The following is a 115,343-nucleotide window of genomic DNA, read 5'->3' as shown; positions in this document are numbered from 1 at the left end:
CGGAACCATTCTCAGTTCCTACTTCAGTTTTGTTTTACCCTGGTATTTATACCTGGTTGTTGGCGTTTTTGGAAGCATTGCCGGACAATGCGGGGATTTGACAGCATCAATGATTAAGCGAAAAGCCAAAATAAAAGATTTTGGTACCATACTGCCCGGTCATGGCGGTATTTTAGATCGCTTTGATAGTATTCTCTTTATCATTCCTTTAATTTATATATTTGCCAAATTAACCATTGGCATCGCGTAGGTGAAAATTTGAATTTATATACCGTACTCATTACATTGCTGATATTATGTGTTTTAGTGATCGTTCACGAACTGGGACATTTTATCGTGGCAAAAAAAACGGGCATCTTCGTTGAAGAATTTGCCATTGGCATGGGGCCAAAACTGTTTGGTCGGCAGGGAAAAGAAACGCTGTTCACCATTCGGGCATTTCCCGTTGGTGGCTTTTGCAAAATGCGGGGTGAAGAACCAGAATTTGACGCAGACGGAAATCTGCTTCCCAAGGATCCCAGCATCCCCATCGATCCCCGGAGTTACGAAGCAAAAAGCCGGGGCCAAAAGCTGCTGGTACTGGTGGCCGGTTCGGCCATGAACATTATTTTTGCTGTGGTCTGCCTAATTGTGGTGGCCTTGTTTACTGGTCATACCAACGTATTTGATGCCATCGGCACCGCCTTTTTAAATACCTGGCGGTTTTCCGGTCTGATTTTTCAGAGCTTTGGGATGCTGTTCACCGGTCAGGTGGGCCTGGATCAGCTGGCTGGCCCGATCGGAATGGTATCGATGGTGGATACCTTCCTGCAAAGTGGACTGATTATTCTGTTGGCGTTTACCGCCATGCTCAGTGTCAACCTGGGGATTATCAATCTGTTTCCGTTGCCAGCCCTGGATGGCGGGCGAATCTTTATCCTGCTGATTGAAATGGTGGTGCGTCGAAAACTTAGTCTGGAACTGGAAATGAAGATCAACTATTTTGGATTTATTGCCCTGATTGCCCTGGCGGTCCTGATTGCCGTCAATGATATCATGCGGCTGGCAGTATAGGAGAAAGATGTGAAAAATCGAAAAAAAACCCGGGTTGTCAAAATTGGCTCAATTGCCATTGGTGGAGAAAATCCCATTGCGATCCAGTCGATGACCAATACCGATACCAGAAATACTAATGCTACGATTGTTCAGATTAACGCTCTAGAAGAAGCCGGATGTGAGATTGTCCGGGTGGCAGTTCCTGATGAAGCAGCGGCCAAGGCTATTGTCGAGATAAAAAAGGGAATTCAAATTCCTCTGGTTGCCGATATTCATTTTGATTATAAATTGGCTCTGACCGCCATGGAAAATGGAATCGATAAGCTGCGCATTAATCCGGGCAATATTGGTTTAGAAAAAGGCATTCGGGAAATTGTTGCCATGGCCACCGAACGGGACATTCCGATCCGGATTGGGGTGAACGCCGGTTCCCTGGAAAAAGAAATTTTGGCGAAAAATGGGGGCCGGGCCACCCCGGCCGGGATGGTGGAGTCGGCGCAACGTCACATCCGGATTCTCGAAGACGCCGGCTTTGATAATATCGTGGTTTCGATGAAGGCTTCGGATGTGCGCTTTACCATTGCCTGCTATGAACAATTTTCGCAGCAGTACGATTATCCCCTGCATTTGGGGATCACCGAGGCCGGAATCCTGCGCAGCTCGGCAGTTAAATCAGCCATGGGCATCGGCTATCTGTTGCTTAGTGGTTTGGGGGACACCCTGCGGGTATCGATTACCGGCGATCCGCTCGAAGAAATTGATGTGGCCCGGGACATTCTTCGCGGCATCGGTTTATACACCGGCCGACGGCCCCGGGTGGAAGTCATTTCCTGTCCTACCTGCGGACGCACTGAAATTGATCTGATTGGTATCGCCCAGGAAATCGACCGGCAGCTGAGAACTGTTGAAAAAGACATCCGGGTCGCCGTGATGGGTTGTATTGTTAATGGTCCCGGAGAAGGCAAGGCCGCCGATATTGGCATTGCCGGCGGGAAAAAAAAGGCGGTATTATTTAAAAAGGGTGAAATTATAAAAAGCATTGCCGAGGATGAAATCATCTCGGTATTATTAGCAGAAATAGAAAAAATGTGAGGCGAGATCTTTGAGTATTTTAACCCGACGACAGGAACGATATCAAAAAATAATAGCGGACTATCATCTGATCACCGATAGTATTAAAATCAATTCCAGTAAAGGGGAATTGATTTTTAAATTTTCCAGTCCAAAAAAACAGGCTGATACTGAATTTATCAAAAATGAAATGCAGGAAATTTTTGATTATGCTAAAGCCTTGGAAATCGAGGTGGCTCCCCTTCAGTATCAGGATGGCGAGCATCTCCTGGCCACCGATGGCAAAGGGGTCAGTCAGTTGCTGGTTGGCATCAATCAGAAGATAACCAATATCCTGTTGATCAATACTCTGATTGCTGAAGGCAACACCTTTTATGTCAGAGGACGGTCCACTGGTGAACTGGATGGGGAAGCCCTGGCGATTTTTTCCAGTCGTTTCAAGCGCTTGATCGCTGAACACTATGGCCTGGAATCTGACTTGGTGGTGCGTTTTACCGATGACGATTCGGTGGCGGAAAAAAGTCAGCAGGATCTGGAAAAACGATTGGCGGCAATAAAACCGGTTAGTGCCAGTTCAAGCAGTTCAACGAATGGGTCCAGCACCGCCAAGCTTCCCAAGGCCGAAAAACCCGGGGATGTGGTCACGGGAAAAAAGATAACCCGTAGCTGGGAATGGCTCAAAAATGTAGATTTTAATATTAATGGGGAATCCGAAGGGAAAAGCCTGGTGATCAAAGGCTGGGTTTTTGGCGTCAATACCCGACCGTTGAAAAACAATAAGACCCTGCTGACCTTTAATATCACCGACAATACCAACAGTATTACCTGCAAAATCTTCACCGACAAAGAAGAAGTCATCGAAGGAATTAAAGAAGGCAGCTGGTATCTGGTTGAAGGCAAGATCAATTATGATGAGTATTCCCAGGAAATGATGTTTTATCCCCGCAACATCAACCTTGCCAAAGAAACCATTAAAACCGACGATGCCTTGGTTAAACGGGTCGAACTTCATCTGCATAGTCAGTTCAGTGCCATGGATGCAGTCAGTAAGGTGGAGCAGATTATGAAACAGGCTTCCAATTTTGGCCATGACATCATCGGCATCACCGACCATGGGGTGCTGCAGGCCTATCCGGAAATGATGGAATTGGGCCGCAAGAAAAAAATCAAGGTACTCTATGGGGTCGAGGGTTATTTGGTGGAAGATCAGCTTAATATGGTTTACGGCAACCAGGATCAGGACTTCTGCGGCGAATTTACTTTTTTTGACCTGGAAACCACCGGGCTTGTTCCCGGAAACCATAAGATCATTGAAATTGCCGCGGTGCGCATTAAAAACAAACAGATCGTCGACAGCTTTTCGACGCTGGTCAATCCCCATTGTGAAATACCGGCCTTTATTACCAATCTGACCAATATTACCAATCAGATGGTGGCCGATGGCGTGGAAGAACGGGATGCTCTGGAAAAATTTCTGGAGTTCTCCGGCGAGACCATTCTGGTCGCCCACAATGCCGCTTTTGATATGAGTTTTTTAAATAAAGCCTTAACCGATCACGGCATTGCCCGGGAAAATACCGCGGTGGATACCCTGGCGATGTCCCGGTGTCTGCTAACCCAGATTAACCGCCATAATCTGAAAAAACTATGCTCTTATTTTAAAATTGATATTCAAAATCATCACCGGGCGTTGGATGATGCGGCGGCCTCGGCCAAGGTGTTTGTCAAGCTTTTGGATCTGGCTGAGAAAAAAGGCTGCACCTCGATCCAGACCCTTAATACTTTGTCCAGTCGAGAACGGAGTATCCGGCTTAATGCCACCAACCATATTATCATCTATGCCAGAAACCAGGCCGGAATCAAGGATTTGTATCGCCTGGTTTCTGAATCGCATCTGAATTATTTTTATAAAAAACCGCGCATACCCAAGTCTTTGCTGGCGGAAAACCGGGAAAACCTGTTGTTGGGCTCGGCCTGCGAAGCAGGAGAATTGTTTACCTCCATGGTTCACAATAAGTCCCAGGATGAGATTCAGCAGATTGCCAGCTTTTATGACTATCTTGAAATCCAACCGCTGGGAAATAACCAGTATCTGATTGACAATAACAGCGTCCCCGATCAGGAGGCCCTGAAGACCTTGAATAAACGGATCATTGATTTGGGAAAAAGCCTGAACAAACCAGTGGTAGCCACCGGCGATGTTCATTTTGTCAATCAGGAAGATTCCCTTTACCGGGAAATTTTATTCACCGGTCAGGGTTATAAGGATGCCGGTAAACAGCCGCCGCTATATTATCGAACCACCCAGGAAATGCTGGATGAATTTGCCTATCTGGATGAGGAAACCGCCCGGGAAGTGGTGATTGACAATCCCCGCAAAATCGGCGCGATGATCGAAGAAGTACTGCCGATACCCGATGGCACCTATCCACCGGTGATTGAAGGATCCGACGAGGAAATTCGCGAAATGGTGGAAGAGCGGGCCAGGGAGCTCTTTGGCCAGCCGCTGCCGGAACTTGTCGAAAAGCGGATTAAAAAAGAATTGGATTCGATCATCGGCAACGGCTACTCAGTCCTCTATCTGATTGCCCAGAAATTGGTTTATCATTCCATGGAAGACGGTTATCTGGTCGGCTCCCGGGGCTCGGTGGGGTCATCCTTTGTGGCCACTCTTTGTGGGATCACCGAGGTTAATCCGTTGGCCCCGCACTACCGTTGCCCCCGCTGTAAACATTCCGAATTTTTTAACAGCACCGAGGTCGGGGTGGGACCGGATTTAAAAGATGCCAATTGCCCCCATTGCGGAGCCAAGCTGGATAAAGATGGCTTCGACATCCCCTTTGAAACCTTTTTAGGATTTGAAGGCGATAAAGAGCCCGATATTGACCTTAATTTTTCCGGCGAGAATCAGGCCGAAGCCCATCGCTACACCGAGGTGCTCTTTGGTAAGGGCAAGGTTTTCCGGGCTGGCACCATTTCTACCATTGCCGAAAAAACCGCCTTTGGCTTTGTCAAAAACTACTATGACGAAAAAGACATCAAAGCTACCCGAGCCGAACTGGAACGGGTGATTTCTTGCTGCGCCGGGGTCAAAAAAACGACCGGCCAGCATCCTGGCGGAATTATGGTAGTACCAACCTATAAGGACATTTATGATTTCTGTCCGGTTCAGCGTCCCGCTGATGACACCGAAAGCGATACCGTCACCACCCATTTTGCCTATGAGTCCATCAGCGGTCGTTTGTTGAAGCTGGATATTCTGGGCCATGATGATCCTACAATGTTAAAAATGCTCAAGGATTTTACCGCCATTGATCCGGTCGGAATTCCCCTGGATGACGAAAAAACGATGAGTTTGTTCACCTCCACCAAAGCTCTGGATTTTACCGACAATGATTTTGAATCGCCCTTGGGGGTTTGCGGGATTCCCGAGTTCGGTACCAGTTTTGTTCGGGAAATGCTGCTCGATACCAAGCCCACAGCGTTTTCCGATCTGATTCGGATTTCCGGTCTATCCCATGGCACCGATGTGTGGTTAAATAATGCTCAGGATCTGATCCGCGATAAGAAGGCCACCATTAAAGAAGCCATCTGTACCCGGGATGATATTATGATTTATCTGATTTATGCAGGATTAGAAGCTAAAACAGCCTTTACGATTATGGAAGCGGTCCGAAAAGGAAAAGGTCTCAAACCCGAATGGGAAGAAGATATGAAAAAGAACAAGGTGCCGGAATGGTATATTGATTCCTGTAAAAAAATCAAGTACATGTTTCCCAAGGCCCATGCGGCCGCCTATGTTACCATGGCCTTTCGAATTGCCTGGTATAAGGTTTATTACCCGCTGGCTTACTATGCCACCTACTTTTCAGTCCGGGCCAGCGAGTTTGATGCTCAGCTGATCAGCCAGGGTAAGGGGGTGGTGGTGCAGCGGATGAATCAGATTAAAGAACTGGGAACCAAGGTCTCCAACAAAGAAAAGTCACTGTTGACGGTGCTGGAGATTGCCCATGAAATGATGTGCCGCGGTTACAGCTTTAAAAATGTTGATGTTTATGAGTCTCATTTTAGCCAGTTTCGAATCATTGGCGATACGCTGCTGCCACCACTCAACGCCCTGGAAGGGATTGGCGACAAGGCGGCCCAGCGAATCTTTGAAGAAGCCCAGCTGCGCCCCTATATGTCCCGGGAGGATTTGCAGAACCGCACCAAGATCAGCAAGTCGGTCATTGAAACCCTGGAAAAACAGGGTTGTCTTAACCAACTGCCGGCTTCCAATCAGATTACCTTTTTTTAAGCACTCGTTTTTCCATAAAGAAGGGGGGCGTGGAATCCACGCCCCCCTTTAATATTGCCTACATTAAAATTAATCAGTCTTTACTTCCCGGGCCATTTCCCGGGCCCAGGCATCCACAGCCAGCACATCATCAAGACCAGGACAGGAAATCACCTGATGTTTTTCCATCACCAGCCGGTTAATCCGGGGAATGTCCAGAAAGTGGATCTCCTGATTTATAAATCGGGCCACTGAAATTTCATTGGCTGCGTTAAGGACACAGGCCATGGTACCGCCAATTTCAAGGGCGTCGTAGGCCAGCAGTAAACAGGGAAAAGCTTCAAGATCGGGATCTTCAAAGGTAAGCTGGCGAACCAGCCTGAAATCTAGAGCTTGACGGTTATTGGCGATCCGATCCGGATAGAAGAAAGCAATTTGGATCGGCAGCGCCATATCTGGCATCCCCAATTGGGCCATCGTAGAATGGTCAATGAATTCCACCATCGAGTGGATAATACTCTGGGGATGAACCACCACATCAATCTGATCACATCTCAGATTAAACAGCCATTTGGCTTCGATAACTTCCAACCCCTTATTCATCAGGGTGGCTGAATCGATGGTGATTTTTTTACCCATCGACCAGTTGGGATGTTTCAAGGCCTGAGCCAGGGTAACAGATTCCAGCTGTTCTCGGGTTTGACCCCGGAACGGTCCACCGGAAGCGGTAATGATGATCCGCTCAATTTCTTGATGTTTATTTCCCATCAGACATTGAAAAATGGCGCAGTGCTCACTGTCCACTGGCAGCAGCGAAACCCCTTTAGCTGCTGCTGCATCGATGACAAGCTGGCCGCCGGCCACCAGCGTTTCCTTGTTGGCCAGAGCGATATCTATGCCCGCATTAATGGCCGCCAGGGTTGGCTGCAGGCCAATCATGCCGGAAACCGCCGTGAGCAGCAGATTGTTTTCCGATGCGGTGGCGACCGCAATCAGGCCATCTAAGCCAGACACTACCGCTACTGTAGATCCCTTTGTTTTCAAGCGCTTTTCAAGCTGGAGTGCTGAATCCCCATCCATGACACAAACAATCCGGGGGGAATAGGCGTCGATCTGCTTTTCCAGGAGATCAATGCTGGTGTTGGTAGTTAAACCGATAATATTTAAAACGTCGCTGTTTTCAGAAACCACTTCCAGAGCCTGGGTTCCAATCGAACCGGTCGACCCGAGGATGCTGATATTTTTCATAATTACCTCTTTTACACAATTAATTCTATCAATTTCTGTTTAAAATCATATAATACAATTCTTAAAAATAAGAGATAAATTTAAACAACAGATTAACAATTGGTCGGTACGGGAGTTTGAGAGATCCTGAAAGCCGTTTATTATTTGTTGTGTTCGGTTTATTCCATATCATCAATCAGTCATTTCAATAATGTATCTCAAACAAGAGAAAATTTCCATTTATTCAGCCATTTCTTTGACATATAATCATGTAAACGAATAATTTTGGAGGTGTTCTTATGGCAAGAACCTATTATTTTCCACCAGTAGTAATTATGGAACCCGGTGCAATTGAATTAATTGCTCCCGAGATCAAACGTATGAACGTGAAAAAAGCTTTAGTTGTAACCGATAAAGTGCTTGTTGAAGCAGGTATTGTTCAAGATGTACTCAATGTATTAGATGGAGCAAAAGTTCCGTATGCTTTATTTTCAGATGTTAAACCAAACCCCACCGTTGCCAATGTAAACGCCGGTCTTCAGGCATTGCAGGATAATGAATGTGATTTTCTGGTTAGTATCGGCGGCGGATCTCCTCAGGATACCGCCAAGGGGATCGCCATTCTGGCAACCAATCCCGGAGATCTCCGGGATTACGAAGGCGTCGGGAAAACCGCTAACAAATCGCTACCGATCGTGGCTATTAATACCACTGCCGGAACTGCCAGTGAAGCAACCATTAACTATGTTATCACGGACGAAGCGCGTAAACTGAAAATGGTTATCGTTGATCCCAACTGCCTGGCTACTGTGGCTGTCAATGATCCGGTTTTAATGATGAAAATGCCAAAATCATTAACCGCAGCGACTGGTATGGATGCCTTGACCCATGCCATTGAAGGTTATACAACGGCTGGGGCCTCACGATTTACCGATCTTTTTAATCTGGAAGCGATCAAAGCCATTTCCGGCAGCTTAAGACAAGCTGTTGAAGATGGTGACGATTTGGATGCCCGGGATGCCATGGCTTATGGTCAGTTTGTAACCGGTATGGGCTTCTCTAACGGTGGGCTGGGAATTGTACATTCTATGGCACACCAGTTAGGCGGATTCTATGACCTGCCTCACGGCGTTTGCAATGCCATTTTGCTGCCCTATGTAACGGCATTTAATGCCGATGCTGTTGGCGACAGATTAAAAGACATTGCCGTGGCGATGGGGTTGGATATCAGCCGTCGGGAACCTAAAGAAATCAATATCATGGCCATTGATGCCATTAAAAAATTATCAAAAGATGTTGGCATTCCCTCGGGACTCAAAGAAATCGGCGTCAAAGAAGAAGATTTCAGCGAATTGGCAGACCTGGCTCTGGCCGATATCTGTACCGGCGGAAATCCGAAATGCCCGACCAAACAAGACGTGATTGCTATTTACAAAGCTGCTTTTTAAGTTTAGCGAATAGAAAGCATTTATAATTGATAACGAATAAGACATTCTGAATTTTTGGAGTGTCTTTTTTTTGATAAAAAAAACAAAAAACAAAAAATCGCATTTATTACTGTTTTGTACAAAATATTTTCAAGTTATTCTATTGTTTTAGTTTTAATTGCGACATTATTATGGTATAATACAACCGTTACAAAAACAATAAAAATTACCCGAGAAGTAACAAATATAGGTCACACTAAGATTGTGGGAAAGGGGAAAAATGAAAAAACATCGAATAGTATCAGGTATCGTTACTGGTTCCCTGGTTTTGGCATTTTTAACAGCACCCGTCAATGCGGCTTCATTAACCGAGCAGTTGGCACAAAGCAATGCTCGACAGGCAGCAGCAAAATATCAAGTTGACATGACTCAGAACACCATCAACGGGATTGAGGAAGAAATCAGTAAGGTCAATGAAGAGGTTAATCGAATCAGTGGGATCATTGGTGCTATCAATGAAGAAATCTCAACCATTGAAGGGAATATAGCAAAAAAACAGGAAGAACTGAAAGTTGCAGAGGCGAAAAAACGGGAACAGGAAGATGCCATGAGCGATCGGGTCCGAGCTATGTATATGTACGGCAACGGCAGTATCATGGAATTCATCTTTTCAGCTTCTGATTTTTCTGATTTTATTACCAAGTTGGATATGTCCCGTTACATTATGACAGCGGACAAGGACTCCCTGAATGCTCTGGACGAAACAAAAAAAGTAATTGATGAGAAGAAACTGAGCATTGAGGCAGATCGCTTAAAAACAGTTGAGAAAAAAACCGAACAGGAAGTTGTTTTGACTCAGCAGGAAGAAGTACTAGCCCAAAAAGATCAGTTATTAGCCCAAAATCAGGCAGCATTAGACGAATATAAGGCAATTGAAGAAGCTGAAGCAGCTACATCAGCTGATATTGAAGGACAGTTGCAAGCCTATTATGAACAGCAGCGTGCAGCTGCAGAACAGGCAGCGGCTCAGAATAGCGGCAACAATGGATCGACCGATGGCAGTGAAGGAGATACCACCAACAGTGGCGGTGGAGACACATCAGGTGGCGGATCAACGGCACCTCCGGTGTATTCCAGCTCTTATGTTTGGCCGTGTTATGGCGATATTACCAGTCCTTTCGGCTGGAGAATCCATCCCATTTGGGGTGATTCCCGATTCCATGCTGGAGTTGATATTGGAGCATCGTCTGGTACCCCAGTGGCCTGTGCCGGAAACGGAACAGTGATCTCAGCCGGTTGGAATGGTGGTTATGGGAATTGTGTAATTGTCGATATTGGCAATGGTTTATCAGTGGTCTATGCGCATCTAAGTGCGATGAATGTCTCAGCTGGAGAAACCGTAGCGGCGGGTCAAACCGTTGGGGCAGTAGGAAGCACCGGCGATTCAACCGGATCTCATCTGCATTATGAAGTGCGATTGTATGGATCACCAATCAGTCCCTATATATAAAGCTAATTAGTTAATTGAGATAAGATTAAAGTATGGAGAAAAGATATAAATAAAAATCTTTTCTCTTTTATTTTTGCCCAAAAAACAAATGTTCTGCCGGCAGGATTGTTGAGATTATGCAGAAAATTTAAATTTGGACGAATTTAGATACATTTGTTACAAAAAATTTATTTTTTTAATGAAATTAATTAAAAAGTGTGCTAGAATAAATACAGATTCAAACAAGGAATGCTCGGAAAGTGAAAAAAGGCTGATATCCAGAAGGCTTTTCTATTCCGGATTAAATAATTAAGGTAATCTTAACTTATCACATTCATTTAAGAAGAAAATAGGATAGTACATGTTAAAATACCGTGTCAAAGCAATCAGAATGATAAGTAATTTAGGAGTGGCTAAGATATGATCGAATTTAAAAATGTAACCAAGGGTTATGATAAAAACAAGAGCGATGCGCTTAAAAATGTGAGTCTCTTTATTGATAAGGGTGAGTTTGTCTTTCTTGTCGGCCGAAGCGGTGCGGGAAAATCCACATTCATTAAGCTTCTTTTAAGAGAAATCGAGGCCACTGAAGGCTCGGTTTATATTAATAATTTTAATGTATCCAAACTTTCAAAAAAGGAAATCCCGTTTTTAAGGCGAAAGATGGGAATTGTTTTCCAGGATTTTCGGCTGCTGGAAAACAAAAGTGTCTATGAAAATGTAGCCTATGCCATGGAAATAATCGGAAAATCAGAAAAACAGATCCAGAAGCGGGTTCCGTTGGCTCTGGATATGGTTGGTTTATCCCATCGAATGAACCATTATCCCCACGAGTTATCCGGGGGAGAACAGCAACGGGTGGTCATTGCCCGGGCCATCATCAATAATCCATCCATTCTGATTTGCGATGAGCCGACCGGAAACCTTGATCCTGAAACATCTTATGAAATCATCAGTATCTTAGAAGAAATTAACCGCAGAGGAACAACGGTCGTCGTGGTAACCCATGACCGGGAAATAGTGGATACCATGAAAAAACGTGTCTTGACATTGGAAGATGGTATTCTTAAGGTAGATGATGCGACAGGCAGGTACGGATATGAAGTTTAGTTCCATCAAAACAATGCCCAAAAATGTTGTTCGTGATACCATGAAAAGCATTGAGCGAAACAATCTGATGAGTGCCGCTTCGGTGCTGTCGGTTATCGCCGCCTTAATTATTCTGGGAATATTTTTGATTTTAACCATCAATGTTCAGGAAGTTACCAAAGATGTGGAATCAAAACTGGAACTGAAGATATTTCTCCAGTCGGATTTCACCGATACCCAAAGAAAAACCATCGAACAGGCGCTGGAAAAAAGCGATCTGATTGAAAATGTCACCTTTGAAAGTGCTGAGGAAGCATTAGAAAAATTCACTGTGAGTCTGGAAGATTATGCGCCATTACTCAGTGGCTATAATTCAGAGAATAATCCCATGCCGGCATCTTTTGTAGTCCGGGTAACTGATCCCAATGACATGGAAGAAGTTCAAACCCTGGCCATGTCTTATGAACGCGAAGGGGTTGAATATGTCCGTTACGGCCAGGAATATGTGGAAGCCTTGGTGAGCTTCAATAAGTTTACGAACACCTTGAGTATCGTAGTACTGGTGGTATTATCGATGATTTCCATTTTCATTATTTACAATACCATTAAATTAACCGTTTTTGCTAGACGTCGAGAAATAGGAATTATGAAATATGTGGGTGCTACCAACGCCTATATCCGGGCGCCCTTCATCCTTGAAGGAACCTTACTGGGGTTAATGGGAGCCATTGTGGCATTCCTGATTATCCGCATCACCTATTACTATATTTTGGGTTTAGTCGGTGGAAATCTCTTTCTGCCGGTGGATGCCACTTTGGCTTCCCCAGATGCAGTAATGGGTCAACTGATATTTTTCTTCCTGCTTTATGGAGGATTTATCGGAGCAGTCGGCAGCGTATTTGCGATTCGCAAATTTTTGGACGTATAAATGATTAGACGTGGTCGAACACAGGAGGATTGTCGGATGACAAAAAAACGAATTATTTCTGGCCTTGTGGGCATGATTGTCACATTGGGGATACTGGTATCTCCGGTTAACGCAGCATCCTTGTCAGAACAATTGGCGGAGAGTAATGAAAAACAGGCAGCAGCGCAATATCAAATTGATATGACGCAAAACACCATTGCCGGAATCGAAGCAGAAATTGGCAAGGCCAATGAAGAAATGAGTCGGATTACCGGCGTCATTGAGACGATCAATTCTGAAATAGCGGTGCTGGAAGCTAATATTGCCAGAACCCAGGAAGAGTTGAATATTGCCGAAGCCAAACGAAAAGAACAAGAAGAATCAATGAACGAACGTGTCCGTACCATGTACATGTATGGAAATGGCAGTATGCTTGAGTTTTTATTTACATCAAGTGATTTTGCCGATTTTGTCACCAAGGTTGACATGTCCCGATATATTATTGAATCAGATAAGGAATCATTGGATGCCTTAGCTGAAACAAAAAGAATCATCGATGAAAAGAAAGATAAAATTGAGGCCGACCGTCTTCAAACAGTGTCTAAAAAGACTGAACAGGAAACAGCCTTAGCCCAGCAGCAGGAAATCAAGGCTCAGAAAGACAGCTTGATTGCTCAAAACCAGGCCGTTATTGCTGAGTATCGTGCTGTAAAAGATGCTGAAGAAGCCAACGCTGCCAGTATCCAGGCTCAGATTCAGGAAATGATGGCTGCCCAGGCTGCTGCCTCTGGCGGATCAACCACTGGTGGCAGTACAAGTTTTGTACCATCAAACGGAACCTATCAATGGCCCTGTCCAGGTTATTATCCATCAGCAGATGATGATTTCTTTGGTACCCGCTTGCACCCGATCTGGGGTGATTACCGAACCCATTACGGCGTTGACATGGGAGCTCCCTCGGGAACACCGATTCTGGCCATGGGTAACGGATCTGTTTTATCAGCCGGTTGGAATGGTGGCTATGGAAATTGTGTAATTGTCGATTTAGGAAATGGGGTGCAGGCCATGTATGCTCATATGAGTGATTATGCCGTATCAGCAGGCCAAACTGTTAACAAAGGCGATGTGGTTGGATACGTCGGATCAACCGGGGATTCCACCGGGGCCCATCTACACTTTGGGGTACTTTCAGGTGGATCATATGTCGATCCTTTAGGATATTTTTAAGCGAAACATTGTAGAATATAACGAAAGAACAGGAGAAAAGAATCATGATTCTTTTCTCCTGTTTTATTTGCAGCAGACTAATTTTGGGGAAAAGGTGAAGATAATGGAAAACAAATCAAAAAAAATAAAACTCATCGTAATTGTTGTGGTGATCATCATCACGAATTTCATCACCTTTACAGTGGTGACGACCAGTAATTTCCTCCTTGGGAACAAGCTGATTGTGACGGTCGACAGCAGCGAAACAGCGGCGGGGATAAAAAAACTGTTGGCGTTGAAAGAACAGATTGGTTTAGAGTATTATAAGGATGTCGATAACACCACATTGATCGATGGTGCCATCAAGGGGATGTTCGACAGTCTGGGCGATCCCTATAGCACTTATTTTACCTCTGCGGAGTTTTCAAAATATATGGAATCTGCCACTGGTGTTTATGAAGGCATCGGCGTGGTAGTAACTGAAGACGAACAGGGTTATACCACTGTCATTGCGCCCCAGAAAGGAACTCCGGCAGAGGCAGCCGGCATTAAAACCGGAGACAAGATCATTAAGGTGGACGGTGAAGATGTGAGCACCATTGGATCAGATGCGGTTGTTGCGAAAGTCAAGGGGCCCGCAGATACCACCGTCAATATCACCATTGCCAGAGGTGATGAAATTATTGAAATGCAATTAGTCCGCAAAACCATTGAAGCAAAAACAGTGGAATCCCGGGTGATTGGCGATAAAGGTTATATTCAAATCAGTGAGTTCACCGATAAAACCGCAGACGATTTTGAAACCCAGCTGGGTGAGCTGCTGGCCCAGAACATCACCGGTCTGGTTATTGATTTGCGCAGCAATCCCGGTGGCGGTGTGAAGGAAGCAGTAGAAATTGCTGACCGGATTCTCGGTGAAACATTAGTTGTCTATACGGTTGACAAAAACGGCAATCGAACCGAATATAAATCTGATGGCACTGAACAGCTATCCTTACCGATGGTAGCGCTGGTAGATGGGGGATCTGCCAGTTCCGCCGAAATTTTAGCCGGTGCGCTCCAGGATACCGGAGCTGCCCAATTGGTGGGAATGACGACATTTGGGAAGGGCATTGTTCAGGAAATTATCAGTCTTACCGATGGCGGTGGTTTTAAGGTAACAAACTCCGAATACTTTACTCCCAACGGAAATAATATTCACGAAAAAGGACTGGAACCGAATATTGTCATCGACGCTACCGACTTCATGAAGAATAATTTTTTCACCGACGAAGAAGATGTCCAGCTTCAAAAGGCCCTGCAAGTACTCAGCGGAACCAATTAATTTTGTAGAGCATGCCAATTCGGCATGCTTTTTTAATTTTTGGCAGAAAAATTAAGAATTTATTAAATCAGAAGGATTATCATTTGCCATTAAAAAAAAGCTGTGGTAAAATAACAGAACGAATGTTCATTCAATTGATTGGAGGGTGCTGATGAAAGAGATGAAGCATGCATTTAAGGTTGTGTCCGAATACGAACCCAAGGGAGACCAGGGACCAGCTATTGAGAAAATTTCAAAAGGAATCCGGGATGGATTAAGATATCAAACCTTATTGGGGGTAACTGGCTCAGGAAAAACCTATACCATGGCCAAGGTCATTGAGGCGGTCCAAAAACCAACCCTGGTGATTGCCCATAATAAGACCCTGGCAGCCCAGCTGACCAATGAATTCCGGAGTTTTTTTCCGGATAATGCGGTGGAATATTTTGTCAGCTATTATGACTATTATCAGCCGGAAGCCTATGTACCCCACTCAGATCTGTTTATTGAAAAAGACTCATCGATCAATGATGAGATCGATAAATTGCGGCATTCCGCTACGGCGGCCTTGTTTGAACGGCGGGATGTGATTGTGGTTGCCAGTGTGTCCTGCATTTATGGACTGGGAAGTCCCTTTGATTATGAAAACATGATGCTGTCCCTCCGCCCGGGAATGGAAAAAGATCGGGATACAATTATCCGCAAATTGGTAGATATCCAGTTCACCCGGAATGATATTGCTTTTGAGCGGAATAATTTCCGGGTTCGCGGGGATATCCTGGAGATATTTCCTTCGGCTTCGTCAAACAAGGCGATTCGCCTGGAGTTCTTTGGTGACGAAATCGAACGGATTACGGAGATTGATACCCTGACTGGCGAGATTTTTGGCGAGCTGAACCATGTATCGATTTTTCCGGCCTCCCACCATACGACGACGCCGGAAAATCTGGAACGGGCGATTTCAGGAATTCAGCAGGAACTAAGGCAGCGCTATGACGAATATACCAACAGCAACCGCCTGGTGGAAGCGCAGCGGATTCTGCAGCGCACCAATTATGATATCGAAATGCTCCGGGAGATGGGTTATTGCAATGGGATTGAGAACTATACCCGCTACATTAACGGTTTGCCCCCAGGATCGCCACCCTATACCCTGATTGACTACTTCCCCAAGGATTTTCTGATAATTGCCGATGAATCCCACGTCTCGATCCCGCAGATTGGCGGGATGTTTGCCGGCGATAAGGCCCGCAAGAGCAATCTGGTGGATTACGGTTTTCGGCTACCCTCAGCCTATGATAACCGGCCCCTGAATTTTTCCGAATTTGAAAGTAAAATTAATCAGATTGTTTTTACCACCGCCACGCCCAGTAAATACGAAAAAGAACACAGCCAGAATACGGTAGAGTTGATTATCCGACCCACCGGTCTGATTGACCCGGAGATAACGGTTCGCCCGGTGGCTGGTCAGATTGATGACCTGCTGGGTGAAATCAAATTGACCACCGGCACAGGAAATCGGGTATTGGTCACCACGTTGACAAAAAAAATGGCCGAGGATCTCACTGATTACCTGAAAGAAAATGGGATCCTGGTGAATTATCTCCATTCAGATGTGGATACCATCGAGCGGATGAAAATTCTTCGGGATTTACGGTTAGGTACCTTTGATGTACTGGTGGGCATTAACCTGCTGCGCGAAGGTCTGGACCTGCCGGAGGTTGGTCTGGTAGCAATTTTAGATGCCGATAAGGAAGGGTTTTTGCGGTCTGAAACATCTCTGATTCAAACCGTTGGCCGGGCTGCCCGTAACCTGGAAGGCCATGTGATCATGTATGCCGATAAGATCACTCCGTCCATGGACCGGGCCATCGGCGAAACCAATCGCCGTCGGGCCATTCAAACGGCTCATAATGAAGCCCATAATATTACCCCCAGCTCAGTTAAAAAAGACATCCGCTCCATCATTGAGGCAACCAAAGTGGCCGAGGAAGCGGATACCTATGCGATTGGAAACGAAGCAGTTGATATTGATGTAAAAATCAAAGAACTGGAACTGGAAATGCTGACAGCGGCAGAAGCCCTGGAATTTGAACGGGCCGCTAAACTGCGCGACGAAATCCATCATCTGAAGAATTACAGAAGATAAATAGCCGATATAAGGAGTAATATGAAATACATCGAAATAAAAGGTGCAAAAGAGCACAACTTAAAAAATATTAACCTCAAAATACCTCGGGATCAGCTGGTGGTTTTTACCGGGCTGAGCGGATCGGGTAAGTCATCGCTGGCATTTGATACCATTTATGCCGAAGGGCAACGCCGTTATATGGAGTCCCTTTCCTCCTATGCCCGGCAATTTTTGGGCCAGTCTCAGAAACCGAATGTGGAGAGTATTGACGGTTTATCCCCGGCGATTTCCATTGACCAGAAAACCACCAACCGCAATCCCCGCTCCACCGTTGGCACGGTAACCGAAATATATGATTACCTGCGGCTGCTTTACGCCCGGATTGGGATTCCCCATTGTCCAAAATGTGGAAAGGTGGTAGAATCTCAATCGGTGGATCAGATTGTCGATCGCATCATGGCCCTACCGGAAAAAACAAAGTTTCAGATTCTGGCACCGGTTGTCCGGAAGGAAAAGGGACAGCATAAAAAAACCATTGATCACGTCAAAAAAGAAGGCTTCGTGCGGATCATTGTGGATGGGGAACCGATGGAGGTTTCCGACGAAATCAATCTTGATAAAAATAAGAAGCATAGTATCGAAGTGGTGGTGGATCGTCTGGTGGCCAAGGATAACCTGGGAAAACGACTGTCCGATTCCCTGGAAATTGCCCTGAAGCTTTCCGGTGGATTGGTGATCTGCGATGTAATCGGCGGCGAGCAGCAGCTTTTCAGTGAAAAACTGGCCTGTGCCGATTGCGGCATTGCCATGGATAAACTGGAGCCGCGCACCTTTTCATTTAATAATCCTTTTGGGATGTGCCCGGATTGTCATGGCTTGGGCTTTCATCAGGAAGTGGATCCGGATTTACTGATTCCCGACAAGAGCTTAGCAATTTCCAATGGGGCAATCAAATTCTTTGGCTTAAAAAGTGATTCCAAATACTATTATAATCTGATTAAAGCGCTGGCCGAAAAACATCAATTTGCCATTGACACGCCGCTGGAAAATGCCAGCGAGGCATTTTTGGAGGCCCTCTTATATGGCAGTGACGAGGTGCTGGAAATCTCCTATGAAGGAAAGTTTTCCGGGACCTATAGTTCCACCTTTGAAGGCTTGATTAAAAACATGGAACGGCGCTATCTTGAAACCACCTCCGAGCGGATGCGGTCTTTAATAGAACGCTATATGTCTGAAACGCCCTGTCCCACTTGTAAGGGTAAGCGTCTTAACCCCATCAGCCTGGCGGTGACGATTCATGATATGAACATTGTCGAGATTACTGATATGTCCATTGGCCAGTTAATTAAATTCTTCAAAACCCAGATTATGACCGATCGGGAAATGATGATTGCCGAATCGATCTTCAAAGAAATTGAGGCTCGGCTGAATTTTCTCAAAAACGTCGGGTTGGAATACCTGACCCTGTCACGGAATGCCGGTTCCTTATCCGGGGGCGAGTCGCAACGAATCCGGCTGGCCACCCAGATTGGCTCAGGGTTGGTGGGTGTGCTCTATGTTCTGGATGAACCCAGCATCGGACTGCATCAGCGGGATAATCAGAAACTGCTGGGTACCCTGCGGCGGTTAACCGATTTGGGGAATTCACTGATCGTCGTGGAACACGATGAAGAAACCATGCAGGCTGCCGACTATATTGTTGACATTGGCCCTGGTCCCGGGGTTCATGGCGGCGAAATCGTTGCCCAGGGAAGTCTGGACGAAATTATGGCGGTGCCTGAATCCGTCACCGGCCAATATTTTAGCGGTAGGCGATTTATTCCGATTCCGGACCGGCGCCGGGAAGGAACCGGAGAGCTGATTAAAATTGTTGGCGCCCGGGAAAATAATTTGAAAAATCTCGATGTCGATTTTCCATTGGGAAAGTTTATCTGCGTTACCGGAGTTTCAGGATCAGGAAAAAGCACCCTGATCAATGAGATTTTATATAAGGGAATTTCCCAGAAGCTCTATCGGAGCCTCAAAAAACCGGGAAAATACACCAGTATCGAGGGGGTAGAATTCATTGACAAGGTCATTGATATCGATCAGTCGCCGATCGGCAGAACCCCCCGCTCCAATCCGGCTACCTACACCGGCGTGTTTGATCAGGTTCGGGATCTTTTTGCCAAAACCCCGGAAGCCAAGGCCAGGGGTTATCAGAAAGGCCGGTTCAGTTTTAATGTCAAGGGCGGACGCTGTGAAAAATGCAGTGGTGACGGGATCATCAAAATCGAAATGCATTTTCTGCCCGATGTCTATGTGCCCTGCGAGGTCTGTGGGGGCAAGCGCTATAACCGGGAAACCCTGGAAGTAAAATATAAGGGCAAAAACATCGCGGATGTACTGGACATGACGGTGGAAGAAGCCCTGGAATTTTTCAGCAATATTCCCAAAATTAATGACAAACTCCAAACCTTGTATGATGTCGGTCTCAGTTATGTGCGCCTGGGTCAGCCCTCAACCCAGCTATCAGGCGGCGAAGCCCAGCGGGTGAAACTGGCCACCGAGTTAAGCAAACGCAATACCGGCAAAACCCTCTACGTTCTCGACGAACCCACCACCGGTCTGCACATCGCCGATGTCCATCAGCTGATCACCGTAATCCAGCGACTGGCCGACAGCGGCAGCACCGTGGTTGTCATTGAGCACCAGTTGGATATGATCAAGGTCGCCGACCATATCATCGACCTCGGTCCCGAAGGCGGCGACGGCGGCGGCACTATCATCGCCATCGGAACCCCCGAAGAAATCGCCCGGGTCCCCGAATCCTACACCGGTCAGTATCTCAAGAAAATCTTACTGTGATTGATAAAAAAGAAAGCTGATCCAGCTTTCTTTTTTAGATACGTTTAAATAAAGCTTAAGGTCATAAAAAGTTTCAGACTCTAATTGACAATGGATTTCAATTAGAGTATAATAAAGCTAACAAAAAAGAAAGTCAGCATTAACAAATGTTGACAGATTTCATTTATGAATTTAAACCATAAGAATAGAAGGTGTGTTTATGTTTACTTTGAAAGATTTAAGACCAGGCCAGAAAGCCTGTGTAGGCTCTATCGCCGTAGAAGGCTTAATGCGTCGCAAACTCATGGACATGGGTGTAACACCAGGGGTAGAGATTCAAGTTAATAAAACAGCTCCATTTGGAGATCCCATTGAGGTTCGCTTAAGAGGATATTCTCTCAGTCTCCGGAAAAAGGACGCTGAAAATATTTTAATGGTTCAGTAATAAACGAGAAACCACCTGTACAGGTGGTTTCGTTGTTTAATCAGCATTTTAGCGAGGCATCAATGGAAATGAGGAATAGAAATGAAATATAAGGTAGCATTGGTGGGAAATCCCAATTCGGGAAAGACCACACTTTTTAATTGTCTGACCGGCAGTAATCTCTATGTGGGAAATTGGCCGGGGGTAACCGTTGAAAAAAAAGAAGGAGATCTGAGAGATACAGCTAAGGATATCACTTTAGTGGATCTGCCCGGAATTTATTCATTGGCGCCCTATTCCATGGATGAGATTGTGTCCCGGAATTTTCTGCTGGAAGAGCGGCCGGATCTGATTATCAATATCATTGACGCCTCCAACATTGAACGAAATCTTTATTTAAGTACCCAGCTGATGGAGCTTAACTGTCCGATTGTCGGCGCTTTGAATATGATGGATGTGGTTAAGAAAACCGGGATCGAAATTGACGTCCGGGAGATGGAAAGAATCTTCGGCTATCCCTTTATTGAAATATCCGCCCAAAAAGAAACGGGAATTGACGAACTGATCAAGCTGGTTGAAAAAACCGTCGAGATTAAAAAGCTCAAAGAATTTCCGCAGATATTTCCCCAGGAAATAATGACCCTATTCAATGAATTTGACGATCTCATCGGAAACAAGTATCCTGAGGTTTTATCAAATTATCCGCATCTTTTTCGGGTTATCAAACTGATTGAAAAAGATGAAGAGGTGTTGCTGAAGATTCATAAACATGCTGACTTGCTGGAAGACATCGATGCGGTTCGAAGAAAAATAGCAACGGTGGCTAATCATGATGTCGACAGCGCCATTGCCGATTATCGGTATCGCTTTATTACTGCAGGGATCAATAAGGCAACCAGGAAAACCAAAGAAAATGTCATCCCATTCCAGGAAAAACTGGATCGGATATTAATGAATCGATATGCAGCCCTGCCGATTTTCTTTTTCTTTATGTTTGTTATTTATTATGTTTCGATTACGCTGGTGGGGGATATTACCATTGGCGGCATTGAGTGGTTTATCAATGATGTGCTGATGGTTGGGGTTAAAACGGGCCTGGGTAGTCTTGGAGCAGCCGACTGGATTATTGCTCTGATCAATGACGGTATTATCACCGGCGTTGGAGCGGTACTGACCTTTGTGCCCCAATTAGTGGTGCTCTTCATTTTTATTTCTATTCTGGAAGACAGCGGTTATATGGCTCGGGTTGCTTTTATTATGGATCGGATTTTTAGACATTTTGGTTTGTCCGGAAAATCGTTTATCCCGATGGTAGTGGGATTGGGCTGTTCGGTTCCGGGAATCATGGCCACCCGAACCCTGGAAAATGAACGGGAACGTAAACTGACTGCGGTATTGACACCCTTTATTTCCTGTGGAGCCAAGATGCCCATTTACGTATTGATGGCTTCGGTATTCTTCGCCGAATATCAGACCCTGTTAGTATTCTCGCTTTATTTGGTGAGTTTAATCGTGGTTTTCACCTCAGGTTTTGTTCTTTCAAAAACCTGGTTTAAAGGAGCGGATTCCGGTTATCTGCTGGAGATTCCGCCGCTGCGATTGCCAAAGCTTAGGAATACAGCGACTCAGGTGTGGGAACGAATCAAGGAATTTATTGTTCGGGCTGGAACCATTATTTTTGCAGCATCAGTAGTACTTTGGTTTTTGCAGAGTTTTGATCTAAGTTTTCAAATGACCCAAGCGCCAGATGAAAGTATCCTAGCCATGTTTGGCAAGGTCATCGCCCCGATTTTTATCCCGCTGGGTTTTGGTAACTGGGTCGCCTCAGTTGCGCTGTTAACGGGAGTCGCTGCCAAAGAAATGATTATCAGTACCATGAGCGTGCTTTTGTCAGGACAGGATGGTAGTTTTACGGTTGCCATCAGCCAAATCTTTACCCCGGTATCGGCGTATAGTTTTGTGATTTTTGTGCTCTTGGCATCACCTTGTATGGCTGCCATCGCCACCATGAAAAAAGAACTGGGAAACTGGCGGGATTTTTTCTTTGCATTATCCTATCAAATTGGTTTGGCCTATGCCGTGTCATTTATCGTTTATCAGGTCGGCAGTCGGATTTTTGTTTAGTATTTAGCGCATTATAAATAGAAGAAAGAAGGACTCAATGATTACCTGGATTTTAGCAGCATTAATTTTAGGTGCGGCGGGTTATATTATCTTTAAGAAGGTCAAGAAAATGAAAGCAGGGGATTTTTCCTGTGAAGGCTGCAAAGGCGGCGCCGGCTGCCCGGGCTGTCATATAAAAACTGAGCCGCCCAAAGAAGATTAAGATTGATAATTGGTCGTAGACATAAAACTGAAGTAGTACCGACAATTGTTAGATCATGTTGTACGCATCGGAGCGGACACGGCGTAGCCTGTCCGATTCCGCAGCGAACAACAGATTAACAATTGGTCGGTACGGTAGTTTAGTAAAAAAAAGCCCCACCAGTAGAGCTGGTGGGGCTTTAAAAAAACTACTTAATTATGCAATAAAAACGTTTGTAGCCTGTAAGCCACGATCCGTTTTTTCGGTATCAAAAGTTACGCGTTGGCCTTCAACAAGGTTTTTACGTCCGTCGGCAATAATTGCTGAGAAATGTACAAATACATCTTCGCCGCCATCTACTGAAATAAAACCAAATCCTTTTTCCTCATTAAACCATTTTACTGTACCATTATTCATTTTAGGTACCTCCTAAATATTATTTATAAATCGTGATGCAAAAACAAAAAACACATATTTTTGCAAATCATCTAAACGTAAAAATGACTTGCAAAAATATGTGAAATCAATAAATACACTTTAATTCTCTTTTATTATACACCCGGTGAAGGATAAAGTCAAATGGTTTCCTAAACACTTTAGATGTTTAAGGAATCATGAAGAATGACAGCAGGTTATATTGTCGCCGAAAAACAATGAAAGAAATGAAAGGATCCATCTCGTCCGGTATGAGACGAGATGGATCAAAAAAAGCTGAACTCAAGATTTATGTGGTACAATAGCTGTTAAAGTCAATGGACTCATATTTTCGTTTTAACAGATCTTTCGCTTCCTTTAAAACTTCCTTCTCTGAAAGTGGAAGTCTTATCTCACGTATTTCGATGATTTTAAAGGGATTGTCTTTTATTGATTTTGTCAGCGTAAATCCACCATAAATTTTCGGAACAATCTTCACTTCGAAATTACCAAAAGAAATCAGGGTGTTGTGGCCATCTATAGATATTTTTTCAAACATGGTAACACTTCCTTTCTGTATAATAATCAGATGTTTAAAAAAGTATTATTATTATACCAAAATTAAGCGGCGAATAAACACAAAAATTCAAAAAAATATTTATTTAAGGTTGACCACGATGTATGATAAAGAAAAATTAAAAGATTTGCCCCAGAATCCTGGGGTTTATATTATGAGAAATAAGAATGGTGAAATTATTTATGTCGGAAAAGCCATTAATCTTCGTAATCGGGTGCGACAATATTTTCACGCGGCCAGTCAGCTCTCCTCGAAGACCGTGGTGCTGGTATCGCATATCGAAACCATTGAGACCATTGTAACCGATTCGGAAATGGAAGCACTGATTTTAGAATGCAATTTGATCAAAACCCATCATCCCCGGTATAATATTCTGCTCAAAGATGATAAGAGTTATCCCTGGATTCGGCTCACCGTCAATGAAGAGTATCCACGAATTCTGATGACCCGGGAATATAAAAAAGATGGAGCAAAATATTTTGGCCCCTTTACCAGTTCCTATGCAGTAAAAAATACGATTGAAGCTATTTTGAAAATATACCCCTTAAAAACCTGCAACCGTCAGGTTGTTTATGGAAAAAAGACCGGCCGGCCCTGTCTGAACTATCATATTGGCCAGTGCCAGGCGCCCTGTCAGGGAAATGTGTCCAAAGAAAAATATGCCAGCGATATCCAGTCGATTCTGGATATTTTAAATGGCCGGCATCCGGATCTGATTAAAAATCTGAACGAAAAAATGATTGCGGCTGCATTAAACCAGAATTATGAAGAGGCGGCAAAATACCGGGATCAGATTTCCGGAATCCAGCATATCATCGAAAAACAGAAAATCAGCTCCAGCACCAAACAGGACCAGGACTTTATTGGTTTAGCGCAAAGTGATGATCTCGGATGCGTCCAGGTTTTTCACGTCAGGGAAGGCAAGCTGATGGGACGGGATCATTTCTTTCTCGAAGAGCTTGGGGATGTGAGTCCCCGTGAAGTGCTGGAAAGTTTTGTTAAGCAGTATTATGCCAGTTGCGGATTTATCCCCCGGGAAATCATCTTAAAGGAAACCCTGGAAGATCGACAAGTCATTGAAGAATGGCTGGGCGATCTGGCCGGTAAAAAAATCGAAGTTCTCTCACCCCAACGGGGGCAGAAAATAAAAATGCTGGAAATGGTGGCGGATAATGCCGATCTGGCCCTGAAACAACAATTGCTGGAAAAACGGGAAAAAGAAATCCGTTCCAAAAGCCGCTTGGACGGACTGCAGGAACTGTTGGGTATGGCCCAACGACCGAGTCGCATTGAAGCCTATGACATTTCCAATATCAGCGGCACCAATAACGTCGGTGGAATGGTAGTTTTCGACGGTGGCAAGCTGAACCGTAAAGCCTGCCGCCGCTTTAAAATCAAGTCAGTGGAAGGTCAGAATGATTATGCCAGCATGCAGGAAATGATCTTCAGACGGATGGAACGGGCCATGAAAAACCAGGAAGGCAATAATTTTCTGCCATTGCCGGAAATTATGATGATCGATGGTGGGCTTGGTCACGTCAATGCCGCTGAGAGCATTGTTTCCCTATACCCGGTTGACATCGCGGTGTGCGGACTGGTAAAAGATGACCGTCACCGCTTGCGGGGAATTTTCTACAACGGCACCGAATACCCGATCAAAAAAGCAACCCCACTCGGTGTCTTCTTGTTCGAGATTTCCGAAGAGGTTCACCGTTATACCCTGGGATACCACCAGATTTTAAGAAAAAAAGAAATGCTGGCCTCTCAGCTGGAGGAAATTCCCGGCGTCGGCAAAAAACGGCGGGAAGCCCTGATGGTCCATTTTGGCCAGGTGGATAAAATCAAAAAAGCCACATTAGCAGAACTACTGGCAGTCCCGGGGATGCAGGTAAAAACAGCCCAGGCGGTCTTTGAATTTTTTCATAACGAGAGGTGAAAAGACTTTTATCAATAGAAACTTTGAGGTAGAATAACTTGAGTAAATTAATCAGCAGTAAATCAATGAAAAGAGATAAAAGAAGTATGAATGGTAAAGTAAATTTAGACGATTTCTGTAAAGAAATCAAACTTGAGAAAATTTATTATAAGTCAACGGAACTGAACCTGGTCAACAGCGGGATCAATCGACCGGGGCTGCAACTCCATGGTTATTATCAGCATTTTGATTCCAACCGGGTCCAGGTAATTGGCAAGGTGGAAGTCGCTTATTTGCTGGACCTGGATCCGGAAGTCCGAAAACAGAAAATTGACGACTTTTTTTCCTATGAATTTCCCTGTTTTATTGTTTGTTGGGATCTCGATGAGACCCATCTGTTTGAAGAAGCGGCCCAAAAATATGGACGAACCCTGTTAAAAAGCAAGGAACATACCACGACACTATTTTATGATCTGGTTAACTATATCGATCAGCTGTCAGCCCCCCGAATCAGTTTGCACGGGGTACTGGTAGAGGTTTTTGGGGTTGGGGTTCTGATTACCGGCCCCAGCGGTATTGGCAAAAGCGAGACCGCCCTGGAAATTGTCAAACGTGGCAATTGTCTGATTGCCGATGATGTGGTTGAGGTCAAACGGATTCGCGATGGGCACCTGATGGGCACCGCTCCGGAGCTGCTGCAGCATTTTATGGAAATCCGGGGTATCGGCATCATTGATGTAAAAACCCTTTATGGCGCCAGAGCTGTCAAAAAAGATGTGGAAATAGATATGGTGATCCGACTGGAAAATTGGGATGAACGGTCCCCCTATGATCGGCTGGGTCTGGATGAACAAACCCTGGATATATTGGGAATTGAAGTTCCGGAAGTAATGATTCCCGTTTCCGGCGGACGAAACCTGGCTTGCATCATTGAAACTGCCGCGATCAATAACCGTACCAAGCAATATGGTTATCATTCAGCCCAGGTTTTTTGCGATCGGGTTGCTCATCAAAATGATCTTGAAGTGGAGAAGCGGGAAGCGAAGAAAAAACTGGAAGAACTGAAGTAAATTGGCATTTGATAAATACCGGACAGTTATTTATCAAATGCCAGTCAATATAGAATGAGAAAAGAGATTAAGAAATGAGAAATTACGTTTTAGATGCCCATACCCATACCCTGGCCTGCGGGCATGCCTACAACACCATCCTGGAATTAGTTGATGCCGCGGCCAAAAAAAATCTGGAGCTGATCTGTATCACCGAACATGGACCGGCCTTGCCGGGAGCACCGACCGCCTTATTTTTTGCCAATTATAAGGTGATTCCCGGAAAAATTAACAATGTCAAAGTTCTCAAAGGGATTGAGAGTAATATTATGGATGCCGAAGGGAATACCGATATTCCGATGGATTTTATCAAGTCGCTGGAAATTATATCCGCATCCCTCCACACCCCGACCTTTAAACCGCAGACAAAAACCATCAATACCAGCGCCGTCTTGGGGGCCATTGCCAATCCCCATATCGATTTTATCTGCCATCTGGGCAATCCTATTTATGAACTCGATTATGAGGCGATTCTTCAGGATGCCAAAAAACACAATACCCTGATTGAAATCAACAACGGCTCCTTTTTTATCCGCAAAGGATCCAAACCCAACTGCGAATGGATCGCCAACCGCTGTAAAGAACTGGAGATTCCGATTATTATTGGCAGTGATACTCATTTTGCCACAGACATCGGTGATTTTCCTTACGTCGACAAGGTTTTGGATGCGATTGACTTTCCCGATGAACTGATTGTCAACCTGGATACCAACCGGCTGATTGATTACCTGGAAAGTAAAGGCCGGGTGCTGTTTGCTGATCCCCGGGAATATGCTCAAGAATTGTTTTTGAAAAACGAGTAAACTGTGATAAAATGTATATTCAAATAAATTCTTAAAATAAATACTTCAAAATAAATGCCTAAGATCAAATGGGAAAGGACATTAAGTATGAGGATAAAAATCTTAACCGATTCTGCCTGCGATATCCTAAAAGACGATCAACAAAAATTTGATATTGAGATCATGCCGGTTTACGTGGTTGAAGATAAAACTAACTATCGCGATGGAATTGATATATCATCCGAAGTAGTTTGTGACAATATGAGAAAAGGTGTGCGCTATAAAACATCGCAGATTCCCTATGGCGATTTTTACAAACGCTTTGAAGAACTGATCTCCGAAAATCAGCCGTTTATTTATCTGGCTTTTTCCAGCGGATTGTCCGGTACCTTTCAGGCAGCGGCATTGGCGGAACGGGATTTAAGAGAAAAATATCCCGAAGCAATCTTTAAAGTTGTTGATACCAAGGCCGTGTGCTATGGTCTGGGGCACATCGTTTATGGAGCGGCTCAAGCCGCTAATGATGGCTGCGACATCGATGAGCTACTTAAGCGGATCAATTATTATATTGATCATGTCAAACATGTTTTTACGGTCACTGATCTTCAATATCTGTATCGGGGTGGTCGACTGAACAAGGGGACAGCCATTATCGGTAATATGCTAAACATTAATCCATTGCTTGAAGTCAATAAATCTGGCGAACTGCAACAGATTGACAAGGTCAGAGGCGAGAAAAAGCTGATCAAAAAAATGGTCGATTATCTGGAAGCGAACGGGGACCAGTTGAATCAGCAAAGCATCGGCATCAGTCATGCTGATAACCCGGAACTGGTGGAACTGTTTGTAAAAATGGCAGGGAAGCGATTTAATACCGACCGCTTTAAAATTGTCCCTCTGGGCTCAACGGTTTTAACCCATTCCGGCCCCGGAACCCTGGCTGTCTTTTTCTTCGATGAATGGAAAGAAGCCTTTCAGTTTGAATAGCGCAAAATGGACATTAGATTAAATCCATTGAGATTTATATATTACAAATATTGATTCAATAAAAAATAAGGAGCACTATGTTAGATAAGTTAGATTTTTTAGCAGAAAAGTATGCTGAATTAAATGAAAAGATCAGTGATCCCGAGATCATCGGCGATCAGAATCAGTGGCGAAAGCTGATGAAAGAACATTCCCACATCGAACCGATTATTCAAAAGTACAATGAGTTTTCCGAGACCTTGTCAGCGATTGATGACACCAAAGAGATGCTGGAAGATAAGCAACTTGAAAAAGATTTTAAAGAAATGGCCGAAACTGAGCTGGATGAATTATCAAAAAAGAGGGTCGAACAAGAAGAAGAATTAAGAGTTCTGCTCCTTCCCAAGGATGTCAATGATGATAAAAACGTTATTGTCGAAATTCGAGCCGGTGCCGGCGGCAGTGAGGCGGCCTTGTTTGCCGGGGAGCTATTCAGAATGCTTACCCGTTACGCCGAACGGCAAGGTTGGAAAAGCGAAATCATGAGTTCCAGTATTCCTGATATCGGGGGAATTAAGGAAATCATTTTTGCCATTGAAGGCAACGGGGTTTATAGCCGTCTGAAATACGAAAGCGGCGTCCATCGGGTCCAGCGGATCCCCAGTACCGAATCTGGCGGCCGGATTCATACCTCAACTGCCACAGTAGCGGTTCTGCCAGAAGCCGAGGATGTCGAAATTGAAATTGGTGCCAATGACCTGCGCGTCGATGTTTACCGATCATCCGGCAACGGCGGACAAAGTGTTAACACCACCGACTCCGCAGTTCGAATTACCCATATCCCCACCGGCATGGTAGTAACCTGTCAGGATGAAAAGTCCCAACTGAAAAACAAGGACAAGGCTTTGAAAATTCTAAAAGCCAGACTTTATGAAATAGAACAGCAAAAACAGCAAAGTGAAATCGCTGAAAACCGAAAAAGTCAGGTTGGCACCGGAGATCGCAGCGAGCGGATTCGGACCTACAATTTTCCCCAGGGCCGCATTTCCGATCACCGTATCAATATGACCGTCTATCAACTGGAAGCCTTCCTGGACGGCGATATCGATGAAATGATCAATGCTCTGATTACCAGCGATCAGGCCGAAAAACTGAAACAGCATTCGTAAGTCACAAAAAGCTTTCCTAACTTAAGGAGAGCTTTTTTTAAGTACAGAGAATTAATTGATAAAAATTTAACCTTATATAGAAAGCGGATGGGTTTAGTACTGTAATATTTTACCAGTAGGAAGCTTGTAACCAGTCAAGCGCAAGAAATAGCTATAAAAATTCCGTATTAGGTTGACAAGTTTTAGCTTTAAAAGTAGAATGAAAACCAGTTGAAAAAATTAAAACATAAATTTGATCTTTAGATCAAGTTGTCCTTAAGGAGGAGTAACAATGAAAAAAGTAATCGTAGCCGATCAGGCAGCATGTGTTAATTGTTTGACATGTGAATTAGCATGTTCAACCGCATTCTACAAGGAACCCGCTTCAGCATTGTCATGTATTAAAATTACCGAAAAAGAAGATGGTAGTCTCAAAACTTTGGTATGTGTACAATGCGGTAAATGTGCAAAGGCATGCGAAGTCGGTGCAATCACTCAAAACGCCAAAGGTGTTTACATGATCAGTAAAAAACTATGTGTAAACTGTGGCAAATGTGTCGAAGCATGTCCATTTGGTGTCCTGGTTAAATCAGAAGATCGTGATGTCCCTTCAAAGTGTATTTCATGTGGAATCTGCGTCGATGCCTGTCCTCAAAATGTATTAGCGATTAAAGAATCCTAATAAGCTGTACCATAATCGGATAACTAAAAATTTGTCACTTAAAAACGTCCCCTGTTGGAACTGGTTTTCGAACAGGGGACGTTTTTTTGTATAAGAGGTTGTGGAATTAGAAATCAATCCGTTGGGAAATATAATCAACAACTTCTGCAATGGGAACACGGACCTGATCCATGGTATCACGGTCTCTCAGGGTGACGCATTCGTCGTCCAGGGTGTCAAAATCCACAGTGACGCAGAATGGGGTGCCAATTTCGTCCTGGCGGCGGTAACGCTTGCCGATGCTGCCAGCTTCATCATATTCAATCATAAAGTGTTTTGACAGCAGGGTGGAAATTTCCATGGCCTTATCACTTAGTTTTTTAGAAAGCGGTAAAACAGCCGCTTTGTAAGCCGAAAGGAAGGGATGGATCCGCATAACGTTGCGTTCTTCGGTTTTGTCGCCGCTGGTTATCGTTTCTTTTTCCATGGCGTTGCATAAGAAGGCCAGGAAAACCCGGTCGGCACCCAAAGAGGGTTCGATGCAGTAAGGAATGTATTTTTCGTTGGTGACTGGGTCGGTGTATTTCATGTCTTTTCCAGAGTGATTCTGGTGCTGGGTTAAGTCGAAATCGGTACGGTCGGCGATGCCCCAAAGTTCACCCCAGCCAAACGGGAAGCGGAATTCCACATCAGTGGTGGCGTTGCTGTAGTGGGAAAGTTCTTCCTTTTCATGATCGCGGAAGCGGATGTTATCATCCTTCATCCCCAGATCAAACAGCCATTTCTTACAGAACGCCTTCCAGTAATCAAACCATTCCAGATCAGTGCCTGGGGCGCAGAAGAATTCCAGCTCCATTTGTTCAAATTCCCGGGTTCGGAAGATAAAGTTACCAGGCGTAATCTCATTCCGGAAGGATTTACCAACCTGAGCAATCCCAAAAGGTACTTTTTTACGGGTGGTTCGCTGAACATTTTTGAAATTGACAAAAATACCCTGAGCAGTTTCCGGTCTCAGGAAAATTTCACTGGCGGTATCTTCATTAACCCCCTGAAAGGTTTTAAACATCAGATTAAACTGGCGGATGTCGGTGTAATCCATTTTACCGCATTCGGGACAAACAATCTGATGTTCTTCGATAAAAGTTTTCATTTCTTCATTGGACCAGGCATCAACAATCACATCTTCGCCTTTTTCAAAATAGTAGTCGGCAATCAGTTTATCAGCCCGAAAACGGGACTGACAGGCTTTACAATCCATTAGCGGATCATTGAAGCCGCCGACATGTCCGGATGCAACCCAGGTTTTAGGGTTCATCAGAATGGCGGCATCCAGTCCCACATTATAGGGCGATTCCTGGACGAATTTTTTCCACCAGGCTTTTTTAACATTGTTTTTCATTTCAACCCCTAATGGGCCGTAATCCCAACTGTTGGCAAGACCATCGTATATTTCGGAACCGGGAAAGATAATTCCCCTCATTTTGGCAAGACTGACAATTTCAGCCATTGTAAATTCTGACATTTTTTTCCTCCTGATAAATGTATTTTTACTTGTAAGTTAAATAAAAAAACCGCCCCTTGTAACAATACAAGGGACGGTATAACCGCGGTTCCACCCAAGTTGTCTGCCATCAACGGCAAACCACCTTACTTATTTAACGAATTTCACGTCAGCCACTCGAAGAATTTATAGTGGCTGCAGCTTAAAAAGTGCCATTCATAGAGTTTGATTACAGATCTTTCACCATCATCTGTTCGCTTTAAACCATTGGCTCACTGAAGTATTCTTTTATCAACGCTTTTAATATTAATTTGTAAACTAAAATGAAGAATATCAAAAAGCGATCGGTCTGTCAAGTTTTAATTTATTAAATGAATAGATTGAAATGCGTTACAATGGTAAACCAGGATAACACAAAAGTTCAAGTTGCATAAAAATAGGCAAACTAATCATAAAAAAAATAAAAAAAAGATTCTCATTATGTAAACTTAGTGTTAAAATATTGTTAATTATAGATTAAGAGAGAAAAAAACAAAAAAAAGATAGTTATCCTGGTGAATTAAGGATTTAAAGATTAGGCACGATGTGGTCTAATCTTTCATTATGAAGGGCGAAAATTTGGATTCATCCGAATTGTTTGAAGCTCGTCGGAATGCTTTGAATACCCGGGATGTGATCTCAATTTTTGATATTTTTGGAGGAAAAAATGACGTTAGAGATGCTGATTGGCCTTTTTGGAGGCTTGGGGTTATTCATTTTTGGAATGCATATGATGAGCGAAGGCTTAAAAACAGTTGCCGGAACAAAAATGAAAAAACTATTAGAAGTTTTAACTAACAACAAGGTCAAAGCGATTCTGGTGGGGACGGTGGTAACCATGATTGTTCAGAGTTCCAGTACCACAACCGTAATGGTTGTGGGCTTCGTCAATGCGGCTCTGATGACATTAACCCAGGCGGCGGGTGTTATTTTAGGGGCTAATATTGGAACCACCGTGACGGCCCAGCTGATCGCTTTTAATGTAACGGAATTGGCCCCAGTTTTCATTGGTTTTGGAGCACTGATTACGCTCTTTAGCGCGAAGAAAAGAAATCGGGATTTAGGCAGTATTGTCCTTGGCTTTGGGATTTTATTTTTTGGGATTGCAGCTATGTCGACGGCAATGGAGCCCTTACGGGAAAGTGAAGATTTTATCTATCTGCTATCAACTTACGGTACAAATCCGCTATTAGGGGTTCTGATCGGGACACTGATCACCGGTATCATTCAAAGCAGTAGTGCATCCATCGGTCTGCTGCAGGCGCTGGCTCTTTCTGGTGTTTTTGCCAGCATCGGTGGCACTGGAGCGATTCAAATTTGTATTCCCATTTTAATTGGGACAAATATTGGGACCTGTGTGACAGCGCTTATTTCCTGCATCGGAACCTCGACTACGGCAAAAAAAGCGGCGTTTATTCATCTTTTTGTTAATGTATTTGGGGCTATTTGGGTAATGTTATTATTGGTTGGGATGGACAGCGCGATGGTGGTTAATCCCATTTATGAATTTATTGTGAGCATTTCTGGTGTATTTATCAGCAGCAGCGGTGAAGTGGTTCCCAATGTGGCAAGACAGATCGCGATGGCACATACCATCTTTAATGTGGCCAACACCATTGTATTGTTTCCGTTGATTGGTTACTTTGTCTCTTTTCTGGATCGGGTTTATCCAGAAAAAGAGGAAGAACGGGGACTGCAACTGGATGACCGGTTCCTCAACAATCCGTCCATTGCTTTGGGACAGGTGGTCAGAGAAAATATCAGACTGGGTGAAATGAGTATCAAAAATTTCAGAATAGCCTGTGAATCGATAATGGATGGCAACGAAAAGCTGGTCGAAGAAATCGTCAAGCGGGAAGAGCGAATTGATGAATTCCAACAGGGAATTGTCGAATATTCGGTTAAATTGTCCAATGAAAACATGTCAGAAGAAGAGAATGACCGACTGGCCTTTGTTTTAAAAGGAAGCCATGATCTGGAACGAATTGGCGATCACGCCATGAATATTGGAGAACTGGCAGAAATGCGGGCTTCCAATAAAATAGTCTTCAGTGATATTGCCAATCAGGAAGTGTTAAATTTGATCAGTTTAACTACCAATACACTCAGGGATATGGTAGAATTAATGCAAAATGAAGACACCGTTTTGTGTTATAAGATTTTGGATGAAGAAGAAGAAATTGACGAAATGACTGAAAAATTAAAAGATGATCATATTCGCCGTCTCAACGAAGGGGTCTGCAATCCTTATGCCGGAGTCATCTTTCTGGATTTATTAACCAATATTGAACGGGTCGGTGACCACGCTTCAAACATTGCCCAGGGGATTCTGGGACTGAAACTTCATCAGGGGCTCATTACCCAGAGTGAATTTGATAATGAAATAAAGGATGAAGAGGCATAAAATTGAGCTGAAACCGAAGCTTTCCTGAAACCTGTCAATACTGCTAAACCGTTGTATTTACAAGGCTTTCTCTTAAGGAATGGAATAATTCCATTGACAGTTGATGTGAAATAAAGTAATATTATAACAACGTAATATAAGCATACTTATTGAAAAGTAAGGGCGCAAAACTACAGGGTCTAAATACAGAAGTACATGACAGCCAGTTGCAATTTTAAGGTTATTACCATAATAAGCAGCGGCATTGTCGCTGCATTTTTTTGTTTTAATATGACTTAACAGGATCAAGTAAAATTGATAAAATAACAGAAATAAAAAGTCCTTAAATGAGTTGCATAGTATTTAAGCTTTAATATATAATAATTGCACCTTTGTCTTTTTTAAGAAAGATTCTTTTTAGTGAAACAATTAGTGTATACACAAGAGTTTTCTTAAAATCAATTTAATTTATAACCATGATGTTTATAAAGATTTTTTTCGCTAATATACTATAATATAATGATTATATCAGTCCATGAGACTGTTATATAAATAGGACAATATAAATTGTTCTGGTTATTTCCGACACAATTATGGTGGCGTAAATAATCAAAATTTGAAGGGAGGTAGGCAATGAATTTAGAGTTTCAATCGGCTGGAAAGCCGACAATGAACGGGTTGCGAGGGATTAACGCAAAAGCAGAGACTTCTGCAGCCAATCAGTCAAAAGGACATGAAAGAAGTGCCCAATTTAAAAATCTGCTCGATCAGTCAAAACAGGATATTAAACAGGCAGATCATCAATTGGAGAAGGTAAGGGAAAATCGACGGGAGTCCCAGGCAATTGCAGAAAGCAATCGGCGGGAAGCGACCCAGAGATCATCACAAGACATCGAAGTCAAAGCAGATAACGGTCAAGTTGAAGAACCGGTGACGGAGCAGCTGAAGAGTGATGAAAAACAGGAAAACAGTTCTTTAACAACCCTTGAAACAGCTCAATTAATGGGCGCACAGAATTTTCAGGGAGGTATTGAAACGTTGACACGGCTTAACCTGAAATTGGGTCTTGAAGAAAACAAGACGGAGGGTCTCAATGATCAGGGGCAAGTTATTACCGTGACTGATATGGATGACCAATTACAAAGTATGACTGTTTCTGAAAACATTTCACAGTTAGCTGAAATGGGTCAAGACGAGTTTCAAGTTTTACAGCCAAATATCGGCATTGTCGAAGATGAAGAAGTTAAAGGCATGGAAGGACTATTAAAAAATTCCGGATCCGAGTTGGCAGCGACTGAAGCAACAAACAAAACAGTTAATCTTACAGAGCAGCTGGTGAACCAGACTGGTCCAGATGATGATCCAGAATCCCAAATGTTTGGTGGTATCAGACAGGTAAAAGGTGATCAAACCAAAGAGGGTAAATCTGAAACGCTTAATAATGTGACAGGCGGTACTGATTCGACCGAAGCACAAAGTTCCGAACAACCAAAGGCTTTTGATGGTCAACTGAACACCTTAAACCAAACCGAAAACCAGAATCCTGGTGAAAGAGGTGTACAGGAGATCAATGTGATGGGCATCAGCGCCAATAACGGGTCAGAAGTACAACCCGACGCCAAGGTAGCGGTAGCCCAGCAGGTGGAGCAGAAAATTCTTCAGAATTTTGTACCCAACAAGCCAATGGTGTTGCAGATGACACTATCGCCAGATAATTTAGGCGATATTGATATCAAGCTCAGCTATGATCAGGGAAAATTGATCATTGATATTACCGCGATCAGTCAGGAAACCCAAAATTTATTGGGAAAACAAATCAATCTATTGGTAAGGGGCTTAGCGCTTCAAAATGTTCAAGTGGAAACAGTGCATGTGAATACCCCAGTAGAGCAGAGCAGCGACAGTCAGGATGCTGCATTTATGATGAATGGCGGTTCCGATCCCAATGAGAATCAAAATCAGACCCTCTTAAGAGAACGGTTTATCAAAAACAGTGGAGTACTAAACAGTATTTTAACAAGCAGTGATGAAGATGAATCAGTACTGATTCCCCAGAATCTGCAAAATTATACGAACTATAAAGTAAATTATTTGATCTAAGGAGGAATAAATGATGGCAATTGATGGAATTAACACCTTAGCCACTACAGCAGCGGCAACAACGCAGACAACCAATGCAGCAGCTAAAACGTCCCTGAATATGGATGACTTTTTAAAACTGATGGTCGCCCAGCTGCAAAATCAGGATATGAACAATACCGCCGATACATCAGAGTATACATCTCAAATGGCTCAATTTTCGATGGTACAGGCATTAACAGATTTGACGGAGCTTTCAAAAACGACTTATAGTCTTAGTATGATTGGCAAAGAAGTCACCCTTGCGGAAACCAAGTCGGACGGGACACTAAATGTTATCACCGGAACCGTGGAAGGCGTTAATCTTTATAATGGTGATGCGCAAATTATCGTCAATGGCGTGAACTACCCCATGAGCAGTGTGATGGAAGTAGCGCAGGCTAAATAATTAACCGACTTTGAAAGCTGAGGTGGAAAAATGGCTGACACGATCAATGGTAATTATTATCGGCTAAATGATGCGATCATACGGCAAACCGAAAGACTCAATAACACAAATCAGAACCAAACCGTTAATGATACGCAAAAAACCGATGTTAGTTTCAAGGATCTGCTCAATCAACAAATAAAGAATACCGTTACATTTACAAAACACGCCAGCATCAGAAAAGAACAGCGAAATATCGAAGTGTCTGACAGTGATTTGGAAAAATTGGGAGATGCATGTGACAAAGCCCAGGAAAAAGGGATCGGCAATGCATTGATCATGATGGATAATTCCGCATTTATTGTGAATGCAGCAGATAAACGGGTTATCACCGTGATGGACAAAAACGAAATGAAAAATAAACTATTCAATGATATTGATGGTGCCGTATTTATATAGTTGGACCTCTGTGAGGAAACTATGAAGCTTTGACCGACCGATAAGCTTCAAACGGCACAGAAAGGATTTAAAATGATCAGATCTTTATATTCAGGAATTTCCGGGATGGCAGCCCATCAAACTAAATTAAACGTAATTGGGAATAATATTTCCAATGTTAATACCTATGGCTTTAAAGCCAGCCGAGTTGTCTTCAGCGATGTTTTATATCAGAATTTATCAACCGCCACTGGAGCAACAGCTACCACCGGTGGGATCAATGCCAGTCAGCTGGGTTACGGAGCTAAAGTTGGCAGCATTGATATGCTCAACACCATCTCATCTGGAGCTACGACCGGCAGAGCATTGGATGTTTACATTGCAGGAGAAGGTTACTTAACCGTCCAACCAGAAGCTGGCAGCAATCGCTATACCCGGGTTGGTAATTTAAAATTTGACGCCGAAGGAAATCTCACCGATGGCGGCGGCAGCAAAGTAATGGGGATACCACTGGATGCCGATGGGAATCCCGTTTTAGATGCCAATGGGACATTGGCGATTGCAGACTTGCAGGCGATCAATGTGCCGCCAGCGGAACTGGAAAAATACACCGGTATTACCATTGGTAAATCTGGCGAGATTACCGGGATCAGAGCAGGAGATCCAGAGTTTACCCAAGCAACAGGAATCAGCTGGTTAAATTCATTAACAGTACCAACAACCTCAAATTATACCGGCAGTGTTCAAATGGCCGTTGGAGATATGGTTCATATCGATGTAGATAATGAGGACGCAGTAGCGGCAGTAACGATAGAACCGACCGCTGATATTCTTGGTACATTGTCTTTGACAAAAACTGGCGATGTCTATACATTGGCAGATGGACTTACCGACATAGCGGGTACGGAAATTACAGACTATGGCACACCGACTCTTTCCGCAGCGGGCATTTTAACTTTTTCAAAACTACCTGGTTTGAAGATTGATACAACAAAGGTTACTTTTGAAGAAGGGGTTGCGCTCGAATTTGGTGATTTCTCACAAGATGGATATGTCTCAGTAGTGGCAACAGTTAAGAATCAGGGCGGTGTAACTGAGTATCTTAAAACGGCTGAAGACTGGAGTTTTGACGGGTCGGAAACAAATGTTGTTTTGACCAGTTCATTAACAGGAGATACAGTTACTTTAGAAGTTGGGGCAACGGCGTTCCAAACTGTTTATGATGGCGGCTTACCCAACACAACTATCGGTAAAGTTGAAACCGGTAGTGACAAACCGGTTACCTTAGGCTATCTGGCCCTGACAAAATTTGCCAACGTCGACGGATTGCTCCAGGACGGAAATGGCTACTTTATGGAATCTGCCAACTCCGGCGAAGCCATTGCCTCCAAGGCCGGAACAAATGGAACCGGCGGTACCGAATCAGCCAATCTGGAAATGTCAAATGTCGATCTTTCCCAGGAATTTACCGATATGATTATCGCCCAACGTGGTTTTCAGGCAAATTCCCGAATTATCACCGTTTCTGATTCCATTTTGGAAGAATTGATTAATTTAAAACGATAGTTTATAATAAACTGAAACAGTTCACCCGAAGGAGAAAACTCCTTCGGGTAGAACTTTTTATCCTGGCCAGTCACCAAATGGGTGGTGCACTCATTTGGTGACTGGCTATTATCTGACTGGGAAGTTGAAAACTAATTCTGCTTAGGCTAGTCGAATAATAAAAACTACATTTTGAGGTGGAAATATGATAGAATTAACAAGATTGAATAAACAAAAGAATGAGAAATTTCTACTCAATTGTGAGATCATTGAAATCATTGAAGAAAAACCAGATACTACGATCCGGCTGACAAACGGCAAGCACTATGTGGTGACCGAGAGTTCGGCTCAGGTACTTTCAAAGATTATCGCATACAAACGAAATATTTTTAGTCGTTAAAACTAAATTCTGACAGGAAGTATATATTTATGGAAATTACAACAATCATTGCTTATGTCCTGGTCATTTTTACCATGCTTTTTGGGATGACGTTTGGAGCAACCGGATTTAATTTTGCTGCATTAGCGAACTTTATCAATGTTCAGAGTATCTTTATTACGATTGGCGGAACATTATTTGTTTTGCTGGCGTCTTTTCCCATTAAATCTTTTTTGCATATTCCCAAACATCTTAAGATGATTTTTTTTAAGAACAAAAAAGATCCGCTGGAATATGTTGAAATTTTGACCGAGCTTTCCAAAGAAGCCAGACGTAAGGGATTGTTAGCGTTAGAAGCCAAAGCCGCAGATATCCAGGATGAGTTTTTAAAAGAAAGTGTCCTGCGAATCGTCGATGCCATCGAACCGGACAAACTCAGGTCCTGGTTTGACCAGAAAATTGATTATATATCGGCTAGAAATGATGAAGAGCGTAAACTTTATGACATGGGAGCAGCGCTGGGACCGGCCTTTGGGATGATTGGAACCCTGATCGGCTTAATCAATATGCTAAAAAACATGAGTTTTGAAGGCGGCGCCAGTACCTTAGGTTCGGATATGTCGGTCGCGCTGATTACGACACTCTACGGTTCGATGCTGGCTAACACACTATTTATGCCGATTTCCAATAAGCTTGAAATCGCTCAGGAAAGAGATCTGCTGATAAAAGAGTTGATCATTGAGGGCGTTGTCGCTATTAAAGAAGGGGAGAATCCCAAATATATCCGCGATAAACTGATGAACTTTTTAACGGAAGATGAGCTTAGAAAAGCAAATGGTGAGGCGCCTTCAAAAGGCGGAGGAAAGTCTAAAGGTAAAAAAGGAAAAGCTGTTGAAAACTAAAAATAGGGGTATATAATATGGGAAAGCGCAGTAAAAATAAAAAAGCCGTCAATAAAGACGCCTGGCTGAATACCTATGCAGATATGATCACTCTGATTTTAGTTTTTTTCATTCTGCTTTTTTCCATGTCAACCATTGACGCCGCAAAATATAAACAGCTGGTTGAAATATTTAATCCAGCGGCAGTGTATGAAACAACGGGAACAGCAACGGAGTCAGACGGATCGACATCGCCAAACGAGGACATCTCGGTGGAGGAAATTGTTGATCTGGAAGACTTGTACCAATATTTAAGTCAATATACCAAGGAAAATGGATTAGACGAAGCAGTGAGTATAGAAAAAAACGAAAGTGCTGTTTCGATCAAATTTATGTCGTCGATCTTTTTTGAGCCGGATAGTTCCCGGATTAAAGCGGGTGGCCAGCAGATTTTAGCGGATATCGGTCTGGCGTTTAAGGCGGTGGAACCGACCATCAAGTCGATTCGGATCGATGGTCATACGGCCATGGCAGATTCGCCGGTGGATGATCGGGACTTATCCAGCAGTCGGGCCAATGAGGTTTTAAGATTCCTGCAGGGTCGTTATATTGCGGATCCTTCAAAATTATTGTCAGTCGGATTTGGACAATATCGACCGATTGCACCGAATGACACGGAAGAAAATAGAGCCAAAAATCGCCGGGTTGAAATCATTATTTCTGAAACTGAAGATTTCTTCAGTGACATTGCGACAGATACAGAAACTGAAATGGTTGCACAGTAGAACAAAAGACAATAGCTAGGAGAAACGAACATGGCAGAAATTCTTTCGCAAAGTCAAATTGATAGTCTTTTAAGCAGCTTAATAAGTGGAAAAGACGAGCCGGAAGCGCCAAGCACCAGTTCGGGCAAAAAGGTTAAAGATTACGATTTTAGAAGACCAAAGCTTTTTACCAGAGAACAGCTTAAGCATCTATTCAGCATCTACGAAAATTATGCCAGGCTGGTGTCTTCTCATATAACCGGAATTCTGCAGACTTATAGTTTGGTAGAAATTATTGAGGTGGAAGAACAGCAATATTATGAATTCAATAATGCCCTTCCTGATTCAGTACTGATGGGTCTCATCGATTTTGATATCAAAGACAGTGAGGATGAAGAAGATCTGGTGATCATGGATATTTCCAAGGAGGTCGGTTTTTGCAGTTTTGACAGACTTCTGGGCGGTTCTGGAAAACCGCTTAAAGAAGATCGTGAATTTACAGAAATAGAAATTGGCGTCATGGAATATTTTTTCAAAGGGATGATCAACCTGATGAAAAATGTGTGGTTCGATTACTTGGAAATCGCCCCACGATTAATGAAAATAGAAACCAATTCGCGAATACTTCAAGGGGTCGGGGCGGATGAAAATGTCGTCATCATTGTTATGAGTATCAAAGTAAATGAAACCCAGGGGAAGATTAATATCTGTATCCCGGCAACGACCCTGGATATGCTCTTTCAAAAGAAGATGTCTCAGACCAAGAAAAATATAAAAAGAGGAGACCATCAGGCAGAGGAACAAAGACGGCTCAATATTATCAATGAGATTAGAAAAACAGAACTAGAAATCAAAGGCGTGTTAGGTGAGACTGAAGTACTTTCCCAGGACATTTACGAACTGGAAGTAGGCGATATCATCAAGCTTAATAAACCGGTGAATTCGATGGTGGATATTGTTGTCAATGACGAGGTTTGGTTTAGAGGAGAAATGGGCGATTATAAGAAAAAAAGGGCAATTCAAATAAAAGAGCTTAATGAGAGAGGAAGTGAACTATTCTTATGACAGATGTAGCAGAGAATCCAGATAAACTGTCCAGCATGGAAGTGGATGTCATCGGTGAAGTCATGAACATCAGTATGGGCACAGCAGCCACAGCCATGTCCACGATCTTAAATACAAAAGTAAACATTACAACGCCAAGAATTGAAACAATTGGTGTCGAAGAATTTGAGTTCTCTTACCTTGAACCGGTTGTTGGGGTTTTAATTAATTACGTTGAAGGCATCGAAGGGGCTAATGTACTGCTGCTGCAAGAGTCAGATATGAAAAAAATCTTGTCGCAGCTCTTCGATATGGAGACCAGCGATGATATCGAATTTGACGAAATCAGCAAGAGTGCCATCGGTGAAATCATGAATCAGATGATGGGAGCAGCAGCAGGCGCTTTGGCTTCGTTTTTGGGAAAAGTCGTCAATATTTCCCCACCGATTCTTTTGGATACCACCAATAAATCAAGTATCCGCGATTTATTCTCACTTAAAGGCGATAATCTGGTCAGTATCAAATTTAACCTGAGTATCGAAGGCCTGGTTGAAAGTGAGTTTATCAGTGCCATGGAACCAGCCCTGGCCCGGGAAATTGTATCGATGTCAATGGGAGCAAGTGGCATGGGTGATGAAGAGGAAGAAGTAACACCGCCACCACCTCCTGTTCAGCAAGCGCCACCGGTTCAGCCGGAAACGGCATATCAGCCGCCACCCCAGGCACCTCAACCGGAACCCGCCCGGGTGGTCAGAAATGACCCGCCGCCAGCAGTCTATGCGCAACCGCAACAGCCGGTACAGGTTAATCCCTATGAATATCGGCAATTGGGGGAAGATCAAAAAATCAATATACCCGGAGATAATCTCGATCTGCTGATGTCAGTGCCGATCCAGATTACGGTAGAATTAGGTAAAACCAGAAAAAAAATAAAAGACATTGCCGAATTGACTCTGGGAAACATTGTTGAGTTGGATCGGCAGGCCGGAGATCAGGTCGATGTCATTGCCAATGGACGATTAATCGCCCGGGGCGACGTGGTGGTTGTAGATGACAACTACAGTGTTAAAATAACCGAGATTATTAAAGTCAGAGACAATTCTGAACAAAAAAAATAGCAGAAATTAATATAGATTAACAAATAATTTTGAAAGAATGGATTAAAGGAGAAAAAAATGAGTAAAATTTTAATTGTAGACGATGCGGCCTTTATGCGTATGATGATCAAAGATAGTTTAAAAAAAGGGGGATTCTCTGATTTTATTGAAGCCGAAAATGGCGAAATTGCCCTGGCGGAATACAAAGAAAACCGACCGGATCTGGTCCTTCTTGATATCACCATGCCAGTAATGGATGGCATCCAGGCCCTCCAGGCGATTAAAGGGTTCGAGCCGCAATCCAAGGTGATTATGTGTTCGGCCATGGGTCAGGAAGGCATGGTCGTGGAAGCCATTAAAAATGGAGCATTGGATTTTATTGTCAAACCATTTAAAGCAGATCGCCTGATCCAAACCGTTAAAAGCGCTCTGGGCGAGTAACAGAGAGCAGGTCCAAATTGGGTATTGGTGATGTATTTTCAATAATTCTAGCACTATTGGGGACCGTCGGCGTTATCGTCTTAACTTATTATGGGAGCAGATGGTATGTTGAACGGTTTATCAAAAGACCGGGAACACTGTCCGGTGAGCATCATATGAAGGTGGTTGAAAGACTGATTGTTGGAAAAAGTGGTTCAATTATCATCATTGACATAAAAGGCATTCAATACCTGGTTGGAGTAACTGAGCATAATATCCAAATTTTATCACAACTGGAAGAACCAATTTCCTTTCAAAAAAAGCAGGAAATATCAAAAGAAAGCTTTTTGAGTATGGTAAAATCATTTTCTCAAAAGGAAAAACAGAATGAATGAAATAATAAAGACATTAAATAATAGAAAAGTGGTTATTAAAAAAGCCCTTGTCATCATGCCGATTCTTGCCATTTTGTTTTTTCTTACTGCTGTAAAAGCGCATGGTGCAGAGTTATCTGTTGAAGGCCTGCTGGCTGGTGAAAGTTCCGACACCGTCAAAATCATCGTCTTGATGACGCTGATTGCCATCGTTCCGACGCTGCTTTTAATGATGACATGTTTTGGCAGAATCATCATTGTGCTGTCCTTTTTAAGGAGTGCCCTGGGCTTACAGCAAACGCCACCCAACCAGATTCTGGTTGGCCTGGCCCTGGCCATCACATTTTTTGTGATGTCGCCGGTTTTAACAGAGATCAATGAGGTGGCGCTGCAACCCTATAATGCCGGAGCCATTGACACCCAGCAATTTTTAGATTCAGCGGCGGATCCGATCAAAGAATGGATGCTGATGCAAACCACTACCACCGATGTGGATTTGTTTAAAAGCCTGTCGATTCAGGCCGGTCAGACCGGCATTGAAAATATGGTTCCTCAGGAGTTACCCCTGACCATAGTCATCCCTGCTTTTATCATCAGTGAATTAAAAAGAGCCTTTCTGATCGGATTTTTGCTGTTCATACCATTTTTGATTATCGATATGATCGTTTCAAGTGTGCTAATGTCCATGGGGATGATGATGCTTCCTCCGGTTATGATTTCGCTGCCATTTAAGATTATGTTATTTGTCGTGGTGGACGGATGGGGTTTATTAGTCAAAACCCTGATTATGACCTATAATTAAGGAAGGGAGCAGCATATGGGTACAGGTGATTTAATCGGAATTTTCAGAGATGCAATTTTTACCGGGATGAAGGTGGCAGGTCCCATATTGTTAATCAGTATGTTGGTCGGGTTGGTTATTTCAATCATTCAGGCAGCGACATCCATTAATGAACAAACCATGACCTTTGTGCCAAAACTCATTATTACAGCGCTGATGATGATCATCGCCGGCGGATGGATGCTGCAGCAGATGATGGATCTGGTCTTTCGGATATTTGAATTAATAGCCACCAAGATCTAAAGAAATAAACATGGGTGATAAACGTGACGTTTGACATGAACCAGTATTTAATTTTTCTTTTAGCCAGTTGCCGAACGGCCGGTGTTATTTTCTTTAATCCGATCTTTGGCAGAAAGGGCGTTCCCAACATTATGAAGGTGGGATTGTCTCTGGCCATTGCCCTGTTTGCCGTTTTTCAGTTGGGGACGACGCAGGTTATAAATTACTCGGCCATCGAATTCATTGGCGCCATGCTCCAGGGATTTATTATCGGGATTGTGATTGGCTTCATCATGTCGATGTTTCTTTCAGTATTCCAGCTTGGTGGCGAACTTATCGATATGCAAATGGGTTTGAGTATGGCTTCGATGTATGATCCGGCTACCAAGGCCAACATATCGGTCACTGGAAACCTGCTGACATCCATGTATATTCTGATTTTTTTTATCTCAAATGCGCATCTGGCTTTGTTTACTGTGGTGATCAAATCATTTCAGGTGATTCCATTAGGGATTGGACAGATCAGTGAGCAAGTCGGAGTATTTTTTATCGAACTGATGTATTATATATTTGTTTATGCCGTACAACTGGCCATCCCCATTATCGTCACCGAGATTATTGCCGAATTTGCCGTTGGAATTTTAATGCGGCTGGTACCAAACATCAATGTTTTTGTTATCAATATCCAAATTAAAGTCATTATTGGTTTGATTGTTGTTTTTACCCTAATACCGGCATTGGCTAATTTTATGACCCAAATGAATTTATTGATGATGGAAAAAATAACTCAGGTGCTGACATTTTTCATTTAACACAGATAATAATCGGAGAAAAGAATGGCAGGATCAGAAAAAACCGAAAAAGCAACCCCGAAAAAGAGAAAAGATGAGCGAAAAAAGGGTAACACCTTTCAAAGCAAAGATGTGGTCAGTGTTGTTCTTCTCTTTGTGGCATTTTTCGTTTTAAACTTGCTGGTGCCCTTTATTTATCAGCAGATTAAAAATATTTATATTGCCCAAATGAAAAAAATCGTAACTCTGGATACCCTCACCGTTTCAAGTGTCAATCAGCTTTTTAGAGAAGCCGCAATCGTTTTTTTTATTTCGGTGCTGCCGGTGGCGGTGGTTATAATGATTGTAGCCATTGTGATGTCAGGTGTGCAGACGGGATTTTTGGTAACAGGGGACGCATTAAAACCTAAGTTTAATCGGATTAACCCTTTTACCGGGATCAAAAGAATGATTTCATTGCGGTCGCTGGTTGAACTGCTTAAATCCATCGCTAAAGTGGCATTAATTATCGGGGTTATCTATTCCGTTATTATGAGTATTATTCCCATGACTCCCGATATGTTAAACACCAGGCTTGATGAAAATGTGATGTTTATTAGTGACCAGACCATGTCAATGGTCCAAACCGTTGCAATGATTTTTGCGGTAGTCGCCATTCTGGATTATGCCTATCAACGCTATGATTATGAAAAAAAACTAAAAATGACCAAACAGGAAGTCAAAGACGAATATAAACAAACCGAAGGAAATCCCGAAATCAAAGGGAAGATCCGGCAAAAACAACGGGAAATGAGTATGAGCCGAATGATGCAGATGGTTCCTCAGGCCGATGTTATTGTCAGAAACCCGACCCATTATGCGGTGGCGCTAAAATACGATGCCGATCATGACGTTGCCCCGCTGGTATTGGCAAAGGGGAAAGACCACATTGCTCTGCGAATCGTCAAAGTGGGGGAAGAAAACAAAATTCTCGTCAAGGAAAATAAAGTTCTGGCCCGTGGTTTGTATGAATCCGTCGAGATTAATGATTATATCCCGGCAGAACTCTACAAAGCGGTGGCAGAATTAATGGCATGGGTTTATAGTACTAAGAAGAAGGAAAATGTCAAATGAAAATCATTCAGAATTTAGTTGTTGTATTTGTAGTTCTGACAATCGCTCTTATTATTATACCATTACCGCCATTTATTCTCGATTTTATGTTTATTTTAAACATTGCCATATCACTGATTATTCTCTTAACCACCATGTATATCAAAGGGCCCCTGGATTTTTCCATCTTTCCATCGTTGCTCTTGATTACCACTCTTTTGCGGCTGGCCCTTAATATTTCCTCAACCCGGCTGATTCTATCAAACGGCGGGGAAGCCGGTGCGGTGATTGAGACCTTTGGTTCCTTTGTACTGGGCGGTAATGCCATTGTCGGGTTCGTGGTATTCATTATCATCGTTATTGTGCAATTTATTGTTATTACCAAGGGTGCTGAGCGAATTTCCGAAGTATCAGCCCGATTCACCCTGGATGCGATGCCTGGAAAGCAGATGTCCATTGATGCCGATTTGAGCTCCGGAGCGATCACCGATACCGAAGCCAAGGAAAGACGGCAGAAAATCCAGACCGAAGCCGAATTCTACGGTTCCATGGATGGAGCCACCAAGCTGGTCAAAGGCGATGCGGTGGCATCGATGATCATTGCGGTGATCAATCTCGTTGGCGGGATGATCATCGGGATGTTACAGGGCGGGATGCCCCTGGAAGAAGTGGTTTCAGTTTATACCATTGCCACCGTTGGGGATGGTCTGGTCAGCCAGGTGCCAGGGCTGATGATTTCCGTGGCAACCGCCATGATTGTGACCCGGGCGGCCTCAGAAAACAACCTGAATGTCGATGTCAAAAATCAATTCTTGTCCCAACCCCAGGTATTGGTCATCGCCGGGATTGGTATTTCGGCCATGGCTCTTATTCCCGGCGCGCCAGCATTACAGATCTTAACCCTGGCGATCATGCTCAGCGGATTTGGTTTATTGATCATTCGCCGGTCCAATGTTAAGGTGGTAGTGGATGAAGTCGAGCAGATGACGCAGCTGATCCAGGAAGAAAGCAGTGAGGTTGATTTTTACCGGAACATTGATAATGTTTATAACATCATCGGGGTGGAACCCATCGAAATGGAATTTGGTTACTCCCTCTTACCGATGGTAGATGAAGGAAGCTCCGGTAATTTTATTGATCGCATCGTCATTTTCAGAAAACAATTTGCCATGGATATGGGAGTAGTGATCCCCACCGTTCGGTTAAGAGATAATGGGCTGATCAATCCCAACCAGTATATTATCAAAATTAAAGGCGAAGAAATTGCCAAAGGCGAAGTCCTGGTGGGCTATTATCTGGCCCTGGATCCATCCAACACCAGCGAACCCATCGACGGTATCGAAACCATTGAGCCGGCTTATGGGATCAAAGGGAAATGGATTACCGAAAATGAAAAGGAACTGGCTGAGGTTTACGGCTACACCGTTATTGATGCCCTTTCTGTCATTGTGACCCACATGTCCGAAGTCATTAAAAAGCATATGCACGAACTGTTAAGCCGGCAGGATATCAACACCTTGCTGGAAAACGTCTCAAAATCCAATCCGGCCATTGTTGATGATGTGATTCCCAATATTATCTCCATTGCTGATTTCCAGAAAATACTGATAAATCTTTTAAATGAGGGGATTCCCATCCGAGATTTGGAAAGTATCCTGGAAACCCTGGGCGATCATGGCACCAGCATTAAAGACACCGACATGCTCACCGAGTACGTCAGACAGAAACTCAAACGAACCATCACCAGAAAATACACCGATGGCAACAGCATCAAGGTCATTGCCCTGGATCAGGAAATTGAGAATATCATCCTCAATTCGGCTAAGAAAAATGAGCATGGCACCTATCTTGCTATTGATCCCCAGGTGGTTCAGACCATTGTTGAAAAGGTCACTGAGCAAATCGAAAAGCTGAAAGAAATCATCGATCATTCGATTATTCTCACCTCCCCAATTGTGCGTATATATTTTAAGCGATTAATTGAACAATTTATGGCAGATTTAACCGTCCTTTCCTTTAATGAAATAGATACAAATATTCAGATTCAAGTTATCGGAATGATAAAGTTGGAAAATTAATCAACGCAAATCCTTTAAAGAATAAGGAGTGTCAGAATGAATGTTGCAGAAATAAATAGCGAAGAAATCAAATTGAAAGAAAACCCAGAGGAACAAATCATAGTCGAACAGATTGTCGATGAGAAGGCCATGGAACTCTGGCAATTATATAAAGAACAGCGAACCACCGACAATCGAAACGAAATTGTCCTGTATTATACTGGTCTGGTTAAGAAAATTGTTTTAAGGTTCAAGGGCAGTTATAACAATTTTGGACAACTGGACGATATGGTCAACCAGGGGATGATTGTTTTGATTGATGCGGTGGAGAAATTTAACCCGGATATGGGTAATAAATTTGAAACCTTTGCCACCTTGAAAATCAGAGGGGCGGTCATCGATTTTATGCGCAAGCAGGATTGGGTTCCCCGGAGTCAGCGCAGCCTTTCAAAGGTTCTGGAAGAAACCTACGGCGAACTATACGCATCCTTAGAAAGAGAGCCCTCCGAAGCAGAAATCGCCGCAAAAATGGGAATATCTGAGGCAAATCTGCAGAAGATCCTGCAGCAGCGGCATAACTCCATTGTCTTATCCTATGAAGAAGCCATTAATGAAAAAATGATGGAAGTCTCACCGTTGATTACCGAAGAAAAATCTGACGATTCGCCGGAATCGCGAATGCTTTTTAACGAATTGAAAGAGAAACTGGGGGAAGCCATTGACCAGTTAAAAGAAAAAGAGCGGCTGGTGGTGTCTCTGTATTATTATGAAAACCTGAAACTAAAAGAAATTGCTGAGGTTCTGGGTGTGACGGAGTCAAGAGTATCCCAGATTCATTCTCAGGCGATGATAAAAATGAGAAATCGCCTAAAGAATTATTGATTAAAGAATTATAAAAAAGAGGAGGCACGACAATGGACAGAGGATCTTACGCAGCGGCAGCCGGAATGTTGTCAGGACAAAAAGCCATCAATGTATTGGCCCAAAATGTGGCCAATGTCACCACCGCAGGCTACAAGAGTCAGTCCACGGTGCAGTCAAGTTTCGCCGAATATATGGCATCAAGAATGAGTACCAACCCCAGAATCGCCGAGGCTGATATCGGTCCGGGAGCGTATATAACGGTTAATGATGAACAATTCACTGATTTTACCCAGGGGATTTTTGAAACGACCAACCGCAGCGTGGATATGGCCATTCAAGGACAGGGATTCTTTGTGATCCAGAATGCCAATTTTGGTCAGGTACTAACCCGCAACGGTCAATTTGAACTGGATCAGCAGGGCTTTTTAACCTTGCCGGGGGTTGGTCAGGTTTTAAGCAGTGCCGGACAACCGATTCAACTGGCCGGCAGTGACTTTATCGTCAATCCTAGCGGGGCCATCATCCAAAACGGCGCAGAGGTGGCCAGGCTAAATATTTCCACCGTGGCCAACGGAGCCGAACTGACCCAGGTCGGAGAAGGCTATTTTCAAGCCGCCAACGGTTTTCAGCCAGCCCAGGCCGGTGCTTTTAGTGTCTTACAGGAAACCATTGAGAAATCCAACGTCGATATGGGTGAAGAAATGAGCGACATGATCGCCCGGCAGAACAATTTTACCTCATGTACCCAGATGCTGAAAATCTTTGATAAGATCAGTGAAATTGCATCGAACACCATCGGACGAGTCGGTTAAAAAAATATAATTCAGGCAAGCCATCACCATTTTACGGCCTGAGAACGAGATAACAGGAGGAGCATTACTATGATAAGAGGATTTTACGCTTCAAAACTCGGCATGATCGCACAACAAAATAGCCTTAATACCATTGCCAACAATGTCGCCAATATTAACACCATTGGTTTCAAACCCCAGGTTACCGCCTTTTCATCGTTGCTATACGAAAATATTGACGGCGGTGGCGGAACTGCAATCAGCACCGGCCACGGTGCCAAGGTCCAAAAAATCGGCATCGATTTTACCCAGGGATTTCTCCAGCCAACCGGACGAGCCATGGATTGTGCCATTGAAGGAGCTGGCTTCTTTGCCATTCAAAATAAAGAAACCAATACCACCACCTATACCAGAGATGGGGTGTTTCATATCAGCGTCGAAGGGAATCAGAATTTCCTGGTTGATGCCAGAGGTAATTATGTGTTGGGCCAGGACAACAATCCGCTCAATATTACCGCTGGTTTTGATGCCGATAATCTGGGCGTTTTTTCTTTTGCTAATCCCTATGGGCTGACCTTACTGGGCAGCAACCAATTCGCCGTATCCGATTTATCGGGACAGCCAGTGGCTGACAATGTCAGCATTCTGAGAACCGGTTATCTGGAATCATCAGCCACCGATTCGGCCACTGAAATGGTAAAAATGCTGGAAGCCAACCGAGCCTTTTCATTTAACTCCAGAATTGTTCAATCGACGGATGAAATGGAAAAGACGGTCAACCAGCTGAGATAGATATCATTTAGAGTATTGTATTAAGCATATGTTTATGGAAAAGGGGATGGATTATGAGTGAGGAGAATGCCAAAACAGAAGCTCTAGCCTTGATTGAAGTCAGTATCAGCGATGATAAAAAGCAAGGCTTTATTAAACTGGGGAAACAGGAAGAAGGCAGCACTGTCTTTACAAAGGAAGAGCTGCTTGCCGCATTGAAGGCTGAACAAATCGAATCGGGTATCATCGATAGTGCCATTGAAAAACTGGCCCAGCGGCCCATTTTTAATATCCGGATAAAAGTAGCCGAAGTCATAGAACCCATCGACGGCCAGGATGGGGTGGTTAATCTGCTGGTTAAAAAAGATGCCGACTATAAACCCGAATACAGCGAAGATGAGACGGTAGACTATAAAAACCTTGATTATTTTCAGATGGTAAAAAAAGGTCAGGTTCTATGTGAAATCACCAAAGAGACAGTGGGAATCGACGGGAAAGACCTTTACGGACAAGTGATTCCCGCCCACAAAGGCCGGAAACCCCAGGTTCCAGCCGGGAAAAACACCAGTCTGACTGAGGATGAGTCAAAGCTGATTGCCGACTGCGACGGCATTATCAAATTTGTCAACACCATCAATATTGATGAAATGATGCATGTTCGCAAGAATATTGATTTTTCAACTGGCAATATTAATTTTCCCGGGGATGTCACCATTGACGGCGACGTCAGCAGCGGCTTTTCCGTTAAAGCCGGCGGAAACCTGATTATCAAAGGCGTTGTTGAAGATGCCAAAATCGAAGCAGTCGGAAATGTGGCCATTGCCAAAGGGATTTATGGTGGTAATACGGGAAATGTTATCGTCGGCAAAGATCTGCGCTGCAATTATATTGAAAATGCCATTTTACACGTGGACGGTGATATCACTGTAGACTATATCATCGATGGGAAAATTACCTGCAATGGCAATATTTACCTTTCCGGCAGCAAGGAACTGATTGTCGGTGGCGAAATTCAACTGTTAGGCGAGCTGGTGGCCAGAGATATCGGCAATGAACGGGAATATCCCACTATTATCCGCATTCTGGGGAAAAAAACGATAGATCAGGCCGAAATTGACAGACTCAGAATCAAAGAAGCTGAAACCCGGCAGCAACTGCAAGAGACCAATGAAAAAGAAGTCCAGATCAATGGACTGTTACTGGCTCAGGAAAAAAAAGATATGCTCAGTCGTAATCATAATAGCCCGGCCATGGAACAGATTGGCATGCTGAAAAAACAAATCGACCGGCAGGTTTTACTTTATAAAAAAGAAATCGAAGAAATTGAAAAAGCCATTGCCTATGTGGAAAAGAAGGCCAGTATCAGCTATTATGGATCAGTTTCAGTAAAACGAAAACTTTATCGGGGCACCCGGATCTATTTTGGCGAAATGCCCTTTTCATTCGAGTACGACTGCCTGGAGCATTGCAAAATATACTGGGATAATGATGATATCGTCAACGGTATGATGTAATAAATGTGGAAATAGATTAATTAGAAAGAGGTAAAAATTTGTTCGAGAATTACGATGAACTGAATGAAATGCAAATTGATATGCTCCGGGAAATCGGGAATATCGGAGCCGGTAATGCCGCTACAGCCTTAGCCACCATCCTGGATGAAAAAGTGGATATGAGTGTTCCCAGTGTGCGGATCACCGGTTTTGATGAGGCCGTCGAAAATCTGGGCGGGGCTGAAACCATGACGGTAGCGGTGCTGGTAAATTTCAGCGGTGATGCCCACGGGATGATTATGTTTTTACTTAATGTGGAAGATGCCAAAAGCATTATGGACATTTTGGTGGGCGAAGATGACGGCGGTGATGGACTGAGCGAAATGAAAATTTCGGGAATCAAAGAAATCGGTAATATCCTCGCATCGTCCTATGTCAATGCCATTTCGGCGCTAACCGGACTGACCATTGAAGTATCGGTGCCCTACGTGGCCATTGATATGGTTGGTGCCTTGATGAGTGTGCCAATTATCGAGTTTGGCGCAATTGGTGACAAATTGATGTTTATTGAAGAAAATTTCCTTGGCGAAACCAACGATTTAAAGAGCAACATGATCATGTTCGCCGAAATCAATACCTTAAAAATAATTATGCAAAAATTAGGACTGGAAATATGAGTCAATCAATTGTAATTGGGATATCAGATTATAAATTAGCCAAGGGCCCGGAGGTATTAGTCACCTATGCTTTGGGTTCCTGTGTGGGAGTATGCTTATACGACAAGGTTTCCAAGGTCGGGGGATTGTCGCATATTATGCTGCCGGACAGTACTAATTTTTCAAACAAAGATATTAATCGAAAAAAATTTGCCGATACCGCCATCGTTGATTTAGTCGATGAAATGAAACGAGCCGGGTGTGGCAATAACCGCATCGTCGCAAAAATTGCCGGCGGCGCCCAGATGTTTGAGGTTCAGCCCGGCAGTAAACTGGGAGCCATCGGTGAACGAAATATTATCTGTGTCAAACAGGTACTGAATCAGCTGCGCATTCCGATTCTGGCTGAAGATACCGGACTCAATTTTGGACGAACCCAATATTTTGATCTGGAAACAGGCATCATGAAGATTCAGTCCCTTAATCGCAGAATTGAGGAATTCTAGTTACCGGCTGGTATCGGGAATTGGACATTGACCAATAAAAAAATATGTCCGTCGCTGAGCATTTCATGCCCAGCTTTTTTCGTATAAAACGGCATGAAGGTTTAAATATTAATAATCAGGGTAAAAAAAGAACAAGAAATTTGTCAACGAGATGAATAAATTAGGGTATACCTTTTTAAACGTTTCAAGTATAATGGTTACAACGAAAACTTTAAAAAATTATTTAAAGAGGAGATTTATAATGGCAGAGAATGTTGTAGATAATTACAATCTGGAAGAAGATACCCAGCACGGTAGATTTCTAACCTTTTCATTAGAGGAGGAAGTATTTGGCATTGAAATAAAGTATGTTACTGAAATCATTGGAATGCAATCAATTACCAAAGTCCCGGAAGTACCAACCTACATCAAAGGGATCATTAATCTTCGCGGAAAAATTATTCCCGTTCTTGATGTCAGACTGCAGTTTGGCAAAGAACCTGTCGATTATAACGATCGCACCTGTATCGTGGTCATTGACATTGAAGCAGTTTCGGTTGGGTTGATTGTTGACAATGTGGAAGAAGTGCTGACCATCGACGATGATGAAATTGCGCCGCCACCATCAAACAAAACCGGCTTCGAAAATCGCTTTATGAAAGGGATCGGAAAAGCAGGCGGCAAGGTTCAATTATTATTGGACTGTGAACGGTTACTAAAAAATGAAGAAATTGAAGTGATCGAAGAATTGCTTGAAGAAAAATAGCAGGAGGGTCCATGATGAGGCTTAAGCAAAGAATTAAGGTGCTGATCGTAGACGATTCCCTAGTCTTTCGAGAGTCTTTATCGAGAGAAATATCGAAAGATCCCGATATCGAAGTCGTCGGGACAGCAACAGACCCTTATATGGCCAGAGATTTGATTATCAAATTGAAGCCGGACGTATTAACTCTGGATGTTGAAATGCCAAAAATGAATGGCATTGAATTTTTAAAAAAACTGATGCCCCAATATCCCTTGCCGGTTATTGTGGTCAGTTCAGTTTCTAAAAATGTCCTGGATGCCCTGGATGCCGGCGCCGTGGAATTTGTCACCAAACCGAATGTCACGCGACCCGGAGGGATGGCCTCTTTTGTCAATGAATTGATTATCAAAATCAAAATTTCATCCACCGCCAAGGTTGGCAACCGCAAAAGCGATTTTGTTCCCAGTCATCCGGTTACCAGTCAGGGTATTGATACAACCAGTAAGATCATTGCCATCGGCGCGTCAACCGGCGGAACCGATGCCATCCATACGGTGATCTCCGGCTTACCCCGGGATATGCCGCCGATCATCGTTGTCCAGCATATGCCGCCAGTGTTCACCAAGCTTTATGCCGAGCGTTTGAATAACACCTGCGAGCTGGAAGTCAAAGAAGCCGAGGACGGCGATGCGCTAAGACCGGGCCGGGTTTTAATCGCCCCCGGCAGTTTTCAGATGCGGCTGGCTAAAAGAGGCACCGGCTACATTGTCAAATGTACCGAGGAAGAAAAAGTAAGTGGTCATTGTCCCTCGGTTGATGTTCTTTTCGACTCCGTGGCCACTGTGGCCGGCAAACAGTCCATCGGTGTCATCCTCACCGGCATGGGCCGTGACGGCGCTAACGGCCTGCTCAAGATGAAAAAAACCGGTGCCTACACCATCGGTCAGGACGAAAAATCCTCCGTCGTCTACGGCATGCCCATGGTCGCCTTCAACATCGGCGCCGTCGACAAACAACTCCCATTAGACCGCATCGCCGACGAAATCATCCGCTTCTTATCAAAATAACATACTTTCTACTTTAAATAATCCAGACATCATCCGCCGCAAATGATGCCTGGATTGTTTGCTTATCTACTTACTTAATCGATATTATTTTCTTTCTTTTGCTAAAGTTTTCTTATATAATGACGATATGTATATCAAGAGATAAAACTATCTTAATCATTCTTAAAAAATTATCATAAACATAGAAATTACGTATTATAAAAAAGGAGGTTTAGTCATGAAAATTTCATTAGGCAATAATCCCGTAGTCCAATCCAAAATCGGGCAGGACACTGCAACAGAATCAAGCCGTCGTGTTGACGCCGAAAAAAAGGGCATCAGTAAAAACAAACAAGACAGCAGTACCATCTCAAACAGCCGCAGTGCAACCTTTGAAGACAGTCGCGTTGCTACCGCCAAATCAGCTATTCTTTACGACGTCACCGTTAAAGATTCAAGTCGTTTAAGTGAATTAAAAGAAGCCGTTAAAAACGGAACCTACCACGTGCCAACCGAGGCTCTGGTTGATGCGCTCTTAAAATAGGAATAAAAATAAAAATCGAAGAATCGAAGAATCTCGAGGAGGTTTAATATGCTTGAAACAAATGAATATAAAGAAACGTTAGATAGTTTTTACAACTATCTTTTCGGGGTTATTAAGCTTCATCGAGATACCATCCCTAAACTAAAAGATGAGCTGATGCTGATTCAGAGCAACAGCGTCGATGAACTAAATGATAACCTCAATCACCAGCAGATCTTTCTCTATCAGATCAAGAATTTTGATCAGGATGTTGCTGCCTATATGGAAAAACTGAATGTCAGCGGAGCAAATCTCTCCGAGATTGTCAAGCAGTTTCCCGAAAATGAGCAAGTCCGATTTGAAAAACTGTTGGCCGAATTCAAGGAAACTGCCAAAGAAATTAAATTCTATAAAGATAAATGTCAGACTCTTCTCCAAACTAAACTGCACATGGTCAATAAAAATATTGCTCAATTTAAAGCAAAACAGGATAAAATGACATATGGCGAAGACGGAAAAAATGACAGCACTGTCAAGATTCCCTCAGCCTTTGAAAAGAGCATTTAGTAGATTTAGTTTAATGTAGGGGCGTTTATTAATCGCCAGGGGGGAGACCCTTACCCACAAATAGTGACTAGAGTAAAAGGAGAAAACAATGACTGCAACATTTTTAGCATATGGCGTTGCCAGCCGGGCCATGGAAGCCAGCCAGGCAAGCATTAATATAGTCGGAAATAATATTTCCAACGTCAATACCGAAGGTTATACCCGGCAACGGGTGGATATTGTTTCAGTGACTACTAGCGGCAAGACTGAAAAATTTGCCACACCAGTGATCTCAACTGGCATCGGGGCCAAAGCCGTCAGAACAACGCAGCTCAGAGATCCCTTTATCGACGCCCGATACCGTACCCAGAATGCCGAAGCCAACCGCTACGAAACCATGGTAAAAGGGCTTTCAAATCTGGAAGACGTTTTTGATGAAGCTTCAACCGAAGCCTTACAAGGAGAACTGTCCAGCTTTATTAACGACCTCCAGAGTTTGTCCCAGACACCAACCAGTTCGGACATCGCCCAGGTGGCCCGCTCTGCAGCGGAAAAAGTAACCCAGACCATTAATATGTATGCCATTCAGCTTGAAGAAGTTAGAATTGAGCAAACAGAAAATATGGAAGTCGTTGTCAACAGCGAATTCAATACCTATGTCAAAAACATTGCCAGCCTAAACAAACAAATCCAGAATGAAGAAATATACGGCAATACCCCAAATGAGCTTTATGACCAGCGAAATCTGCTGATTGATAAATTATCCGGTGTCGCCAATATCGAAGTGAGTATGGCGCCAGCCGATGTCATCACCGAAAACCTGTCCATTCCTCACTACAGCATCAAAATTAAAAATCAATCCGGCGGTGAAGATATCATGCTGGTTGATAATGGCAGATATTCCGAAATGAGTTTGGATACGTCAGATCCCTTAAATGTTCAGCTTAAAATTGTGGACACCACCGGCGTCGAAAGAAGCGACGTTAACAGCAATGTGCTGGATGGCTCCCTGCGGGGTTATATTAATCTGATCAACGGCAAAGGCAGCTTTGCCGATACGACAGTGGGAGAAAGCGATTCCAAGGGAATTTACTACTACGCCCGGAAAATGGATATTTTTGCCAATCAATTTGCCACCGAATTAAATGCCATTAATAGTAATATTACCGGTGCGACAACCGAACTACCATTGTTCACGGATGCCTCAGGTGCATCGACGGCCAACATCACCGCGAAAAATTTGCAGGTTTCCACGGCCTGGTTGAAGAACCCAACCTATATTAATACAACTAAAAATCCGGTCATCGATCCACCGCCGACAGCAGATTATACGGCGACTCCAGCCAGTTCAGACAACATTCTGCGGATGATCGAGAAAATGAGTGATAAGATTGATTTTAAAGACAGCTTAGGCAACACCATTCTAACCGGAACGTTTAACGAGTATATGACCAGTGCTGTCAGCGAGGTCGCTACAGATGTCGAATTGCATTCGAATTTTTTCAAGACTGCCACTAATGTATTTCAGACCATCTCCGACGCAAGAGATTCAGTAGCCGGTGTCTCTCTAAATGAAGAAGGCGTTAACCTGTCGGCCTATCAAAAAGTATATAACGCCGCCATGCGATATTTTAACATATTAGACGAGAATTTAGATAATATCATCAATAGAATGGGTGTTTAGGTTTGTGTTCCAGTTTAGAACACAAGCAGGAAGGAACGTGTAAAAAATGAGAATTACATATCGAATGATGACATCAAAATATTCAACCAATTTGAATAATATTTCATCAGATCTGGATAAACTAAATACCCAGGTAGCAACCGGTCGAAAATATGCCCGGACATCCGAAGATGTATCATCTGCGGTTAAGGGATACCAGATTAGGCGGAATCTTTCTAAATTAGAAGGTTATCAGGATAATATCCGGCATGCGGATGATTTTTTGACGAATTCAGAGTCGACCTTGGATCAAATCGAATCATCCCTAGCTGAGGCATCGGATAAAATTTTACAGGGAATGAACGGTACCCAAAGTGAAGGTGAGCGAAAAATAATCGCTTCCGAACTCCGTACGATTCAAAACCAGTTATTGGAAACCCTCAATACTAACACCTCAGGTATGTATCTTTTTGGGGGCAGCAGCAATGAAAAACCATTTGCAGTGGTGGGTGATAAACTCCAGTATAATGGCAGAAATTTAGACGATTTGAATGAAGGTACAGCTGCTGAAAAAGAATTGGTAGCCTCATTAAAACAGGATTCGTTGTATGTGGATATTGGGTTAGGCGTATCTTTTGAGACCAATGGTGAAGTTGATCGTAATACAGTCTTCAACTACTCTAAAGCAGGCATTAACTTTGTTGGCAACGGAACAAATACAAGCAAAATTCCGGGTGAAACAGTTTCGAATAACCTTTATGATCTGTTAGGCAGAATCGCGACTGAATTTGAGAAGTCAGATGAAGATTATTCTTTTGATAAAGCAGATAGCTTATATGGATTTTTTAAGGAAAATAGCCTCAAGACCAATCAGGCCACCACCGAAATTGGTGCCAAAACTCAATATTTGGAATTTATGACCAGCCGTTACGAAACCCAGAATTTCAATTTACAGGAGCGGCAAACAACGGTAGAAGGGGTTGACGCCGCCTATACCTATATCACTTTCCAGAGCCAGAAGGTCGCCTATCAGGCAGCCCTGCAAATGGGCCAGAGTGTCGTCCAGCAATCCGTGTTTGATTATATGTCTTAAAATTTGAACGAATAAATGTTTGAAAGGAGGAGAAAAAGGAAATGGAACAACTCATTACGATTGAAACAGTCCCTATAAAAATTGAATATGTTAAGAAGGAACCCCTTGATTTGTCTTCGGTTCATAACCAGAACGTTAAGAAAGACATTGCTGAGGGCGCTAATCGTGAACAAAGCAAGCCGATTCGGATTGCTCTGAATGATACCTTTGAACCCAGTACCGATTATCAGTGGGATAATTCAACCTATACGGCCACCGCCAAAGTTGGCAACGACGGCAAGCTGGAGCTGGAAGTGATCATGGAAGATGGTCGGGCCCAGCCCATCCATTTCAAACATCTTTCCCGAGGGATCGACGAAATGGCCAGTTTGATGACATCACCGGCAAACCAGGCCAAGACAGTTTCCGCCAGTATGATGATTCCTGTCGATACTGGTAACCTTCGTGGCAGTTCCCAGACAGCAAATGATGCAAATTTCCAATTAATCATGCCGGATATCGAATTAAAAATTACCCAACGCCCCCAGGTTATCATCAAATACGTCGGCGGACCCATTTATGTTCCCCGAAGTGCTGATCCCAACTATGAACCGGTATTTGGTTTTGAACCGGAAGGCGGAAGTGGTGTAAAATTAGATCAAAAAGCATAAAACAAAAGAGGACGATTTTTCTTGTAGGTTATCTCTATTAATAAAGGTAGGGTACAAGAAAAAACGTCCTCTTTTTTATATGAATACTTCAACGAATTAAGAAAATTATTCGAATGTAAAATATTTTTCAAAAAATGCTAAAGCCAAATAAGAAACGGTCGATAATAGAATCAACAGAGAATAAAAAAGGTGTTAAGCAGTATTTGAACAGGTTATTAAAAAAGTTCATAACGACCGCAAAAGATAAAAAAATCTAAAAATCTGCTAAAGTAAATAGCAGTGCAGTCGATATTAATAACAAGAGCGAATCAAGCTTAACAATTTGGCTGACCTAGCGTACGTAGGAAAGCCTCAACAATTCCCGAAGCCAGGGTCAAAGGCTAATAAAAAAACGGAGGAATCTAAAATGAGAATCAATCATAACATCACAGCATTAAATACCTATAACAAGTTAACGGCAAATCAGGCAACGACAGCCAAGTCTTTGGAAAAACTGTCATCAGGTCTTAAAATTAACCGCGCTGGCGATAATGCCGCTGGGTTGGCAATTTCAGAAAAAATGCGTGGTCAGATCCGAGGTCTTGATACTGCAACCAGTAATGCAAATGATGGCATTTCTTTAATCAAAACTGCTGAAGGTGGTTTAAATGAAACCCATTCTATATTACAGAGAATGAGAGAACTTTCTGTACAATCAGCCAATGATACCAATACCGATGACGACCGTGCTGAAATTCAAAAGGAAGTCGAACAGCTAAAATCAGAAATTACCCGAATTTCTACGGATACTGAATTCAATACAAAAAAATTGCTAAATGGGGACATGGGCAAAACTTATTCGGTAACAGCTAATACGGGTTTTAATCCGACAGATTTACAGATTACTGGTTCAGATATTACGACAGGTTCTTATACGTTAACAAAAACTGATGCAGGTACTGATACGACAACAATTAATACTAATACTGCAGCAGCAGGATTAGCAGCAGCAGATGTTACCGTGGCATCAGGCAGTAACTATGGTTCTTATACATTAAACGTTACAAATCTTAATGCTGGTACAGCAGATTTGGAACTTATTGGACCTGATGGGACAAGTACCAGAGTAACAGGGGTAGCAGATGATGATGCAACGGCCACAATTGGGGATGTGGAATTCGATTTCAGCACCAATAATATTTCAGCTAACGGTACTGTTCAATTCAATGTAACAGCGGCTGCAGTTCAGATTGATCTATCAGGTGCAAAAGCAAGTACATTGAGTGTTGCTTCGTATGCAGGTGAAACATTGAATGTTGGTGGATTTGAGTTTTCGATGAAAACCGGATCGGGCGCAGATACAAATGCAATTGCAATGAATGTGACAGATAAAGCTGTAAAATTCCAAATTGGTGCGAACGAAGACCAGAATACCTCATTGGCAATTAATGATATGAGTACAGCTGCATTGGGGCTTTCAAGTGTTGATTTAAGTACACAAGCAAATGCTAATAGTGCTATTACTACCATAGATGATGCAATTGTTAGAGTATCATCAGAACGTGCAAAACTTGGTGCTGTTCAAAATCGACTGGAACATACCATCAATAACTTGGGTACATCTTCTGAAAATACTGCTTCCGCTGAATCTCGAATCCGTGACGTTGACATGGCCAAAGAAATGATGGAATTCACCAAGAACAACATTCTTTCTCAAGCTGCTCAATCAATGCTGGCACAGGCTAATCAACAACCACAAGGCGTGCTTCAGTTATTACAATAATCATAATCAGTTACTCCAAAACCACCTTCGGGTGGTTTTTTTTTCGGTTCGCCTGTTCCGCCTGTAAGCGATTCAGTGTGTCCTGAAGGATTACTGATGGATTAAAGGATGAGTGCCTGACAGTGCGCCAAGATAAGGGAGTATCATATAGTGGGTGGGATTCCCACTGAGCAAGGTCTAGCAAACCACTCATAGTGGTGCTAGAATAAAAATAGTACAAATCGAAATGAGAAAATCCAAAATTAATAAAAACATGGTACGATAAAATAATTGTACTGAAGGAGTATCTCATTATGGCAAAACAACATGATAAACAATTCAAACTGGATGCAGTCCGGTACTATGAAGAACACAAGGAACTCGGTATGCGTGGCTGCGCTGAAAATCTCGGCATTGGTTGCAGCACACTGGGAAAATGGAGCAGGGAACTTCAAAACACCGGAAATATTGAAAGTCGTGGCTCAGGTAATTATGCATCCGATGAAAGTAAAGAAATCGCGCGATTAAAACGAAGGTTGATCGTGCCTGACACCATCTTATAAACATAATGATTTACAGAAGATAAGCAGTAGTGTATACTGTCACCAAGACAACATTAGCGTTTATTATCCATACAAATCAAATTAACCGAGAAGATGAACCGAGAAGATGAAAGGCTAAAAAAATTAAGAATATTAAACAAACCAAATTCTGAGCATGGCGAACAAATCATCAAGTGATGGTCAAAAAAACGAAACACAGAAACACATAGGAAAAAAGACCGGGTATCGGTCAGGATCTGGCAGCCTTGTAAATATTAACTAAGGGAATCGCCTGTGCAACTGTGATATCAAGGCCTACTGGGGCTCAGACGGCCGCACCCGACCCAACTTTTAAACTTTTATACTGCTTTGCTGCCACCGCCGCAAAAATTGCTCAGTAGCACTAATCCGGCATCCAGCCCCTGAGGAACGCCTTTAAAAACGCCGCCTGGCTGTTTTTTTCCTGTAACAGTATCCCCAAAAATATGGGCGAACGCAGCGAGGCCTTTTACCGGCGGCTGGTGATCATTCCCTTTGCCCACCCTAAACCACGGGAGCAGCGGAATCTCCATTTAAAGGATAAGCTGATCAAGGAGGCGCCGGGGATGCGGTTTTTCAGCTGAAATGTTCATTATATTGATGTTTTTCCAGGCTGTCAACTGGAGTAACTATTCATGTTTTGACAAGGTAATTTGGTGCTTTCAATTCTGAGACAATTTACCAGCATGAGTGATTGATCTAAAGGTAGAATCATCATATAATAATGACAGAATAATTAATGAAAGACAAGGGCGGAAAGATGATTATAAAATCTTCTACAGCATTAAGAAACGATTATGGAAAAATATCTACGCTTGCTCATGAAACGGACGAACCAATTTATATTACCAAAAATGGCGAAGGTGATATTGTCGTAATGAGTATCGAAGCTTTTGAAAAAAGAGAGCAAATATTAAAATTGCGTTCAAAGATTATGACTGCAGAATTATCACGAATAGCAGGAGAACAAACAATTACCTTAAGCGAAATGCGAAAAGCAATAGATGAAAAATTTGATGCCGCATTATAAAGTGGTATTACTTGCTCCGGCAAAAAAAGAGCTTGAGGAAATTGCAGAATATCATTTATTAGTGGTCGGTGTAAACTCAGCACGCAGAATTGTTGAAAATATTCTTGCGGCACTGGAACGACTTGAGGAATTCCCGTTATCCTGTCCACTTGCACCTGATGAAGAACTAAAAAGTCAAAATTATCGAATTCTGGTTTGCGATCAATATATCTGTTTTTATCGGCTGCTGGGTGAAACGGTGTTTGTTTACCATATCGCATCTTGGGCAATAGAATATTCGAAGCTGTTTAGGTAAGTAAAAGCATCAGAATGCCTGCCCCAAGGAGATGGGGGCAGACTAAGGTCCATCAAAAAACCGATCCCCCAATCATTCCCCTCAGCCAAATTCAGTAATGATACAAAATTGACTACCTAAGAGATTTGCAATTAATGAGTACAGCATTATGTATTTATCACGTTTACAGATAAGCATTGTTTGAAAGTATGTTTAAACGATTCATCGGTTTTCATGAACTAGAAAGCAAGAATGGAGTTTGTCATGATTATAAAAGTAAAAGAGCAGTTTATTACATGTGATAATAATATCGAGAAAATCACTGATTCAATTGACGAAATCTTGAATCGTGAAAACGAAATTGGCATTGACTTTATAGTCGATGGAATCACTATTAAAGAAGATTTGGGTATTTATCTGACTGAGCGACTAGCGGTGACAAAGGAAATTGAAGTGATCACACTAACAGTCCAGCAACTGGTACAAGATACGATTAATTCAGCCTTCACATATCTCAAAAATGGAACACCTCATATTCGCAGAATGGCCAGTGAGTTTGAAATGAAACCGTCTGCCATCACTTGGCAGTCCTTAAATGAGCTGTTTGAAGGTCTCTATTGGCTAATTGATAGTATGGAAAAAATGAATACCTTAAAAAGCCTGGAGATAATCGTTAATAATTATCCTGCCTGGAATCAGTATGCCCAGGTCACCTATAACCTGATCCCAATCATAAAAGAACTTGACACAGCTTTGAGAAACAAAAATAATCGTAGAATCAGTCGGATCTTAGCTAAAGAAATAGTGCCTGCTTTTGAGATAATGGCAAATATTTTGTATGGTTTAATATCATTCTCGGTGAAAATGTGAATTGGCTAGATGTTACTGAGGAGTTTAGATGAAAAAAAGTTTATATAGTAGGTTAAAAGAGCGCTTAAATATTACGGAAAACGGAATTGTCGGTTTTTGGGATCTTGTCACGAAAGTTCTTTCTTATGTTTCACTATTGGTAATTGTATTAGCAATAAAGAAAAGATGGAATGTATATAAAGGAAAAGAAGATAGGATTGATTCAATATATAGCCTGGTTGAGATATGGGTAATTGCACATGTTTTTCTGGCAATTCTTATTTCCGCGATTACCTTTTATTGTTTTACACCGGATAATTTGATTTTACTATATGTATTGTCAACTTACGGGAGTATAAGAGTTTTTGAGATAATTATTAAACAAATTCGGGTAATCATGTTTGATACAATTGGTGAAAAAGCGGTTGAACTTAAAAGTGCCAGAAGAAGTATCATTTTATTGCTCCATAATGTTGTTGAAATGATCTTCTGGTTTTCGGTATCATTAATGCTCGTTTGTTTATTGGAAGTGAATATGCTAGATGAATCTTTTATTCATTTGTCAGAAGTGTTTTATTGGAGTGATTTTATTAAATGCAGTACTTTGCAGTTTACAACATTTGGTGATAATTATACGGCAATAAGCGGATTAATTGGAAATCAAAATTTATTATTAATAAACATCACCTTTTGGGAAATACTGGTAGGTTTTATTATCATTGTTATTTCGTTAGCACGGTTTTTTAGTCTATTACCACCTGTGAAAACTCTGAACAGCTAGTGCCTGAGACACCACTATTAGTCTTTAGCAAAAAGTGGCGAAAAAGTGGCGTAAAAGTGGCGTAAACTGAAAATCAGTAGCAAATTGAAAATAGCTTAGAAAGAGCGTGAGTAGATTGATTGAAAATAATCGATTGGAATTTAAGAGAGTATTGAATGATAGTTTAGAAAAGGAAGTGGTAGGCTTCTTAAATTATCATGAAGGCGGTGAAATTCACATTGGAATTGACGATAATGGTACGATCTTCGGAGTCGAAGATTCAGATGATATGCAAAAACGTATCGTAGATAGAATAAAAAATAACATCTATCCCTCAACGATGGGCTTGTTCGATGTAGTAACAGTTAATATGGATGAAAAAAATATTGTCAAAATCATAATATCGAGTGGATCTGAAAAACCCTATTACATCAGAAAATATGGAATGTCACCTGGTGGCTGCTTTCTTAGGGTCGGGACAACGGTTCAACAAATGAACAAAGAAATGATTGATTCATTGTATTCAAAACGAATTAGAAACTCGTTAGGTCAGCTTGTATCACCACGACAGGATTTATCATTCAAACAACTTAAAATATTCTATGAAGAGAATGGGTTTGATTTGAACAATAAATTTTTGAATAATTTAGAATTATTTACGGAAGATAATAAGTTTAATTACGCCGCTTATTTGCTGGCTGATGAAAACGGAATTTCTATGAAAGTTGCAAAATATTCGGGCACAGATAAAGTTGATTTAATTGAAAATGCTGAATTTGGATATTGTTCCTTAATAAAAGCTACGGAGAGCATTCTTAACAAGTTAGAAATTGAGAATATTACAAAGACAAAAATCACTTCAACTGTTCGTAAAGAAAACCGTCTTGTCGACCCAACGGCTCTTAGGGAAGCTGTTATTAACGCCATAATTCACAATGAATATACAAATGGAATACCACCGGTTTTCGAAATATTTGCTGATCGGTTTGTTATAACCTCATCAGGAGGACTGCCCCAAGAACTTAACCAAGCTGAATTCTTTGACGGCATTTCTGCCCCACGGAATAAGGAACTAATGCGAGTGTTTAAAGACGTCAAACTCGTTGAACAGCTCGGTTCTGGGGTTCAAAGAATATTAAAAATGTATGATAGAAGCATTTTTAAGTTTAGCCCAAATTTTTTAAAGGTAAGCTTTCCAATGGAAAATGTCGGGGAGAATGTCGGGGAGAATGTCGGGGAGAATCCTTTTAAGCCAAATAACACGCAAACGAAAATTATTAGTCTAGTTAAGCTGGATAGACATGTGACTCAGGAAGAACTTAGTAAAAAGTTGAATAAATCAGTTAGAACGATTGAAAGAAACATGAAAACACTACAAGAAGCAAAAATAATTGCCAGAATCGGTTCCAATACAACTGGATATTGGGAGGTTCTCAAATAGATGACTATGCCTTACATTACACCAACTTATAAACTTTATATCACCTTTTATTAGTGTGTCGGTGCCGATTGATACCAATTTTTCTGATGGAGGATAAGATGGGGAGAAAACCAAGGGTTGAATTCGAGGGAGCTGTCTACCATGTGATCAAGCGGGGAAACAACCGGGCCTTTATCTTTCAGAGCCGAGAGGACAAAGAAGACTTCTTAAAATGCCTGGAAGCTGCCAATGATGAGGCGGCGTTTAACTTGCTGGGCTATGTGATTATGGATAATCATTATCATTTAATCATCGAAATAAAAGAAAAGCCGCTGCAGAAGATTATGCAGAAAGTGAATAATGCTTACAGCAAAAGCTATAATAAAAGACATCAACGGATGGATCATGTTTTTGGTGGCCGGTATAAGGCACTGCTGGTAAACGATGATAGATACCTGTTAACCCTGCTCAGGTATATTCACACTAATCCGGGCAGAGCCGGAATCCAGAAAAGTATGGCCGCATATAGCTGGAGCAGCGACTGCTTTTATCGGCAGAACATAAAAAAGCTGGTTCATATCGATAAAATTTTGGATATGTTTTCAAAAAATCGGATGGTTGCAATTAACGAGTATCAGCGTTTCATGGAATGCGAAGATCCAACCCTAAACCATAAAGATTTTTTTGAAACGGGTTTGGTGATTGGCGAGGAAGATAAACAAAATGACTGCCATGAAGGAGGTTCTTCGAATAAGGAAATCCTCGATGAAATTCTAAAGCGTGTCGTCGCAAATGATGAAACCTTTCATTTGATTAAGGCCGGTTCACGACAGCGGTTTTTACGTGACGATAAAATTTCATATGTTAAAGCGGCGCTTGAACAGGGCTACACGTTTAATGAAATTGGCACAAACATTGCCATCTCGGCGACGGCAGCCAATCGAATGGTGATACACTCATCACAAAATTTTATGGAAGGATCTTTCTGATATGGGGGAAATCTCTTAACTTAAGGATCTTTCCTATGAAGAGATCAGAGAAAAGCGTCAGGATAGGTCACGTTCCATCCTCGATGCCTTTTGGTCGTGGGTTGACGAAACTGCGGCGATTCCAACGACAAATGAAAAATTGACTAAATCCTTAAATTATTCCAAACGTGATGAATTTTAATAATAGTGCAATTCTCAAAAAGTGACAGGTACTGACACCTTAAGATTGACAAATGGTTAATAAAAGTATAGACTAAGTATATACTATCATACTTATACGAGGAGTGGTGAAAATGCAAACATCAATAGTCAAGTGGGGTAACTCACAAGGTATTCGATTACCTAAACATTTATTAAGTAGGGCACATATTTCAGATAGGGATGTTGTTGATGTTACTGTTGAGGAGGATGCTATTATTATAAAAAAGTGTTGTAAACGTAAGAAGTATCGAACACTTGAAGAGCTTTTTGAAGGGTTTGATGGTGATTGTACAACAACTGAAATAGATTGGGGTAAGCCTGTTGGTAAGGAAGTATGGTAAAACAAGGGGCTATTATTAAGTTGAATTTTGACCCGCAATGTGGTCATGAACAAGCGGGGTTTAGACCAGCAGTAGTTGTGAGTAATAATTCTTTTAATAAGAGAGTAAATATGACAATTGTTTGTCCAATTACGAATACGTGTCGATCAAATCCTTTACATGTAGCACTTGATAATCGAACAGTTACGACGGGTTATGTTTTGTGTGAACAGATTAAGACAGTAGATTTGGGTGCAAGACCATATCAGTATATTGAAAGTATACCTGATGAGTTATTAGACGATATTGTAGAGGTTATTTTTGCCGAGATTGGTATTGTTGATTGAGAGTCGTGCCCGATACCAACTTATACGGGTCTCTGTGCCTATCTGCTCAAGTGGGGGTAATCCCCAGGCGTTGGAAAAAGGTCCGATGGCGGGAGCATTTTTTGAGAGTTATACATTCACGGAAATTTACAAGAGCTTCTTGAATGCAGCAAAAAAGCCCCCGCTTTATTACTATCGAGATAAAGACAAGAAAGAAATAGGATTACTGATCCTGGAAAATGGAAAACTCTATCCCATCGAAATAAAAAAATCGGTCTCTCCAGGTAAAACGACGATTAAACATTTTGATGTCTTAAAGCCAGTAACCGAGCCGGAAAAATTCGTCAGCCTGGCACAATTGAAAATTGAGGTGGGGACAGGCAGTGTGATCTGTATGGCAAATGATTTATTGCCAATACACGAGAAGAATTGGTATGTTCCTGTCTGGCTGATTTAAGTGGAATCAGTTCATGACACAAAATTTTATGGAAGGATCTTTCTGATATGGGGAAAATGACGGTTTACCACGGTGGCGATACGATCATCGAGAATCCAAAGATTATAAAAGGTAAAAACACAAAGGATTTTGGGTATGGATTTTACTGCACCATTATCCGGGAACAGGCGGAACGTTGGGCAAAGCGTTATGATAGACCAGTAGTCAGTGTTTATACCGTTCGAATGAATACCGGCCTGAATATTCTTGAATTTAGGGAAATGACGGATGCATGGCTTGATTTTATAATCGACTGCCGCAACGGAACAGCACATAACTATGACATCGTGATTGGCGCAATGGCAAACGACCAGATTTACAATTATATTGCTGACTATATCGATGGTATTATTACCCGTGATCAGTTCTGGTCATTGGCGAAGTTTAAATATCCGACACACCAAATCAATTTTTGCTCGACCGAAGCACTGAAGTGTCTTGAATTCGTATCAGCAGAGGAGGTTTCATGATGATTGGAAGGGAAAACCAACAAGCAAACAATTTGTTTTTTACATGTAGCCTGATTGAATATATTGCCAGAAAAACCAAAAACAAACGGACCGACACTGTTGATGGGCTCGGGCGAGTTGCAATTGAAAAGATTTATGATTTGGCAGATGTTTATCACAGTGACAATATTGAAACCGTCAGTGACGATTTCATTGAGAAATCAGGTCTTACAGTCGGCTCTTATGACAATGTTTCGGCCGCTAAATATGCAGTGCCAAGCTATTGGGATATTGGTAAGGTGTATAAGCGACTGATTCTTGGAATCGCAGCAAAAAAAAATCTACCCATCGTGGATGCTCTATTTGAAGCCTATCATTCCTTCGTGAGTGAAAAAATTGATGATTATAATAGCAGTTTCTACTATGAAGCTCCCCAAAACATTCTGAACGCTTTTCTGGATGGGGAAATTGAATAAACATGTTAAAAGCAGAGATTGGTGCCTGACACTAATATTTAAACTTGTTTGCATATTGCCTTTGATATGGTATAATACCTCTAGTGAATGAAGCCTATTAAATATGCTGATGGAGGAAGTGATGGGGAGAAAACCACGGGTTGAATTTCAGGGAGCCATCTACCATGTGATCAAACGGGGAAACAATCGGGACTATATCTTTCGAAGCAGAGAAGATAAAGAAGAATTCTTAAAATGCCTGGAAACGGCCAATGAGGAAGATGCCTTTAACCTGTTAGGATATGTGATCATGGATAATCACTATCATTTGATTATCGAGACAAAAGAAATGCCGCTGAATAAAATCATGCAGAAAGTAAATAATACCTACAGCAAAAACTACAACAAAAGACATAATCGTACGGATCACGTTTTTGGCGGCAGATATAAAAGTATTCTGGTAAACGATGACAAATACCTTTTTTCTTTGCTCAGATACATTCACACTAATCCGGTCAGGGCTAAGATAATTCACAATATGGCTGACTATGGCTGGAGCAGTGATCAATTTTATCGCAATAGCATAAAAAAGCAGGTGCATATTGATAAGATTTTAAAGATGTTTTCTGAAAACCGGACAGTGGCGTTGGTTGAATATAAAAATTTAATGGAACAGAAAGAAGAAATTATTAATCCGAAAGATTTTTATGAAGCAGGTGCGGTTATTGGCGAAGAGCAACAGAAAAGTGACGATCCTTTGGGAAGCTGCCAGCACAATGAAACCTTAGATGAAATTTTAAGACTTGTGGTTAGAAGCGAAGAAGCGTTTCAATTGATTAAGTCAGGATCAAGACAAAGATTTTTAAGTGATGATAAGATTTCTTATGTTAAAGCGGCGGTGGAACAGGGCTACACCTTTAAAGAAATTGGTAACAACATTGCGATCTCGGCTGTCGCTGCCAATAAAATGTTGCTAAGGAGCCTCAGTCATGAACCTGACACAAACTTATAAACTTGTTTGTTAAGCAAGAAGTGGCGTAAACTAGATAATCAGTAACAAATTGAAAAGAGCTAAGAAAGAGCGTGAGTAGATTGATTGAAAGTAATCGATTGGGAGGTTCTCAAATGATCGAACAGAAGGCGGGTACATTGAGCATCGGTTTAGGATCAGCTGAAAAGACCGCGAAAATGAAAATGGAAAAATTGTTTGAGCAGGTTAAAAAATGCGCCAGTAATTATCCGAATATCTATAAAATTGTCCTATTTGGATCACGGGCAAGAGGGGATTATCGATCAAATAGTGATATCGATTTAGCCATATTTAGTAAAAGCAGTTCCAACCTTGAGGTAGCGAATTTTACGAATGATATTGAGGATCTGGACACCTTGTTAAAATTTGATATAATTTTCATAACACCCGACACGGATCCTCGTTTGCTGGAAAATGTCAAGAAAGAAGGAGTTGTTATCATGGAATTATTATCAAATAAAGTCGAGAATTTCAAAAAAGCAGTTGATCGCCTGTATGAAGGAATTTTAGAACTTCAGGTTAACGAGAGCAGCGTTGTTCGTGATGGGGTTATCCAGCGATTTGAATTTACGACGGAACTTGCCTGGAAAGCTGCTAGGGAGTATCTGATGGATCAAGGGTTCGTCGATATTAATAGTCCCAAGTCTGTGATGAAAGAAGCCTTTAGCTTTGGTTTAATCTCTGACGATAAGATCTGGATTCAAATATTAAATGATCGAAATATGACTTCCCATATATATAAGGAAGAACTCGCTGATGAAATTTGCGAGCGAATAATAAAGACCCATTTTCAGGAGCTCAAAGCTCTTTCACAACGTTTGAAGGAGTAATGTTGGGGAGCCGCTGATTATTCATTTCTTGACAAAACGAAGCAATCCGACTAAAATAAAATTAGAAGTTATTTTAGTCGGGTTTTTTTATTTATAAGAACGAGGTGATACCCATGTATATTAAACGCGCAGCGGAAGACGCAGTCAAGCAGATTATTCAGACTTTTCCGGTTCTTTTGGTAACTGGGCCCAGACAGGTGGGCAAATCAACAATGCTCCAAAATCTGGCTGAAAGTAATCGAAAAATGGTTACTCTGGATGATCCGGATGTCCGTTATTTGGCCAAGAACGATCCGGCCCTGTTTATGCAGCGGTATACAGCACCGGTCCTGATTGATGAAATCCAATATGCGCCAGAGTTGTTGCCATATATTAAAATGGAAGTGGATCGAAACAAAAAAAACGGCGAATATTGGCTGACCGGTTCCCAGGCGTTTCATTTGATGAAAGATGTCAGCGAGTCTCTTGCTGGCCGGGTGGGTATTGTCAATCTTCTTGGTTTATCTAACAGCGAAGTGTCGGGCGTAGCGTCAGAAGTTTTTTCGACTGATCCCAAGCAACTGATGAGACGAATGGAGACCACCCAAAAGCAGGGGTTGAATGAAATATTTGAACGAATCTTCAAAGGATCGATGCCACGTTTGTATGCCGAAGATAATGTGGACTGGGAAACCTACTATCGCTCCTACGTCGATACCTATCTACAGCGGGATATCAGAGATCTGACCCAGGTGGCCAATGAAATGTCTTTTTATAACTTTATGACAGTTGTTGCAGCAAGAACGGGCAAACCGGTTGTTTATGAAGAAATTGCCAGCGAGTCGGGAATTTCCGCTCCGACGGCAAAGAAATGGCTTTCCATTTTGGTTTCCTCTCATATTATTGCGATGGTACAACCTTATCACAACAATGTTTTAAAGCGAGTCACAAAAATGCCGTTACTCCATTTTCTTGATACCGGTCTCTGTGCTTATTTGCTCAAGTGGGGCAATCCTCAGGCCTTGGAAAAAGGGCCGATGGCGGGGGCATTTTTTGAGAGCTATACATTCTCTGAAATTTACAAGAGCTTCTTGAATGCCGCAAAGGAGCCGCCGATCTATTATTATCGCGATAAAGATAAAAAAGAAATTGATTTGTTGATTCTGGAAAATGGAAAACTCTATCCCATCGAAATTAAAAAAGCTGCTTCGCCAGGCAAAACGGCGATCAAGCATTTCGATGTATTGAAGCCAGTAACAGAGCCCGAAAAGTTCGGCAGTCTGGCACAACTGAAAATTGAAGTGGGAACAGGCAGTGTCATTTGCATGGCAAATGATTTATTACCAATCAACGAAAAGAATTGGTATGTCCCAGTTTGGCTGATTTAGAGATTGTGGGGACCCCGCTGGGGCAATAGAATATTCGAAGCTGTTTTGGCAGTGATTGTGTGCTCGACAACAACTCACAACTCATAGACATAATTATTCACAAAAAATAGCGCCTGATAGCTATTTATAAATTTTATCGTTTTGGATAACAAAAAAGTACAGATATATTTATTTTTTTATAATATAAGATGAAAACTTGTTTACATAATTGTTTTATCATGCTATGGTATCATTAACATTAATTGGAGGTGTTCGTCATGGTACCAAGAAAACAATACATGGAAAAACTAAAAAAAATGAAAGACAAAAACATTATCAAGGTGATTACAGGTATCCGTCGCTGTGGAAAGTCCACCCTGCTTTTGATGTTTAGAGCGTATCTGAAAGAATGTGGCATCTCAGACAATCAAATTATCTCGGTCAACTTTGAGGACGTTACCAACGAGCACTTACTTGATTATCGGAAGCTCCATGAGTATGTCACTGCACAGCTGGTTCCCGGCAAAATGACCTATGTGTTTTTGGATGAAGTGCAGAATGTACCACAGTTTCAGAAAGCGGTCGATAGCTTGTTTATCAAGGACGATGTGGATGTTTATATCACCGGTTCAAATGCTCAGATGCTTTCCGGTGAATTGGCCACGTTGCTTTCTGGCCGGTATATCGAGATCAGTATGTTGCCCCTGTCCTTTGCGGAATATTTTGAACTGGTCGGCGGAGAAAAGCGGGATGCCTGGAACAACTATTTCAAAAACGGCGGTTTCCCCTATACTGCCTTTATTGAGGACGAGGACATTCGCAGGGACTATCTGATGGGAATCTATAATACCGTTTTGCTCAAGGATGTCGTAGCACGAAAACGAATCAGCGATATTCCGCTGCTTGAAAGTGTAATTAAGTTTGTTTTTGACAATATTGGCAATATCGTGTCTTCAAAGAAAATCGCTGACAGTCTGACTTCTTACGGGCGAAAAACGACTTCGGTTACTGTTGAAAATTATATTGAAGCCTTAACTGGTGCCTTTATTCTATATAAAGTTAATCGGTATGATGTCAAAGGTAAACAACATCTTAAATCACTTGAAAAGTATTATCTGGTGGACATTAGCCTACGCCGCATGTTGCTCGGAGATAAAAATGCTGATATTGGCCATATTCTTGAAAATATCGTCTATCTGGAACTTCTGAGGCGTGGATATACAGTCGACATCGGCAAGGTTGATGATAAAGAAATTGATTTTATTGCGACGATTGGTGGTGACAAAGTGTATTTTCAGGTGTCAGCAACTATTCTTGACCCTGCCACTTTTGAGCGTGAAATAGCTCCGCTAAAAAAAGTTGCCGACCACTATCCCAAATTTATAATTTCGATGGATGAGTTGCCGATGGATGAAGATGGCATCAAACAGGTCAATATCATCGATTTTTTACTGAGCGCCTAACACCAATTTACAGGTAACGCCCCTCGGATACTATTGATCCTCAAAACAACCGATCCCCGACATCATTCCCCTCGGCCAGATTAAGCAGCGACACATAAATATTAACCACAATCTGAAACAGTTCCGGTGGGATTTCCTGGCCCATCTGGAGTTTAGAGAGTAGGGTCGCGGCAGAGTCATCGTGATAGATGGGGATGCCGTTTTCTTCGGCGACATTTAAGATTTTTTGGGCAACAAAACCAGTGCCGGCGGCGACAATAACCGGCGAATTGTTTTTATCCGGATCATACCGAAGGGCGGTTACTTTTAAGGGCTTATCGACTTCGGATTCTTCTTCAACTGATTTTTTATTTGGCTGGCCGTCCTGGATGTGGACGGTCTTTTTGTTTGTTTTTTTATTTTTAGATGGTGACATCGAGACCTACCTTTCTGAAAGCCAATTTGGGAAAACGCTGCAGGATGGTCTGGCTGTGCAAGTATTCACCGACTCCATAACCAGCCAGGGAATAGCCTTGTTCCTCAACGATGGTTTTTAATTGTTCTCTGGTCGATTTCAATGTTTCAACCAGAGGCGCCGGGGACTTGATATTCAGGGTAATATTTTTATCCCGGGCCAGCAGCTCCACCTCAAAATTTCCGTAGCGGTCCGATTGGATGGTAAAGAAGATATCAGTGGCATTTTCAGCACTTCCTTTTTCTCCTTTTTTTGCAGTGGGGTCTTTATCCACAAAAAACTCGCCATATGAATTTTCGTCCAGAAAACGTAACGGAATTAAAAAATGCATAAGGGTAAAGATAGGGCTTTCGTTTCGGACCATGGTTTCCAGCAGGTTTTGGGCAGAGTTGATAATTTTGTTTGAATTCTTTTCATCCAGAGCCTGTTCCAGCAATTGAGCCAGCGCAACCTTTTCACCTTCACCGAGATTTCGGGAAGAGGATTCTAAACGATCGGCGAGAATTTCCGCTTCCTTGGCATGGAGGAAAAGCTGGTTTTTCATATCCACAATTTCACTGTCGGTTAAGCTGGAAAGGGATTTTAAAGCCTGAGAAAAGCGCAGCACGGCTGCTTCCAGTTGTTCGGGGTTGCCTTTGTCATAACGGACAATATGATCGATAATGGTTGCCACCGATTGATAAGTTTTATCGCTGTATGCCTGAGATTGCAAAATCTGCCGAAGGGCCGGGATGGTATCGTTTTTCAGCAGCTGTTGAATTTCCTGGTAGTTGAGATTTTTGGAACTGAGCAGAGTTTCGATCCGCAATAAACGCTGTTCTAATTGAGCACCCAGTTTACCATTTTGGGCGGCTTTCAAATTGATCAGGTTTTGGAGTTCCTGGTTGGGTTGTTCTTTTCCATTTGATTGGTTTAAAACGGCTTCCAGTTTTATTAGCTGTTGTTCAAGCAAGGCCTGCTCCTTAGATGGAAGCGTCATCAGTAACCGGCTGGTTTCTAAAAAGATACCATTAAGGGTCTGGTTACGGTTCACATAGGCATCATAGTGTCTGAGAATCGATGTAATGGCGTCTTTTAACTGGGGGTACCCTTCTAGTTTAGCCAGTGATCGCAGGCTGTCAAAAAAAGACCCCTTAAAGATGGAATCAGTTTTATCCCGGAGCAGCAGCTCGCTTAACAGATCCTGGGAATTGATAAAAATGCCATCTAATAGTTCCTTGGGAAGGGCACCGGCAGAAGATTCAAAAAGCTGAGAGATCAGCACCAGTTTGCGCAACGCATCGGCCTCGGCGGTGGTACTGTTCATCAGCGGTTTTAGAATTTCTTTTTGTAAATTCTGAAACAGGGTTTCCCGGAAACTCTCCTTTTGGTAGTTTTCTGAAACAGGTTCTATTTTAACGGCGTTATCAAGGTTTTTGATGTCAAAAATCGAATCGCTGGGGGTATGTTTACTTGGTATATCGGTAACTTTGGGGGTGGAAACGGTTGAGGTGATTTTGATACTATCCAACAGAGAGCTCCTTCCTATTCGTAATAACACAAATCTGCGACGATGCGACTTGTGAGGGTGCGTAGTTAATTTAGATTATACTGTATTAGTAAAAGATAATCAATCATTTCAGAATTGAATTCAAAAGTAGATCAGAAATGATAAAGCTTTGCGAATTTTTTATATAGTTCTAAGGATTCAATTATTTTTGTCGATATATAAATAGATGAATAATCTAATACTGTGATTTTGTAGAAAAACAAATCGCTCAGGCTGATAAAGTCCACTAAATAGGGGTATATCATAAGAGATTAAAAAATAAAGTGCATTTATTACAAAAAGCCGATATAATAAATTAAGATAAAAATTTCGTGTATATAAAGGATGGACAAAATGAGTAATTATGATTCTGGAAATGATTCCATTTTAGAGATGTATATTTTTGAATCGGAAACACTGCTTGATCAATTAGAGGAAATTTTACTTCAATCTGAGGACAATGCGGAACTGACACCGGATGACATTAATGAAATCTTCCGGATTATGCATACCATAAAAGGGTCTTCAGCAATGATGGAATTTGACATGCTGGCCCATTCCTCTCATAAGTTGGAGGATCTGTTTTTCGTAATTCGGGAAAACGGAATCAAGCCGGAAGACTTCGGGGATTTAATGGATCTGGTTCTTAATTTCTCCACCTTCTTAAAAGGGGAAGTAGAGAAGATCAAGAACAACGAAACCCTGTTGGATGAAAACGAAGAACTAATTGTCGAAACTGATGCGTTTTTAAATCGGATCAAAGGATTATCCCAGGAAACAAACCTAAAAGCACAAGGAGAAATCATCAACGACGGATCAGATGATGACGCATTAGAAACACTTGATGCGGCGGTTGAAGATGATTTGTTTGGTGATATGAGTTTTGAAGAGCTGTTAAATGATGATTCAGCCGACGTTGAGGATCAGGATGACGATTTTTTGACCAGCGAAAAGATCAATGTTTACTGCATTCATACGCGGTTTAATGAAGATTCGCAAATGGAAAATATCCGGGCGTTTATGCTGGTTAACAAACTGGAATCGATTGGGAAGGTGACAAAGACCATTCCGGAGCAATTAAATAATAATCCGGAGGCCGCCGGGATTATTTTGAAAAACGGATTCTTATGTCATCTTGAAACAAAGGCCGACAAGGAAACCATCGAGAACGTCGCACTTGGTATTCTTTCTGTGAAATCCATTGAATTTCTTGATTGTGCCCAGGAAGAAGTTACCACAACAGAAATTGATATGAAACCTGAAATGGCTGCGACTGGAAAAAAAGCACCGGAAAAAGTTGTTGATGCCAATAAACAAAAAAATAACGTCCAAAATCTGATCAGCGTCGATCTGAATAAGCTGGATACCCTGATGAATCTGATCGGGGAGATTGTTATTACTGAATCGATGGTGTTTGGCAGCGTCGGTATGGAAGGAAAACGGGACGAGAGCTTTGAAAAAGCCTCAACCCAATTGCAAAAACTGACGGATGAACTCCAGGATATTGTCATGTCAATCCGGATGATTCCCATCGCGGGCACCTTCAAAAAAATGCAGCGGATAGTTAGAGACGTTGGCAAGAAGCTTAAAAAAGAAGTGGAATTTATCACCATGGGGGAAAGCACCGAGGTTGATAAAACCATCATCGATGGGATTGCCGATCCACTGATGCATCTGGTTCGAAATGCCATGGATCATGGCCTTGAAAGTGCTGCAGAACGAATTGCTGTCGGGAAAAACCCGGTCGGTAAGGTAATTCTGTCAGCCCAGAATGTTGGCGGTGATATTATTATTTCGGTCAGTGATGATGGCAAGGGTTTGGATCCCGTTGGGATTCTGGAAAAAGCCAAAGAGAAAAAACTGCTGGTAAAACCGGAGGAAGAGTATTCTGAGAAAGAAATTCTTAATTTGATCATGGCCCCAGGTTTTTCGACCAAAGAAACTGTTACTGAGTTTTCTGGTCGTGGAGTTGGTATGGATGTGGTTAAGAAAAACATTGAAAAGGTTGGCGGATCCATTTCCATCGAAAGCGAAAAAGGATCAGGCACCAATATTTTCTTAAAAATACCGCTGACACTTTCGATTATTTCGGGGATGGAAGTTCTGGTCGGGGAAGACATTTATGAAATTCCCATCAGTAATATTCGGGAAACATTTAAAATTACGTCCAATCAGCTGATCAAGGATCCGGACAACAACGAAATGGTGATGATCCGTGGGGTATGCTATCCCTTAATTCGTCTTCATGATATTTTTGAAGATAAAAAGTGCGAAACTCATATTGAAGATGGTATTTTAATGCTGGTGGATTCAGGGGATACATTTGCCTGTCTGTTTATGGATGATCTAATTAAGAAACACCAGATTGTTGTTAAACCGATTCCCAAATACTTAAACCATTATTCCATTAAAAACTCCGGGATTGCCGGCTGTACGATTCTCGGAAACGGCAGTATCAGTCTGATTGTCGATATCCCGGCAATTTTAGACCATTACTAGGATAGATTCACGATTAATTTAAAAACAAACAATGAGGTAAGAAAATGATAAAACTTAAGGAAGACGAATTTCAGGCGATCACAGCTTATGTGCATTCCAATTATGGCGTCGATTTACGAAAAAAGCGACACCTGATTGAAGGCCGCTTGAGTCATTATGTTTCCCAACTGGGTTATGACAACTATATGGATTATTTTGAGTATGTGAAGAACGATAAGAAGAATGATGAAATCAGTGTGCTCATTAATAAACTGACCACTAATCATACCTATTTTTTACGGGAAAGCGAACATTTTGATTTTTACAAACAACAGGTTCTTCCTTGGGTGGATGAAACTGCCAAAACCAAAGATTTGCGGGTATGGAGTGCCGGGTGTTCGTCGGGACAGGAACCCTACACCCTGGCTATGATTACCCACGACTATTTGGGCAACAAAGTCAGTAACTGGGAGAGTACCATCCTGGCATCCGATATTTCGGATAAGGTTTTAATGACCGCTAAATCCGGGGTTTATTCTAAGGAAGAACTTTCCAAGATTCCGATAGAATGGAAACGCAAGTATTTTAAAGATTATGACGAAGAATATCTCTCGGTCACGGAGCCGATCCGTAAAGGTGTGGCTTATCGGAACTTTAATTTACTGGCCCGGTTTCAATTTAAAAAACCCTTCCATGCCATATTTTGCCGAAATGTCATGATTTATTTTGACAAACCGACAAAAAACGAGGTGGTTCAGAAGTTTTATGATGCATTACAGCCGGGCGGCTATTTTTTCATTGGGCAAAGTGAGTCGCTGGCGTCGGTAGATCATAACTTTAAATATGTAAAACCATCCATTTATCAAAAAGAAGGCTAAAGTTATTTAAAAAGAAGACGATATATTAATTAAGTGAGAGACATAATCATTGAGCAAGAATTGAGCTAAAATATAAAAAAATTAAGTTTGGAGGGATAGAAAATGGCAACTTCAGTAAATTCATCTACAAGTTCATTATCAGCGTTGTCAGCCAAAACCGGGATGGCTGGTCTGGTTTCTGGCCTGGATACGGATTCTTTGGTCGAAAGCCTGACAAGTGCCAGTCGTGCAAGAATTACGAAGAGTCAACAGAAAATTCAGACAATGGAGTGGAAACAGGCAGCTTATCGCAACGTTTCCAAGACGCTTAAAGAATTCCAGAGCAAATATCTGGATGTATTATCGACAACGAATTTCAGAAGTACATCATTATATAATACAATAAATGCATCATCTGCCTCGACGAAGATTTCTGTGTCAAGCACCAGTGCTGCAATGGCAGGCAATATCACAATAGATAAAATTACCCAGTTAGCAACCAACCAGACCGTGACAGGTTTAAACAGTGCTTCTAAGCCTTTAAATGGATCGGCTATTGCAGATACAGCGGGCCTCTTAACTGGTATTTCAGAAGGTGTTAGTAAGTCTTTTCTTTTAAAAATGGATGGACAGGTTCGTACTATCACTTTGGACGATGCGTTTAAGACCTTGGCAGGGGGAACACCTGAGGGTTTTGAAGCAGCGCTGCAAACAAAAATTGATGATGCTTTTGGTAAAAAAAGTACGGGAGAATCATTAATTAATGTTTCAATGGCCGGTGGAAAGTTAGGCTTATCTGCTTCTGGCTCACAATTAACAGTCAATGCCTTAAATGGTGATAATGCGACGTTGGATTATTTAAAATTAACTAACGGACAAACGGATCGGTTAACCACAACCGCAGCCTTGGAAACCCTGCCATTAGCAGCTGCATTGGATGGAAGTGACGTGTATAATGTAAAGATTAACTCCGTCGATTTTTCATTCAGTAAAAGCGATTCGCTGGTTAGTATTATGAATCGAATTAACTCCAGTGCGGCTGGGGTAACCATGAATTATTCATCAATTACCGATAAATTTACTTTAACATCCAAAACCAGCGGAATGGGCGATAATATTGTTGTCGATGATACATCCGGTAATTTAATGGAATCATTGGGATTATTTGGTGCAGGGTCAGTAACTGCAGACGGATTAAATGCAGAATTAACCGTCAATAATCAAGCAATCGTGCGGACGTCCAACTCAATCGAAGTGGACGGCGTTAAAATTGAATTATTGGAGACGAGTGACGAGGCAATAACGATTTCATCAAAGACAGATTCAACCAGTTTAAAAGACACAATTAAGAGTTTTGTAACAGATTATAATAACATGATCGAAATGATGAATAAACTGGCTAAAGAAAATGCCGATTCAGATTATCCACCGCTTACTGATGATCAAAAAGCGGATATGAGTGAAAAGGAAATTGAAAACTGGGAGTTGAAAGCAAAGGTCGGCCTTCTTCAAAATGATAGTATTTTGAAAGGGATTGCATCAAAAATGCAGTCCATGATTTATGGCTCTGCTGTCAGTGGGGGGATCAGCCTTTATGATATGGGTATTACCTCAGCAGGATATTCAGAAAATGGTAAACTAAAAATTGATGAGGCGAAACTGACAACTGCGCTTGAAACAAAAGGATCAGCCATTCAGGAACTGTTTACCACAGAAAAAACAGGAATTGCGCAGCAATTAAATGAAATCATCAACGCCGCCGTCAAGACTACAGGAGCAAAAGGGTCAAGAGGATCCTTAATCGAAATGGCTGGTTATGAATCAACCCTTTCTGATACCGAAAACAGTATTACCGATAGTGTTACTAAAACAAATAAAAGCATTACCGCGTTAAAAACAAAGCTAAAGACGGAAGAAACATATTATTGGGGTAAGTTCTCAGCCCTGGAAACAGCGCTACAGCAATTAAACAGTCAAAGTTCAATACTAGCGCAGTTTTCATCAGGCGCATAGTTCATAGAAAGGAGGAGTTGTCATGCAAAATGCTAACGCTTATCAGGAATCCAAACGATACGCCATCGAAAGTCTCTCTAAGGGAGAAGTGGTTGTTAAGCTCTTTGAGGAAGCATCCAAACAGTTGAAAATGGCCATCTTGTTGACAGAACGACAAGAATTTGTAAAATCTTTTAATTGTATTGCAAAAGGACAAAAAATAATTTCATCATTGATTCTTTCGTTAGATATGCAATATCCTATTTCGATTGAACTAAATGAAATGTACAATTTTATTTATACAAAGTTGGGAGAAGCCAATGTCAGCAGAGATATTCAATTAATGAAGGATCTCTGGTCGCTGATTAATGATCTGAAAGACTCGTTCAAGGAAGCCGAAAAACTCAGCAACCCTTTAAAATCCCGAGGACTGTAAAATGAATGACAATGCTCATGAATTATGCCAGGAAAAAATTCTTGTTTTAAAAGAATATGTAACCAAGGGCGAAGAAATTCTCAGCAGTATCGAGGACTGGGAGTCGCTGGCGGAAATACTGGAAGAACGGGATCAGCTGATTTTGCGGTTAAAGGGTATGGAAGAGCATTTCGCTGAACTGAAAGGAAACCAAGTCTGTACAATTGAAGAAAAGGGACAAATTGACAGCTTGATCAAGCTGATACTGGATATGGATCAAAACTGCATTCATCTGATTAAAGCCGAACAGCAGAAGACGTTGGAGGATTTAAAGAAAAACCAGCAAAATCAGAAAGTCGCAGATTATGAAATCAGTTTAACGCCGAGCTATGGGACATTTTTAGATGCGAAAAAATAAGTTGATATAAATCTTAAGAAAAGCAACCTGGGTTGCTTTTTTTTATGTGACGCCATATAATAAAGACCAGCAGAGAAAATAACAATATTATGATATTTGTTTTTAGTGTTGAATATTTATTTTGCAATCAACAATATATCAGAATCAACGGACATATTTTAACGATTGCTAACTTAATTCCAGCTAAGACAGAATATAATCTGTTTGTTGTTTTTAAAAATTTATGGTATTATGGTAGTATGTAATAGTATTGTAAATTGCGATAAATAGGGGATTTACAAGAAGTATTAATTTTAACAAAAGTATGTAATATGGGATTTACCAGGCGTATTGATTTTAACAAAAGTATGTAATAATAAAAACTAAGTGAAGGCTGGCGATTAAACTAGCGCAAAGAAAGAAGGAGGACACGATGATTGGCGATTCTATCACATCAGCCTTATATCAAAAAGCTTTGGACGGCACCTGGCAAAGACAAAAGGCCACCAGCAATAACATTGCGAACTCTGAAACACCGGGATATAAAGCGATTAAAGTCAATTTTGAAGATTCATTAAAAGCTGAAATGAATAAGCTTCAAACGACTACCAATTCGAGTTCCACAGGATTTCTTGATAAAATGGAAAGCATTCAGTCCATTAATGATTCCAACATCAATGTTTATGAAGGTGCCACATCCAGCCGTCTGGATGAAAACAACGTCGATCTGGAATCTGAAAACATTGATATGTCTAAGTCGGTGCTGCAGTATTATTATCTGGTTCGTGGCGTTTCTGATTCCTATTCCAGATTAAAATATGCGATTAATGGAGGGAAATAAATAATGAGTTTCTTAAGTTCTTTTAATATTTCAGGCTCTGGCATGACAGCGCAAAAGTATCGACTGGATATTATTGCCCAGAACATTGCCAATGCCCAGGTCACCCGAACCCCAGAGGGGGAACCCTATCGTCGTAAAATGACGGTACTAAGCAGTGTTAACACCGGAACTTTTCAGGATGCGTTAAAAACAGCTACTGGAGTGGTTCAAAAAGCCGGTGTCCAGGTTGAGGCTGTGATTGACGACCCTTCGGCGTTAGTGCCGGTTTATGATCCCACCCATCCAGATGCCAATGCTGAAGGTTATGTGTTGTATCCCAATGTTAACACTGCTCAGGAAATGACCGACGCCATGGGTGCCAGTCGAGCCTATGAAGCCAACGTGACGGCGTTTAATGCGACCAAATCAATTGTTCTAAAGGCCCTGGAAATTGGCCGATAAAAGGAGAGAATTATGTTTATAGTCCCCATGACTTCGATAATTGGTGGTGCTGGTATTGGTACTGTCGCCGGCAATGCGGCAAGTGCGGCAGCAGCAGCTGAAACCGGCGTTGCCGGAGATTTTCAAAATGTCTTGCAGGATGTTATTAATAATGTTGAAGAAACAGAAGCGGCTACCAAGGTTGACGCCTACAATCTGTCAATTGGCAATATGGATGATATGCATACCATGATGATCAACACGGCTAAAGCAGATGTTGCCCTTCAAACCATGGTGCAACTACGTAATAAGGTGTTAGAGTCATACCAGACGGTTATGAACACAGGCCTGTAAATTTGAATGTTTCGAAACAGTATTTAAAGCTGGCAGAGGGTACCGATCAGAAAATTTCTTTGATTGATAAGTATCCTTTGTTTGGGTGTACAGATTTATTATTAACACTGACATCAAATATTTTGGATGGATGAGAAAAGACGATGAATGAGAAAATAAAGGGCATTTTAGAAAAAATTAAGAACTTCTGGACCGGAACATCCAAAAAAGCCAAGATATTGATGATTGGTGGGGTGGCACTGGTCTTGTTGGCGTCCATCGGCTTGACCGCTTTTTTAAATTATAAGGATTATGTTCCGCTTTTTGACGATCTGACCCAGGCTGAAACCACCGAAATTATGGCCGCCCTGACAGAGATGGAGGCGGATGTCAAGCTTGATGCCGGTGGCAATATCATGGTGCCAAAAGAAGATGAAGCACAGATTAGAATGGAACTGGCGACAGCGGGTTATCCTAAAAATGGCTTGAGTTATTACGTGATCCAGGACAATAGTGGCATGCTATCCACGGACTACGAGCGAAAACAATACGAAAACATGCAATTACAGGAACGGGTCGGGGCTAGTATCAAGACCCTGGTTGGCGTTAAGGATGCCATTGTAACCATTTCAGTGCCAACAGAAAATGTTTTTTATTTGCAGGAAACAGAAGCGACTACGGCATCCGTTATTATCCATTTAGAGCCCGGGGCGACCTTAACAAGAGAACAGACTTTGGGAATTCAGAATCTCGTGGCCAAATCAGTTGCCGGTCTTTCGGCCGATAATATTGCCTTAACCGATGGAAATGGAAGTGATCTGATTAACAATATGGCGGCCGCCAATGGCGGAGAATCCAAGATGAAACTGACCAAAGCCATTGAAACTGATCTCACTCAAAAAGTGAACAATGTTTTAGATGGACCCTATGATCCCGATCAATACAAGGTATCGGTAACAGCGACACTGAATACCGATGCGGTTAAGCAGGAATCAACAGTCTATACCCCATCCCCGGATGGGGATAACTCGGGGGTTATTAATCAGGAGTCTTCCAGCTTGGCGATTTCGAATGAGGACGGAACGGTCGGAGGCGTTGCCGGAACGACTGGCAATACCGATGTCACCACCTATGCAGAAAATGCCTTAACCAATGGCGGGGTGGTCACCGGGATTAATGAAAACACAACTTATTCGGTAAGTCAGGAAATCACGCAAACGGAAAAACTGGATCCGGCCATCGATACCGTATCCATTGGGATCGCCATCAATGATCCGGCGATGACCCCGGTGGCCCGGGAAAACCTGGTCCAATTAGTGGCCTTTGCAGCCGGTGTCCCTCCCCAAAGCGTCACCGTGCGTAACTTTGAATTTGCTCAGGCGGAAGAAGAACCTTTAGCAGAACCAATTTTTACTACCGAACAGCTGCTGGTATTTGGTGGAATCGGTGCCGGCGTGCTGCTGCTGCTCCTGGTATTACTGTTTGTGCTGACCCGCGGCAAAAAGAAAAAGGCCGATGGCAAAGCGAAGAAGGGTAAACGTGGAAAAAAAGGTATTGAAGAAGCATTTGCGACCGATGAAGATGCTGAAACCGATGCACTGTTTGGCGCACTGGCAGCCGATCGTTCGGAATCCATTGAACCAATTCATCCGGTCAAAGATGATAAAAAGGAAAAAGTCAAAGAGTTTGCAGCCACCAATCCTGAAATTGCGGCTCAGCTATTTAAATCATGGCTTAAGAATGAAAGCGAATAGATCAGAATCAATAAAGGAAGTTGACAAATATGGATGTAACGCTAACACCAAGACAAAAAGCAGCTCAGGTGGTTATTTCTCTGGGTGCAGATATTGCTTCCAGCATTTATAAACACTTACAGGAAGATGAAATAGAAATCTTAACCTATGAGATAACCCGCCAGGAAAGTGTTCCGCCGGAGGTTGCCGATCAGGTTATAGACGAATTTTATGGTCTTTGTGTTGCCCAAAAGGTATACATCGAAGGCGGGGTTAATTATGCCCGGAATGTCCTGGAGAAAGCTTTTGGGGTTCAGCAGGGTAGTGCGCTGTTAGAGCGGGTCACCAAAACCTTGCGGACAAAGGCCTTTGAATTTATTCGTAAGGCCGATTACAAAAATCTAATGAATATGATTATGAATGAACATCCCCAGACCATCGCCCTGGTTTTATCCTATGCCAGGGCCGATCAGGCCTCGGCGATTATTTCGGAACTGCCCAAAAGTATCCGGGTGGACGTTGTTGAACGGATTGCCAGGATGGATCGTACCTCACCGGAGATTATCAGGCAGGTGGAAACCATTCTGGAACGTAAATTTGAGTCGGTGGTATCCTTCGATTTACTGGAAGTTGGCGGGATCAACTATATTGCTGAAATCATGAACAATATCGATCGCGGTACTGAAAAATATATCTTTGACGAACTCAGCAAAAATGATGCCAAACTGTCCGAAGAAATCAGAAAACGGATGTTTGTATTTGAAGATATTGTTATTCTCGACCCCATGTCCATACAGCGCTTTTTACAGGAAATCGACACCAAAGAAATGTCGATTGCCCTCAAGGGAGCAAACAAGGGTGTTACCGATGTTATTTTCGCCAATATGTCCCAACGGATGGGTGACACCGTCAAGAGTGAGATGGAGTTCCTCCATAATGTCAGGGTTCGGGATGTCGAAGAAGCCCAGCAGAAGATCGTTTCGGTAATCAGAAGACTGGAAGAAGAAGGCGAAATTGTAACGTCTAAGGGTGGAAAGGACGAGATCATTGTCTAGTATTGTAAAAGCTAAATGGGTTTCTCAAACGCTTGCACCAGTCGGCATGCCGGTTATGAATCGGCCTGAAGCGGAAGTTGACAGCGATGGCCAGTCCATTCAAAATGAAGAAATTGCTAAAAATAGCATCGACCATGGTGCAAGTGTCGAAGCTATGCATGCGGCCAATGAGCTGATGAAAGAAGCGATCCGGGTCAGCCAGGAGATTAAAGAAAAATCTCAGGAAACCGGTTATCAGGAAGGCTTTGCTCAGGGCTATGCAACCGGCCATGAAGAAGGCTTGCGGGATGGAACCCGGGAAGGTTTTCAGGTCGGCCTTAAAGAGGGCCTCAATGAAGGTGCAGCTCAGGCAGCATCCGAGATTGAAAACAAATTGCAGGAAATAAATGAGCTGCTTGAAGTGATCAGGATCGAACGACAGCGGGCTCTTGACAATCAGACCCAGGAATTGCTGGATATCGCCTTTGAAATTGCCAAAAAAATAATGAAACATCAGGTTCAGGATGATCGGGATCTGTTTTTGAAGTTCTTTGATGAGGTAATTCACGGCGATGAAGAAGATCTAAAAATCTATTTATCCGAAAACCAGAAAACCCTGGATCTCCATATTAACAAGGAAATGACAGAAAAGCTAAAAAAACTGGCAAAAAAATCCAAGGTGATCATCCTGAAGGACGAGGATAAGATCATGGTGGAAACTAATGACTCGGTTATTGATATGAGTTTGCCAGTACAATTGGATCAATTGGAGAAAGCCATCGAACAGAGTTCGTAGTGGAGGCGAAAATGAATACATCTGAGATTTGCAAAGCCATTCAACGGGCGGAAACCTATCACTATTTTGGAAAGATTGAAAAAGTTGTGGGCATGATGATTGAATCAGTGGGCCCGGAATGCAGCATTGGCGATTTGTGTAAGATCTTTGATCAGAATGCGGACCGTTATATTTTGGCTGAGGTGGTCGGGTTCCGCGGCAATAAGGTGTTGTTGATGCCCTATGAAGAACCGGAAGGCATCAGCTTTGGTAATATTGTCGAACCCACCGGCTCGTCCCTGAAAATTGGAGTATCAGATGATATGATCGGTCGGGTTGTCAATGCCATGGGCGAACCGATCGACGGTGGCGGGCCGATTGAAAACACCCTGCCCTATGATATTCAAAGTACCGGGGCCAACCCCTTTTCACGGCCATGTATTGACGATATCCTGGAATTTGGGGTAAAGGCGATCGATGGTTTATTGACGATTGGCAAGGGCCAGAGAATGGGCATCTTTGCCGGTAGCGGCGTTGGTAAAAGCACCCTGATGGGGATGATCGCCAGGAATGTCAAAGCCCAGGTCAATGTCATCGCCCTGGTTGGCGAGCGAGGCCGGGAAGTGCGCCAGTTTCTGGAAAACGATTTGGGCCAGGAAGGCCTGGAACGGTCAGTGATTGTCGTGGCTACCTCGGATCAGCCGCCGATGCAGCGGATGAAATGTGCTTTAACAGCTACTACCATTGCCGAATATTTTAAGGATCAGGGCAATGATGTCTTGTTGATGATGGATTCCCTGACCCGTTTTGCCATGGCTCAGCGGGAAATCGGTCTGGCCACCGGAGAACCGCCGGTTGCCCGGGGCTACACCCCCTCCATCTACGCGATGATGCCAAAACTGCTGGAACGCAGCGGAAATTTTGAAACCGGCTCGATTACCGGTATTTATACGGTTCTGGTTGAAGGGGACGATATGAACGAACCAGTCGCCGACACGGTCCGGGGGATCATTGACGGGCATATCGTGCTATCCCGTAAGATCGCCGCCAGAAACCATTATCCGGCCATTGATGTGCTTAACAGTGTCAGCCGGCTGATGTCCAATATTGTCAGTCCGGACCAGATGGAAGCGGCCTCTTCGATGCGTAATATGATGTCAGTGTATGATACTAACTATGACCTGGTCAGCATCGGTGCCTACAAAAGCGGAACCAATCCCTCACTGGATATTGCCATCAAGAAAATTGGCGGCATCAATAAATTTTTACAGCAAAAGGTAGACGAAAAGTGTTTTTATGATAACAGCGTCGATGCGATGAAGAAGGCCGTCTTATGAAAAAATTCCAATTCCATTTAGGAAAGTTACTTTCCTATAAAGATCAAAATCTGGAAAATGAAATGATGATACTGGGTGGGCTGACCCGCCAATTGAGCGATGAAATGGATAAACAGCTGGATCTGGAAGACCAGCAGGAAAAATGCCAGAAAAACTATGAACGGGATATGGCCAACTCCATCACCCCCACGGCCTGTCAGGTTTATATTCACTATATGTCCTTTTTAAAAGAACAGATCCAGATTATCGAAAAAAGAATTGATGAAATTACTGAGAAAATCGATATCCAGATTGAAGTGGTGAAGAATTTAAAACTGGAAACAAGGTCTCTGGAAATTGTCAAAGAAAACCGCTATGATGAGTATAAAAAAGAAATGGTCAAGGAAAACGAAAAAGAGATGGAAGAATTTATTACCACCAGTAAAATTATGAATGATGGATCCTGATCATCAGGAAAAGTCAAATATGAGAAAGAGGTGTTGAGATGAGATATGATACAATTATAGTGGGGGCCGGGCCAGCCGGTTTGGCCGCCGGGATCTACGCAGCCCGGGGAGCACTGAAGGTTTTGATTATTGAAAAAGGCGGCATCGGCGGACAGATTGCCACCAGCTGGGAGATTGAAAATTACCCCGGTTCTCCGCCAGACAGCACAGGCCCCGGTTTAACCGAGCGGATGCGCCAGCAATGTGAAGAGTTTGGTGTTGAGTTTGCGACTCGAACCTATCGCAGTGCCCAAAAAACGGAAACTGGATTTATCATCGAAACCGATTCCGGCAAGCTGGAAACGCAGACCATTATCATGGCTACCGGTGCCGAACCCAAGCTGATTGGCTGTAAAGGTGAAATGGAACTCCGCGGTATGGGTGTTTCCTATTGTGCCACCTGTGATGCCAATTTTTTCAAAGGCTTAAAGGTTGCCGTCATCGGCGGCGGGGATACAGCTTTGGAAGAAGCCTTATACCTGACCAAATTCGCCAGTGAAGTGATCATTATTCATCGCCGGGATGAACTCCGGGGGGCTAAAATTCTCCAGCAGCGGATTAAGGAAAGTGACAAAATATCAATGATGCTCAGTGCCGTGGTTGAAGAAATCAAGGGCAATGGTCAGGTAGAAGCGATCATGGTCAAACATGTGGGTTCCGGTGCGGTTACCGAAGTCCCGATTGATGGTGTTTTCGTTTTCGTCGGTCAGAAACCCAATTCCGAAGCGTTTGTGGGCCTGCTGGAACGGGATGCCCGAGATTATCTGATCACAGACGATGAAATGCGCACCAACATCCCGGGGATCTTTGCCGCCGGCGATATCCGCCGCAAATCCCTGCGACAAGTGGTCACCGCCACTGCCGATGGTGCCATTGCTGCAGTAAATGTGATCAAATACATTGAAGAACTCAAGTAGATTGTGATATGATTAGGACTAACGAAAGTTAGTCTTTTTTTGATGCAGAAATAAAAAACAATCAGGTGAAGAAATGAATATCAAATTTGATTTAAATATGACCCAAACCCAAAAATTGATTATGACCCAGGAGATGCGTCAATCCATTGAAATTCTTCAGCTGACGGCCATGGAACTGAATGGCCTGATCGAAACTGAAATTATGGAGAATCCGGTGCTGGAATTTAATGAGGTGTCCATCAAAGAGGTGGTGCCGGTTAATGAGGATGGCGGACCGCTGAAGGGGGAGCTGATTAAAGAAGAACCGGTTGTGGAGCAGCCGCCCAAGGATGAAATCCAATGGGATGAGTATTTTCACAGCATGGAAAATTCGGATTACCGGGGCCAGACGCAGTCAAGTGGTGACACCGATGATGAGTATGGTTTCGAGAAATTCACATCCGAGGAGAAAACCCTGTACGAATATCTGCATTTTCAATTTAATATGCTCGATAAAAATCTCAGTGCTCAGGAAAAACTGATCGGCGAATATTTGATCGATTGCGTTGATGATAACGGTTACCTGATCATCGACATGGACTATATTAAAAGTGTTTTGGAAGTCGCGGAAGACAGTATCCTGAAAATGATCAAGATCATCCAGGGTTTTGATCCCTGCGGGGTGGGCTGCCGAAGCATCGAAGAGTGTTTACTGATTCAACTCCGTCAGATAGGGTATGATGACGAAGAAGTGTTTATGGACATTGTTAAAAATCATCTGATCGATCTGGCCGATAATCAGTTTAAGCGGATCGCCCAGGATACCGGCTTGACGATTGAGGATGTTTATGAATTCAAAGAGGTGATCAAAACCCTGGAACCCAAGCCCGGCCGGGAATTTTCCTGTTCCGAACGGGTTTCCTACGTTATTCCAGACGGGAGTATCGAAATTGTCAATGACGAACTGGTGGTCAAGGTCAATGATGTATCAGCCCCCCGGCTGCGCATCAATAATTATTATAAGGGGTTGCTGAAAAACCCCGACAAAAATGATGAAACCAAGCTATACCTGGAAAAAAAGCTGGATAGTGCCGCTTTTTTGATCAAAAGCATTGAACAGCGGCGGGATACCATCAAAAAAGTCATTATCGCGATTGCTGAGTCCCAGCGCAGTTTTTTCTTTGAAGGCGTGGGTGATCTGCGGCCCTTAACCCTCAAAACTATTGCTGATACCATCGACGTCCATGAGTCCACGGTAAGTCGGGCCATTCGCGGCAAGTATATTCAAACCCCCAAGGGTACCTTTGCCCTGAAGTTTTTCTTTAAGCGGGGTTTTGCTCAGGGCGAAGAAGACCGCTCTTCCGATGCGATCAAAGGTTATATCAAAGAATTGATCGAGAAGGAAGATAAGAAAAAGCCGCTCAGCGATCAAAAAATTTCTGAATTATTGCAGCAGGAAAATCTGGATGTGGCCAGACGAACGGTGGCCAAATATCGGGAAGCGCTTTTGATCCAGCCTTCGTCCAAACGAAAAGAATACCGGTAGAGCATCAAAAACAGACTAATCACAGTAGATGCCTGCAAATCCGGGAGAATCGGATTTGGGATTTTCTTTTTAGTTTTTGGTTTATTTTAACTTGTTTTTAAATTTAATATGGGGTATAATGATTTTGTCCCAGTGGGACAAAAGCGAGCATGTATCCGAAAGAAGGGTGATTCTGTGTCAAATCAATTAAAAATCAGTAAGGAAGTCATTGAACTTCAACAGCTTGTCGCTCCGGAAGTGAATCGTCTCATTGAAATGCGTTACAATATTTTGTCAACCATCAGCAGTGAGCAGCCCATCGGACGGAGAAACCTTGCCTTTGTTCTGGATATGAGTGAGCGTCAGGTACGTAATGAGATCGATTTTTTTCAAACCCAAAAGCTGGTTTCAGTAGAACGGCAGGGGGTCGTCATCACCGATGCTGGTAAGGAAGCGCTGATTCAGTTAAAAAGCCTGCTCTACACCTACAACGGTCTGGAACAATTAGAAAAAGAACTGATGGATCGTCTCCATCTCAAACGGGTGATCATTTGTCCCGGCGATATGGATATGAATTATGAAGTGCTGCGATTTATGGGACGTTCCGGGGCAAAATATGTTTTGTCGGTGATGAAATATAAGGATACCCTGGCACTAACTGGGGGCAGTTGTACCGCCGCCGTAGCCGATGAAATGCGGGAAGCCTTTTATCCCGATGTCTATGTCATCCCAGCCCGGGGCGGAATCGGAAAAAGCCATTCTACCCAGGCCAATAACGTGGTCGCCGAAATGGGTCTTAAGCTCCATTCAAATTACGAGCTCCTCCATTTGCCGGATAACATCGATCAGCGATTATTGGAAGCATTAAAAGATTATCCGGAAATAAAAAGGGTATTCAATAAAATGGACAACATCGATATCTTTATCTTCGGACTGGGTCGGGCCGATGTGCTGGCCGACTGGCGCAATTTAGCCACTGCCGATAAGCGCAAGATATTGCAGCAGGGTGCCGTGGCCGAAGCCTTCGGACACTACTTTGATATTGTTGGTCAGGTAATTTCACCATCGAGTACCATTGGTATCGGGATTGATAATTTCAAAAAAATACCCCATGTCATTGCCGTGGCCGGCGGAGTCACCAAAGCGGAGTCGATTATTGCGGTCAGTCGGATTCGCGAAAACATTGTCCTGATCACCGACGAAAGCGCCGCCAGAGAGATCTTAAGAAAATTGCAAACCATGTCAGACGCAAAATAGCACGTGTCTGACTGAGTATAAATTTAGTAAACATTATTTTAAGGAGGCAGATAATATGTCTGTAAAAGTAGCAATTAATGGTTTTGGAAGAATTGGTCGTTTAGCATTCAGATTAATGGCAGATAACCCGGCATTTGATGTCGTGGCTATCAATGATTTAACAGATGCAAAAACCTTAGCGTACCTATTAAAATATGATAGCGCCCAGGGGAAATTTAAGCAAGATGCCATTGAAGTTAAAGATGATACCATGGTAGTTGATGGAAAAGCCATCAAAATTTTTGCTGAAAGAGATCCTGAAAACCTGCCCTGGGGAAGTATCGGCGTCGATGTAGTGATCGAGTCTACCGGTTTCTTTACCGATAAAGACGGCGCAGGCAAACACATCAAAGCCGGCGCAAAAAAAGTTATTGTTTCTGCTCCAGCCAAAGGTGATGTTAAAACCATCGTATTTAATGTAAACGAAAATATTCTGGATGGTACTGAAACAGTGATCAGTGGTGCTTCCTGCACAACTAACTGTTTAGCACCGGTTGCCAAAGTATTAAACGACAGCTTTGGTTTAGTCAGTGGTTTAATGACCACCGTTCATGCCTACACCAATGACCAGGCAACTCTGGATGCGCCCCATAAAGATTTACGACGAGGCCGTACCGCCGCTCAAAATATCGTTCCCACTTCCACTGGTGCCGCCGCTGCTGTTGGCAAGGTATTGCCAGCCCTGAATGGCAAACTGGACGGCTTTGCATTGCGCGTGCCTGTTATCACTGGTTCACTGGTTGACTTAACCTGTGTACTGGAAAAAGACGTGACGGCCGATGAAATCAATGCCGCGGTTAAAGCAGCTGCCAACGAATCACTGGGATACAATGAAGAACAGATTGTTTCTACTGACATCATTGGCATGTCCTTCGGATCATTATTTGACGCAACCTTAACCCGGGTTATGAATGTTGAAGGCGGAAAACAACAGGTTAAAGTCATTGCCTGGTACGATAATGAAATGTCCTACACTGCTCAATTAGTCCGTTTAGCAGAGTATGTTGCCACTAAATTTTAATTACCCTGAATAACTTGAAAAAATAATTCAATAATCACACAAAACTTTTCAGAAGCTTATGCAAAAACATTGCAAAAGCTTCTGAAATTGTTTATAAAGAGAAAATTTGAATGTCAGCAGATTAACAATTGGTCGGTACGGAAACTTGCCGATAACGGAAATATAAAAAAATTGAGAACCGAGAGGATAAAAAAGATGAGCAAAAAAACAGTATCTGATATCGATTTAAAAGGAAAAAAAGTTTTAATGCGGGCCGACTTTAATGTGCCATTGGATGAAAACGGCGTCATCACCGATGAAACCCGGATCACTGCAGCCCTGCCAACGATTAATTATATTCTGGAGCAGGGCGCTTCATTGATTTTAATGTCACATATGGGCCGACCCAAAAATCAGCCCAATCCTAAATATTCGCTGGAACCAGTTGCCAAAAAACTGTCCGAATTATTGAAAAAAGCAGTGATCTTCAATGATGACGGAGCAGTTACCGGATCAGTCACCGTTGCCGCCGCAGCAGGACTAAAACCAGGTGATGTGCTCTTGCTGCAAAATACACGCTTCCGGGGTGAAGAAGAAAAAAATGACCATGGTTTTGCCAAAGAGCTGGCGGATCTGGGCGAGGTTTTTGTCAATGACGCCTTCGGAACCGCTCATCGGGCCCACGCTTCAACCGTGGGGATTGCCGAATATTTACCCGGCGTTTCCGGCTTCCTGATTCAGAAAGAACTGGATTTTATGGGCAAAGCCCTGGACAAACCGGAACGACCCTTTGTGGCCATCCTGGGCGGATCGAAGGTTTCTGACAAGATTGGTGTAATCAACAACCTGCTGGAAAAGGTCGATACCCTGATCATTGGCGGCGGCATGGCCTTTACCTTCTTAAAAGCCCAGGGCTATGAAATTGGAAAATCGCTGCTGGAAGAAGATAAAATGGAACTAGCCAACGAACTAGTTGCCAAAGCCAAGTCTAAAGGGGTTAACCTGTTATTACCAGTGGATGTGGTGGCTGCCGAAACCTTTGCTGCTGACGCCCCATTTGTGGTTGTCGATATCAATGCCATTCCGTCCAATTCATTGGGACTGGATATTGGTCCGGTAACCGCGGCTACCTTTAGCAAAGCAATTCTGGGCGCCAAAACAGTGATCTGGAACGGCCCCATGGGTGTATTTGAAATGGCTGCCTTTGCCAAAGGAACAGAAGCTGTGGCAAAAGCGATGTCGGATTCCGCTGCCATTACCATTATCGGCGGTGGGGACTCGGCCGCAGCGGTTAAGATCCTCGGTTACGAAGAAGGCATGAGCCATATTTCTACTGGCGGCGGCGCCTCACTGGAATTCCTTGAAGGAAAAAAACTGCCCGGTATTGAAATTTTACAGGATAAATAAGGAGAGTATGATGCGAAAACCAATAATTGCTGGAAACTGGAAAATGAATAATGATATTTTTGAAACTGAAAAATTGATGAATACACTATTACCTTTGGTGGCTGGCGCAGAAGCCGAAGTGGTTTTTTGTCCAACTTATCTGGGTCTGCAAAAAGCGGTGGAAATGGCCAAAGATTCCAATGTTGGCATTGGCGCTCAGAATATGCATTTTGAAAAAAGCGGCGCCTTTACCGGCGAAATTTCCGGGGAAATGCTGCAGGCCATTGGCGTCAAATATGTTTTGATTGGACACTCGGAACGACGGGAATATTTTAATGAAACCGATGAATCCGTCAATAAAAAAGCTGTTAAAGCCCTGGCGCTGGGAATTACCCCGATCGTTTGCTGTGGTGAAACTTTGGCAGAACGGGAAGGCGGAAAAGCCGAAGCTAAGGTGGTTGGTCAGATGGAAGCCGGTCTCAATGGTATTGCCGACATCACCAAGGTGGTCGTGGCCTACGAACCGATCTGGGCGATCGGCACTGGCAAAACAGCCAGCAAAGAAGAAGCCAACGAAGCCTGCGGTTGGGTCCGCCAAACCATCGCCAAAATGTTCGGCGAAGACGCCGCCCAAAAAGTCCGCATTCAATACGGTGGTTCCGTTAATCCCGAAAACGTCAAAGACCTGATGGCCATGGACAACATCGACGGCGCCCTGGTCGGGGGTGCCGCTCTAAAACCGACTTTCTCGGAGATTGTGAAATTTTAATTATCAATTTTTACCGAAAGGTGTGATCATATGAATAAAAATTTAACTGCTCTGATTATTCTGGATGGCTACGGCTTTACCAGATGTACCGAGGGCAACGCCGTTGAACAGGCCCAAACCCCATTTCTTGATGCCATCTCCCAGGACAACCCTCATACCCTCATCACCGCCAGTGGCCTTGGCGTTGGTCTGCCCGAAGGTCAGATGGGCAATTCTGAGGTTGGCCATTTAAACCTGGGGGCTGGCCGAATCGTCTATCAGGAATTGACCCGGATTACCAAATCAATCGAAGATGGCGACTTTTTTACCAACCTGGCCTTTCTTTCAGGTATTCGTTCAGCCAAAGAAAACGGCGGCGCTCTGCACCTGATGGGCTTATTGTCCGATGGCGGGGTACACAGCCATGAATGCCATCTTTACGCATTACTGAACCTGGCCAAAAAACAAGGCTTAAAACGGGTCTATGTCCACTGCCTGATGGATGGCCGGGATACTGCGCCCAATAGCGGACTTGGCCATATCAAATCCCTGGAAGCTAAAATGGCTCAATTGGGAGTGGGGAAAATCGCTACCATCATCGGTCGTTATTACGCCATGGATCGGGATAATCGCTGGGATCGGGTCGAAAAAGCCTATAACGCTATGACCGTCGGAGCAGGCAATCATGCTGCATCAGCCGTTCATGTCATGGAAGCGACCTATGCCGCTAAAATCACCGACGAATTTGTCCTGCCAACCATCATTGATACGGGCGAAGACAAAACCATCAAGTCCAACGATACGATTATCTTCTTTAATTTCCGACCCGACCGGGCCAGAGAAATAACCCGGGCCTTTATCGATCCGGAGTTTAAAGAATTCGAACGCAAAAGCGGATTTTTGGGGCTGAAATATGTCACCATGACCCAATATGATAAATCCTTTGAAAATGTCTCGATCGCTTATAAACCGGTGACCATCGATAATACTCTAGGTGAATATTTAAGCAATCTGGGCATCCCCCAGCTGCGTATCGCTGAAACCGAAAAGTATGCCCATGTGACCTATTTCTTTAATGGCGGACTGGAAAAGCAATATCCGATGGAAGACCGGATCCTGGTACCCTCGCCCCACGTGGCAACCTATGATCTGCAGCCGGAGATGAGTGCCTATGAGGTGGCTGATAAAGCCGTGGAAGCCATTGAAAGCGACAAGTATCAGCTGATGATTCTCAACTTTGCCAATGCCGATATGGTTGGTCACACCGGTATTTTCGCAGCCGCTGAAAAAGCCGTCCAGGTGGTCGATGCATGCGCCCAAAAAGTGATCACCACGATTCTGGCAAAAGGCGGCAAGGTGATTGTCACTGCCGATCATGGCAATGCCGAAAAAATGATCGATTACCAAACGCACATGCCGTTTACCGCCCATACAACCAATCAGGTTAAGTGCATTCTTCTTGGTGATGGCAATGTGACCTTGCGTGATAATGGTCGTCTGGCCGATGTGGCGCCCACCTTGCTGGATCTGATGGGACTGCCAAAACCGCTCGAAATGACAGGGGAAACCCTGATTAAATCAGAATAAAGTAAAAATGCAAAAGCTGTGACCGTTTACATAAGAAAAGTCTCGATTGAGACTTTTTTTATGATTGAAAATGTTTTTTGGGTATGATATTATAACGTGCACGATTATTTACGGAGGTGATACTAATGAAAGAAGCTTTACTGGTCGTTTTACTGATTTCCAGCCTGGTTCTGATCGCCGCGATACTCTTATCGCCGGGAAAAACAGCAGGGATGTCAGGAGCCATCGCAGGTGGTGCTGAGACCTTATTTGGAAAGAAAAAAGCTAAGGGATTTGAAGGAGTTTTGGAAAAAGCAACCAAAATCTCAGGCGTTTTATTCATGTTGTCGGCATTCGTTTATTCAATCGTATAAAAACAGGCATCTGATTTAGAGAGATGCAAAAACTTACAGGGGGAAATTGAGAATGGAATTATTGTTTCTGGCTCCAGCCATTGGAGTCGTGGCGTTGCTTGTTGCGCTTATTTTTGCAAAACGCGTAACTGCAGTTGACGCCGGTACAGACAGAATGAAAGAGATCGCGGGATATATCCACGAAGGTGCCATGGCATTCTTAAAACGTGAATATCGAATGATCGCAATCTTTGTGGCTGTCTTATTTGTTATTTTAACCGTTACACCTGGTTTAGGCTTAACCACTGCGATATGCTTTCTGGTTGGGGCTATTTTTTCAATCCTGGCCGGATTCTTCGGGATGCAGGTGGCTACCAAAGCCAACGTCAGAACAGCCAATGCGGCACAAACCAGCGGGATCAACAAAGCGCTTTCAGTGGCTTTTTCCGGCGGTGCGGTTATGGGTATGTGTGTTGTTGGTCTGGGCTTATTCGGCGTAAGTGTGCTGTACTTATTATTTGGTGATGTTACCATTGTCACCGGTTTTGGTCTGGGTGCATCTTCAATTGCGTTGTTCGGACGAGTTGGCGGTGGTATCTATACCAAAGCTGCCGATGTCGGCGCTGACCTGGTTGGTAAGGTTGAAGCCGGTATTCCCGAAGATGATCCTCGTAATCCGGCGGTTATCGCTGATAACGTTGGTGATAATGTTGGTGATGTAGCCGGGATGGGATCGGATTTATTCGAGTCTTATGTTGGTTCAATTATCTCGGCAATTACCTTGGGTGCTCTGGCACTTGAAGGTTATAATGGCATCTTATTTCCGATGCTTTTAGCAGCAGTTGGTATTTTTGCTTCAATTATCGGATCTTTCTTTGTTCGCGGTAAAGAAGGCGGAAACCCGCAACGGGCCCTGGACATGGGGACCTATGTCAGTGGGATCCTGGTAGTCATCGCTTCTTACTTCCTGTCGAACTATTTTACTGGCGGATATTCAGCATTTGTTGCGATTGTCGCTGGTTTGGCCGTGGGGATTGTAATTGGTAAGTTAACAGAATATTATACCTCAGAACATTACAAACCGGTTCAACACATTGCTCAGCAATCAGAAACCGGTGCTGCGACTACGATTATCAGTGGTCTGGCGGTTGGGATGAAATCGACTATGTTCCCAATTTTAGCCATGTCAGTGGCAATTTTTGTTGCCTATACAGCTTTTGGACTATTTGGTATTGCTTTGGCCGCAGTGGGGATGCTTTCTACCTGTGGGATGACCATTGCTGTCGATGCTTATGGCCCCATTGCCGATAATGCTGGCGGGATTGCTGAAATGGCGGAAATGCCTAAAGAAGTTCGTGAAATCACCGACAAGCTGGATGCCGTTGGTAACACCACTGCGGCTATCGGTAAAGGCTTTGCCATCGGTTCAGCAGCTTTAACTGCTTTAGCCCTGTTTGCTTCTTATGCCCAAACAGTTGGCTTAGCTAGCATTGATATTTTAAATCCAAATGTAATCATCGGTTTGTTTATCGGTGGAATGCTGCCATTCCTGTTCTCCGCCTTAACCATGGAGGCAGTAGGTTCTGCTGCTAATGAAATGATCGAAGAAGTGCGTCGTCAGTTCCGGGAGTTTCCAGGCATTATGGAAGGCACGCAAAAACCGGATTATGCTAAATGCGTCGATATTTCTACCGCTGCAGCTCTTCGTCAAATGATCGTACCGGGTTTAATGGCAGTGGCGGCTCCTTTAGCTATGGGTCTGATCCTTGGTGCCGATGCTTTGGGCGGACTTTTAGCCGGCGCGCTGGTGACCGGGGTATTAATGGCTATCTTTATGGCCAATGCCGGTGGAGCCTGGGATAATGCCAAGAAATTTATTGAAGGCGGAGCTCATGGCGGAAAAGGTAGTGATGCCCATAAAGCTGCTGTTGTTGGCGATACTGTCGGAGATCCATTCAAGGATACTTCCGGACCTTCCATCAATATCTTAATCAAACTGATGACCATCGTATCATTGGTATTTGCACCATTATTCTTAATTTAATCAAAGCTTCTATTATTTGAATTTAATAACATAACAACCTGGACCTGAATGCAATCACTGCATTCAGGTCTTTTTGTCGTTATAGCTGAGGTTACGCGAACAAAATTTGGGTAAGCAATATAGCACAGGAAAGTAAGCACAAAGGTACAGTTTTAGTAAACACAAGGGGACAGTTTTTTTTTGCGGTAATGACGCGATGGGATTTCTTAACCTAAACCTTGAAACTCACTTAAAAATGCAAAGCAATATACATAAAACGATTGACTAAATAATATTATGGAATTATAATTTATATAAAAGGAGTGATGATATGATAAAAAGTGTATACAGTTTAATGCTATTTGATGAAATAGTTGAAAAGATAGACCAAATCGCCTATGAGAACAATACCAACCGCTCCCAACTGATTAATGATATCCTGGCCGAAAAAATCGGGCTGGTGACGCCGGAACAGAAAATCCAGAAAATTCTGGAACAGCTGGACGAAAATTTCAGCGACACCCTGTCGGTGAGTCAGATCAATAAAAACTCCAGCATTCAGTTCGGCAAAAGCCTGAAATATAAGTACCGGCCTAAGGTCCGCTACAGTTATGAGTTTATCAGCAGCAAGCGAGGTAAATATGCGGTGCTGAAAATCAGTTCACGGACTAAATCTGAAAATCTGAATGATCATTTTGATGAATTTTTCAAGCTGATTGCCGGTATTGAAAAAGCTCAGCGAGCGGATCATGGAGATTTGGCAGAAAATCTAACCAATCATAAATTCGTCCGGGCCTTTGAAGACGAGGGGGAGCTGACCCAGGACATTGAAACCGTCACCGACAACCTGACCCGCTATTTAAAAATGATCGACCGGGCCATGAATGTTTATTTTTCAAAAATCGATGAAACCGAAGCCAAAGATCTCCTCAGCATCATGGAAACCATTTATCGTGAAGATTACAACAAAAATAATCAATTATAAAAACGAGGTACAATTATGGATATGAATTTATTTACCCAAAAATCATTAGAAGCAATCAAAACGGCGGAACTCATCGCCGGAGAGTATAACCACATGGAAATCGAGCCGGAACATCTGTTGATGGGGCTGATTACTCAGGAAAATGGCGTTGTCGGGCGGATCTTTGACCGGCTGGGCAAGAACTCCCACACCATTGCCGAAGAATTGCGCCGGGAAATCGGTAAGAAACCCAGTGTTTCGGGGCCGGGCCGGGAGCAGGGCAAGGTCTATGTCAACGCAGACACTGACAAGGTCTTAAATGAATCCTATAAAGAAGCAAAAAAACTGGATGACCAGTATATTTCAGTGGAGTGTATTTTGCTGGCACTTTACAGCTTGGGCAAGAAATCCAAATCAGTGGAGATTCTGGAACGCTATGGCATTGCCAAAAAAGAGATCGAAAACGTCTTAAAAGAAGTCCGCGGCGGACAGCGGGTGGTTAACGACCATCCCGAGGTCACCTATGAGGCCCTCAGCCAATATGGTCATGATCTGGTACAGGATGCCATCGACAATAAACTGGATCCGGTCATCGGCCGGGATGCCGAAATTCGCCATGCGATCCGGATTTTAAGCCGCAAAACCAAGAACAATCCAGTATTGATCGGTGAACCCGGGGTTGGTAAGACCGCTATTGTCGAAGGGCTTGCGATGCGGATTGTGGCAGGCGATGTGCCAGAGGGGCTTAAAGATAAGCGGATCATCGCTTTGGATCTGGGCGCACTGGTCGCCGGAGCCAAATACCGGGGTGAGTTTGAAGAACGCCTCAAAGCGGTCTTGAAAGAAGTGGTGGACAGCAATGGTGAAATCGTCCTGTTTATTGATGAGCTCCACAACATTGTCGGTGCCGGCAAAACCGAAGGCGCCATGGATGCCGGGAATATGTTAAAACCGATGCTGGCCCGGGGCGAGCTCCATTGTATCGGTGCCACTACCCTCGATGAATACCGCCAGTATATCGAAAAAGACCCGGCTCTGGAACGCCGTTTCCAACCAGTACTGGTCGATGAACCGACAGTGGAAGATACCATCTCGATTCTCCGGGGTTTAAAAGACACCTATGAACGTTACCACGGCGTCCAGATTCTGGATACCGCACTGGTAGCAGCTGCGACCCTGTCCAACCGCTATATTTCTGACCGCTTCCTGCCGGATAAAGCCATCGACCTGATCGATGAAGCCTGTGCCAAGATCCGCACCGAAATGGACTCGATGCCTGAGGAAATGGACGAAGTTCGCCGTAAGATGATGCAGTTGGAAATTGAAGAAGTGGCGCTCAAAAAAGAAAAGGATACTCTCAGCAAAGAACGGCTGGAGCGGCTCCAGAAAGAACTGGCTGAATATAAAGAACGTTTCAACACCATGAGCATGCAATGGGAGAATGAAAAGCAGTCCGCCGATACCCTGAAATCGCTGCAGGAAGAATTGAACCAACTCACCTACGAACGGGAAAAAGCCATTCGCGAAGGCGACTATCGCAAGGCCTCCGAATTGGAATACGGATTAATTCCCGAAAAAACCGCCAAAATCGAAGCAATCAAACGAAAAGCCGATGAAAAAGGCGATGAAGATAGCCTCAAGCGTGAACGAGTCACTGAGGAAGAAATTGCCGAGATTATTTCTGACTGGACGAATATTCCCTTAAGCAAGCTGGTCTCTGGCGAGCGGGAAAAACTGCTGGCCCTGGAAGATACCTTAAAACAACGGGTCATCGGTCAGGAAGAACCGATTCTTAAAGTGGTTGACGCCATCATTCGGTCCCGAGCCGGGATCAAAAATCCCAACAGTCCGATTGGTAGCTTCCTATTTTTGGGCCCCACCGGGGTTGGTAAAACCGAGCTGGCCAAGGCCGTGGCCGCCACCCTTTTTGACAGCGAAGAAAACATGATTCGTATTGATATGAGTGAATACATGGAAAAATTCTCGGTCTCCCGCTTAATTGGAGCACCCCCGGGATATGTGGGCTACGAAGAAGGAGGACAGTTGACTGAAGCCGTCCGTCGTAAACCTTATGCTGTCATCTTACTGGACGAAATCGAAAAAGCTCATAAGGATGTTTTTAATATCCTGCTGCAAATTCTTGATGATGGCCGGATTACTGATTCTCAGGGACGCACCGTCGATTTCAAGAATACCATCATCATCATGACCTCCAACATCGGTTCCGAATATCTACTGGAAGGAATCAATGCCGATGGCGAAGTTACCGCAACAACCGAAGCCGCCGTGATGGATTTGTTAAAGAGTTATTTCCGGCCCGAGTTTTTAAACCGGATTGATGAAGTGGTACTTTACAAACCACTCAATAAAGCCGCCATTGGCCAGATCGTCACCCTGCTGTTAAAAGATTTACAGAAACGGCTGGAAGAACGTCGCATCACTGTCACCCTGACTAAGCAAGCCATCGATGCCGTCATCGAAATGGGCTTTGACCCGGCCTATGGCGCCCGGCCGCTGAAACGCTATCTGCAGAAACACATCGAAACGATGGTCGGCAGAGAAATCATCAAAGGCAATGTCCACGAAGGCCAGGACATTACCATTGATGTTGATCCTAATGGAGACTTCTACATGGCCTAAGATTAATACTAAAAAAAGATCAGCCTTCCCTATTCGGGTGGTTGGTCTTTTTTTTCGATCCTGTTGCAAACGATGACACTTTCTGATAAAATATAATCAATGTGTGGTTGCTTTTGAGAAAGTCACAAGAACAAATGTGTGATGATGTGGAGATGAAGGATGAATAAATATTTTAGATCGTTAGTGGTATTAATAGCGGTGCTGATAATAGCGGGCCTGATCGGCGGATGTACTGATACGGCGGGAGCAGGCAAGGGCGAAGTAGTGGTTTACACTTCGGTGGATCAAGTCTACTCGGAAAAAATTTTTGCCGATTTTGAACAAACAACTGGTATCCGGGTTAACGCTGTTTATGATATTGAGTCTAATAAAACGGTGGGCCTGGCCAATCGCCTCATTGCCGAAATGCCAGCGCCCCAGTCAGATGTTTTCTGGAGTGGCGAAATTTTGCAGACCATCGCGTTAAAACAACAAGGCGTTTTTGAACCAGTGGATTTAACCGCGGCGGCCAATCTGCCAGCTAATTATGTCGATCCGGATAAGTGCTGGTTTGGCTTTGGTGGCCGGGCCCGGGTTTATCTTTACAATAAAACCCTGGTGGCAGCTGATAATTGCCCGCACACGATGCTGGCCATCCCGGCTTCTGAAATCGTCGCCAAAACCGGAATGGCTTATCCCATCTTTGGCACCACCAACACCGAGGCGGCGGTTCTGTATGCTTCCTGGGGCGAAGCAGCAGCCAGAAATTATTATCAGAGCTTAAAAGATGTCGGGATTCAGGTGATTGATGGCAATAGCGTCGTCAAAGATTTTGTCAGCCAGAAAAAACTGACTGCTGGACTCACAGATACCGATGATGCCTTGTCGGAAATGAAAAAAAACGCTGATCTGGGGATTATCTTTCTGGATCAGGGTGCTGCTGAAATGGGGGCGATGGTCATCCCCAATACAGTGGCCCGGGTCAAGAATGGACCAAATCCGGATAATGCGACGCGGTTGATGAATTATTTATTATCGGCATCAACGGAACAAGCCCTGGTTGACGATGGCTGGATTCATATCCCGGTTCATCAGGATGTTAAGCCAGCGGCAGATATTGACGCCGCCCAGATAAAAATTATGACTGTCGATTTTAATCAGGCCTATGAAATGTTAAATATCGCCACCAACGATATGACTGAAATATTTGCCCGGTGAAGGTGGCATTGGTGAGTCTTTCAACAGGGAAGAAATTATTGGCTCTGGTTACCGCAGTTATTTTGTTGCTGGTAACGGTGGCTCCGGTGGTGGCGTTAAGCTGGGGATTTATCGAGGCGGTGCTGTTTCACAGTGAGCCGCTGCGTTTTGCTGTTAACGTGAAGCTCTTGTGTCAAAGCGTTGGTATGACCCTGATGACAGCCCTAATTTGCACCGCCAGTGGTTTTCTGGTGGCGCTGGCGGTGTGGATGACCCGGCCTGCTGATGCCGGGAAAATCGGTTTGGTGAGCTTTGCGCTGATGTTGCTGCCGGCTTTTATTCATGTCCAGGCCTGGATTTTTTTTATGGATCGCCTCGCCAACAGCATCAATGGGCTGCTGGGGACATCACTCAATTTCAGCAGTTATTTTGCGGTTGTTTTAACCCAGACCTTTGCTGGTCTGCCGCTGCCAGCCGGATTGATACTACTGGCGCTTGCGGGGATTCCAATAGAAATTCAAAATATGGTAAAATTGGATCGGCCGGATACGACCGCTTTTTTTAAAATATATTTTCCTTATCTAATACCGGCCATCGGCTTAAGTATAATTTTGATTTTTCTGCTTAACATCAATGACTATGGGATTGCCTCGGTTTTTGGCGTCAACAGTTACGCCCTGGATCTGTTTGCCCAGTTCTCTTCGGGCATGAGTGTTTTTGGGGTCTTCTTCAATGGCTTGCCATTAATGCTTTTAAGCATCGGCGCCCTGGCTCTCCTGGGCAGAACGGTACTTAACATGGACTTTTCACTGGGCGGTACCACACCGGAAAATCCCTTTGTGCAATCACTGATGCTGTGGGCGCTGGCTGTGCCTGGGCTGATTATTGCAGGGCTTTTTATCGTAATTCCAGGAATCAATCTGATCCTTGAAACAATTGGCAGCCGTGATATCAGCGGTGTCTTAGGGGCTGCCATGCCGGAGATTCTCTATGGGATGGCGGTGAGTGGGTTGGCAGCGGTGATCAGTCTGATTCCCGCCATTTTGTTTGCCGCTTTGTTTTACAAATCGTTCCAGGATAAATTGGTCCGGGGACCGCTGATTTTAGCGCTGGCGGCGATTCCTTTTTTGATTCCCGGTCCGGTGCTGGGATTAGCGCTGATTCGGGTCTGGAATACCGGGCTGCTGGGGGGCATTTATCGCAGCCCGCTGATGCCGGTGATTGGGCTTGTGGCTAAATACGCCTTTATTGAAGCGCTGCTTCTGGCCATTGCTTTGGCGGCCCTGGATCCCAACTTTCTAGACAACATCCAGGTTCATTGGCCGGGGCTCAAATCGGCGGTGGGCTGTTTGCTGCACTTGATCGGCCGCCAATGTGCCGCGGCGATGCTGATTGTCTTTGTCTTATCGATGGGAGAGTTTGGGGTCAGCTTGCTGATTATGCCCCCGGGTTATCAAACCCTGACGATCAAAATTTACAATTATCTCCATTATGGAGCCTCCGATGTGGTGGCAGTTCTCTGTCTGTTTATGGTATTGCTGATGGGACTGGTAACAATGGCACTATTTTGGCTTTTAAGCGGTGGGAAAAATGAAAAGAACGATAATTAAGGGGCTGGTGCTGGTGATTGCGATGCTGATCATCGGGGGCACCCTAGCCATTACGGCGTTGGCTCTGATCCGCAATGCCGAGGCTCAGCGTCCCAAAGCGGGGTTTACCAGTATTCTGGCCAACGAGGATATTTGTGCGATGGGCTATGATGGTACCACGCTTTTTGCCGCTGGCGCCAACGGCATTTTTCAGATCAATCCTGAGACCATGGCCAGTGAAGAGCTGGGTGATTTTACGTATGTCCGCTGCTTATATGCCGATGAATCGGGTCTCTGGGCGGGAACCGATACCGGTCTCTATCACCTGGGCGGGAACCAGATTACCAGATATACTACCAAAGACGGGCTTCCGGACGATCGGGTTTTAGCAATTGTTGCTTTGGAAAATAACCAGCTCTGTTTGGGTACCTGGGGGGGCGCGGTGGAAATGGCAGTTACTGAGACCGGGGCACTGAGCTTTATCACCGCTTACACCAGTCAAAATGGCTTGCTGACCGATAATGTCAATGTGATCAGTCAGGATCGCCTGGGGGGACTTTGGTTTGGTTCCTATGTGGCGCCCCGGGGCGGGGTCAGTGTACGGTTGCTAAATGGCGAGTGGCAGCATTTTACCACCGAAAATGGGTTGCTGCATGGCAATATCACCGGAATGCTCGCGCGCCGGGATGGTACGCTTGTGGTTGGTGCCGGCTTATATCAATACGGCGGGGCCACTGTTTTTGCTCAGGCTGCCGGAAAATGGCAGCCCGTGAAGACCCTGACTCAATCCGACGGTCTGGCCGGGGAAAAGGTGCGCTCACTTTATGAAGACCAACGAGGTCGGCTGTGGATTGGTTCAGAATACGATGGCCTGGTAATCATTGAGGAGGATCGCATTACAAAGCTGACCAGTGAAACCGGTCTGGCCCACAATGAGGTCAAGGTCATCACCGAAGATCGGGCCGGGAATTATTGGATTGGAACTCTGAATGGACTGACACGAATCGACGGGGGGGTGGTATAAGATGAATCAAATCGAGCTGAAAAATATTACCAAACACTATCAAAAAAATGAGCCACCGGCGGTTGCGGCGATCAATCTCAGCGTTAACTATGGCGAATCGGTGGTGCTGGTGGGCCCTTCCGGATCGGGGAAAACGACGATCCTGAAACTAATTGCCGGGTTAAGTGAGGCCAGCTCCGGCTCGCTATTGCTTGATGGGAAGGATGCCTGTTCGCGGCCGCCCTGGGATCGTGGCATTGGCATGGTCTTTCAGAATGGCGGGCTGTATCCCCATATGACAGTATATCAGAACATCAGCTTTGGGTTGGAGCGGGCCCTGAGTGATAAAGCAAGGATTGCTGAGGAGGTTCAGCGTACCGCGGCGTTACTTGGGATTTCGGGATTACTGGCGCGCAAACCTGGCGAACTATCCGGTGGCCAGCGTCAACGAGTGGCCATTGGCCGGGCCATTATCCGGAAGCCTCAGATTCTGCTGATGGATGAGCCGCTTTCCAATCTGGAGCCGGGCTCAAGACGACAGCTCCGGGATGAGCTGATTGCGTTACGAAGCAGACTAGGCATCACCTGTATCTATGTCACCCACGACCAGACCGAGGCGATGACCATCGGTGAGCGGGTGGTGGTGCTAAATGAAGGAAAGATTGAGCAAATCGGGACACCGCAAAATCTTTATCACAAGCCGGATAATGTCTTTGTTGCCAGCTTTTTTGGCGATCCACCGATGAACTATATAAACTCCGCCAGGCTTGAAAACAAGAATCACCGGTGGCGGTTATCCTTGTTAAACAAAGAGATTAATCTGCCTGACAATCCATTTGGAAAGCAGCCATGTGATGAGCCAGCGGCTCTGGAAGTGATTGTGGGAATCAGACCTGCAGACATCTGTTTATGTGATCCCGATTTGGCCACGGCGTTTTTGGGCGAACTGGAAGAAGCCCAGTGGCTGGGGGCCGATAGCATTCTCCAGCTGAAATGTGGTATCGACAAACTGCTGCTGAGAGTGGACGGAGAACAAAATTTGGCCAAAGGAAGCCTGGTTGCCTTTACTGTAAAACCAGCGGAACTCTATTTATTTCACAAAAAAACGCGCAGGAGGTTGTGTAATGGCTGATCGCTATATTGAGAAAGTGGCTGCTCCCCAGACGGCATGGGAACTGATTCTGCTTATTATTAAAAAAATGCCTGGACAATTGCTAAGAACCCTGCCGATGACCTTGCTGATGGGCATCCTGGGGTGGATCTTTAATTTCTGGCTGATGGCCTACGTTAATGATGGCTTCAATCCGGGTACCTGGCTTAGCAAAAATTTAATTCCAGTAACCGGACAAATGATCAGTGCCACGGTCTTATGGGGGATTATCGGGGCCATGATTCCGATGGTGATTCATTTTATCAAAAGCGGAGGCAAGGTCGGGGAGGCTATCGGCGGCTTTTTTACCCAGCCCAAAAGCATCATTGCTGGGATTAAAACAGGCAGCACCCGGTTTAATGCCATCCTCTGCTTTGCTCTGGCCGGGACACTGCTCGTTGAGAATCTTTTGTCCGGGGTGGCCACTCTGATCGCCGGGACGCTGCTGATGAATTCAGTGGTGGCATTGCTTAGCGGGCGGGGCAGCGTGATGGTTCAGCTGCTGCGCATGATCGCCACTGATGTCAATGTTTTTATTCTAAAAAAACCGGGACTGCGGATGGCCGCACCGGAGGTGGGCGTGATTGTGGGAGCCTGCGGGATTTCACTGGTGATCATCGGGCTGACCCGCTCGGTTATCAGCCTGGACTCGGTACAGATTGTTTTAAATGCAGTGTGGCTGGTCTTTTTTATTCTCGGATTGGTCCTGTTTTTTTCAGGCAAACCGGTGTCCCGGCAGATGGTCTTCATTATTCTGTTTTCCGGTAGCTGGTTGGTTTTAGAGCAATTGGGGCTGGGTGCGGTGTTGGCTGATGATGGCGGCCGCAAAGAAATCGGCGGCACCTTTATCGATTATATCAGCGGCCAGGGCGCCCTGGAAGTCATGTTAAGATGTTTGCCACCGGCCATTGCGATTATGATTGGGGCGATCATTGGTGGGATTATCTCATCCTTATCAGGAGTATTGGGAAATCTGATTCCTGATTCTGACGGGACCGTGGTTCCTGGTGGAGTGGCTGAAGATGGTTGGGACACAGCCACCGAAAGCGATGATTACGAAACCCGTTTGCGCAAGTATATTAACAGTCTGGATCCCAGTGATGCCAAAAAAATGGTTGATCCCTTAACCGGAACGGAGTATCTGGTGAAGTATGATCCGGTTACCGGGGAGTCCTTTGAGCTGATTTCCAAACAGCCCTTCAGTATGGATAAATTCAGAGAAGCCCAAAAATCGGCTGAGGGTCGGGATGACTATCGAGAACGTAATGACCAGCTGGAAAAAGAGTACCAGCAGCAGCAGCGGCAGGAAGAAGCAACCCGGCGGGATCAGGAGGACAAATTAGATAAGCTGAATCGGCTGAAAGAGAAGATGCTAAAAGCAGCTGAAAAAATGGATGACTACGAGGAAAGAACAGAAATGTACAAACGACTCGACTCGATTCGCAAGATGCAGAATAAATTTCTTAAAGGCGAAGGGGATTTGAAATTAAGCAACGTGGCTAAAATGTATGCCAATGCTATTAATGGAAGAACCATTGGGGCGGGTCAAATGCCGGAAGACTATACCTTGGGTCAGCAACTGATCGATACGATAAAAATGGAGGCCGAGGATTATGCCCGCGGTGATGGGATTGTGGTTGGGATTGTTCAGACAGCGGTGGTCGTTGGGGTAGCAACCGTTTGTTTACCGGCAGCAGTGGCAATCGAGGTTGGTTTTATCCTGACAAAGGCCGGCTATGGTATGAGTGACTATGTCGATGACGGCGGCGATTCTGCAGGAGAAGCATTTTTAATCGCGGCTACCACAGCGGTTAAGGATGAGGTGTGGGGCTGGGGTTTTGGTGCCGCACTTAAAGGCGGTAAGGCTGCCAGAGAAGGATTAAAAGCTGGTAAAGGATTAAAGGGCAGTGCCAAGGAATTTGCCAAAGCCGGCGGAGATGACTTGCTAAATACAATGGTTAAAACACCGGGCGGTCGAGTATTAACCAATCCCAATCCTTTGAAAGCGGAGGCGTTAAAAAAAGAATTAGCCGATGCCCGAACCAATTTTAAAAAGAGTGTTAACAAACAAAAGTCGCTTGAATCGGACTTGACAAAAGCTAAAAAAAATCTTGAACAATATCAAAAACAGGTTAACCGCAACGATCGGATTACTAAAGAATCGAATGTGGAAGTGAATCAGCGGGAAGCGGCCAGAAACCAGTACGAAAAACGAATTAAAGAAACCGAAAAGGCGGCTGAAGTGGCTCAGGAAAAAGCTGAAGCGCTTAAGGGTAGTGATCCTGAAAAAGCGGCTGAATATCAGGCAAAGGCCGAACAGCATAGTAAAAATGCAAAAAGCTTGAAAAATCAGCAACAAATCAATGAGGACTTAAAAAGAACCGCAAAAGATCGTGTTGCAGCAACAAAAAAAGCCCAGGAACAAGCTAAGGATAATCTTAACCGGGAAACGAATGTGGCAAAAGAAGCGGAAAGCAATTTATCAAATGCAAAAAATGAGGTTCAAGATGCCAGAACAAAGATGAATGATGCGCTCAAAGAAGATCTCATTGAAAAAGCAACCGAAAGTGAATTTTTAGAAGGTGCCGGCAAAGAAGTGGCAAAAAATACCTTTGAGGAAACTGAAACCTCGAAAAATATTGATCGATGGCGAAGAGCGCAAATCAAAAAGTTAATTCAATAATAAGAATGGGGAGATCATCATTTATGGAAGACAAACTGATCGAAAATAACAACAAACATGAGTTTAAACTGCCCAAAGAATCAATCCGTCCCCTGGGACAGCAATGCCAGCTAAGCAGCAATCGATTGTCCAGCTATCTGGGTCTTCCCACGGGCGGTGCGGCGGATGCGGTGACGGTGGATGAGGCGCTCAAAGCGGTTCTGGATACCGTGCTCTATCCTGGTAATATTACTATTGTTACGGTGATGCAACGTCAACAAGGGGTTAAAAATTTAACCCTGTGCATCGGAGAATCAGGTGGCGTCACGGTGGGCATGGATGACACCAAGCTTCGCCTTAAGCCGGTTGAAATCGAGGAATTTGCGGGCTTTCTAACCGGCTTTTTCGATAATGGAACGCTGCTGGAGTCACTGGGCACGGGCCTGAGTTTGAGCCGTAATGGTTTGTATACCCTGCTGGCGGCGGCCGATCTTTATGAAGTGAATCGGTTAATGGCCTTGATTGAGAAGAAGACGGAAGTCGACCCGCTGACCGTTAAAGGGATTAAAGGTTTGGCGGCGGAAGCAATCTCAGAACCGGATCCCCGTCAGCTAACGACCAGTGTTCTGGCAACGGATAATTTAACGGAATTGTTTGATATCGATATGGGGATCAGCGAATTGTCCGAAACCGGCATTTTTGAACAATCATCCGAAGGAGTTCTCAAGCTGACAAAACCGGGACAGCAATTGATCCCCGGGTTATCCGAACCGGAGATTCTAGCCGGCATCCGCAGCTATTATTATGATGACGGGATGCTGACAGAAATGGGATTGGTGATCTGGCGCACCCGGAACTATTTATGGGGAATTGAATTAACTGATCAACCGACTCTGTTTAGTATGAATTTTGAAAAGGTTTTTTCATATCTGCAAAGTCTCTTGAGCCGCGGCGATTACTCAGATGGGATCTTTGATGAGAGCAGCCTGATGTCGGAAGCAGCAGCACCTGGTGAAGATGAAATGATTAAAGCACCCGTCTCGATCTGCAGCAATTGCGGTAAAGTTCTGGCAGTTAAAGAAAAATTCTGCACCAACTGTGGTACCCCTGTGCCTCAGCAAACTCCAGCTACACAAGTCCCTGGGGTAGATCAGATGGTAACAGAAAGCCCGATGATTCATTGCCTCAAGTGCGGAGCAACGCTGGAACCTGGTGTTAAATTTTGTACAAAATGTGGAAACTCAATCCAGAATAACCAGTCGCCAAATACCTGTCCATCCTGCCAGGCAAACGTCGAGCAGAATGCCAAATTCTGCAAGAAATGCGGCCAACCACTATAGACACAGGAGGATGATGACCTCATCGTCTTTTTGAACATCACAGATTTCCAGTGCGAGATAAAGAAAATAACGGCAAGACAATGGGTTTGATATTTTTTCAATCTAAGTGTTAATTAAAAAAATTACAGATTAAAACAAAAAATTACTGATATCACCAAGATCGGGTTAAAAAAAAGAAATATACCCAATAATAGTATCAGCGCTGGACTGTATTTTTTAGATGATAACGAATTCAGCGCCGCAATTATTTGATATAATAATAACGAAATAAAAATATTTTCGGAGGTAGAAAATGCAAAAAATAATTATGTCTCCCAGCCGTTATGTTCAAGGTGCTGGAGAAGTTGGAAAATTGCCGGAACATGTGGGTAAATTTGGAAAATCAGCGCTTGTCTTAATGAGCGGAACCATGATGCGAACCAAAGCGGATGAATTGAAAGTCAGTTTTGAAGCTGCCGGAATTAAATTTACTCCCGAAAAATTTAATGGCGAGTGTTCAAAGGTAGAAATCGCCCGTCTTCAGGAAATTGTCAAAGCTGAAGGCTGTGATGTGGTTGTTGGGATCGGCGGGGGAAAAACCCTGGATACGGCCAAAGCGACTGCCCATTATGAAAAACTGCCAGTTGTTATTGCGCCTTCCATTGCATCTACCGATGCACCTTGTTCGGCTTTATCTGTTATTTACACCGAAGACGGTGTTTTTGATGAGTATTTAGTACTTCCCAAAAATCCTGAAATTGTTGTCATGGATACCGATATTATTAAAGCAGCTCCAGCCCGACTCTTTGTTTCTGGTATGGGCGATGCATTGGCTACTTATTTTGAAGCCCAGGCGACTGTTGATTCCAATGGAACGACCATGTCAGGCGCTCATCCAACCCGATCAGCGCTTGCTTTAGCAAGATTATGCTATGATATTTTAATAGAAGACGGTTTAAAAGCCAAGCTGGCGGTTGAAGCTGCAACCTGTACTCCAGCGGTTGAAAATGTTATTGAAGCCAATACCTATCTCAGCGGCGTCGGTTTTGAAAGCGGCGGCCTGGCTGCCTGTCATGCCATCCATAATGGTTTAACGGTATTACCTGAATGCCACCATATGTATCACGGCGAAAAAGTAGCCTTTGGAACCCTAGTTCAGTTGGTGATGGAAAACCGATCGATGGAAGATATCGAAGAAGTCATTGATTTCTGTCTGTCCGTAGGTCTGCCGATAACCCTGGGCGAACTGGGCTGTATTGAACCAACCCCAGAAAAAATCATGGCTGTGGCGGTAGCAGCTGCCGATCCTGCCGAAACCATTCATAATATGCCGTTTGATGTCGATGCCGACACCGTTTATGCCGCCATTATGGCAGCTGATGCGCTGGGCCGTTTGTATCTGTGTGACTAACAAAAAATGTTAAAATAAAAGTTAAAGGCCAGCATCCCAATCGCAAGAAAAGGATACTGGCCTTTTTTTATGGTTTTATACCAGCGGGTCAAACAACTCCCGGGTCTTCTTTAACATATCCCGGATTGGCAGATTGTAGGGGCAGCGGGGTTCGCATTCGCCGCATTGGATGCAATCCGAGGCATTGGCGGCAAAACTGCGGTAGCGATCCAGGGCCCATTCTTCGAGATCGTAACGGCGGTAGTAACCCTCCACAATAAATTGCATTGGGATATCAATGCCCTGAGGACAGGGGGCACAATAGCCGCAGCGGCGGCAGAAGGTTTTACCTAAAGCCTTGGCATCCGCTTCCAGCGTCTGGCGTTCTTCAGCAGACAAAGGGACAAAATTATTACCAACCTTGGTATTTTTCAACACTTGTTTAACTGAATCCATACCGGGAATCAATACCGAAATATTGGGATTTTCAGCGACCCATCGGAGGGCGTAGTTGGCGTGGAGAAAAGCTCCGCCGGCCAGTGGTTTCATAATAATGACCCCGACATTTTTCAGCTTGGCTTTTTCAAAGAGGGGTGCTCCGCGGTTTTCGATTATATTATAAGGAAATTGAATAGTTTCAAATTTATCTTCTTCAAGAGCCCGGTCCAGCACCTCGTAACTGTGAGAGGTGATGCCGATATGTTTAATCAATCCCTGTTTTTTACATTCAACCAGGGCTTCATACCCGCCTTGGGGGCTCATAATGGTTTCATAAGCCGCCATCGTTTTGGCATTATGGAACTGATATAAATCAATGGTATCTGTCTGTAGTTCAGCCAGACTGGCTTTAACATCAGCGAGGACGTCGGTATAGGTGAGCTTGGGGGTTTTAGTGGCCAGATAAAAATGTTCCCGGCCCCACTGTTTCAGGGCTTCCCCAATCATTTCTTCACTATTGGTGTAAGCTCTGGCAGTGTCAATGAAATTAACTCCTTCTTCAATAAGATTTTCAACAATTTCGTCGACTTCC

At 43.5% G+C, this 115,343-nt stretch carries 107 protein-coding genes, 1 riboswitch and 1 other annotated feature (1 of these 109 running past the window's edge); of the genes, 99 read left to right on the top strand and 8 right to left on the bottom strand.

Annotated elements, in window-relative coordinates:
• The 4 genes in view from ACEW8F_RS00960 to ACEW8F_RS00945 are tightly spaced (at most 10 nt apart) and all read left to right on the top strand, a layout consistent with a single transcriptional unit that may run on beyond the window.
• On the top strand, positions 1–250 hold the end of the coding sequence (locus tag ACEW8F_RS00960) for a phosphatidate cytidylyltransferase (RefSeq protein WP_373481597.1). Its footprint begins 635 nt before the window's first position; only the last 250 of its 885 coding nucleotides appear in the window; its start codon lies off the left edge, out of view; the stop codon is at positions 248–250.
• An 8-nt stretch (positions 251–258) separates the two neighbouring features.
• A complete protein-coding gene (locus ACEW8F_RS00955; RefSeq protein ID WP_373481596.1) occupies positions 259–1,053 on the top strand; it encodes an RIP metalloprotease in 795 nt (264 codons plus the stop codon).
• Between the two features lie 9 nt (positions 1,054–1,062).
• A complete protein-coding gene (gene ispG, locus ACEW8F_RS00950; RefSeq protein ID WP_373481595.1) occupies positions 1,063–2,127 on the top strand; it encodes a flavodoxin-dependent (E)-4-hydroxy-3-methylbut-2-enyl-diphosphate synthase in 1,065 nt (354 codons plus the stop codon).
• Positions 2,128–2,137: 10 nt separating this feature from the next.
• On the top strand, positions 2,138–6,403 hold the full coding sequence (locus ACEW8F_RS00945; RefSeq protein ID WP_373481594.1) for a PolC-type DNA polymerase III: 4,266 nt from the start codon (positions 2,138–2,140) through the stop codon (positions 6,401–6,403).
• A gap of 69 nt (positions 6,404–6,472) precedes the next feature.
• Here ACEW8F_RS00945 and ACEW8F_RS00940 read toward each other — a convergent pair whose 3' ends face one another.
• Complete coding sequence (locus ACEW8F_RS00940) at positions 6,473–7,633, bottom strand: 1-deoxy-D-xylulose-5-phosphate reductoisomerase (RefSeq protein WP_373481627.1); 1,161 nt, start codon at positions 7,631–7,633, stop codon at positions 6,473–6,475.
• 275 nt (positions 7,634–7,908) lie between these two features.
• On the opposite strand from ACEW8F_RS00940, the gene ACEW8F_RS00935 reads away from it, so the two are divergent.
• The 11 genes from ACEW8F_RS00935 (at position 7,909) to ACEW8F_RS00885 (ending at position 22,737) form a co-directional block, all read left to right on the top strand.
• Entirely contained in the window at positions 7,909–9,057 is a 1,149-nt protein-coding gene (locus tag ACEW8F_RS00935; RefSeq protein WP_373481593.1) for an iron-containing alcohol dehydrogenase, read from the top strand.
• 259 nt (positions 9,058–9,316) lie between these two features.
• Entirely contained in the window at positions 9,317–10,546 is a 1,230-nt protein-coding gene (locus tag ACEW8F_RS00930; RefSeq protein WP_373481592.1) for a murein hydrolase activator EnvC, read from the top strand.
• A gap of 399 nt (positions 10,547–10,945) precedes the next feature.
• Complete coding sequence (gene ftsE / locus ACEW8F_RS00925; protein WP_026395986.1) at positions 10,946–11,635, top strand: cell division ATP-binding protein FtsE; 690 nt, start codon at positions 10,946–10,948, stop codon at positions 11,633–11,635.
• Complete coding sequence (ftsX, locus tag ACEW8F_RS00920; protein WP_373481591.1) at positions 11,625–12,542, top strand: permease-like cell division protein FtsX; 918 nt, start codon at positions 11,625–11,627, stop codon at positions 12,540–12,542. Before ftsE ends, ftsX begins: the two co-directional genes overlap by 11 nt.
• A gap of 36 nt (positions 12,543–12,578) precedes the next feature.
• Complete coding sequence (locus ACEW8F_RS00915) at positions 12,579–13,748, top strand: murein hydrolase activator EnvC (RefSeq protein ID WP_373481590.1); 1,170 nt, start codon at positions 12,579–12,581, stop codon at positions 13,746–13,748.
• 103 nt (positions 13,749–13,851) lie between these two features.
• A complete protein-coding gene (locus ACEW8F_RS00910; protein ID WP_373481589.1) occupies positions 13,852–15,051 on the top strand; it encodes a S41 family peptidase in 1,200 nt (399 codons plus the stop codon).
• Positions 15,052–15,202: 151 nt separating this feature from the next.
• Complete coding sequence (uvrB, locus tag ACEW8F_RS00905; protein WP_373481588.1) at positions 15,203–17,179, top strand: excinuclease ABC subunit UvrB; 1,977 nt, start codon at positions 15,203–15,205, stop codon at positions 17,177–17,179.
• Between the two features lie 21 nt (positions 17,180–17,200).
• Positions 17,201–20,008, top strand: coding sequence for an excinuclease ABC subunit UvrA (uvrA, locus tag ACEW8F_RS00900; RefSeq protein WP_373481587.1), 2,808 nt, complete (start codon positions 17,201–17,203; stop codon positions 20,006–20,008).
• A gap of 199 nt (positions 20,009–20,207) precedes the next feature.
• A complete protein-coding gene (locus ACEW8F_RS00895; RefSeq protein WP_026395981.1) occupies positions 20,208–20,432 on the top strand; it encodes a ferrous iron transport protein A in 225 nt (74 codons plus the stop codon).
• 81 nt (positions 20,433–20,513) lie between these two features.
• A complete protein-coding gene (gene feoB / locus ACEW8F_RS00890) occupies positions 20,514–22,535 on the top strand; it encodes a ferrous iron transport protein B (protein ID WP_373481586.1) in 2,022 nt (673 codons plus the stop codon).
• A 37-nt stretch (positions 22,536–22,572) separates the two neighbouring features.
• The gene (locus ACEW8F_RS00885; protein WP_304888392.1) at positions 22,573–22,737 is read left to right on the top strand and encodes a FeoB-associated Cys-rich membrane protein; all 165 of its coding nucleotides are present in this window, start codon (positions 22,573–22,575) and stop codon (positions 22,735–22,737) included.
• A 195-nt stretch (positions 22,738–22,932) separates the two neighbouring features.
• On the opposite strand, the gene ACEW8F_RS00880 is transcribed toward ACEW8F_RS00885, so the two are convergent.
• Together ACEW8F_RS00880 and ACEW8F_RS00875 are read right to left on the bottom strand one after the other, a co-directional pair.
• Positions 22,933–23,133 carry a cold-shock protein gene (locus ACEW8F_RS00880; RefSeq protein WP_014356887.1) on the bottom strand — a complete coding sequence of 67 codons (201 nt, stop codon included), beginning with the start codon at positions 23,131–23,133 and terminating at the stop codon, positions 22,933–22,935.
• Between the two features lie 307 nt (positions 23,134–23,440).
• Positions 23,441–23,689 (bottom strand): hypothetical protein, encoded by a 249-nt coding sequence (locus tag ACEW8F_RS00875; protein ID WP_373481585.1) that lies wholly within the window; start codon positions 23,687–23,689, stop codon positions 23,441–23,443.
• 118 nt (positions 23,690–23,807) lie between these two features.
• Here ACEW8F_RS00875 and uvrC point away from each other — a divergent pair, with 118 nt between their 5' ends.
• The 6 genes from uvrC to ACEW8F_RS00845 all read left to right on the top strand — a co-directional run bounded on the left by uvrC (position 23,808) and on the right by ACEW8F_RS00845 (position 30,309).
• A complete protein-coding gene (gene uvrC / locus ACEW8F_RS00870; protein ID WP_373481584.1) occupies positions 23,808–25,643 on the top strand; it encodes an excinuclease ABC subunit UvrC in 1,836 nt (611 codons plus the stop codon).
• 86 nt (positions 25,644–25,729) lie between these two features.
• Positions 25,730–26,692, top strand: coding sequence for an HPr(Ser) kinase/phosphatase (hprK, locus tag ACEW8F_RS00865; protein WP_373481583.1), 963 nt, complete (start codon positions 25,730–25,732; stop codon positions 26,690–26,692).
• A 74-nt stretch (positions 26,693–26,766) separates the two neighbouring features.
• The gene (locus tag ACEW8F_RS00860; RefSeq protein WP_373481582.1) at positions 26,767–27,534 is read left to right on the top strand and encodes a phosphatase; all 768 of its coding nucleotides are present in this window, start codon (positions 26,767–26,769) and stop codon (positions 27,532–27,534) included.
• Positions 27,535–27,621: 87 nt separating this feature from the next.
• A complete protein-coding gene (locus ACEW8F_RS00855) occupies positions 27,622–28,500 on the top strand; it encodes a DegV family protein (RefSeq protein ID WP_373481581.1) in 879 nt (292 codons plus the stop codon).
• A gap of 77 nt (positions 28,501–28,577) precedes the next feature.
• The gene (gene prfA / locus ACEW8F_RS00850; RefSeq protein ID WP_373481580.1) at positions 28,578–29,648 is read left to right on the top strand and encodes a peptide chain release factor 1; all 1,071 of its coding nucleotides are present in this window, start codon (positions 28,578–28,580) and stop codon (positions 29,646–29,648) included.
• 271 nt (positions 29,649–29,919) lie between these two features.
• Complete coding sequence (locus ACEW8F_RS00845; protein ID WP_373481579.1) at positions 29,920–30,309, top strand: 4Fe-4S binding protein; 390 nt, start codon at positions 29,920–29,922, stop codon at positions 30,307–30,309.
• Between the two features lie 106 nt (positions 30,310–30,415).
• On the opposite strand, the gene ACEW8F_RS00840 is transcribed toward ACEW8F_RS00845, so the two are convergent.
• Entirely contained in the window at positions 30,416–31,810 is a 1,395-nt protein-coding gene (locus tag ACEW8F_RS00840; protein ID WP_373481578.1) for a glycine--tRNA ligase, read from the bottom strand.
• A 66-nt stretch (positions 31,811–31,876) separates the two neighbouring features.
• Positions 31,877–32,093 (bottom strand) — a binding site (T-box leader).
• Between the two features lie 402 nt (positions 32,094–32,495).
• Here ACEW8F_RS00840 and ACEW8F_RS00835 point away from each other — a divergent pair.
• The 32 genes from ACEW8F_RS00835 (at position 32,496) to ACEW8F_RS00680 (ending at position 62,292) form a co-directional block, all read left to right on the top strand.
• The gene (locus ACEW8F_RS00835; RefSeq protein WP_373481577.1) at positions 32,496–34,232 is read left to right on the top strand and encodes a Na/Pi cotransporter family protein; all 1,737 of its coding nucleotides are present in this window, start codon (positions 32,496–32,498) and stop codon (positions 34,230–34,232) included.
• A 129-nt stretch (positions 34,233–34,361) separates the two neighbouring features.
• Positions 34,362–34,446: riboswitch (cyclic di-GMP riboswitch) on the top strand.
• A 398-nt stretch (positions 34,447–34,844) separates the two neighbouring features.
• Entirely contained in the window at positions 34,845–36,311 is a 1,467-nt protein-coding gene (locus tag ACEW8F_RS00830) for a flagellar hook-length control protein FliK (RefSeq protein ID WP_373481576.1), read from the top strand.
• Positions 36,312–36,321: 10 nt separating this feature from the next.
• The gene (locus tag ACEW8F_RS00825) at positions 36,322–36,738 is read left to right on the top strand and encodes a flagellar hook assembly protein FlgD (protein ID WP_373481575.1); all 417 of its coding nucleotides are present in this window, start codon (positions 36,322–36,324) and stop codon (positions 36,736–36,738) included.
• A gap of 30 nt (positions 36,739–36,768) precedes the next feature.
• Positions 36,769–37,176 carry a TIGR02530 family flagellar biosynthesis protein gene (locus ACEW8F_RS00820; protein ID WP_373481574.1) on the top strand — a complete coding sequence of 136 codons (408 nt, stop codon included), beginning with the start codon at positions 36,769–36,771 and terminating at the stop codon, positions 37,174–37,176.
• Between the two features lie 72 nt (positions 37,177–37,248).
• Positions 37,249–38,721, top strand: a complete 1,473-nt coding sequence (locus tag ACEW8F_RS00815) for a flagellar hook-basal body complex protein (protein WP_373481573.1) — start codon at positions 37,249–37,251, stop codon at positions 38,719–38,721.
• Between the two features lie 184 nt (positions 38,722–38,905).
• A complete protein-coding gene (locus ACEW8F_RS00810; protein ID WP_373481572.1) occupies positions 38,906–39,100 on the top strand; it encodes a flagellar FlbD family protein in 195 nt (64 codons plus the stop codon).
• Between the two features lie 29 nt (positions 39,101–39,129).
• Entirely contained in the window at positions 39,130–39,981 is an 852-nt protein-coding gene (locus tag ACEW8F_RS00805) for a motility protein A (protein WP_373481571.1), read from the top strand.
• Between the two features lie 17 nt (positions 39,982–39,998).
• On the top strand, positions 39,999–40,745 hold the full coding sequence (locus ACEW8F_RS00800) for a flagellar motor protein MotB (protein WP_373481570.1): 747 nt from the start codon (positions 39,999–40,001) through the stop codon (positions 40,743–40,745).
• Positions 40,746–40,775: 30 nt separating this feature from the next.
• Positions 40,776–41,789 (top strand): flagellar motor switch protein FliM, encoded by a 1,014-nt coding sequence (gene fliM / locus ACEW8F_RS00795; RefSeq protein WP_373481569.1) that lies wholly within the window; start codon positions 40,776–40,778, stop codon positions 41,787–41,789.
• Complete coding sequence (fliY, locus tag ACEW8F_RS00790; RefSeq protein WP_373481568.1) at positions 41,786–42,886, top strand: flagellar motor switch phosphatase FliY; 1,101 nt, start codon at positions 41,786–41,788, stop codon at positions 42,884–42,886. The genes fliM and fliY overlap by 4 nt, the downstream gene beginning before the upstream one ends.
• A 57-nt stretch (positions 42,887–42,943) precedes the next feature.
• Complete coding sequence (locus tag ACEW8F_RS00785; protein ID WP_304889508.1) at positions 42,944–43,306, top strand: response regulator; 363 nt, start codon at positions 42,944–42,946, stop codon at positions 43,304–43,306.
• Positions 43,307–43,323: 17 nt separating this feature from the next.
• Positions 43,324–43,680 carry a flagellar biosynthetic protein FliO gene (locus tag ACEW8F_RS00780; RefSeq protein WP_373481567.1) on the top strand — a complete coding sequence of 119 codons (357 nt, stop codon included), beginning with the start codon at positions 43,324–43,326 and terminating at the stop codon, positions 43,678–43,680.
• The gene (gene fliP / locus ACEW8F_RS00775) at positions 43,673–44,461 is read left to right on the top strand and encodes a flagellar type III secretion system pore protein FliP (RefSeq protein ID WP_373481566.1); all 789 of its coding nucleotides are present in this window, start codon (positions 43,673–43,675) and stop codon (positions 44,459–44,461) included. Before ACEW8F_RS00780 ends, fliP begins: the two co-directional genes overlap by 8 nt.
• Positions 44,462–44,476: 15 nt before the next feature.
• A complete protein-coding gene (gene fliQ, locus ACEW8F_RS00770) occupies positions 44,477–44,743 on the top strand; it encodes a flagellar biosynthesis protein FliQ (RefSeq protein WP_373481565.1) in 267 nt (88 codons plus the stop codon).
• 35 nt (positions 44,744–44,778) lie between these two features.
• Positions 44,779–45,534: a flagellar biosynthetic protein FliR gene (locus ACEW8F_RS00765; RefSeq protein WP_373481564.1), complete on the top strand. Its 756-nt coding sequence runs from the start codon at positions 44,779–44,781 to the stop codon at positions 45,532–45,534.
• Between the two features lie 24 nt (positions 45,535–45,558).
• Positions 45,559–46,626, top strand: coding sequence for a flagellar biosynthesis protein FlhB (gene flhB / locus ACEW8F_RS00760; protein WP_373481563.1), 1,068 nt, complete (start codon positions 45,559–45,561; stop codon positions 46,624–46,626).
• Positions 46,623–48,683, top strand: coding sequence for a flagellar biosynthesis protein FlhA (flhA, locus tag ACEW8F_RS00755; protein WP_373481562.1), 2,061 nt, complete (start codon positions 46,623–46,625; stop codon positions 48,681–48,683). The genes flhB and flhA overlap by 4 nt, the downstream gene beginning before the upstream one ends.
• 36 nt (positions 48,684–48,719) lie before the next feature.
• Positions 48,720–49,544, top strand: coding sequence for a sigma-70 family RNA polymerase sigma factor (locus ACEW8F_RS00750; protein ID WP_373481561.1), 825 nt, complete (start codon positions 48,720–48,722; stop codon positions 49,542–49,544).
• 32 nt (positions 49,545–49,576) lie between these two features.
• Positions 49,577–50,338 (top strand): flagellar hook-basal body protein, encoded by a 762-nt coding sequence (locus ACEW8F_RS00745; RefSeq protein ID WP_373481560.1) that lies wholly within the window; start codon positions 49,577–49,579, stop codon positions 50,336–50,338.
• 69 nt (positions 50,339–50,407) lie between these two features.
• Positions 50,408–51,109: a flagellar hook-basal body protein gene (locus ACEW8F_RS00740; protein ID WP_373481559.1), complete on the top strand. Its 702-nt coding sequence runs from the start codon at positions 50,408–50,410 to the stop codon at positions 51,107–51,109.
• Between the two features lie 53 nt (positions 51,110–51,162).
• Entirely contained in the window at positions 51,163–52,602 is a 1,440-nt protein-coding gene (locus tag ACEW8F_RS00735; RefSeq protein ID WP_373481558.1) for a DUF342 domain-containing protein, read from the top strand.
• A gap of 38 nt (positions 52,603–52,640) precedes the next feature.
• Positions 52,641–53,258, top strand: a complete 618-nt coding sequence (locus ACEW8F_RS00730; protein WP_373481557.1) for a chemotaxis protein CheC — start codon at positions 52,641–52,643, stop codon at positions 53,256–53,258.
• Positions 53,255–53,743 carry a chemotaxis protein CheD gene (locus tag ACEW8F_RS00725; protein ID WP_373481556.1) on the top strand — a complete coding sequence of 163 codons (489 nt, stop codon included), beginning with the start codon at positions 53,255–53,257 and terminating at the stop codon, positions 53,741–53,743. Before ACEW8F_RS00730 ends, ACEW8F_RS00725 begins: the two co-directional genes overlap by 4 nt.
• A 241-nt stretch (positions 53,744–53,984) precedes the next feature.
• A complete protein-coding gene (locus ACEW8F_RS00720) occupies positions 53,985–54,488 on the top strand; it encodes a chemotaxis protein CheW (RefSeq protein ID WP_373481555.1) in 504 nt (167 codons plus the stop codon).
• A 14-nt stretch (positions 54,489–54,502) separates the two neighbouring features.
• A complete protein-coding gene (locus tag ACEW8F_RS00715) occupies positions 54,503–55,534 on the top strand; it encodes a chemotaxis response regulator protein-glutamate methylesterase (RefSeq protein ID WP_373481626.1) in 1,032 nt (343 codons plus the stop codon).
• A gap of 217 nt (positions 55,535–55,751) precedes the next feature.
• Positions 55,752–56,057 (top strand): flagellar biosynthesis anti-sigma factor FlgM, encoded by a 306-nt coding sequence (locus ACEW8F_RS00710; protein WP_186893645.1) that lies wholly within the window; start codon positions 55,752–55,754, stop codon positions 56,055–56,057.
• Between the two features lie 48 nt (positions 56,058–56,105).
• Complete coding sequence (flgN, locus tag ACEW8F_RS00705; RefSeq protein WP_373481554.1) at positions 56,106–56,603, top strand: flagellar export chaperone FlgN; 498 nt, start codon at positions 56,106–56,108, stop codon at positions 56,601–56,603.
• An 88-nt stretch (positions 56,604–56,691) separates the two neighbouring features.
• A complete protein-coding gene (flgK, locus tag ACEW8F_RS00700; protein ID WP_373481553.1) occupies positions 56,692–58,266 on the top strand; it encodes a flagellar hook-associated protein FlgK in 1,575 nt (524 codons plus the stop codon).
• A gap of 46 nt (positions 58,267–58,312) precedes the next feature.
• Positions 58,313–59,338 carry a hypothetical protein gene (locus tag ACEW8F_RS00695; protein WP_373481552.1) on the top strand — a complete coding sequence of 342 codons (1,026 nt, stop codon included), beginning with the start codon at positions 58,313–58,315 and terminating at the stop codon, positions 59,336–59,338.
• Positions 59,339–59,379: 41 nt separating this feature from the next.
• Complete coding sequence (locus tag ACEW8F_RS00690; RefSeq protein WP_373481551.1) at positions 59,380–59,988, top strand: hypothetical protein; 609 nt, start codon at positions 59,380–59,382, stop codon at positions 59,986–59,988.
• Positions 59,989–60,394: 406 nt separating this feature from the next.
• The gene (locus tag ACEW8F_RS00685) at positions 60,395–61,750 is read left to right on the top strand and encodes a flagellin (RefSeq protein WP_373481550.1); all 1,356 of its coding nucleotides are present in this window, start codon (positions 60,395–60,397) and stop codon (positions 61,748–61,750) included.
• A 293-nt stretch (positions 61,751–62,043) separates the two neighbouring features.
• Entirely contained in the window at positions 62,044–62,292 is a 249-nt protein-coding gene (locus ACEW8F_RS00680; protein WP_373481549.1) for a transposase, read from the top strand.
• Positions 62,293–62,630: 338 nt separating this feature from the next.
• Here ACEW8F_RS00680 and ACEW8F_RS00675 read toward each other — a convergent pair whose 3' ends face one another.
• Complete coding sequence (locus ACEW8F_RS00675) at positions 62,631–62,813, bottom strand: hypothetical protein (protein ID WP_373481548.1); 183 nt, start codon at positions 62,811–62,813, stop codon at positions 62,631–62,633.
• 236 nt (positions 62,814–63,049) lie between these two features.
• Between ACEW8F_RS00675 and ACEW8F_RS00670 the strand changes: the two genes are divergently transcribed.
• The 15 genes from ACEW8F_RS00670 (at position 63,050) to ACEW8F_RS00600 (ending at position 74,548) form a co-directional block, all read left to right on the top strand.
• Positions 63,050–63,340 carry a type II toxin-antitoxin system Phd/YefM family antitoxin gene (locus ACEW8F_RS00670; RefSeq protein WP_373481547.1) on the top strand — a complete coding sequence of 97 codons (291 nt, stop codon included), beginning with the start codon at positions 63,050–63,052 and terminating at the stop codon, positions 63,338–63,340.
• A complete protein-coding gene (locus ACEW8F_RS00665; protein WP_373481546.1) occupies positions 63,315–63,635 on the top strand; it encodes a type II toxin-antitoxin system RelE/ParE family toxin in 321 nt (106 codons plus the stop codon). Before ACEW8F_RS00670 ends, ACEW8F_RS00665 begins: the two co-directional genes overlap by 26 nt.
• A 243-nt stretch (positions 63,636–63,878) precedes the next feature.
• Entirely contained in the window at positions 63,879–64,484 is a 606-nt protein-coding gene (locus ACEW8F_RS00660; protein ID WP_373481545.1) for a hypothetical protein, read from the top strand.
• Between the two features lie 28 nt (positions 64,485–64,512).
• Complete coding sequence (locus tag ACEW8F_RS00655; RefSeq protein ID WP_373481544.1) at positions 64,513–65,244, top strand: hypothetical protein; 732 nt, start codon at positions 64,513–64,515, stop codon at positions 65,242–65,244.
• A 115-nt stretch (positions 65,245–65,359) separates the two neighbouring features.
• Positions 65,360–66,664: an RNA-binding domain-containing protein gene (locus ACEW8F_RS00650; protein ID WP_373481543.1), complete on the top strand. Its 1,305-nt coding sequence runs from the start codon at positions 65,360–65,362 to the stop codon at positions 66,662–66,664.
• A 98-nt stretch (positions 66,665–66,762) separates the two neighbouring features.
• Positions 66,763–67,632 carry a transposase gene (locus ACEW8F_RS00645; RefSeq protein WP_373481542.1) on the top strand — a complete coding sequence of 290 codons (870 nt, stop codon included), beginning with the start codon at positions 66,763–66,765 and terminating at the stop codon, positions 67,630–67,632.
• A 293-nt stretch (positions 67,633–67,925) separates the two neighbouring features.
• Positions 67,926–68,174: an AbrB/MazE/SpoVT family DNA-binding domain-containing protein gene (locus ACEW8F_RS00640; RefSeq protein WP_373481541.1), complete on the top strand. Its 249-nt coding sequence runs from the start codon at positions 67,926–67,928 to the stop codon at positions 68,172–68,174.
• Entirely contained in the window at positions 68,168–68,500 is a 333-nt protein-coding gene (locus tag ACEW8F_RS00635; protein WP_373481540.1) for a type II toxin-antitoxin system PemK/MazF family toxin, read from the top strand. The genes ACEW8F_RS00640 and ACEW8F_RS00635 overlap by 7 nt, the downstream gene beginning before the upstream one ends.
• Entirely contained in the window at positions 68,490–68,936 is a 447-nt protein-coding gene (locus ACEW8F_RS00630; RefSeq protein WP_373481539.1) for a DUF4143 domain-containing protein, read from the top strand. Before ACEW8F_RS00635 ends, ACEW8F_RS00630 begins: the two co-directional genes overlap by 11 nt.
• Before the next feature lie 47 nt (positions 68,937–68,983).
• Entirely contained in the window at positions 68,984–69,445 is a 462-nt protein-coding gene (locus ACEW8F_RS00625) for a DUF3990 domain-containing protein (protein ID WP_373481538.1), read from the top strand.
• Entirely contained in the window at positions 69,442–69,900 is a 459-nt protein-coding gene (locus ACEW8F_RS00620; protein ID WP_373481537.1) for a hypothetical protein, read from the top strand. The genes ACEW8F_RS00625 and ACEW8F_RS00620 overlap by 4 nt, the downstream gene beginning before the upstream one ends.
• Before the next feature lie 121 nt (positions 69,901–70,021).
• Entirely contained in the window at positions 70,022–70,891 is an 870-nt protein-coding gene (locus ACEW8F_RS00615; protein ID WP_373481536.1) for a transposase, read from the top strand.
• Positions 70,892–71,004: 113 nt separating this feature from the next.
• A complete protein-coding gene (locus ACEW8F_RS00610; RefSeq protein WP_373481535.1) occupies positions 71,005–71,739 on the top strand; it encodes an HI0074 family nucleotidyltransferase substrate-binding subunit in 735 nt (244 codons plus the stop codon).
• Between the two features lie 113 nt (positions 71,740–71,852).
• Positions 71,853–73,106, top strand: a complete 1,254-nt coding sequence (locus tag ACEW8F_RS00605; RefSeq protein ID WP_373481534.1) for an ATP-binding protein — start codon at positions 71,853–71,855, stop codon at positions 73,104–73,106.
• Between the two features lie 257 nt (positions 73,107–73,363).
• On the top strand, positions 73,364–74,548 hold the full coding sequence (locus ACEW8F_RS00600; protein ID WP_373481533.1) for an ATP-binding protein: 1,185 nt from the start codon (positions 73,364–73,366) through the stop codon (positions 74,546–74,548).
• 40 nt (positions 74,549–74,588) lie between these two features.
• Here ACEW8F_RS00600 and ACEW8F_RS00595 read toward each other — a convergent pair whose 3' ends face one another.
• Together ACEW8F_RS00595 and ACEW8F_RS00590 are read right to left on the bottom strand one after the other, a co-directional pair.
• Positions 74,589–74,963 (bottom strand): EscU/YscU/HrcU family type III secretion system export apparatus switch protein, encoded by a 375-nt coding sequence (locus tag ACEW8F_RS00595; protein WP_373481532.1) that lies wholly within the window; start codon positions 74,961–74,963, stop codon positions 74,589–74,591.
• Positions 74,950–76,512, bottom strand: a complete 1,563-nt coding sequence (locus ACEW8F_RS00590) for a hypothetical protein (RefSeq protein ID WP_373481531.1) — start codon at positions 76,510–76,512, stop codon at positions 74,950–74,952. Before ACEW8F_RS00590 ends, ACEW8F_RS00595 begins: the two co-directional genes overlap by 14 nt.
• 372 nt (positions 76,513–76,884) lie before the next feature.
• On the opposite strand from ACEW8F_RS00590, the gene ACEW8F_RS00585 reads away from it, so the two are divergent.
• The 31 genes from ACEW8F_RS00585 to ACEW8F_RS00435 all read left to right on the top strand — a co-directional run bounded on the left by ACEW8F_RS00585 (position 76,885) and on the right by ACEW8F_RS00435 (position 114,334).
• Positions 76,885–79,029 (top strand): chemotaxis protein CheW, encoded by a 2,145-nt coding sequence (locus ACEW8F_RS00585; RefSeq protein ID WP_373481530.1) that lies wholly within the window; start codon positions 76,885–76,887, stop codon positions 79,027–79,029.
• Positions 79,030–79,073: 44 nt separating this feature from the next.
• Positions 79,074–79,886: a protein-glutamate O-methyltransferase CheR gene (locus tag ACEW8F_RS00580; RefSeq protein WP_373481529.1), complete on the top strand. Its 813-nt coding sequence runs from the start codon at positions 79,074–79,076 to the stop codon at positions 79,884–79,886.
• Between the two features lie 102 nt (positions 79,887–79,988).
• Positions 79,989–81,878, top strand: coding sequence for a flagellar filament capping protein FliD (gene fliD, locus ACEW8F_RS00575; RefSeq protein ID WP_373481528.1), 1,890 nt, complete (start codon positions 79,989–79,991; stop codon positions 81,876–81,878).
• A gap of 22 nt (positions 81,879–81,900) precedes the next feature.
• Positions 81,901–82,293 carry a flagellar export chaperone FliS gene (fliS, locus tag ACEW8F_RS00570; RefSeq protein ID WP_373481527.1) on the top strand — a complete coding sequence of 131 codons (393 nt, stop codon included), beginning with the start codon at positions 81,901–81,903 and terminating at the stop codon, positions 82,291–82,293.
• Position 82,294: 1 nt separating this feature from the next.
• Positions 82,295–82,690, top strand: a complete 396-nt coding sequence (locus tag ACEW8F_RS00565) for a flagellar protein FliT (protein ID WP_373481526.1) — start codon at positions 82,295–82,297, stop codon at positions 82,688–82,690.
• A gap of 412 nt (positions 82,691–83,102) precedes the next feature.
• The gene (flgB, locus tag ACEW8F_RS00560; protein ID WP_373481525.1) at positions 83,103–83,510 is read left to right on the top strand and encodes a flagellar basal body rod protein FlgB; all 408 of its coding nucleotides are present in this window, start codon (positions 83,103–83,105) and stop codon (positions 83,508–83,510) included.
• A gap of 3 nt (positions 83,511–83,513) precedes the next feature.
• Positions 83,514–83,951, top strand: a complete 438-nt coding sequence (gene flgC, locus ACEW8F_RS00555) for a flagellar basal body rod protein FlgC (protein ID WP_373481524.1) — start codon at positions 83,514–83,516, stop codon at positions 83,949–83,951.
• 12 nt (positions 83,952–83,963) lie between these two features.
• Positions 83,964–84,284 carry a flagellar hook-basal body complex protein FliE gene (gene fliE / locus ACEW8F_RS00550; RefSeq protein ID WP_373481523.1) on the top strand — a complete coding sequence of 107 codons (321 nt, stop codon included), beginning with the start codon at positions 83,964–83,966 and terminating at the stop codon, positions 84,282–84,284.
• 143 nt (positions 84,285–84,427) lie between these two features.
• Complete coding sequence (gene fliF / locus ACEW8F_RS00545) at positions 84,428–86,017, top strand: flagellar basal-body MS-ring/collar protein FliF (RefSeq protein ID WP_373481522.1); 1,590 nt, start codon at positions 84,428–84,430, stop codon at positions 86,015–86,017.
• A 29-nt stretch (positions 86,018–86,046) separates the two neighbouring features.
• Positions 86,047–87,051, top strand: coding sequence for a flagellar motor switch protein FliG (gene fliG, locus ACEW8F_RS00540; protein WP_373481521.1), 1,005 nt, complete (start codon positions 86,047–86,049; stop codon positions 87,049–87,051).
• Positions 87,044–87,826, top strand: coding sequence for a FliH/SctL family protein (locus tag ACEW8F_RS00535; RefSeq protein ID WP_373481520.1), 783 nt, complete (start codon positions 87,044–87,046; stop codon positions 87,824–87,826). Before fliG ends, ACEW8F_RS00535 begins: the two co-directional genes overlap by 8 nt.
• An 11-nt stretch (positions 87,827–87,837) precedes the next feature.
• On the top strand, positions 87,838–89,142 hold the full coding sequence (fliI, locus tag ACEW8F_RS00530; RefSeq protein WP_373481519.1) for a flagellar protein export ATPase FliI: 1,305 nt from the start codon (positions 87,838–87,840) through the stop codon (positions 89,140–89,142).
• The gene (locus tag ACEW8F_RS00525) at positions 89,139–89,588 is read left to right on the top strand and encodes a flagellar FliJ family protein (RefSeq protein WP_373481518.1); all 450 of its coding nucleotides are present in this window, start codon (positions 89,139–89,141) and stop codon (positions 89,586–89,588) included. The genes fliI and ACEW8F_RS00525 overlap by 4 nt, the downstream gene beginning before the upstream one ends.
• A 38-nt stretch (positions 89,589–89,626) precedes the next feature.
• Positions 89,627–90,544 carry a thioredoxin-disulfide reductase gene (trxB, locus tag ACEW8F_RS00520; protein WP_373481517.1) on the top strand — a complete coding sequence of 306 codons (918 nt, stop codon included), beginning with the start codon at positions 89,627–89,629 and terminating at the stop codon, positions 90,542–90,544.
• Between the two features lie 73 nt (positions 90,545–90,617).
• The gene (rpoN, locus tag ACEW8F_RS00515; protein WP_373481516.1) at positions 90,618–92,069 is read left to right on the top strand and encodes an RNA polymerase factor sigma-54; all 1,452 of its coding nucleotides are present in this window, start codon (positions 90,618–90,620) and stop codon (positions 92,067–92,069) included.
• 174 nt (positions 92,070–92,243) lie between these two features.
• Complete coding sequence (locus ACEW8F_RS00510) at positions 92,244–93,305, top strand: sugar-binding transcriptional regulator (protein ID WP_373481515.1); 1,062 nt, start codon at positions 92,244–92,246, stop codon at positions 93,303–93,305.
• A gap of 55 nt (positions 93,306–93,360) precedes the next feature.
• A complete protein-coding gene (gap, locus tag ACEW8F_RS00505) occupies positions 93,361–94,365 on the top strand; it encodes a type I glyceraldehyde-3-phosphate dehydrogenase (protein ID WP_373481514.1) in 1,005 nt (334 codons plus the stop codon).
• Between the two features lie 195 nt (positions 94,366–94,560).
• A complete protein-coding gene (gene pgk / locus ACEW8F_RS00500; RefSeq protein ID WP_373481513.1) occupies positions 94,561–95,751 on the top strand; it encodes a phosphoglycerate kinase in 1,191 nt (396 codons plus the stop codon).
• Positions 95,752–95,761: 10 nt separating this feature from the next.
• Positions 95,762–96,499 carry a triose-phosphate isomerase gene (gene tpiA / locus ACEW8F_RS00495; RefSeq protein ID WP_373481512.1) on the top strand — a complete coding sequence of 246 codons (738 nt, stop codon included), beginning with the start codon at positions 95,762–95,764 and terminating at the stop codon, positions 96,497–96,499.
• Between the two features lie 30 nt (positions 96,500–96,529).
• Positions 96,530–98,065 (top strand): 2,3-bisphosphoglycerate-independent phosphoglycerate mutase, encoded by a 1,536-nt coding sequence (gene gpmI, locus ACEW8F_RS00490; protein WP_373481511.1) that lies wholly within the window; start codon positions 96,530–96,532, stop codon positions 98,063–98,065.
• 125 nt (positions 98,066–98,190) lie between these two features.
• On the top strand, positions 98,191–98,418 hold the full coding sequence (gene secG, locus ACEW8F_RS00485) for a preprotein translocase subunit SecG (protein ID WP_373481510.1): 228 nt from the start codon (positions 98,191–98,193) through the stop codon (positions 98,416–98,418).
• A gap of 52 nt (positions 98,419–98,470) precedes the next feature.
• Complete coding sequence (locus ACEW8F_RS00480; protein WP_373481509.1) at positions 98,471–100,441, top strand: sodium-translocating pyrophosphatase; 1,971 nt, start codon at positions 98,471–98,473, stop codon at positions 100,439–100,441.
• Positions 100,442–100,751: 310 nt separating this feature from the next.
• Entirely contained in the window at positions 100,752–101,405 is a 654-nt protein-coding gene (locus ACEW8F_RS00475) for a hypothetical protein (RefSeq protein ID WP_373481508.1), read from the top strand.
• A gap of 15 nt (positions 101,406–101,420) precedes the next feature.
• Positions 101,421–104,024: an ATP-dependent chaperone ClpB gene (gene clpB / locus ACEW8F_RS00470; protein ID WP_373481507.1), complete on the top strand. Its 2,604-nt coding sequence runs from the start codon at positions 101,421–101,423 to the stop codon at positions 104,022–104,024.
• Between the two features lie 159 nt (positions 104,025–104,183).
• Positions 104,184–105,221, top strand: a complete 1,038-nt coding sequence (locus ACEW8F_RS00465) for an extracellular solute-binding protein (RefSeq protein WP_373481506.1) — start codon at positions 104,184–104,186, stop codon at positions 105,219–105,221.
• 11 nt (positions 105,222–105,232) lie between these two features.
• Complete coding sequence (locus ACEW8F_RS00460; protein WP_373481505.1) at positions 105,233–106,810, top strand: ABC transporter permease; 1,578 nt, start codon at positions 105,233–105,235, stop codon at positions 106,808–106,810.
• Entirely contained in the window at positions 106,791–107,813 is a 1,023-nt protein-coding gene (locus ACEW8F_RS00455; protein WP_373481504.1) for a two-component regulator propeller domain-containing protein, read from the top strand. The genes ACEW8F_RS00460 and ACEW8F_RS00455 overlap by 20 nt, the downstream gene beginning before the upstream one ends.
• Position 107,814: 1 nt before the next feature.
• A complete protein-coding gene (locus tag ACEW8F_RS00450) occupies positions 107,815–108,924 on the top strand; it encodes an ABC transporter ATP-binding protein (protein WP_373481503.1) in 1,110 nt (369 codons plus the stop codon).
• The gene (locus tag ACEW8F_RS00445; RefSeq protein ID WP_373481502.1) at positions 108,917–111,625 is read left to right on the top strand and encodes a hypothetical protein; all 2,709 of its coding nucleotides are present in this window, start codon (positions 108,917–108,919) and stop codon (positions 111,623–111,625) included. The genes ACEW8F_RS00450 and ACEW8F_RS00445 overlap by 8 nt, the downstream gene beginning before the upstream one ends.
• 23 nt (positions 111,626–111,648) lie before the next feature.
• On the top strand, positions 111,649–112,944 hold the full coding sequence (locus tag ACEW8F_RS00440) for a zinc ribbon domain-containing protein (protein WP_373481501.1): 1,296 nt from the start codon (positions 111,649–111,651) through the stop codon (positions 112,942–112,944).
• A 292-nt stretch (positions 112,945–113,236) separates the two neighbouring features.
• Entirely contained in the window at positions 113,237–114,334 is a 1,098-nt protein-coding gene (locus ACEW8F_RS00435; RefSeq protein ID WP_373481500.1) for a glycerol dehydrogenase, read from the top strand.
• A gap of 75 nt (positions 114,335–114,409) precedes the next feature.
• Here the strand turns inward: ACEW8F_RS00435 and ACEW8F_RS00430 are convergent.
• A partial coding sequence (locus ACEW8F_RS00430) for an aldo/keto reductase (protein ID WP_373481499.1) occupies positions 114,410–115,343 on the bottom strand: 934 nt, incomplete at its 5' end.

This window comes from Acetobacterium sp. (genome assembly GCF_041752335.1).
GTDB lineage: Bacteria > Bacillota > Clostridia > Eubacteriales > Eubacteriaceae > Acetobacterium.
This window is presented reverse-complemented; position numbering and strand designations above follow the sequence as displayed.

Excerpts from the sequence above, each read along its gene's own strand:
- ACEW8F_RS00935 (WP_373481593.1), top strand. The coding sequence starts at position 7,909 with ATGGCAAGAACCTATTATTTTCCACCAGTAGTAATTATGGAACCCGGT.
- ACEW8F_RS00930 (WP_373481592.1), top strand. The coding sequence starts at position 9,317 with ATGAAAAAACATCGAATAGTATCAGGTATCGTTACTGGTTCCCTGGTT.
- ftsE (WP_026395986.1), top strand. The coding sequence starts at position 10,946 with ATGATCGAATTTAAAAATGTAACCAAGGGTTATGATAAAAACAAGAGC.
- ftsX (WP_373481591.1), top strand. The coding sequence starts at position 11,625 with ATGAAGTTTAGTTCCATCAAAACAATGCCCAAAAATGTTGTTCGTGAT.
- ACEW8F_RS00915 (WP_373481590.1), top strand. The coding sequence starts at position 12,579 with ATGACAAAAAAACGAATTATTTCTGGCCTTGTGGGCATGATTGTCACA.
- ACEW8F_RS00910 (WP_373481589.1), top strand. The coding sequence starts at position 13,852 with ATGGAAAACAAATCAAAAAAAATAAAACTCATCGTAATTGTTGTGGTG.
- uvrB (WP_373481588.1), top strand. The coding sequence starts at position 15,203 with ATGAAAGAGATGAAGCATGCATTTAAGGTTGTGTCCGAATACGAACCC.
- uvrA (WP_373481587.1), top strand. The coding sequence starts at position 17,201 with ATGAAATACATCGAAATAAAAGGTGCAAAAGAGCACAACTTAAAAAAT.
- ACEW8F_RS00895 (WP_026395981.1), top strand. The coding sequence starts at position 20,208 with ATGTTTACTTTGAAAGATTTAAGACCAGGCCAGAAAGCCTGTGTAGGC.
- feoB (WP_373481586.1), top strand. The coding sequence starts at position 20,514 with ATGAAATATAAGGTAGCATTGGTGGGAAATCCCAATTCGGGAAAGACC.
- ACEW8F_RS00885 (WP_304888392.1), top strand. The coding sequence starts at position 22,573 with ATGATTACCTGGATTTTAGCAGCATTAATTTTAGGTGCGGCGGGTTAT.
- ACEW8F_RS00880 (WP_014356887.1), bottom strand. The coding sequence starts at position 23,133 with ATGAATAATGGTACAGTAAAATGGTTTAATGAGGAAAAAGGATTTGGT.
- ACEW8F_RS00875 (WP_373481585.1), bottom strand. The coding sequence starts at position 23,689 with ATGTTTGAAAAAATATCTATAGATGGCCACAACACCCTGATTTCTTTT.
- uvrC (WP_373481584.1), top strand. The coding sequence starts at position 23,808 with ATGTATGATAAAGAAAAATTAAAAGATTTGCCCCAGAATCCTGGGGTT.
- hprK (WP_373481583.1), top strand. The coding sequence starts at position 25,730 with ATGAATGGTAAAGTAAATTTAGACGATTTCTGTAAAGAAATCAAACTT.
- ACEW8F_RS00860 (WP_373481582.1), top strand. The coding sequence starts at position 26,767 with ATGAGAAATTACGTTTTAGATGCCCATACCCATACCCTGGCCTGCGGG.
- ACEW8F_RS00855 (WP_373481581.1), top strand. The coding sequence starts at position 27,622 with ATGAGGATAAAAATCTTAACCGATTCTGCCTGCGATATCCTAAAAGAC.
- prfA (WP_373481580.1), top strand. The coding sequence starts at position 28,578 with ATGTTAGATAAGTTAGATTTTTTAGCAGAAAAGTATGCTGAATTAAAT.
- ACEW8F_RS00845 (WP_373481579.1), top strand. The coding sequence starts at position 29,920 with ATGAAAAAAGTAATCGTAGCCGATCAGGCAGCATGTGTTAATTGTTTG.
- ACEW8F_RS00840 (WP_373481578.1), bottom strand. The coding sequence starts at position 31,810 with ATGTCAGAATTTACAATGGCTGAAATTGTCAGTCTTGCCAAAATGAGG.
- ACEW8F_RS00835 (WP_373481577.1), top strand. The coding sequence starts at position 32,496 with ATGACGTTAGAGATGCTGATTGGCCTTTTTGGAGGCTTGGGGTTATTC.
- ACEW8F_RS00830 (WP_373481576.1), top strand. The coding sequence starts at position 34,845 with ATGAATTTAGAGTTTCAATCGGCTGGAAAGCCGACAATGAACGGGTTG.
- ACEW8F_RS00825 (WP_373481575.1), top strand. The coding sequence starts at position 36,322 with ATGATGGCAATTGATGGAATTAACACCTTAGCCACTACAGCAGCGGCA.
- ACEW8F_RS00820 (WP_373481574.1), top strand. The coding sequence starts at position 36,769 with ATGGCTGACACGATCAATGGTAATTATTATCGGCTAAATGATGCGATC.
- ACEW8F_RS00815 (WP_373481573.1), top strand. The coding sequence starts at position 37,249 with ATGATCAGATCTTTATATTCAGGAATTTCCGGGATGGCAGCCCATCAA.
- ACEW8F_RS00810 (WP_373481572.1), top strand. The coding sequence starts at position 38,906 with ATGATAGAATTAACAAGATTGAATAAACAAAAGAATGAGAAATTTCTA.
- ACEW8F_RS00805 (WP_373481571.1), top strand. The coding sequence starts at position 39,130 with ATGGAAATTACAACAATCATTGCTTATGTCCTGGTCATTTTTACCATG.
- ACEW8F_RS00800 (WP_373481570.1), top strand. The coding sequence starts at position 39,999 with ATGGGAAAGCGCAGTAAAAATAAAAAAGCCGTCAATAAAGACGCCTGG.
- fliM (WP_373481569.1), top strand. The coding sequence starts at position 40,776 with ATGGCAGAAATTCTTTCGCAAAGTCAAATTGATAGTCTTTTAAGCAGC.
- fliY (WP_373481568.1), top strand. The coding sequence starts at position 41,786 with ATGACAGATGTAGCAGAGAATCCAGATAAACTGTCCAGCATGGAAGTG.
- ACEW8F_RS00785 (WP_304889508.1), top strand. The coding sequence starts at position 42,944 with ATGAGTAAAATTTTAATTGTAGACGATGCGGCCTTTATGCGTATGATG.
- fliP (WP_373481566.1), top strand. The coding sequence starts at position 43,673 with ATGAATGAAATAATAAAGACATTAAATAATAGAAAAGTGGTTATTAAA.
- fliQ (WP_373481565.1), top strand. The coding sequence starts at position 44,477 with ATGGGTACAGGTGATTTAATCGGAATTTTCAGAGATGCAATTTTTACC.
- ACEW8F_RS00765 (WP_373481564.1), top strand. The coding sequence starts at position 44,779 with ATGAACCAGTATTTAATTTTTCTTTTAGCCAGTTGCCGAACGGCCGGT.
- flhB (WP_373481563.1), top strand. The coding sequence starts at position 45,559 with ATGGCAGGATCAGAAAAAACCGAAAAAGCAACCCCGAAAAAGAGAAAA.
- flhA (WP_373481562.1), top strand. The coding sequence starts at position 46,623 with ATGAAAATCATTCAGAATTTAGTTGTTGTATTTGTAGTTCTGACAATC.
- ACEW8F_RS00750 (WP_373481561.1), top strand. The coding sequence starts at position 48,720 with ATGAATGTTGCAGAAATAAATAGCGAAGAAATCAAATTGAAAGAAAAC.
- ACEW8F_RS00745 (WP_373481560.1), top strand. The coding sequence starts at position 49,577 with ATGGACAGAGGATCTTACGCAGCGGCAGCCGGAATGTTGTCAGGACAA.
- ACEW8F_RS00740 (WP_373481559.1), top strand. The coding sequence starts at position 50,408 with ATGATAAGAGGATTTTACGCTTCAAAACTCGGCATGATCGCACAACAA.
- ACEW8F_RS00735 (WP_373481558.1), top strand. The coding sequence starts at position 51,163 with ATGAGTGAGGAGAATGCCAAAACAGAAGCTCTAGCCTTGATTGAAGTC.
- ACEW8F_RS00725 (WP_373481556.1), top strand. The coding sequence starts at position 53,255 with ATGAGTCAATCAATTGTAATTGGGATATCAGATTATAAATTAGCCAAG.
- ACEW8F_RS00720 (WP_373481555.1), top strand. The coding sequence starts at position 53,985 with ATGGCAGAGAATGTTGTAGATAATTACAATCTGGAAGAAGATACCCAG.
- ACEW8F_RS00715 (WP_373481626.1), top strand. The coding sequence starts at position 54,503 with ATGAGGCTTAAGCAAAGAATTAAGGTGCTGATCGTAGACGATTCCCTA.
- ACEW8F_RS00710 (WP_186893645.1), top strand. The coding sequence starts at position 55,752 with ATGAAAATTTCATTAGGCAATAATCCCGTAGTCCAATCCAAAATCGGG.
- flgN (WP_373481554.1), top strand. The coding sequence starts at position 56,106 with ATGCTTGAAACAAATGAATATAAAGAAACGTTAGATAGTTTTTACAAC.
- flgK (WP_373481553.1), top strand. The coding sequence starts at position 56,692 with ATGACTGCAACATTTTTAGCATATGGCGTTGCCAGCCGGGCCATGGAA.
- ACEW8F_RS00695 (WP_373481552.1), top strand. The coding sequence starts at position 58,313 with ATGAGAATTACATATCGAATGATGACATCAAAATATTCAACCAATTTG.
- ACEW8F_RS00690 (WP_373481551.1), top strand. The coding sequence starts at position 59,380 with ATGGAACAACTCATTACGATTGAAACAGTCCCTATAAAAATTGAATAT.
- ACEW8F_RS00685 (WP_373481550.1), top strand. The coding sequence starts at position 60,395 with ATGAGAATCAATCATAACATCACAGCATTAAATACCTATAACAAGTTA.
- ACEW8F_RS00680 (WP_373481549.1), top strand. The coding sequence starts at position 62,044 with ATGGCAAAACAACATGATAAACAATTCAAACTGGATGCAGTCCGGTAC.
- ACEW8F_RS00670 (WP_373481547.1), top strand. The coding sequence starts at position 63,050 with ATGAAAGACAAGGGCGGAAAGATGATTATAAAATCTTCTACAGCATTA.
- ACEW8F_RS00665 (WP_373481546.1), top strand. The coding sequence starts at position 63,315 with ATGAAAAATTTGATGCCGCATTATAAAGTGGTATTACTTGCTCCGGCA.
- ACEW8F_RS00660 (WP_373481545.1), top strand. The coding sequence starts at position 63,879 with ATGATTATAAAAGTAAAAGAGCAGTTTATTACATGTGATAATAATATC.
- ACEW8F_RS00655 (WP_373481544.1), top strand. The coding sequence starts at position 64,513 with ATGAAAAAAAGTTTATATAGTAGGTTAAAAGAGCGCTTAAATATTACG.
- ACEW8F_RS00645 (WP_373481542.1), top strand. The coding sequence starts at position 66,763 with ATGGGGAGAAAACCAAGGGTTGAATTCGAGGGAGCTGTCTACCATGTG.
- ACEW8F_RS00640 (WP_373481541.1), top strand. The coding sequence starts at position 67,926 with ATGCAAACATCAATAGTCAAGTGGGGTAACTCACAAGGTATTCGATTA.
- ACEW8F_RS00635 (WP_373481540.1), top strand. The coding sequence starts at position 68,168 with ATGGTAAAACAAGGGGCTATTATTAAGTTGAATTTTGACCCGCAATGT.
- ACEW8F_RS00625 (WP_373481538.1), top strand. The coding sequence starts at position 68,984 with ATGGGGAAAATGACGGTTTACCACGGTGGCGATACGATCATCGAGAAT.
- ACEW8F_RS00620 (WP_373481537.1), top strand. The coding sequence starts at position 69,442 with ATGATGATTGGAAGGGAAAACCAACAAGCAAACAATTTGTTTTTTACA.
- ACEW8F_RS00615 (WP_373481536.1), top strand. The coding sequence starts at position 70,022 with ATGGGGAGAAAACCACGGGTTGAATTTCAGGGAGCCATCTACCATGTG.
- ACEW8F_RS00610 (WP_373481535.1), top strand. The coding sequence starts at position 71,005 with ATGATCGAACAGAAGGCGGGTACATTGAGCATCGGTTTAGGATCAGCT.
- ACEW8F_RS00605 (WP_373481534.1), top strand. The coding sequence starts at position 71,853 with ATGTATATTAAACGCGCAGCGGAAGACGCAGTCAAGCAGATTATTCAG.
- ACEW8F_RS00600 (WP_373481533.1), top strand. The coding sequence starts at position 73,364 with ATGGTACCAAGAAAACAATACATGGAAAAACTAAAAAAAATGAAAGAC.
- ACEW8F_RS00595 (WP_373481532.1), bottom strand. The coding sequence starts at position 74,963 with ATGTCACCATCTAAAAATAAAAAAACAAACAAAAAGACCGTCCACATC.
- ACEW8F_RS00585 (WP_373481530.1), top strand. The coding sequence starts at position 76,885 with ATGAGTAATTATGATTCTGGAAATGATTCCATTTTAGAGATGTATATT.
- ACEW8F_RS00580 (WP_373481529.1), top strand. The coding sequence starts at position 79,074 with ATGATAAAACTTAAGGAAGACGAATTTCAGGCGATCACAGCTTATGTG.
- fliD (WP_373481528.1), top strand. The coding sequence starts at position 79,989 with ATGGCAACTTCAGTAAATTCATCTACAAGTTCATTATCAGCGTTGTCA.
- fliS (WP_373481527.1), top strand. The coding sequence starts at position 81,901 with ATGCAAAATGCTAACGCTTATCAGGAATCCAAACGATACGCCATCGAA.
- ACEW8F_RS00565 (WP_373481526.1), top strand. The coding sequence starts at position 82,295 with ATGAATGACAATGCTCATGAATTATGCCAGGAAAAAATTCTTGTTTTA.
- flgB (WP_373481525.1), top strand. The coding sequence starts at position 83,103 with ATGATTGGCGATTCTATCACATCAGCCTTATATCAAAAAGCTTTGGAC.
- flgC (WP_373481524.1), top strand. The coding sequence starts at position 83,514 with ATGAGTTTCTTAAGTTCTTTTAATATTTCAGGCTCTGGCATGACAGCG.
- fliE (WP_373481523.1), top strand. The coding sequence starts at position 83,964 with ATGTTTATAGTCCCCATGACTTCGATAATTGGTGGTGCTGGTATTGGT.
- fliF (WP_373481522.1), top strand. The coding sequence starts at position 84,428 with ATGAATGAGAAAATAAAGGGCATTTTAGAAAAAATTAAGAACTTCTGG.
- fliG (WP_373481521.1), top strand. The coding sequence starts at position 86,047 with ATGGATGTAACGCTAACACCAAGACAAAAAGCAGCTCAGGTGGTTATT.
- fliI (WP_373481519.1), top strand. The coding sequence starts at position 87,838 with ATGAATACATCTGAGATTTGCAAAGCCATTCAACGGGCGGAAACCTAT.
- ACEW8F_RS00525 (WP_373481518.1), top strand. The coding sequence starts at position 89,139 with ATGAAAAAATTCCAATTCCATTTAGGAAAGTTACTTTCCTATAAAGAT.
- trxB (WP_373481517.1), top strand. The coding sequence starts at position 89,627 with ATGAGATATGATACAATTATAGTGGGGGCCGGGCCAGCCGGTTTGGCC.
- rpoN (WP_373481516.1), top strand. The coding sequence starts at position 90,618 with ATGAATATCAAATTTGATTTAAATATGACCCAAACCCAAAAATTGATT.
- gap (WP_373481514.1), top strand. The coding sequence starts at position 93,361 with ATGTCTGTAAAAGTAGCAATTAATGGTTTTGGAAGAATTGGTCGTTTA.
- pgk (WP_373481513.1), top strand. The coding sequence starts at position 94,561 with ATGAGCAAAAAAACAGTATCTGATATCGATTTAAAAGGAAAAAAAGTT.
- tpiA (WP_373481512.1), top strand. The coding sequence starts at position 95,762 with ATGCGAAAACCAATAATTGCTGGAAACTGGAAAATGAATAATGATATT.
- gpmI (WP_373481511.1), top strand. The coding sequence starts at position 96,530 with ATGAATAAAAATTTAACTGCTCTGATTATTCTGGATGGCTACGGCTTT.
- secG (WP_373481510.1), top strand. The coding sequence starts at position 98,191 with ATGAAAGAAGCTTTACTGGTCGTTTTACTGATTTCCAGCCTGGTTCTG.
- ACEW8F_RS00480 (WP_373481509.1), top strand. The coding sequence starts at position 98,471 with ATGGAATTATTGTTTCTGGCTCCAGCCATTGGAGTCGTGGCGTTGCTT.
- ACEW8F_RS00475 (WP_373481508.1), top strand. The coding sequence starts at position 100,752 with ATGATAAAAAGTGTATACAGTTTAATGCTATTTGATGAAATAGTTGAA.
- clpB (WP_373481507.1), top strand. The coding sequence starts at position 101,421 with ATGGATATGAATTTATTTACCCAAAAATCATTAGAAGCAATCAAAACG.
- ACEW8F_RS00465 (WP_373481506.1), top strand. The coding sequence starts at position 104,184 with ATGAATAAATATTTTAGATCGTTAGTGGTATTAATAGCGGTGCTGATA.
- ACEW8F_RS00455 (WP_373481504.1), top strand. The coding sequence starts at position 106,791 with ATGAAAAGAACGATAATTAAGGGGCTGGTGCTGGTGATTGCGATGCTG.
- ACEW8F_RS00450 (WP_373481503.1), top strand. The coding sequence starts at position 107,815 with ATGAATCAAATCGAGCTGAAAAATATTACCAAACACTATCAAAAAAAT.
- ACEW8F_RS00445 (WP_373481502.1), top strand. The coding sequence starts at position 108,917 with ATGGCTGATCGCTATATTGAGAAAGTGGCTGCTCCCCAGACGGCATGG.
- ACEW8F_RS00440 (WP_373481501.1), top strand. The coding sequence starts at position 111,649 with ATGGAAGACAAACTGATCGAAAATAACAACAAACATGAGTTTAAACTG.
- ACEW8F_RS00435 (WP_373481500.1), top strand. The coding sequence starts at position 113,237 with ATGCAAAAAATAATTATGTCTCCCAGCCGTTATGTTCAAGGTGCTGGA.